Here is a 115,343-nt window from a genome sequence, read left to right as displayed (position 1 = left end):
ACCTAAGGAGTGACTGTTCATGGAAAATAAACGACGTTTCCGCGCCGTAATTGAAGGTACCGAATATACGATTGTGGGAAATCGCTCAGCGACTCACCTCAATCAGGTGGTAGAATTAGTTAACAGCCAATTGGCACAGTTAGCTGAGTTAGCCCCTGACATGTCGGCACGCGATCGGGCCATCCTCATGTCGGTCAATGCCTTATCTGATCAACTAGTTAAGGAACAGCGTATTGCGGAATTGGAAGCTCAGCTCCAAAGCCTGCAAGCCAAGGGCAGCGCTCAAGCTCAGGCTCCTAAATCGCCAGTAGCCGAGCCTAAGAAGGCCAGCCCTCAGGTTCCCTTTACCAGAAAGTAATACAGAATGTAATTAAGGAGGAATTCCTTCATGTTAACCTTACTCATGCTTTTGATTCTCTTGTATGCCTTCTACCGCGGTTATCGCCGTGGCCTAGTCATGCAAGTGGTACGTCTGATTGGGTTTGTCATTGCTATGACCATCGCCAATCGCCACTATCAACCATTGGCACGTTTTATCTCTAACTTTATTCCTTTCCCATCGGTTCAACAGAATACCCAGATGACCTTCTATGACCAAGCCACTAGCTTCGTCATCGACCAGGCCTTCTATCGGGTCGTGGCCTATATTGCCATTGTGGTGGTAGGTTGGTTAGTGACCGAGTTTATTAGTCTCTTCTTCCGTAAGCTAGCCTTCTATGAAGTTTTCAAATGGGCTAACCACATCGGGGGCGGGCTGATTAGTGTCCTCATCGCCTATATCTGGATTTTCTTCTCGCTCTTTACCTTATCCTTGGTACCGCTAGAAGGCATTCAACAACAATTTGTTAATAACCCGATTGCTTATCGGGTCGTGTCTCAGACACCTGTCTTATCTGATATGGCCAACCGCCTCTGGCTCCAGGCCAATCCAAATAATCACAACAACCGTTAACATAAAAGGAGGAATTCAAGGTGACTGATCAGAAGATTTTTAGCACCTTGGAATTCGGTAAAATCAAACAAGCCGTGCAACACTATCTCCAGACCGAGTCGGCTGAGCGCCTGGTTCAAGCCATGGCGCCTAGCGACCAGCTGGATATCATTCAAACATGGCAGTCAGAAACCGAGCAAGCGCTCGGTATTTTGATGCAAGGAAAAGTATTACCGATTCCACGCCTAGTCAATATCGATATGGCGCTTAAACGCTTGGAATTAGGCGCCAGCCTTAATGGCCAGGAACTGGCCGGTATTGCCAAGCTCCTATCGACCATCCACCAACTCATGAAGTTCTTCGATCAGTTGGCAGCCGAAGAGAAGACCTATCCAGCCCTTACGGCCTGGGTCTACCAAGTGGTGACCTTGCCAGAAATTGAAGCAGAACTGGCCCAAGCCATTGACGAAGATGGCTCGGTCCTCTCATCGGCTTCGGTTCTCTTGGCCAGCATCCGTCGCCAACAAGGCCAGATGGAGCAGCAAATCCGCCTGCAACTCAACCAACTGCTTAAGTCCAAGGCCAGCCAATTGTCTGATGCTTTGGTCACTATGCGGAATGACCGTTATGTTTTGCCGGTCAAGGCCGAGTACAAGCATCAATTTGGCGGGACAGTCCACGACCAGTCTTCAACGGGCCAGACACTCTATATTGAGCCCCAGTCTGTCATGGAGCTTAACAACAAGCGAGCTGAATTGCAACGAGCCGAACGCCAAGAAATTGAACGGATTTTAATGGCTCTGTCTGAGGCCCTCATGCCTTATCAAGAAGAACTCAAGCGCAACGAGTGGGTTGTGGCTCACCTGGACTATATCCAAGCCCGTGCCCACTATGCCAAGTCCCTAGAGGCCACTCGACCAAAATTCTCCGATCAGCAAATCGTGGCCATTTACCAAGCCCGTCATCCCCTGATTGCAGCAGATAAGATTGTGCCCAACGACATTATTTTGGGTGAGCACTATCAAGCCCTGATTATTACCGGACCTAACACAGGTGGGAAGACCATTTTGCTTAAGACGCTGGGTCTCTTACAGTTGATGGGCCAGTCGGGTCTCCATATCCCGGCTGAGGAGGGGAGCCGCCTGGGCATTTTCGATGCCGTCTATGCCGATATCGGGGATGAGCAGTCCATTGAACAGAACCTGTCCACCTTTAGTTCCCACATGACCAATATTGTCAGCATCTTGAATCAGGTGACCGACCGGTCCTTGGTCCTCTTTGACGAGTTAGGTTCCGGGACGGACCCTCAAGAAGGGGCCCTCCTGGCCATGGCCATCCTCAACCATTTGCGTAAAATCGGAACCCTAGTCATGGCAACCACCCACTATCCTGAGCTCAAGCTCTATGCCCATGAGACAGCCAATACCCTCAATGCCAGTATGGAATTCGATGCCCAGACCCTGTCGCCAACCTATCGTCTCTTGCTAGGGGTGCCGGGCCGGTCCAACGCCTTTGATATTTCAGGGCGTTTGGGTTTAGATCCAAGTATTTTGGAAGAAGCCCGTCAAGGGATTAAGGAAGACAGTCAGGCCCTCAACGACATGGTGGCTAAGCTGGAAGAAGAGCGGCGTCAGGCTGAGTTGGACCATGAAGCAGCCCAAGACTTGCTGGAACATGCCCAACAGCTACATGCCGATTTGCGACATGAATACAATCGCTGGCTAGAAGCCAAGGAACGCCTCCAAGACAAGGCCAAGCAAGAAGCCAATGCCAAGGTGGCCCAGGCTCAGGCCCAAGCCGAAGCCTTGATTCAAGAGATTCGTGACTTGCAGTTAGAACAAGGCCAGAATCAGACCATCAAGGAGCATGTCTTGATTGAGAAACGAGCTGGCTTCGAGCAACTCAAGCAACCCGAAAATCTCAAGAAGAATAAAGTCCTTAAGAAGGCCAAGAACAACCGTCAACTTAAAGTAGGGGACGATGTGGAGGTCTTAAGCTATGGCCAACGCGGGACTATTATTGAAGTCAAGGGCAAGGAATATATTGTCCAAATGGGGATTCTTAAGATGAAGTTTGAGCAGGAAGAACTAGAACCGCTCAATCAAGTGGAGACCAAGACCAAGGTCAATGTCCACCGCCAAGCAGGACCTAAGGTGCAAACTAGCTTGGACCTGCGAGGCGAACGCTATGAGCAAGCCCTCTATCGTCTGCGCCAATACCTGGATGCGGCGCTACTGTCTAACCATCCTATGGTCACCATTATTCATGGTAAGGGAACCGGGGCGCTGAGACAGGGGGTCAAGGAAGTCCTAGCCAAACACCCTCAGGTTGACCGCTTCGAATATTCGCCAGCCAATGCAGGTGGTAATGGTTCAACCATCGTATATTTCAAGTAGTGAGCAAAAAAATAGGCGTCCTCACAGTCCAGTGATACAATAGGAGTATCACAAGCAAAAGGGGAGTCTGTATTATGGCAAAACATTTAACAGATGCTGAATTTTTAACTTCAACTGCAGAAGGCGTAACCGTTGTTGACTTTTGGGCACCATGGTGTGGGCCTTGTCGTATGCAAGGGCCAGTTATCGATGCGCTCAGCGAAAAATATGACGGTCAAGTAGAATTCTTCAAGATGAACGTAGATGAAGAACAAAAAGTAGCCCAAGAGTTTGGCATTATGTCTATTCCAACACTCTTGGTTAAGAAAGATGGTCAGCCCGTTGAAAAACTCATCGGCTACCATGACCAAGCTAAGTTAGAAGCCATTCTAGCACAATACTTATAGGTCGATTAGCACTTGAGCTAGGCGGCTTAGAAGCCAAGAGGGCGACTCCCTGGTGAGTTCGCCTTTTTTGCTTGCTACTTAGGCTAGTAGCAGCCTCTATCTATAAGAAAAAACTATAGATAAGAGTCCCTGGGAGCAAATGTATTTTTAGTGTCTTTTTATGGGGCTTAGGGTCCTTATATCAAGCATTGAGACACCTAGTATCGAAATGTTAAACAAACAAATATTTTATAAAAAAATCAAAGACTAAAATTCGTTCTTTGGAAGCGGTCACTTGAATTGTCAAGCAGATTTGAAAGTGATATAGTAGAGTAATAATGTGTGCTTTTCTATGGAATTGTAGTCAATCTCTTACGAACGCACAAAAAATACAATGGAGGAAAGAAGGGAAGACGTGTGGAAGAATCACGCATATTTGAACTCTTTGGCTTAGCCTTCAGTTGGAATACAGTGCTGGCGACCATTGCGACAGTGCTCCTGATATGGGGCTTGTGCGTTTGGTGTACGCGTAAACTGTCGGTTGACCAACCGGGTAAACCGCAATTGTTCCTAGAAACCATCATCGACTTTGTCCGCGGTATCGTGGGTGGGGCCATTACGGATCCCAATGCCCAAATGTACCAGCTACTTGGGCTGACATTGTTATTGTTTGTTTTCGTGGCTAACATGTTAGGCTTACCATTCATGCTTAACTATGGCGAACATTCCTATTGGCGTAGCCCGACGGCTGACCCAATTGTCTGCTTGTCCATGGCAGCCTTAATGATTCTGCTCTCCCACTATATTGGGGTTGAGAAACAAGGTTTCAAGGGTTATCTGATTAACGGCTATACCAAGCCAATGAAGGCCATGATTCCGTTGAAAATCATTGAAGAGTTCACCAACACGATTACCCTGGCCTTACGGCTCTACGGGAACATCTTCGCGGGTGAAGTCCTACTGGGCTTGATTGCTAACTTGGCAACCTCTGCCGGTCTAGTCACTTGGCCTGTTGGGATTCTGATCCAAATTATTTGGCAAGGATTCTCACTCTTTGTAGGTTCCATTCAAGCCTACATCTTCGTCACCTTAACCATGGTTTACATGTCCCATAAGGTTGAGACGGAACACGAATAAACTGACTATATTTATTGATTAAAGGAGATATATTATGGATTACGCAATCGCTGCTGCAATCGCTGTTGCCTTCGCTGCATTAGGGGCATCAATCGGGAACGGGATGGTTATTTCTAAGACCATCGAATCAATCGCTCGCCAACCAGAATTGGAAGGTAAATTACGGATGACCATGTTCTTGGGTGTCGGTCTGATTGAAGCCGTGCCAATCATTGCGGTCGTTATCGCATTACTTTTCGCCTTCAAATAAGCCAGCTGACACTTGAAGGTCAAATTCGGGAGGCTATATATGAACACGCTGTTATTAAATACAAGTATCAATACCTCGTTGGGCCATACCATTGTTACCTTGGTGGCCTTCGTGATTTTGCTTCTCATCGTGAAACACTTTGCCTGGGGCCCGCTGACTAAGATTTTGTCAGAGCGCAAACAGGTCATTGACCACGACATTCAGACAGCTGCTTCTGAAAAGGCAGCTGCCCAAGACGCCAACCGTGACGCGCAATTAGCTTTGCGTGACGCACGGGCGGAAGCAACTCAAATTATCTTGCAAGCTAAGAAACAAAGCCTGCAAGTTCAAGACACCATGCTCAAGGAAGCCAAAGAAGAGGTTATCCGCATGAAGGAGACCGCTCAGAAGGATATTGCCTTGGAACGTCGCCGTATGTTAAGTGACTTACGGGCAGAATTGACTGACATCTCCATTGAGATTGCTGAGAAGATTATCCAACGGGAAATCAAACCAGAAGACTATCACCGTTTAGTGGACGACTTTATTGAAGGAATGGATGATATATCATGACAGAAGAAGTAAAGCAAGCCTCTGTCTCTCTCAAGCGTCCTCAAATTGCTGATATGGAAGAGGCTAAGAAGAAGCGGGAGAAAACCTTCGAAGATAAATTGTTGCGCAAGATGCAACAAGAATACCTGGAAACCTATCATGGTGAGGTCGCCCAGGCTGCGGCTAGTAATCAAGCAGGGGAGTCGTCTGATACGGATCAGGTTCGGGACGAGAACCGGACCCAGTATGAGGACCGTCTCTTAGACAAGCTCATGGCGCAAATTTCAAGTGGTTATGAAAACCATGATGAACGTCGCCGCCAAGTCCGTTCTGAGACCTTGATGATTACCAGTGCCGTGCCTTTGACTGAAGATGAGAAGGAAAAGATGACCCGTAAATTCATGGAAATTACTAAGAAACCTCTGCGTCGCATTACGACAGTGGTCGACCCTAGCTTGATTACTGGGGTGCGTCTACAGTCAGAGACCTTCTACTATGAAGTGACAGGGCAGAAGAAATTAAGAGAAATACGTGCCTTCTTAGAAAAAGGCTGGTTACAAGGAGATGAATCGTAGATGACAGAGCGTTTAGAAGATCGTTTACGTCAACAAATCCGCCGCTTTAGATCGCAAGACAATTTAGAAGAAATCGGGACGGTCACCTTTATCGGTGACGGGATTGCCCGTGTTATTGGGCTAGAGAATGTCATGTCAGGTGAGATGGTCGAGTTCGCCAATGGCTCTATCGGCATGGTGCAAAACCTAGAATCCAATGATGTTGGGATTATCATTTTCGGTAAGTACGAGAATATCCACGAGGGTGACTTAGTCCGCCGTCTGGGTAAAATCATGGAAGTCCCAGTAGGTCCTGGCTTATTGGGGCGTGTTGTGGACCCGCTGGGTCGTCCATTGGATGGCTTAGGTCGGATTGACAGCAACCGGACCCGTCCAGTTGAGACACCTGCGCCTGGTATCATGGACCGCCAGAGTGTGAATGAACCAATGCAAACAGGGATTAAGGCAGTTGACGCCTTAGTACCAATTGGTCGTGGTCAACGGGAACTGATTATCGGGGACCGTAAGACAGGGAAGACTTCCTTAGCGGTTGATGCCATTATCAACCAAAAGGGGAAGGATGTTATCTGTATCTACGTGGCCATTGGTCAGAAGGAATCCACCGTTAAGAACCTGGTCAACACCTTAGAACAATATGGGGCCATGGACTATACTGTCGTCGTGACAGCTTCTGCCTCACAACCTGCGCCTTTACTTTACCTAGCGCCTTATTCAGGGACCGCCATCGGGGAAGAATTCATGTATAATGGTCAGCACGTCTTGGTGGTCTACGATGACCTATCAAAGCAGGCTGCGGCCTATCGTGAAATGTCCCTCCTGCTCAAGCGCCCACCAGGTCGTGAAGCTTATCCAGGGGACGTCTTCTACTTGCATTCACGCCTCTTAGAGCGTAGTGCCAAACTCAGTGACGCCTTAGGTGGTGGGTCCTTGACCTCACTGCCAATCGTGGAAACCCAGGCTGGTGACATCTCCGCCTACATTCCAACCAATGTCATTTCCATTACCGACGGTCAAATCTTCTTGGAAAGTGATCTCTTCTTCTCGGGCATTCGACCAGCCATCAACGCCGGTCTGTCAGTTTCCCGGGTAGGGGGGGCAGCCCAACTTAAGCCTATGAAACAGGTCTCTGGGACCTTGCGGATTGACTTGGCTAGCTACCGTGAATTAGAAGCCTTCACTCAGTTCGGTTCAGACCTAGATGCGGCGACGCAACACAAGCTCAACCGTGGGAAACGGACCGTAGCGGTGCTCAAGCAGAAGCTGCACAAGACCTTACCAGTTGAAGAACAAGTGGTCATCCTCTATGCCTTGATTCATGGTTATATGGATTCTGTACCACTGGAAATGATTGAAGACTATCAAGACCAACTCATGACCTTCTTCCGGGATAATTACGATGTCATCTTGCATGAGATTGTGACCAAGAAGGTTCTACCAGATCAACAACTCATGGATAGCATCTTGGCTGAATTCGGCCAACGCTTCCAACCACTGAGTGCGCGGCCTTTGGTCGCTGACTAAGCCTGAGGAGGGGCGGACATAAATGGCTTTAAATGAAATTAAAAAGCGGATTGAGTCCACTAAAAAGACTGCCCAAATCACCAATGCCATGCGGATGGTGTCGGCTGCCAAGTATAATAAGATGGCCCAAGACGCCAAGGATTACTTCCTCTATGCCGAGAAAGTACGCAAGATGGTCTCCCATGTGGCCAAGTCGCAGTTGGAGCTCTTAGACGATGGGGTGCCTATTCGTCAAGACGGGCTCAACTATATCGACTTTCACGATATGCTCTTAGAGCGTCCCGTTAAGAAGACCGGCTATCTGATTATTTCCTCAGACCGCGGTTTGGCGGGGAGCTACAACTCCTCCATAATCAAGGCGGTCCAACAGATGTTTGAAGAAGACCATGCCGACAAGAGTGAGATTGTTGTCTTGGCCATTGGCGAGCCTATCGCCAAGTTTTGTCGGGAGAACGGCTACTATGTAGCCAAGGAAATGCATGACATTTCGGACCGACCAACCTTCGGTGAGGTGCAAGCCATCGTCAAGCGGGCGGTCAAGCTCTTCAAGGAGCAGGCCTTCGATGCCCTCTATGTCTGCTACAATCACCATATTAACGCTGTTAGTTCCCAATTCCGGGCTGACCAAGTCTTGCCTTTGACTGATTTAGATGTCTTAGATGAGGACGAGGATGATATGGCCAATGTTGACTATCTAGTAGAGCCCTCTCAAGGGGCCTTGCTGGACGTGCTCCTGCCACAGTTTGCGGAGAGTCAGATTTACGGGGCCATTGTCGATGCCAAGACGGCTGAACACGGCAGTCGTATGAACGCCATGCGCAGTGCGACGGACGCAGCCAATGAGATGATTGACGCCTTGAAACAACAATTTAACCAAGAACGTCAATTACGAGTAACCAATGAAATTTTAGAGATTATCAATGGGGCTAATGCCCTCAATGATAATAAGAAGAAGGAGGATTAGACCATGCGGATTGGACGAATTGAGCAAGTCATCGGCCCAGTTGTCGATGTGGCTTTTCCGGTTGAAAATGGGGTGCCTGATATCCACCATGCCTTGGTGGTCACCCGTCAACCCGTCAGTGAAGCAATGGACTTGTCAGATGTAGACCTGTCCCAATCCATTACCCTGGAAGTCGCTTTGGACTTAGGGGATGGGGTGGTGCGGACCATCGCCATGGAATCTACCGACGGGCTCCAGCGTGGGCTAGCCGTACTGGATACAGACCGCTTGATTGAAGTGCCGGTAGGGGAAGTAACCCTAGGCCGGGTCTTCAACGTCTTAGGCCAACCAATTGATGATATGGGTCGCCTTGATGGTGACCATGAGGTGCGAGGGATTCACCGTCCAGCACCAACTTTTGAAGAATTAAGTTCTAGTTATACCATTCTTGAGACCGGGATTAAGGTCATCGACCTCTTAGCTCCTTATATCAAAGGGGGTAAGATTGGTCTCTTCGGTGGTGCCGGGGTAGGGAAGACGGTCCTCATTCAAGAATTAATTCATAACATTGCCGAACAATTAGGGGGGATTTCGGTCTTCACTGGGGTCGGCGAACGGACGCGTGAAGGGAACGACTTAGTTTTCGAAATGCGTGAATCCGGGGTTAACAAGAAGACCGCCATGGTCTTCGGCCAAATGAACGAGCCACCTGGTGCCCGAATGCGGGTTGTCTTAACTGGTTTAACCATGGCCGAGTACTTCCGTGATGAGCTCAAACAAGACGTGCTGCTCTTCATTGACAACATCTTCCGTTTCACCCAAGCGGGTTCAGAAGTCTCTGCCTTACTAGGTCGTATGCCTTCTGCCGTGGGTTATCAACCAACCTTGGCTTCTGAAATGGGGGCCATGCAAGAACGGATTACCTCAACTAAGAATGGGTCCATTACCTCCATCCAGGCTGTCTATGTGCCTGCCGATGACTATACTGACCCGGCGCCGGCCACAACTTTTGCCCACTTGGATGCAACTACCAACTTGGAACGTCGCTTGACCGAGCAAGGGATCTACCCAGCGGTGGATCCACTGGCTTCCACTTCAAGTGCCTTAGCAGAAGAAATTGTCGGCCAACGCCACTATAGCATTGCGCTTAAGGTACAGAAGATTCTACAACGCTACCGTGAATTGCAAGATATTATTGCTATTCTGGGGATTGAAGAATTATCCGACGAAGAGAAAATCGTGGTCAAACGTGCTCGTCGTCTCCAATTCTTCCTATCACAAAACTTCCACGTAGCCGAAGCCTTTACCGGGATTCCTGGTTCCTTCGTGCCAATTGAAGAAACCCTTCATGGCTTTGAAGGGATTGTGGACGGTAAGTACGATGCCTTACCTGAAGAAGCCTTCCGTAATGTGGGGCCAATTAGCCAAGCCATTGAGAAGGCACGTAAGATGGGCGTTGACTTACCAGCAGGCTTAGATTAAGAAGGTGACCACTATGGCCAATTCAAAGGACCAGCATACCATGCGGGTACGCATTTACTCGCCTCAAGGGGTCATCTATGATCACCAAGCCCTGTCCTGCAGTGTTCGGGCAGTAGATGGTGGCCTCACCGTTCTACCTAACCATACGCCAATTTTGGCACCGCTAGAGCTTAGCGTTGTCAAGGTGGTCCGGGTACATGAAGGCCTGACTGATGACTTTATCGCTATTAATGGTGGCGTCTTGGAAATGCGTAACAATGAGGTGGAGATTATCTCTAACTACGCTATCCGAGGACGAGACATCGATGAAGCTCAAGTAAGTGTGGAACAACAAGAAGCCGAGATTAATATGCAAGAAGCCATTGCCAACAAGGATAACAAGGCCTTTATTAAGGCTAAGATTGAATTGGATCGGGCAGTGAACAAGATTACAGCCTTCCGCCGCAAGCGGGGCTTATAGGAAAAGAGGGCTGGGTGACCAGTCCTTTTTCTATGGGCAGTTTATAGCACTCCAGTGGCATTTAACTCGCATTTTTGGGCCTGATGGGCTATAATGAACTGTTACCTAAAGTGAGAAAGGAAGAGCTCATGTCAGCTTATGTTATTTTAGTTAGACTCTGTCTGGCCATTCTCTTCGCTGGGGTCATCGGCTATGACCGCCAACGTAAGAACCGGCCGGCTGGTCTGCGTACCCATATTTTAGTTTGTATCGGGGCCACTGCCATTTCCATGATTCAATCGGCTGTCTTCTATCAAAAAATGCACGGTTTCCCAGAAATTGAAGTGGACCAAGTGCGTTTGCTGGCACCTATTGTCAGCGGGATTGGTTTCTTAGGTGCCGGGACCATTGTGGTCACCAAGCAAAGGGTAGCCGGCTTGACTACGGCTGCTTCCCTCTGGACGACAGCGGCGCTGGGGATAGCGCTAGGTATGGGCTACTATGAAATTGCTGGTTTGACCTTCTTAGGGGTTATTTTCTCCCTAACGGTCATTCGCTTTATTGTCCGTATCCCGGATGTTAAGCGTCTCGAAATCCATTATGTCCATCGCGTAGCTACCAAGGAATTCTTTGCCGATTTCTTCAAGACTCATCACATTGAGCTAACCGATGTTCAATTCGATGTGACCAATGTAGACGGCAAGAAGATTTACCGCAATACCTTTACCATTCATTTGCCTAAGGACCTTACCCACGTCCAATTAATCGAAGAATTATCCACCAATCCGGATATTATGAAAGTTCGCCTTGTCTCGATTAATGAATAGCTTGTCATGACCCAACTTTTCTGCTACACTTAGTGTATTCACATAAGAGACGATGAAGAGAAGGGGTTCAACCGCCTAATCCAGAGAGGAAGCCTCAGGCTGAAAGCTTCCACAGGATGAACCAAGTAGCTCAGAGTATCAGGTGCCAACGACAGCCCGCTGTCCAGTAGTCCCTGACGGAGGAGACACTCCGATAGCAACAGACGAGTGATAAAACTTAGGTGGTACCGCGACTTAGCTCGCCCTAGGCAGCCTTGTGCTGACTAGGGCGATTTTTATTTTGCCCCTGAGACTTCATCAATCAAAGTAAACCTATCATCAACCATCAGGAGGATTCTTATGACCAAAGAACTATCAACCAAGTATAATCCCCAGGCCATTGAAGCCGGGAAATACGAAGAGTGGTTAGAACGTGGCGTCTTTAAGCCATCGGAAGACCCAGAAGCAGAGCCATATTCCATTGTCATTCCACCACCAAACGTAACCGGTAAACTCCACCTGGGCCATGCCTGGGACGTTACCTTGCAAGATATGATTATCCGTCAGAAACGGATGCAAGGCTTTGACACTCTCTGGTTGCCTGGTATGGACCATGCCGGCATTGCCACCCAAGCCAAGGTCGAAGAAAAATTACGTGGCCAAGGCCTGTCTCGTTATGACCTAGGCCGGGAGAAATTCCTGGAACAAACCTGGGCTTGGAAGGAAGAATACGCTGGCCACATTCGCCAACAATGGGCTAAGATGGGGATTTCTGTCGACTACAGCCGCGAACGCTTTACTCTGGATGATGGCTTGTCAGAAGCTGTTAAGAAGGTTTTCGTAACCCTCTATGAGAAGGACTTGCTCTATCGTGGCGAATACATCATTAACTGGGACCCAGCAGCTAAGACTTCCTTATCTGATATCGAAGTCATCCATAAGGATGTAGAGGGTGCCTTCTACCACATGAAGTATCCTTTGGCAGACGGTTCTGGTTACTTAGAAGTGGCGACTACCCGTCCTGAAACCCTCTTAGGGGATACAGCCGTAGCAGTCCATCCAGATGATGAACGTTATCAAGCCTTGATTGGCAAGAAGGTTATCTTGCCATTAGTTAACCGCGAAATTCCAGTGATTGCTGATGAATATGTTGAGCAAGACTTTGGGACTGGGGTAGTTAAAATTACGCCAGCTCACGACCCTAACGACTTTGAAGTGGGGAACCGTCATGACTTGCCACGTATCAATGTCATGAATGATGATGCCACCATGAACGAATTAGCAGGCAAGTACCAAGGTATGGATCGCTTTGCTGCACGTAAGGCGGTTGTAGCGGACTTAGACGCTGCTGGCCTCTTAATCAAGATTGAACAACACTTACACTCTGTGGGTCACTCTGAACGGACTGGTGTCGTGGTAGAACCTCGTCTGTCGACTCAATGGTTCGTCCGCATGGGGCCTTTGGCTGAGCAAGCCATTGCCGCTCAGAAGGCTCAAGGGGAGAATACCGTTAACTTCTACCCACCGCGCTTTAACGATGCCTACATTCGTTGGATGGAAAACATTCACGACTGGGTAGTATCCCGTCAACTCTGGTGGGGGCACCAAATCCCAGCCTGGTACCACAATGAGACAGGTGAGGTTTATGTGGGCATGGAAGCTCCTGCAGATAGCCAAAACTGGACCCAAGATCCAGACGTCTTAGATACCTGGTTCTCAAGTGCCCTCTGGCCATTCTCAACTATGGGTTGGCCTGATGAAGAATCAGCTGACTTCAAACGCTACTTCCCTAATAACACCTTGGTAACGGGCTATGACATCCTGACCTTCTGGGTCAGCCGCATGATGTTCCAAAGTTTGGAATTCACTGGTCGTCGTCCTTTCCAAAATGTCCTCATCCATGGTTTGATTCGGGATGCGGAAGGTCGCAAGATGTCCAAGTCCCTGGGTAACGGGGTGGATCCAATGGATGTCATCGAGCAGTATGGGGTAGACTCCCTGCGTTGGTTCCTGGCCAATGGTTCAGCACCTGGCCAAGATGTCCGCTTCTCGACTGATAAGATGGATGCAGCTTGGAACTTCATCAACAAGATTTGGAATGCCAGCCGTTATGTGCTCATGAACGTGGGCGACTTGACCTTGGATAACTTGTCCATTGGCCAAGACTTAACCCTAGCAGACCGTTGGATTCTAGCCCGTCTCCAAACAACTATTGCGGATGTGACCCGTCTCTTCGAACGCTTCGAGTTCGGGGAAGCTGGCCGTATTCTCTATAGCTTTATCTGGGATGACTACTGCGACTGGTACATTGAAATGACTAAGGAGCAACTCCAAGACAAGGAAGCCGCTAATACAACCACCAAATCTATTTTGGTCTTTGTCTTAGATCAATTCCTTCGTATGCTCCACCCAATCATGCCATTTGTGACGGAAGAAATCTGGCAACAAATTGGTGGCCAAGACAAGTCCATCGTAGTAGCGGACTACCCACGAGTAAATGAGGTTTATCAAGATAGCCAAGTAGAGGCCCAAATGGCCCAATTAATGGAATTGATTCGTGCCGTGCGGACCATCCGTAACGAGATGAACACGCCATTATCTAAGCCGGTAGATCTCTACATTAAGGTCCAAGATGCAGCAGGCCAAGCCCTCTTAGAGGCTAACCAAGCCTACATCAAGCGCTTCTGTAACCCAGCGCAGCTGCTAATCAGCCAAGCACCCGAGCATCCGGAAGAAGTGGTGACCCAAGTCTTGAGCTTCGCTGAGATTTTAATGCCACTGAAGGGCTTGATTAAGCTAGAAGATGAGTTAGCCCGTCTGGAAGGCGAACAAGCTAAGTTAGAGAAAGAAGTCGCACGTATTGATGGCAAATTGTCTAACGAGAAATTCGTTTCACGCGCGCCAGAACATGTTGTGGCGGAAGAACGCAACAAGCGTCAGGGCTACCTCAGCCAATTAGAGACCGTCAAGGAACGGATTCAACAAGTAAAAGACTTAATGTAAGCAGCAAGATAGCAAGAAGGCTAGGACAGGCGTCCTAGCCTTCGGTCTATGCCTTGTTTTAGTTACTTGATTAAGAGGAGGAAGTCATGGGACAAGAAATGACAAGTATTGAAGCCGCGCATTCCTGGCTCAGTCGCCAGACCAGTCATCAGCTTAGACCAGGATTTGACCGCATGCGCCATGCTTTAAGCCTGTTAGGCCAGCCACAAGCGTCTCTGCCAAGTATTATTCAACTAGCAGGTACCAACGGCAAGGGCTCAACCTTGGCCTACTTACAGGGTTTGTTTATCAGCCAAGGGCTGAGAGTTGGGGCCTTTTCCTCGCCCCATATCCTGGCCTTCAACGAGCGACTCATGGTTAGCGGCCAGCCCATTGAGGATGAGAAACTAGTGGAATTGGTACGTACTATGGTTGAGCTTAATGAAAAATTGATAGCCCAAGATTGGGGTCCGCTCTCTGGCTTTGAACTCTATACCGTCATGATGCTAGTCTATTTCTGTCAGTGTCAACTTGATGTCTGCCTGATAGAAGTAGGAGTAGGGGGGCTCTGGGATTGCACCAATGTGCTGGAGGCTGATATGGCCCTGATTACCACTATTGGCTATGATCACCAGGATCGACTGGGCCATAGTCTGACAGAGATTGCCCAGCAAAAGTTTGGCATTATTAAGCCGGGAACTGGGCTAGTGGGGCTAGGGCGCCTACCCCAAGAAGCCTTGGCAGTCTTACCTGACCTACTGGTTAATCAAAACTTTCAGGGGCAAGTCATGCAATTAGGCCGGGATTACCATGTTACTCCTATGCAAGAAGGCAGAGGCCTAAGTAAACGAAACTGGCAAGTGACTTTGCCATCAGGGCGACACTTTGACCAGGTGACCATTGCCATGTTAGGTCATCACCTTCGGGCAGGGGGCGCCTAGAGTGCTTAAGTCATGAGCCACTTATCTTGGTCGATGGCGCCCATAATAGTCAAGGCCTCCAAGCCTTGGATAAGTTTCTGACGCATGATTTGGCAGATTACCAGGTGACGGTAATTTTTGCTGGCCTCAAGCGCAAGGACCAGGCCAGTCATCTAACTTATCTGCACAAGTGGGCGGAAGAGGGGATGGCAGTCTATCTGTCGACCTTTGACTATCCTGGTGCCATGGCGCAAGCTGATTGGCAGGCGCAAACAGCTTTGCCTTTCTTAGACTGGCAGCCTAAGCTAGTGGACTATCAAGCAGGTCAGAAGCAAGCAAAAAATGCCTTGATTTTAACGGGATCCCTCTATTTTATCAGCCAGGTCAAGGAATTTTTTAGATAAATTATACATAAAATTAAATTACAAAAACCGGTACCGAAATTTGTCGAAAAAAATAAAGCGATGGAAGCTCCATCGCTTTTTGTATGCTTATTGGTGTTAAGCTAATTTTTCAACATTTGCTGCTTGAGGACCACGAGCGCCTTCTTCAACTTCGAAGTTAACAACTTGGCCTTCTTCTAAGGTTTTATAGCCTTCACCCAAAATCGCAGAAAAGTGAACGAATACATCGTTGCCGTTTTCGCGTTCGATAAAACCGAAGCCTTTTTCTGAGTTAAACCATTTTACCTTACCTTGCTCCATTATGCAATTCCTCCTTGTGCTGTCTCACAGTCTATATTATATTCTAGCCGTCGTTAGAAGGTGATAGGGACATCGCGATCTTACTAAACATAAAATATAACTTTATTATAGCACTCACTATACAAATTGCAAGCGTTATACTAAAAATAATTGGAAATACTATGCATATCTACTAATGATACTGACGCAACTTATTGGTTGTACAGACAATTTAGTGAAAGAGCTTAGTCGTTTCCCGCAAGCTAACATAGTCATCATGCCCAATAATAAAGTGGTCTAGCAGTTCAATGCCCATCAAATCACCACATTGAATCATGCGCTGGGTAAAGTGCAGGTCGGCTTGAGAAGGTTCAGGATCCCCAGAGGGATGGTTGTGGGCGATGATGAGGCGGGCAGTCGGATACTTGACGGCTTCCTTGAAGATTTCGCGGGGATGGGCTACACTGGCATTGACCGAGCCAATAAAGATGATTTGTTGACGAATGACTTGATTCTTGCTGTTTAGGAAGAGGGCCATGAGGTGCTCCTGCTGCATATCACATAGGGCATCGTGCAACCATTGGCCAGCAGCCTTAGTGGAGGTAAGGGTGCCTAGCTTAGGTGGTCGCTTCTGGGCAATGCGTTGGCCTAGTTCGATGCAGGCTTGAAGTTGGATGGCCTTGACGGGCCCGATGCCCTTAATGGCTTCAAACTGATCTAGACTGGCAGACTTGAGCTCGCTCAAGTCCCGAAAATGGGTCAGGACAGCCAGGGATAAGTCTAAGACTCTCAAGTCCTGACTGCCGGTTCCTAACAGAATGGCCAGCAATTCTTGGTTAGAGAGGGCCTTGGCGCCAAAGTTGACCAGCCGTTCCCTGGGTAGGCTATCGGGAGGTAGCTCTCTTAGGTAGCTGACAGTTTTTCTCATAAAAATCACTCCTCATATATATATAGACCAAAGGGGTGGCTTTCGCATTTTTTAAGGGCCAAGATTTTTAAGGCGGAGGCGTGTCAGGCAAATTTCAAATATTTCAACGGTCAAGAGTAGAATGAAGGGGGCTTTTTTGCTATAATGGATTGTAGCTATAATTTCTAGTGAAGGAGGACATCTTAATGGCTTTATTCGGCAAGCAACGCTTAGGGATTGACCTAGGGACCGCTAATACCATCATTTACATTGAGAATAAGGGCATTGCGTTAAGAGAACCTTCTATTATCGCAATCAATTCAGAAACCAAAGAAGTCGTGGCTTATGGCAAGGAAGCAGCGGCTTTAGTTGGGCGTACGTCCGACAAATATGAAACCATTCATCCCATCCAAGATGGCGTCATCGCAGACTTTTCCTTGACCAAACAACTCTTGGCTTTCTTCATCAAGAAGGCTCTCCACCGCAGTCTATCTAAGCCTGAGGTGGTTATCTCAGTACCTAGCAATATTTCCAAGGTTGAGCGCCGTGCCGTTGTGGACGCCCTCAAGGACCTAGGAATTGGCCGGGCCATGATTATTGATGAATCTTTCTCGGCAGCCGTAGGGGCAAATTTGCCGATTTATGAACCACGTGGCCATCTCCTAGTCGATATTGGCGCGGGGACTACCAATATTGCCTTGATTTCCTATGGCGAAGTGGTCAAATCCTTGACCTCACGCGCAGCAGGCAATGCTATGAACCAAGCCATTAAGGAATTAGTGCGGACCCATTACCACTTGGTGATTGGGGACCAGGCAGCTGAAGACTTGAAGCTGTCCATTGGCAATGCCGCCTATGCAGATTATGATAAAGAAGATACTCTGGTCGTCAAAGGCCGTAATTCGGGCACAGGTCTGCCTGACAGCAAGGAAGTAACCGCAGCTGTTGTGGCCCAAGGGCTTGACGAAGTCATTCGCCAAATAGCGACCGGCATCCGCCAGGTTCTAGAAGTGACGCCGCCTGAATTGGCTGCGGACATTAGCGAGAACGGTATCGTCTTGACCGGGGGCGCGGCCCTCTTGAAACGCCTGCCTGAACGCTTGCATGATAGCGTGGGCGTACCTGTTCATTTGAGTCAGCAACCTATTGATGCCGTGGCTATTGGTGCTGGCAAGATGCTTAAGACTATGACTGACCAAGCCAAAGAAAAAGAACGGAACGCGCGTTAGGCAGAAAAGGAGATATACTTGAATGTTAAATAATAAGAAATTAATCTGGATACTCCTGTCTGCCATCGCAGTAGTGTCCGTGGTCGCCTATACCATGATTAATGGGGCCAACAATGCGGTGACCAGTGCTATTAATGATGCGACCGCCTGGGGTGGCCGTCTCTTTTCTGAGCCGGTTTCCATGGTCGTGCGCTTCGTGGATTCAGTTGATAACTTGATTAACACCCATGAAGAAAACCAACACTTAAAAGAAAAAATCGACAAGATTTACGAACTCCAAGTACGGGTAGCCGACTTGGAAGCGGAGAACGGCAAGATGAAGCAAGAACTCAACTTGACCGAGTCCTTGTCCGAATATACGACCGTACATGCGACCGTTATTGCCCGGAATCCCGATCAATGGATGGAGAGTCTGGTCATTAACGTAGGGGCTAACGAAGGAATCCAGAAGAACATGTCGGTTATGTCAGGTAACGGCTTGATTGGCCGTATTATCGAAGTCAACCCAACCAGTTCTAAGGTCCTACTCCTGTCCAATGAACAATCCAATGACGGTAAGGTAGCCGCTAGCATTCAGATTAAGTCTGGTTCAGCCAACGGCATTATCTCGGGCTATGACCGCAAGACCAAGGAATACTTGATGACGCAAGTCGATCCAACGGTTTCAGTAGCTGCAGGGGACTTGGTTCAAACCTCAGGCTTAGGGGGCGTGACGCCATCTTCACTCTTAATCGGGGAAGTAACCGAAGCCAAGATGGATGACTATGGTCTCTTCCAAACGGTTCGGATTAAGCCAGCCGGTGAAATGACAGATATCCGCTTTGTGACGGTTATTAAGCGTCAGGGACGGAGTGAGTAAGTATGAAGGTTACTAGAGAACGCAAATTACGTTGGTTTATCCCGCTAGTCTTCTTCTTCTCCATTATCATCGATTCTGCCTTGCCAGCTATCTTCCCAGCTGAGTTTTTGGCTGATAGTCAGCGGATTGTCAGTCATCTTATGCTCTATTGGGTCATCACCTTTGCTTTCTATTTCCGTGAGCGTGAAGTCCTCCTCTATAGCCTCTTGTTTGGGGTGGTTGCAGATAGCTATAACACGACCATCATTGGGATTTTCGCCTTTGGCTATTGGTTCATCGCCTATTGTGTGACCCGAATTAAACGTTATCTGCCTAAGCGTGGGCTGGTGCATTTTATGCTCTTTATCGTCTTAATCAGTCTCTTGGATTTTGCCATCTTTGTTTTCTATCGGGAGACAGGCTATACCCAGGTGACCTTGAGTCGCTTTATTATGGAGAACCTGGTACCGACCTTGATTTTCAATACGGTTCTATCCTTTGTCCTCTATTTCCCAACCCGGTCTATTCTGACTTGGTTAGGTTACGAGAATTACTATATCGTTTAAAACTGACTCCGCGCTTAGCGCGGAGTTTTTTGATGGGTGGATATAGTCAAATGTTTTGACTAAGTTTGAAATTATATGCTAAGCTAGTCATAAGGTAAATTGAAGGAGGAAGGTGACCATGACACAATCACTAATTGATCGCCGCTATATACGGCTCTGGGACCAACAAGTGTGTCTCTTTGAATGCTATGCCCGCCGGGTGGGCCTCCAAGGTAAGAGTCTGGTCATCTTGCTCTGGCTCTATCACTCGCCAAATGGCTGCTCTCAAGGCTATCTGGCCGAGAAGACCCAGTCCACCAAACAGGTAGTCCACGCTACTATTAAGAGCTGGCTAGCCAAGGGCTATGTCAGCCTATGTTCAAACACAAAAGACAAGCGGCAGAAGAAGGTGTGCCTGACGCCAGAGGGTTTGGCCTTTGCTGAGCCTATTATCAGCCGCCTACATGCCATGGAGCAAGCAGCTATGGCGGATTTTTCGGAGCAAGAATTGGACCAGCTAGTCGCCTTAAGCTCACGCTATGCAATCGCCTTAGAGGCTCAAATGAAGGAGATGACCTTATGATAAGATTTGAAGCAGTAAGTAAAGATTTTGACGGGGCGCGCGCCCTGGATAATTTGACTTTTGAGATAGAAGCAGGGGAGTTTTTCATCTTAGTTGGTAAAAGTGGGAGTGGCAAGACCACCACGCTTAAGATGATTAACCGCCTGATTGAGCCGAGTCAGGGCAAAATCTATCGGAATAATCAAGCCATTAAAGACCTTGACCTTAGAAGCTTGCGCCTGGATACGGGTTATGTCCTCCAGCAGGGGGCGCTCTTTCCAAATTTAACGGTGGAAGAGAATATCGAACTCATCCCTGAAATGAAAAAATGGCCCAAGGCCAAGCGCCAGCAAGCCGTCCAGGACTTAATGACTAAGGTAGGCTTGGCGCCAGATAAATATAAGGGCCGTTATCCAAGTCAACTGTCAGGTGGGGAACAGCAGCGGGTAGGGATCCTGCGAGCTATCATCTCTCAGCCTCAATTATTGTTAATGGATGAACCTTTTAGTGCCTTAGACCCCGTTTCTAAGACCCAGCTCCAGGATTTAATCAAGCAATTGCACCAAGAATTAGGCCTGACGATCGTTTTCGTCACCCATGATATGCAGGAAGCTCTTAAATTAGGGGACCGGATTTGCGTCATGCACGAAGGGCAGATTCTTCAAATGGCGGATCCTGCCACTATCCTAGCAGAACCAGCTAATGAGACAGTCGCCCAATTCTTTAAGGGAGGTGAGCAGCATGCATAACTTAGTAGAGGTCTTTATTAATCGTTTTGGCGATTGGCAGACGGCTATTTGGCAACATCTGCAAATATCTCTAGCAGCTCTCTTACTAGCCATTTTGATTGCTGTACCACTCTCCATTATTCTGGTTAACTATCGTCGTCTGGCGTCTTGGATGCTGCAGTTAACGGGGATTGTGCAGACTATTCCCTCACTGGCAATCTTGGGCTTATTGATTCCCTTTATTGGGATTGGAACCCTGCCGGCCATTGTGACCCTGGTGGTTTACGGGCTCTTTCCAATTGTGCAAAATACCATCACTGCCTTCTGGGAGTTGGACCCTCAATTGGAAGAGGCAGCAACAGCCTTTGGTATGACGCGCTGGGAAAAACTAGGTAAGTATCAGCTTGCTCTGGCCATGCCGGTCATGATGTCTGGCATTCGGACGGCCGCCGTCATGATTATTGGGACTGCGACTTTAGCGGCCTTGATTGGGGCGGGAGGCTTGGGTAGCCTCATTCTCTTAGGGATTGACCGCAATGATTCCGCCTTAATCTTGATAGGGGCCATTAGCTCGGCATTCTTGGCAGTCGTCATTAGCTTAATTCTGGGAGGGCTGACAAAGCGGCGTCCTAAGACCTTGCTTTTAAGCTTCTTAACAACAGCGATCTTAGTGGTGGCAAGCTTTGCCCAACCTTATTTGCTGCCAATGGGTAACAACAAGCTAATTATTGCAGGTAAATTAGGGGCTGAACCGGATATCTTGATTCATCTCTATAAGGAGTTAATTGAACAGGATAGCCACCTGCAAGTCGAAGTTAAGCCAAACTTTGGTAAGACCTCCTTCCTCTATGAAGCCCTAAAGGCTGGCAGTATCGATATCTATCCTGAATTCTCCGGGACCATTACAGCTTCGTTGCTAACCAATCCACCGAAGGTGGCCAATGACCAGGAAGCCGTCTACGAGGCGGCGCGGGATGGCATATACCAACAGGATAAGTTGATTTATCTCAAGCCTATGGCCTACCAAAATACCTATGCCATTGCGGTCAAAGAAGCCTATGCTATGGAGCATGGCTTAGAGACCATATCGGACTTGAAGAAGGTAGAATCGACAGCTCGCACTGGTTTTTCCTTAGAGTTTAATGACCGTCCTGATGGTAAAAAAGGGCTAGAGTCCCTCTATGGTCTAAATCTTAACATTCAAACCATGGAACCGGCCTTACGTTATCAGGCGCTAGAACTGGATAAACTTGATATTATCGAAGTTTATTCGACGGATAGTCAGATTATCAAATATGGCCTCAAACTCCTACAAGATGACAAACACCTCTTCCCACCTTACCAAGGGGCGCCACTCTTACGGGAGGAAACCCTCAAGCAACATCCTGAGTTAGAGGGCATCCTCAACAAGCTCCATAAGAAGATTACGGCTACCGAGATGGCTACCATGAACTATCAAGTTGACGTGGAAGGCAAATCAGCCAAGGAAGTGGCCCATGACTTCTTGTTGCGCCAAGGCCTACTTAAGTAGGGGGAAAAACTAGAAGATGTGGACTTGGACTTTTCTAAGAAGTCACTTCTAGCAGTTGACTTTGCTAGTGAGATGGTCTATAATATGACTGTTGTTTATGTGTAGCACCACATCTGCAACCGCGCAAGTTGAGTCTAAGTGCCATTTGGCCACTTAACATGGCGAGTCTAAGTGCAGGGGATCAACCCCGAAAGAAAAATAAAGGAGGTGCTTGAATGTACGCAATTATCAAAACAGGCGGAAAGCAAGTAAAAGTAGAAGTAGGTCAAACAATCTTCGTTGAAAAACTCAACGCAGAAGCAGGCGAAACTGTTACCTTTGACCAAGTAGTCTTAGTAGGTGGCGAATCAACTAAAGTTGGGACTCCATTAGTAGAAGGCGCTTCTGTAGTGGCTAAAGTTGAAAAACAAGGCCGTGCTAAGAAAGTCGTGACTTTCAAATACAAACGTCGTAAAGACACTCACCGCAAACAAGGTCACCGTCAACCTTACACTAAATTAGTTGTTGAAGCGATCAACGCTTAATTCTTATGATTAAGATCAAAGGCCAAGTGGATACCAAAGGTGCTATCCGTCAACTGGAACTGTCCGGTCATGCCGGTGCAGGGGAGTATGGCGAGGATATTGTCTGTGCGGCAGTATCAAGCCAGGTTATCTCAGTAGAGAATTCACTTGAACGATTAGTCGGGCTGCCCTACGATGTCCAAGTCGATGAGGTAGCAGGTGGCTACTTGAAGCTGACGGTTCCGGCTTGCTCTAACAAGCAACAGGAGCATGATGCGCAAGTCTTATTGCGTCATTTAGTGTATGCTTTGGAGGTCCTGGCTGACAATTATCCAGAGTTTATACACTTGAAGATTAACCAAGCAAAATAGGAGGTGCTCGAGAATGTTGAAATTAAACTTACAATTATTCGCCCACAAAAAAGGGGGGGGTTCGACTTCTAACGGTCGTGACTCTCGTGCAAAACGTTTAGGTGCTAAAGCAGCTGACGGCCAAACCATCACTGGTGGTTCTATCTTATACCGTCAACGCGGTACTAAAATCCACCCAGGGGTAAACGTTGGTAAAGGTGGCGACGACACATTGTTCGCATTAGTGGACGGCGTGGTACGTTTCGAACGTAAAGGTCGCGACAAGAAACAAGTTTCTGTCTACCCAGTAGCAGTTGAAGCTTAATAATGAGAGAGGTTAGGACTGAGTCCTAGCCTCTTTTTGTTTTTACCATGGGTAAAATCTGGCTCTATGCCCATTTGCCGGCCTTTTGAGTAGCTATGGGTTTCTTCATGCTCAGTCCTATGGTATAATATGTGTACTATGTAGGGAGGCCTATCACAGCATGCAAAAAGCAAAGCATCCGAATCATGCCAAGCAGTCAGGACAGCACTTCTTGGCCCAGATTCGCTATAACTTCAGCCGTATGGATTGGTGGATACTCTTGATTGTCGGTCTATTGAGTGTCTATAGCCTGATTATGGTCTATAGTTCAACACAATATTTATTGGAGAATGGGGCAACAGTGCCCACGCCACTACACTATCTAAGCCGGCAAATGTTTGGGATTGGCTTAGGGCTAGCGGTATCGGCAGTGGCCATTTGCCTGCCTTATCGCCTCTATATTGAGCCTTTCTGGCTCTTTGTCGCCAACGGCCTTATCGCCTTCTTAATCTTACTGACGCGTTTTATCGGGGTCTCTGGTGGTGGAGCCAGAAGTTGGCTCAGCTTTATGGGTCTCAACTTCCAACCAGGTGAGTTGGCCAAGATTGGTTTGATTCTCTTGATGGGGATTCTTTGTGTCAAGTCAAGACGTGAAGTGCTACTAACTAAAGAACGTTGGTTTGCCAACATGGACTATGAATCCGTCATTTCCATCGGTTTGATGCTCTTGGATTTAGTCCTTATTTTTGCCCAGCCTGATATGGGGATGTTTATGATTATTTCAGCCACTTTATTGTTGGTGGCCTTAGCCTTAATCATGAATAGCAAAACCCAAAAAGGCGTCTTATTAGCACTTGCATTAGTAGGTGTCGGGCTTATCACCTGGATTTATACCAATGCGGATAAGCTGGCGACCAGTGACCATTATCAATTACGGCGTTTTGGTTCCTTTGTTAACCCCTTTAAGTATGCCAAGGCAGCGGGTTACCAATTAGTTAACGCCTATATTGCTATCAGCCGTGGTGGCCTCTTTGGCCGAGGGATAGGGCATTCCCTGACCAAACAAGAAGGTTTGCCAGCAGGTCATACGGACTATATTTTGGCGGTGATTGGGGAAGAGTCAGGCCTAGTGGGCCTGGTCGTGGTAGTCTTACTACTATCGGCCTTGATTTTCCTCTGCTTCCGTTGGGCAGCCAAGAGTCAAGATACCTTCCGTCGCGCCGTCTTCACCGGGGTTGGCTGTCTGCTCTTAGTTCAATCAAGCCTCAATATCGGTGGGGTATCCGGCTTGGTGCCTCTGACCGGGGTTACCTTACCCTTTGTCTCCTATGGGGGGACCAGTATGGTCTTGACCATGATGTTGGTCGGGGTCTTACAAGTCATGATTATTGAAGAAAAGCGAGTCATAGAAGCACAAGCCTCGCAAGTAAAGGAGGACTATCATGGAATTTAAGATGGTCAAGCGTAAAGAGCTTATTGTCTGGCTCTATTCCTTGAAACAAGTCAAGAATATTCGAAAATACGGTCATGTCCACTATATTAGTGATCGGCTACGTTATGTGGTGCTCTACGTCAATGCCAACCAAGTAGACCAAGTGACCCAACAACTCAATCGCCTACACTTCGTGCGTAAGGTGGAAGGGTCCATGCGCGATGACATCGACATGACCTTCAAGGACGCCATTCCTAACCGTAAGGATCCAGACCTCAAACCAGAGAGCGAGAAGGGCAACTTGGCCGGCCAACACAAGGATAATTTCTTATCTGATTTGGCCTCTTCACTCGACAAGAATGAATCGGTCGCTGAGAGTGGGGCGCCAGCATGAGAGTAGTCGCAGGACGTTATGGCAGCCGTCCACTTAAGCCTGTTCCAGGCCTCAACACGCGGCCGACTACCGACAAAATTAAGGAAGCCATCTTCTCATCTTTGGGTGGCTTTTTTGATGGTGGCCTTTGCCTGGATTTCTATGGGGGCAGCGGGGCTCTGGCTATTGAAGCTGTTTCTCGCGGCATGGACCGCGCGGTCATGACCGAAAAGTACCGTCCGGCCTTACAGACCATAGAGCAAAACATCGTCATGACCAAGGAAGAAGACCGCTTCACAGTTTTGGCAGGGGACAATCGCAAGAGCCTTCAAAGCCTAAAAGTCTCTCAAGCTGACTTGGTCTTCGACCTGGTCTTATTAGATCCACCCTATGCCAAACAGAAACTGGTAGAAGACATTGAATGGCTGCAAGCCCAAGGCTTAATCGGTCCTGAGACGACTCTGGTTTGCGAGACCGATGATGTGACGGACTTGCCAGCGGTCATTGCCGGCTATCAACGCTATCAACACAAACGCTATGGCCAAACCCAGATTCATTTCTACGGGATGTCAGAAGCGGATTAAGGAGGAAGGCTTATGGCCGATAGACAAGAAACCGTGGCTCTCTTTGCAGGGAGTTTTGATCCTATTACCTTGGGACATGTGGATTTGATTGAACGGGCCAGCCGGCTTTTCAACCGTCTCTATGTAGTGGTGGGAGTCAATGCCCTCAAACAGCCACTCTTCAGCTTAGAAGAGCGCTTGGCTCATTTGCAGGCTTGCTTGGGTCATTTACCTAATGTGTCAATCCAGGTGCTAGAAGGCCAGCTCATGGCCGACCTAGCCAAAGAACTTGGGGCCACTTGCCTAGTTCGCGGTCTGCGCCATTCAGGGGATTATGTCTATGAATTACCCATTGCTCAAGCCAATCGGGGCCTCAATCCTGACCTGGAGACCATTTTCCTGCAAGCCCAGCCAGCCTATCAGCACATTAGCTCTAGCCTGGTCAAGGAGATTGCCAGCTATGGTGGCGATTTGACCAGTTTGGTGCCAGCTAACCTCATTGGTTCGCTCCAGTCTAAATATCAAAGTAAATAAGCGACTGAATCTAAGGATTCAGCGCTTTTTTTAATGGGGAAGCTAACGCCTTTTTCCTTTATTTTAGGGCTAAGGATTGGTAAAATAAAAGAGATGTCAAAAGAGAAAGAGGGAGACCATGAAGCTATTATTTGTTGGCGATATTGTGGGCACTGCAGGTATGGAGGCCTTAACTAGCTATCTGCCTTATCTTAAGCAGACTCACCGGCCCCAAGTAACCATCGTCAATGCAGAGAATGCCGCCGATGGCCGAGGCTTGACTGAGAAACTCTATAAGCAAATTCTAAGCCTAGGCGTAGAAGCCATTACCTTGGGCAACCATTCCTTTGATAACCGGGACCTCTATAACTTCATAGAAGGAGCCAAGCCTTTGGTGCGTCCTGCTAATTTGCCGGCCACAACGCCTGGCAAGGGTATCCACTATGTGCGCTATAACCAATATCAAGTGGCGGTCATTAATGTCCTAGGTACTGTCTTTATGAATCCGGTCACCAGTCCCTTTCTCATGATTGATGAACTAGTAGATCAGGCCCGTAAGCAAACACCTTTTATCTTTGTAGATTGCCATGCGGAAGCGACTAGCGAGAAGTTGGCCCTGGCCCATTATTTAGATGGCCGTGTGTCGGCTGTCGTCGGAACCCATACCCATGTTCAAACCAATGATGCCAAGGTCTTGGCAGGCGGAACTGCTAGTCTGACTGACGTGGGCATGACAGGAGCCCAAGACAGTATTCTGGGCTTTGCGGCTAAGGAAGTCATTCAGCGCTTCACCAGCCAGTTGCCAACGCGCCTAGTTCAAGAAAGCAAGGGGCCATTGGTGCTCAGTGCCTGCTTGATTGATTTAGATGATAAGACAGGGCTTGCCAAGTCCATTGTGCCGATTCAGGTGACCCAGGAGTCTCTAAGCAAATACTATTAAGAAGGGAGGATGCCCTCCGTGACTGCAGAAGCTAAAATGACGCCCATGATGGCGCAATATCATGAAATTAAAGCCCAATATCCGGATGCCTTCCTTTTCTATCGTTTGGGGGACTTTTATGAGATGTTCTTCGACGATGCCCTTAAGGCTGCCAAGATACTGGAAATTACCCTGACCTCCCGCAATAAGAAGGCCGACAACCCCATCCCTATGTGTGGAGTCCCTTATCACTCAGCCAAAGATTATATCAAACGTCTGATTGAGTCAGGCAATAAGGTAGCCATCTGTGAGCAGGTGGAAGATCCAAAACTAACCAAGGGCATGGTCAAACGGGAAGTGGTTCAAGTCATTACGCCTGGGACCCTGATTGAAGAAGAAGCCCTTGAAGTCAAGGAGAATAACTACTTAGTGGCCTTACGTCAGGAAGGCCAGACCTTCTACCTGGCGGCCATTGATGTCTCTACTGGGGAAATTAAAGTCACCCAAACGCCAAGACAAGCCCAGCTCTTTAGTGAGCTCTATGCCCTCAAACCAAGTGAGATAGTAGTCGATAGCAGTCTGGATACCGAGCTCAAAGACCAAATTATCCAGCAATTGGCTATTTATCTGTCTAGCTTTGACCTAACCGACCAGATGGAGGTAGGGACCCAGTGGGTGCTAGACCAAGCCAGCTCTCAAGAAGCCAGCCTCTTGAATCTCCTGCTAGCTTATCTTTACAGCATTCAAAAACAAGCTCTAGGTCATTTGCAGCCTGTTGTCCGTTATGCCTTAGCTGACTATCTGCAGATGAATCATTTTGCTAAAAGTCAGTTGGAATTAACCAAGTCTCTGAGAACAGGGCGTAAGAAGGGCAGTCTGCTCTGGTTGATTGATCATACCAAGACGGCCATGGGTGGCCGCATGCTGCATCAGTGGCTAGAAAAGCCCCTGATTGACGAAGGCCTTTTGCGTCAGCGTCACCAACAGGTGGCCCAACTCATGTCGGCCTATTTTGAACGTTTAGACCTGATTGCCGCCTTTGAAACTGTCTATGACTTGGAGCGTCTTGTGACGCGGATTAGTCTGGGGACTGCCAATGCTCGTGACGTGGACCATTTGCGCCAATCCCTTGGCCAGATTCCGCATATTAATCGGATTTTAGACGGACTCAATGCTAGCCAGAATCAGGTGCTCTTTGAGCGCTTGCCGGACTTTCAGGAGCTCTATCAGCTCATTGACACAGTTTTAGCGGATGAACCACCAATATCAGTGACCGAAGGCAATATCATTCGGCCGGGCTACCATGAGGAATTGGACCAATACCGGGATGCCTTAGCTAATGGCCACCAATGGTTGGCAGAATTACAACAACGTGAACGTGAGAGAACGGGGCTGAAAACCCTCAAAGTTGGCTACAACAAGGTTTTTGGCTACTATATTGAAATGAGCCGCCTTCAATCAGCTAACTTTGATGATCCGCGCTATATCCGCAAGCAAACCCTCAGTAATGCGGAGCGGTTTATTACGGAGGAACTCAAGCAACTTGAGACCACCATCCTGGGTGCCCAAGAAAAGGCCACCCAGTTAGAATACCAGCTCTTCACCGAGCTACGCCAAGCCATTGCGGCTTTTACAGGCCAGTTACAGACCTTGGCTAGCCAGATTGCCAGCCTAGATGTCTTGGCTAACTTTGCCAGTCTAAGTGAGCGGGAAGATTACTGTCAGCCAGAATTGGTGGCAGAAGCCAAGCATTTCCAACTGGAGGCTAGCCGCCATCCAGCCTTAGAAAAATTAATCGGTAAGGCTGCTTTTGTGCCTAATGACTTTGTCCTCTTACCAGACCAGCCTCTGCTGCTTTTAACAGGTCCTAACATGTCAGGGAAGAGTACCTATATGCGACAGATTGCCTTCTGCGTCATTCTCAACCAGATTGGTTGTTTTGTGCCAGCCAAGTCGGCCAAGCTGCCAATTGTCGATAAGATTTTCACCCGGATAGGGGCTTCTGATGATATTTCTAGTGGTCAGTCGACCTTCATGGTGGAAATGATGGAAACCAATGTGGCCCTGCGCGAAGCGACCCCACGATCGCTCCTGCTCTTCGACGAAATCGGGCGGGGGACTGCCACCTTCGATGGCATGGCCCTTGCCGAAGCCATTCTTTATTACCTGGCTCAAGAAGTGCAAGCAGCCACCGTCTTCTCCACCCACTACCATGAATTGACTGATTTATCGACTAAATTACCAGTCTTACGCAATATTCATGTGGGTGCCACCGAGCAAAAGGGCCAAGTGGTCTTCCTACATAAGATTTTGGAAGGGGCTGCCGACAAGAGTTATGGGATTCACGTCGCCAAACTAGCAGGCCTGCCACAATCTCTATTGGTTCAAAGCCAGGAAGTCTTGCAGGAATTGGAGTCTAACAGCCAATGGCTGAGACGCCAAGAACCAGAAAGTGACGGCCAGCTTTCGCTCTTCGACCTGCCGGCGACTAAGCCTTCGCCTAAGGTTTTGAGAGAAGACCAGGAGCGAGTGCTCAAGCAATTGGCTGATTTGGACATTAACCAATTAACACCACTTCAGGCCCTAGAAGGCCTAGCAGCCATGCAAGATCAATTAAAGTAATTTTCTAAGAAGTTATTGAAAGGAGGGATTTCATGGGCAAGATTCAACAAATGCCAGAAGCCTTAGCCAACCAGATAGCGGCCGGTGAAGTCGTAGAACGTCCCGCTTCGGTCGTTAAGGAGTTAGTGGAGAATGCCATTGACGCAGGCGCCCAGACCATTCGGGTGGAGCTACGAGAAGCGGGAATTCAGCAGGTTAAGGTTATTGACGATGGGGAAGGCATGGATGCTGAAGATTTGGTCAAGGCTTTTCTGCCTCACGCCACCAGTAAGCTCTATGATGTCCATGACCTCTTTCAAATCAAATCACTGGGTTTCCGGGGTGAAGCCCTAGCCAGTATTGGGTCTGTCGCCAAGGTCCGGGTAGAATCCATGCAAGCCGGAGCTAAAGCCGGTCACTATATTGAGATTGCCGGCTCTCAGGTGCAAGCCCAGGGCATGACCAGTGCCCGCAAGGGAACGACCTTGACCGTAGATAGTCTCTTCTATAACACGCCAGCCCGTCTTAAGCATTTGAGTAGTCTGAAGACGGAGCTCAAGCATAGCTTGAACTTTATTCAGGATATTGCCATGGCCTATCCCGACATTCGCTTCCATTTGGTAAATGACGGCCAAACCATCTTCCAGTCCTTCGGAACTGGGGACTTGCGCCAGACTATAGCCAATGTCTATCAACCGGCGCTAGCTCGTCAGCTCATAGCCTTAGAGGCGGAGAATCTGGACTTCAAGATTCGAGGCTATATCTCGCCACCTCAGTTGACCCGGACTTCTAAGCATTATATCCACTGGATGATTAATGGCCGGGCCGTTCGTTCCTATGCTTTGACAGAGCTCTTGCTACGAGCCTATGGCCGCCAACTCATGATTGGCCGCTATCCTTTGGCCGTTATTGCAATTGAGTTAGATCCTCGTCTAGTAGATGTGAATGTCCATCCAACTAAGCAAACCGTTCGGCTCAGCAAGGAAAACGAACTAGGTCAATTGCTGACTCAGGCGGTGGTGGACAGTCTAGCCAGCCTCAATCCTGTGCCAAATGCCCAGGTTCAAGAACTGGCAGGTGGCCGACTCTTCCATCAAACAAATCAAGCCAGCCCTCAAGGTCCTCTAGCAAGCCAAGTCATGCCTTTAGATTTGGATGGGAAGGGGAATGAGCCGACATTTGACTCGGCTTATGACGGATACGATGACTTAAAGACTAGCCAAGCAAGCCAACCAAGTCAGCCAGCCCAATCAGCACCAATCAGTCAGGTGGCTGAAAGTCTAGCCCCTGATTGGCAAGATAGCCAAGTGGCGCAAGCCAGCAAGCTAGAGGAATCAGAGCCTAGTCCTATTCAGCCAGTTCAAGCGGCACCAGAGGAGTCTCATAAGGAGACCCAAGCTCAGCCTAGTGGCGGTCAGGACTTACGTCCATCCTTTGGTCACTTACGCTATGTCGGCCAGATTCATGGCACTTATTTGATTGCGGAAAGTCCAGAAGGCTTCTACCTGATTGACCAACATGCGGCTCAAGAGCGAATTCGCTATGAGGCCTTTATGAAGCAGGAAATGGATACCAAGACCCAGCAAACCCTCTTGTTACCTTATCTCTTCCACTTTAGCCCAGCTGAGCTAGCAGGATTAGACCAAGTCTTACCAAGATTGGAAGAACTGGGCATTGTCTTAGAAGCCTTTGGTCCTAAGACCTATCAATTAGCCTCTTATCCAACTTGGCTAGAAGCCCATGAAGTAGAACAGACGGTGCGGGATCTGACCGAACGCTTGGTCAAACAACCAGATTTAAGCATTAACCAAATCAAGGAAGCCGCCTTGATTATGCAGTCCTGTCGGGGCGCCATTAAGGCCAACCACTACCTAGACGACAGTCAGGCTAGCTACCTCATTCAGGCCCTGGACGGTTTGGATGATCCTTTCCACTGTCCCCATGGCCGGCCAGTCTTTGTCCAAATTACCGACAAGACCCTGGAAAAACTATTCAAACGGATTCAAGATCCACACCAAGGAGGTCACCAATTATGAGTCAAGAACACTATCAAGAAGCCATCAAGGGCTTAAATGAAATCCAATACAAGGTTACCCAAGAAAATGCCACCGAACGTCCTTTTAGTGGCGAATACGATGATTTCTATGAGAAGGGCATCTACGTGGACATTGTGAGTGGGGAGCCTCTCTTCTCAAGTGCTGCCAAGTATGATGCGGGCTGTGGCTGGCCAGCTTTTTCTAAGCCAATCCAAGCCTCTGAAATTGTCGAAAAAGAAGATGCCTCTCTGGCCCGGGTGCGGACAGAAGTACGCTCTGCCAAGGCAGACTCCCATCTAGGCCATGTCTTTGGCGATGGGCCTAAGGAACTAGGGGGCTTACGCTACTGCATTAATTCAGCAGCCCTACGCTTCATCCCTTACGAAGAAATGGATGAGGCTGGCTATAGCGACTATAAACAATACGTGGAGTAAAACTAATGTATGAATTTATCCAAGGGGAGCTGGTCCAAATCCAGCCCCTTTATCTTGTAATTAGCGCAAATGGTGTGGGCTATCGCCTGCTCTGCGCCAATCCCTACCGTTGGCAGGGGGAATTGCACCAGCAAGTCCTCTGTCCGGTAGAATTAGTGGTCCGGGAAGACGCCATGACCCTCTATGGTTTCCGTGATCATCAGGAGAAGCAACTCTTCAATACCTTGCTTAAGGTATCGGGTATCGGACCCAAGAGTGCTTTATCGATCTTGGCCTTGGACGACCATGCGGGCTTAATTCAGGCCATTGATTCTGGGGATTCTACCTACCTGACCAAGTTCCCAGGAGTGGGCAAGAAGACCGCCCAACAAATGATCTTAGACCTAAGTGGTAATCTGGATTTCCAAGCGCATGCGCAGACGCAAGCATCGGCTCCAGTTAGCCAACAGCATTTAGAAGAAGCCTTAGAGGCCTTGGCTGGCTTAGGCTATTCGGCTAAGGAAATTAAGAAGGTTGAGAAGCCGCTGCAAGAAGCTGGCCTGACTTCCACTCAGGAAATGCTGAGTGCAGCCTTCAAGTTATTAAGAAAGTAGAGGAGGGGCGACCATGTCTCATGATGAACGTATGCTGTCGGGTAACTGGCAGCCGGAAGACGAGAGTAACTTACTCAGTCTACGGCCAAGTCGCCTGTCCGAATACATTGGTCAGTCCAAAATCAAAGACGAAATAGCCATCTATATCCAAGCTGCTAAGCAAAGGGAAGAGGCCCTGGACCATGTCTTGCTCTATGGGCCACCAGGTCTAGGTAAGACCACCATGGCCATGGTCATCGCCAATGAGATGGGGGTAGGGCTCCACACAACCAGTGGGCCTGCCATTGAGCGGTCGGGTGATTTATTGGCCTTGCTCAATGAATTAAGCCCAGGCGATATTCTCTTCATTGATGAAATCCACCGCCTACCTCGGGTCATCGAAGAAGTCCTCTATTCGGCCATGGAAGATTATTTTGTCGATATTATTATTGGCCAGGGACCTTCGGCCCATCCAGTCCACTTTGAGTTGCCTCCTTTTACCTTGATTGGGGCGACCACACGGGCAGGTTCCCTGTCCAAGCCTTTGCGGGACCGCTTCGGTATTGTCTCCCACATGCAATTTTATACGCCAGATGAATTGGCTCTGATTGTTGAACGATCCGCCGATGTCTTCGAGACGCGGATTGATTCTGAGGGGGCGCGGGAAATCTCCTTGCGTAGCCGGGGGACGCCACGTATTGCCAACCGTATTCTCAAACGGGTACGCGACTTTGCCCAAGTTAAGGGTCAGGGCGTGGTTGACTTAAGGATGGCTCAAACCGCTCTAGAAGTCCTGGAAATCGACCAATATGGCTTAGATGCTATCGACCGTAAGATTCTTAGCTGTCTGATTGAGTTTTATGGTGGCGGGCCAGTAGGGCTTAATACCTTGGCCGTCAATATTGGAGAGGATACCGAAACCCTGGAAGATATGTACGAACCTTACTTGGTGCAAAATGGCTTCATTCAGCGGACCCCGCGGGGGAGACAGGCGACTGCCTTGGCCTATGAGCACCTAGGCTATGCCTATTCCAACCCAGATGATAGAGAGAAAGTAGAGTAAAGCTAGAAATGTTAACAACCAAAGATTTTGATTATCACTTACCAGAGCGCCTTATCGCCCAAACGCCATTGGCGGATCGGGCAGCTTCGCGCTTATTGGTTTTAGACCGTCAAACGGGCCAAAAGCAAGATTTGCAATTTGATCAAATTATTAATTTTCTCAATCCAGGCGATGCCTTGGTGGTCAATGAGACCCGGGTTATTCCGGCCCGTCTTTTCGGTATCAAGCCGGAAACAGGCGGGCACTTGGAGGTCCTGCTGCTTAATAACACCCAGGGCAATCAATGGGAATGTTTGATTAAGCCAGCTCGCCGCGCCAAGACAGGGACCCAGATTGTCTTTGGCGAGGATGGCCGTTTGACAGCAACCGTCGTCTCTGAAGGGGACCATGGTGGTCGGATCATTGAATTTTCCTATGAGGGAGTCTTCCTAGAAATTCTAGAATCTCTAGGTCAAATGCCATTGCCACCTTATATTAAGGAACGCCTAGAGGATGCGGATCGCTACCAGACCGTCTATGCTAAGGAAAATGGTTCCGCGGCTGCTCCAACAGCAGGGCTTCACTTCACCGATGAATTGTTAGAGGCAATCAAGGCCAAGGGAGTGGAAATTATTCCCCTAGTCCTACATGTGGGTTTGGGCACCTTCCGTCCAGTCTCAGCCGATAGCATTGAAGATCATGAAATGCACGCAGAATACTATCAATTGAGCCAATCCTCAGCTGACGCTATCCAGGCCGTTCAGGCACGTGGCGGCAAGATTTTTGCAGTAGGGACTACCAGTGTCCGCACCCTGGAGACCATTGCCACTAAATTTGATGGTCAAGTTCGAGCAGATTCTGGCTGGACTCAGATTTTTATCTCGCCGGGCTTTGAATTTAAGGTAGTTGATCACTTGATTACCAACTTCCATTTGCCATGTTCGACCTTGGTTATGCTGGTATCAGCCTTCTATAATCGAGAGGCGGTCCTAGCAGCTTATGAACATGCGGTGGAGGCAGAGTACCGCTTCTTCAGCTTTGGCGATTCCATGTTAATTCTATAAAAATAAGCGTCTCCCCAAGGAGACGCTTTTATATTATGTTATGGCAAGCAAAAAAGGCTAGGACAAAAAAGTCCTAACCTTAGGAATGGTCACATTGTAAATGTTGGCTGCCCCAGTCCTTCATGGCGCTAATGATGGTCACTAGGCTCTGGCCGGTATCCGTCAGGCAGTAGGTGGAGCTCACTTGATTGGCTTGTGACTCCTTGTGGTTGATAATCAAGCCATTGGCTTCTAGAAGCGCCAATTGTTGCTTGAGCATCTTGGGGCTGGCGCCATCCAATTCCTTGTGGAGCTGGCCAAAGCGTTGGGGTCCCTGGCTGAGGATTTCAATGATGCGGGGTACCCATTTCTTGCCTAGGAGTAGGGCCAAGGCTTCGCTGGCACATTCCGTCTTAATTTCAGAATCTGGCGTATAGTAGACTACTTGCGACATGGCGACCTCCTTACAAGATAGAATTAGCGGTTAATGAATGACAGGATGACTGAGCCGACAAGGGTGCCGACCATCAAGAGGACCATGAGAATAGCTGTAACGCGGACTAGTAGGTCCATCTTGCTTTTTTTCTTTTTAGGGGCGGACGGGTAGTTCCGCTCATGCAATGACGACATTGGGACGCCTCCTTTTGTAATTTCAGCCCTAATTTTACCCCAAAGACTGGTGACTTTCAATCACTTTGGCCTAGAAGCAGAATTAATCAGCTATTTCTGGCACATATTAAGCGCAAAACTTTAATCGTAGGTCCATTTATGCTAAAATAAGACCGTTAAAAGTAAAAAGACAAATTGGAGGAATTGGATCAATGACTAAGCAACAAATTGGTGTCGTTGGTATGGCCGTGATGGGTCGTAACATTGCCTTAAATATTGAAAGCCGTGGCTACAGTGTCTCACTCTATAACCGTACTGGCTCTAAAACGACTGAGGTTTTGGAACAAAACCCAGGTAAGAACCTAGTAGGGACCTACACAGTAGAAGAATTCGTCAACAGCCTTGAATCTCCACGTAAGATTCTTCTTATGGTTCAAGCTGGCCGAGGAACGGACGCAACCATCGACGCACTCTTGCCACACTTAGACAAGGGTGACATTGTCATTGATGGTGGGAACACCTTCTTCAAGGATACCATTCGCCGTAGCGAACGCTTGGCCGAATTAGGCATTAATTTTGTTGGGACTGGGGTTTCCGGTGGTGAAGAGGGTGCCTTACATGGTCCTTCTATCATGCCAGGCGGGCCTCAATCAGCCTATGAATTAGTGGCGCCAATCTTGCGCGATATCTCAGCAAAAGCACCAGAAGATGGCGAACCATGCGTGACCTACATTGGCGAAAATGGTGCGGGTCACTATGTTAAGATGGTCCACAACGGGATTGAGTATGGGGACATGCAGTTAATCGCAGAGTCTTACGACCTCTTGCACCGCGTCCTTGGTTTATCTGCTGCTGAAATTTCTCAAATCTTTGGCGAGTGGAACAAGGGTGAGTTGGACAGCTTCCTCATGGAAATCTCAACTCAAATCCTCGCAACCGTCGACCCAGCAACTGGTAAGCCAATGGTAGATGTGATCATGGACCGAGCTGGTAACAAGGGGACAGGTAAGTGGACCTCTCAATCAGCCTTAGACTTAGGGGAGCCATTGTCTCTGATTACGGAATCTGTCTTCGCTCGTTACATTTCAACCTTCAAGGAAGAACGCGTGGCAGCCAGCCAAGTCATTCCTGGGGTAGATTTCCAAGCTAACTTATCTGAAGCAGATAAAAAAGACATCATTGAAGCCGTGCGTCAAGCCCTCTATTTCTCTAAGATTGTCAGCTATGCCCAAGGTTTCGCTCAAATGAAGGCAGCTAGCCAAGAATACGGCTGGACCCTCAACTATGGCGAAATTGCCAAGATCTTCCGTGCAGGCTGTATCATCCGTGCTAAGTTCTTGCAAAAGATTACCGATGCCTACAGCAAGAACCCTGACTTAGATAACCTCATGTTGGATGACTACTTCCTCAATATCTTAGGTAGCAACCAAGCTGCGGTTCGTCGCGTGGTGACTTTAGCCATTCAAGCAGGGATTCCAGTGCCAACCTTCTCAAGTGCTTTGGCCTACTATGATTCCTACCGTTCACCAGTCTTACCAGCTAACTTAATCCAAGCCCAACGCGACCTCTTCGGGGCTCACACCTACCAACGCGTAGACCGCCCAGGTACCTTCCACTTCCACTGGAACCAAGGTCGTGAGGAGCAATTAGAAGACTAAAATAGTCTAGCCAAGTCCATAGGACTGTGATACAATAGCAACTAGAATATGCAGTAAGCAGGAGAGAGTAGTCTGTCCTAGCCTCAGACAGCGAGCCGGGATGCTGAGAGCCGGTAGAGGTCAACAGATGAAGCGCACTCTTGGATACTATTTAGGTGAAGGGCCTAGGCCTGCTAGCCTAAGTCGGAGCCCACTCCGTTATCAAGTATAAGGGTTGCCCGCCGTTTGCCGGCAACTGAAGTAGAGTGGTACCGCGTATTAATTAGTCACTAATTCGCCTCTAGATTTCCCTTAGGGATATCTGGGGGCTTTTTTCAAATTTTCCATCTCATCAAACAATAGGAGGCACACAATGAATCAAAAATCAGCCGTCGTGTCAGCCCTCAGCCCAGTCTTGGCTGAGCATCTGACCGAGCAAGCAATTGAACAGTTAATTGAAGTTCCAAGTCATGCTGAGCATGGTGACTTGGCCTTTCCTGTATTCCAACTAGCTAAGGTCTTCCGCAAGGCCCCTCAAGCCATCGCCCAAGAAGTAGCAGAGCAAGTAGACGCCAGCAAGTTTGACAAGGTAGTGGCCATGGGTCCTTATGTCAACTTCTTCCTCAAACGCGGTACAGTAGTTAACGAAACCTTGCACGCGGTCCTAGAAGGGGGCGCTAGCTACGGCCAGGCAGACCTAGGTCAAGGCCGTAACGTCGTCATCGACATGTCCTCACCTAACATTGCCAAGCCAATGTCTATGGGCCATTTGCGTTCAACAGTGATTGGGAACTCTATTTCGCTTATCTTGGCTAAATTAGGTTACCAACCGGTTCGCGTCAACCACTTAGGTGACTGGGGAACACAATTTGGTAAGTTGATTGTGGCTTACCAAGGCTGGGGTGACGAAGCCACGGTTAAGGCTGACCCAGTCAAAGAATTGGTTAAGCTCTATGTTGATTTCCACGAAAAAGCTGAAACCCAACCAGAACTAGAAGACCAAGCACGGGCTATCTTCAAGCGCTTGGAAGATGGCGACCCAGAAATGTTAGCCCTCTGGCAATGGTTCCGCGAAGAGTCTCTTAAAGAATTCCAAAAAGTCTATGACCTCTTAGAAGTAGAGTTTGACTCCTATAATGGGGAAGCTTTCTACAACGACAAGATGGATGAAATCGTGGACCTCCTTGAAGAAAAAGGCCTCTTATCGGTTGATAATGGTGCTACCTTGGTTCACTTGGAAGATGAGACGCTGCCACCTGCTTTGATTAAAAAATCAGACGGTTCAACCCTCTACCTGACACGTGACTTGGCGACAGCTTACTACCGTAAGCGGACCTATGATTTTGCTAAGAACCTCTATGTCATGGGGAGCGAGCAAAGTGTTCACTTCAAGCAACTTCAAACTGTCTTAGAGATGATGGGCAACGAATGGGCAAAAGATATGGCCCATGTGCCATTTGGTTTGATTACCTTGAATGGGAAGAAACTGTCTACCCGTAAAGGTAAGATTGTCCTCTTGGAAGAAGTGCTTAAGGAAGCCATTAGCTTAGCGCGTCAACAAATTGAGCTCAAGAACCCAGGCTTGGAAAACAAGGACCAAGTTGCCCGTCAAGTAGGGGTAGGGGCTGTTGTCTTCCATGACCTCAAGACAGAGCGTATGAATAGCTTCGACTTCAACCTGGAAGAAATCGTCCAATTTGAAGGGGAAACTGGACCATATGTTCAGTACACCCACGCCCGTTCTCGTAGTATCTTGTCCAAGTACGGCCAAGATCTTGACTTATCAGCTGAATTTGACCTATCGGATGACTATGCTTGGGAAGTAGCTAAGAAATTAGCAGACTATCCACGCATTATCCGTCAGGCGGGTGACCGTTACGAGCCATCCGTCGTGGCTAAGTACTTGGTACAGTTGGCACAATTATTTAATAAATACTATGCTAATAGTCGCATCTTAGATCAAGATGCCGGCACTGCTTCCCGGATTGCCTTGGTAGCAGCTGTGGCTCAAGTCCTCAAGGATGGACTCCATCTCTTAGGCCTTCACGCGCCAGACAAAATGTAAGCAAAGCAAAAGGGGCGCTTGTCGCCTCTTTTTGCTCAGAAAGGATGACATGATGTTAAGCTATTGTCTTTATGATCATAATTTGGGTCAACTGCCAGTCGTTGCCCATCAAGGGCGTTTAGTCTATATTGGCGCCTTTGGCGAGTCACTGGCGGACTGTCAGGCTGACTTAGACCCCAAAGGTCGCTACCAATGGCAGGAGCAGGAGCTGCCTGAGATTTGCTTAGCCTTGGATCAGTATTTTAGTGGTCAAGCCCCCCTAGCATTAGCCTATGACTTTATTAAGGGAACCGACTTTCAGCAGGCAGTTTGGCGGGCCTTGGCTCAGATTCCCTATGGTCAGACTTGTTCCTATAAGGAATTAGCACAAGCCCTGGGCAGGCCTAAGGCGGTGCGGGCCGTTGCCAATGCAGTGGGCCAGAATCCCCTTAGCATTCTCCTGCCTTGTCACCGGGTCTTGGCTCACGATGGCAGTCTGGGAGGCTATCGTGGTGGATTAGGTATGAAGACCTATCTCTTGAACTTAGAAGGGACTGGGCCTAAGAATTAAATGAGTCCAACTAAAAAGTCCAGAAGCTAGTTGCTTTTGGGCTTTTTCTGTTTGGAGCCCATAGAGTGTGTATAATTTGGCACTGATTATGCAAAAATATAGGACCTAAAGGCTGGTTTTGTGCTATAATGAAGCTAACTGTAAATAGAAAGAAGTGATACTATGAAATTTTCAGAATTGGAGTATCAGAGACCTGATCTAGACCTTCTGAAAGAAGATTTTTTTAATCAAATTTCACTGATTGAAAAGGCAGAAGAGGCGGAAGTTGCTCTCAAAGCCACCAAACATATTCAAGAAATCCAAAATACTTTAGGGACCTTATCAACCTTGGTAAGCATCCGTAACAGCATTAATACCAAGGATAGCTTCTACGAAGAAGAAACAGCCTTCTGGGATGAGCACTTCCCAATTATTGGTGAATGGGATACGGCTTACTATCGAGCTGTCTTAGGCTCTAAGTGGCGGAGTGAATTGGAAAACTACCTGCCAGAGACCTTCTTCCCAATGGCTGAGAACAGCCTCAAGGTCTTCAGTCCTGAGATTATTCCTTTACTGCAACAAGAGAACAAGCTCAGCACCGAATACAGCAAGCTCCAAGCTTCTGCTGAAATCGAGTTCCAAGGTCAAACCTACAACTTGCCAGGTATGGCTAAGTTTGCCCAAGACCCTGACCGGGAGGTCCGTCGTCAAGCTTCTGAATTGGTCGGCGCCTTCTATAATGACCATGAAGCAGAATTTGACCGTATTTATGATCAATTAGTCAAGGTTCGCGACCAAATCGCTAAGACCTTGGGCTTCAAGGACTTCGTTGAAGTAGGTTACTTGCGTATGAACCGCTTAGACTATAACCGTCAACAAGTGGAAGTTTATCGCCAAGAAATCTTGGAGCACGTCGTGCCTGTGGTAAACAAACTCTACCAACGTCAAGCAGATCGTTTAGGGCTAGAAAGTCTCAAACCTTACGACTTGGAGTATAAATTCAAGTCTGGTAATGCCATGCCTCAAGGGACGCCAGAAGAAATTTTGGCCGCTGGAGTTAAGATGTACCATGAACTTTCGCCAGAAACAGGTGAGTTTATTGACTTTATGGTCGATCGCGAGCTCTTAGACTTGGTAACCAAACCAGGTAAGGCTAGTGGGGGTTACTGTACCTACTTGCCAGATTATGAAGCACCCTTTATCTTCTCTAACTTTAATGGGACGGCTGCTGACGTCGATGTCTTGACCCACGAAGCAGGGCACGCCTTCCAAGTCTTCCAATCCCGTTGGATCCAAACACCAGAATGTGTCTGGCCAACCTTTGAATCTTGTGAGATTCACTCTATGTCCATGGAATTCCTGGCTTGGCCTTGGATGGAACTCTTCTTCGGCTCACAAACTCTCAAATATAAGTTTACACACTTATCTGGTGGCTTAATCTTCTTACCATATGGGGTTTTAGTGGACCACTTCCAACATGAAGTCTACGAACATCCTGAAATGACACCAGCTGAGCGCCGTGCGACATGGCGTCGTTTGGAGCGTCAATATGTGCCTTGGAAAGAGTATGAAGCAGATTCCTTCTTAGATCGCGGAGGCTTCTGGTTCCGTCAGGGCCACATTTTCGCCAGCCCATTCTACTACATCGACTATACCTTGGCTCAAGTCTGCGCCTTCCAATTCTGGAAACGAAGCCAAATTGATGATGATCCAAGTGTATGGACCGATTACCTCAATATTTGTCGGACAGGTGGGACCAAGTCCTTCCTTAAGATCGTGGCAGAAGCTAATCTTAAATCACCATTTGAGCCAGGTAGCCTAGTAGAAACGGTGCAAGCCATTGAACAATATCTAGACGATATTCCGGAATCAGCCTTCCAAGCCTAGTCGCTAGAAAGGTGGTTCTATCATGGAACAATCGCAAGATCGGCAGATCAGTCGTCAGGTCCTTAACCTATCTTGGCCCATCTTACTTGAGGTCACCTTTACCTCCTTGTTCGGGATGGTTAATATGGTGGTCTTGGGCCAGTATGGGGGCGGACTCTATCCGGTCGATGTCAATGTAACGGCTGTGGGGCTGTCCAACCAACCCTTCTTCTTTATCCTTGCTGTCGTGCAAGCGCTAGGGGTAGGGGGGACAACCTTAATTGCCCGTGCCTATGGCGCTAAGGAGCTCCATCGACTGGGTCGTATTCTTAAGCATAACCTCATGTTGGGTTTGGCCTTATCGACCTTCTTTGTAGCCTCCGTCCTGATCTTCCAAAAAGCCATGATGGATTTTTTGGGAGCAGATGCCCTGACTCAAGAAGCGGGCTTAATCTACTATCGCTTGGTCATGATTGGCCTCTGGTTTAACTGCTTGGCGGCCCTCCTATCCTCTTCTATTCGAGGGGTAGGGGAGACTCAAATCCCTATGCGGATTAATGTCATAGCCAATGCCATTAATGTGACCTTGGCCTTTAGTTTGGTAAATGGTTATTTTGGACTGCCAGAACTTGGCATTACAGGAGCAGGGATTGCCACCTTGGTGGCTAATGTCTGCTCGGGCTTAGGTTTGCTCTTTTATATTTCTAGTGGCCGGTCTGCCATCCAGGTTGATTGGTTCAAGGATTGGAAATTGGAAGCCAGCACCTTTGCTGCTATTTTCCGCTTTGGGATTCCTTCGGCGGGTGAGCAAGTACTGCTGCGTTCTAGTTTGATTCTTTACACTAAGATTGTGGCTTCACTGGGAACAGTCGTGATGGCGGCCCATCAGATTGCCCTCAATATCTTATCCTTCTCCATTACGCCTGGTATGGCCTTGGGGATTGCCGCCTCTACCTTAGTCGGTCAATCCTTAGGGGCGGGGGATGTGGCCTTAGCTGATGCTTATGGCCGTAAGACAGCCAGATTCGGCCTCTACTTTGGCTTAGCCATGAGTGCCGTCTTCTTTCTAGGACGGGATGTCTTGGGCCAGATTTACACCCAACAAGCGGATGTTGTTAGCTTGGTCGCGATTCCACTTATCTGTATGGCGATACTCACGCCTTTCCAATTGGTTCAACTAGTTCAAGTGGGGGCCTTGCGTGGGGTGGGGGATACCCTCTTTCCTATGTTGTCCACGGGCTTCTCGGTCTTCTGTATCCGGGTCTGCCTGTCCTATATCTTGGTCAACTATGCTAACTGGGGTTTGGCCGGTGCTTGGATAGCCGTAATTGGCGACCAAACCATACGTTCCTTCCTCATTACCTGGCGCTATCGTCAAGGTAAATGGAAAACAATTCAAGTCTAAAAAATAGAAAGGATGGCCACAATGATTCGAGTTGGCACCATCGGGACCTCTCAGATTACAGAGCGCTTCTTAGAAGCCCTCAGTCTGCTACCAGAGGTTTATGAGCTCCACGGCGTCTATTCGCGCCAAAAGAATAAGGCTAAGGATTTAGCCCAGCGCTTTGGTGCGACCTATTACTGTGATGATTTGGCTGAATTCTGGGCGGATCCTGAGCTAGACTTGGTTTATATAGCCAGTCCCAATAGGGTCCATTTTGAACAGACCAAACGGGCCATCCAAGCTGGCAAACATGTCATGGTTGAAAAGCCCATGTTTGCTAATGTGGACCAGTGGCAGGAGGCCCATACCTTGGCCCGAGCCCATGGCGTCTTACTCTTTGAGGCTGTCCTCCACATCCACAACCCTAACTATAAACGGCTTAAGCAACTGGTGGCCAACAAGCGCCAAGATGCTAAGCAGCCTTTCCTAGGGGCTAATTTTATTCTAGGACAGTACTCTAGTCGCTATCCGGCCTATTTGGATAGCCAGGCCCAGGGCTTGGAGGCTCCTAATATCTTCAATCCAGCCATGGCAGGAGGTAGCTTGATGGATTTGGGGGTCTATCCCATTTATGTCATCGTGGATCTCTTCGGTATGCCCCAGCGCCTTAAGTATTCAGCTGTTCAAGGAGCCAATGGGGTGGACCTCTTTGGTAATGCTATTCTCTATTATGACCAGTTTCAGGTCAGTCTCCTAGTTTCTAAGGCGGTACATTCCACACAAGCCAGTGAAATCTATCTGGATAATGAGGTCATCGCCATTCAGGATATTACCCGTATTCGGACGGTCAGCCTGGCCAATAGCCAGGGGCAGACAGCAGTCATCAGTCAATATCAGCCTAAGCACGATATGGTGGGAGAACTCGGAGCCTTCGGCCAAGTCTTGCGAGGCTATCGGGGCCTAGAAGAAAAGAGCCCAGCTAATGAACTTTATCGCCACTGGACCCTCTTAAGTTATCAGGTGGCCCAAGTCATGCAGGCCATGCGACAATCGGCCCAACTCGCCTTTCCTTTCGAGGGAGAGGCCTATCAAGAAAGTGAGGTAAGCCTCTGATGTCAGAGACTCTAGAACTTGCTCCAGCCCTTGCCCAGGAATGGCAGGCTGCGGGCTATCAACAAGCCACTGCGATTCAAAAGCTCATCATGGAACCTTTGGCGCAAGGCCAATCCCTGGTGGCCATTTCGCCTACAGGCAGTGGTAAGACCTTGGCCTATCTCTTGCCGGTCTTAGGACAGCTGCAAGCCGGGCAGGGGCTACAGGCCTTGATTTTGGCGCCATCACAAGAACTGGCCAAGCAAATTGCAGGCGTGGCCCAAACTTGGGGAGGTCATTTGGATTTAAAAGTCCAATTAGTGGTGGGGGGCGCCAACTTTAAGCGTCAGCAGGAAGCCCTTAAGGCTAAGCCGGAAATCATCGTGGCGACGCCAGGTCGTTTCCTAGAATTAGCCAACCAAACCCGTAAACTCAAGGTCCACCAGGTCCGCTACTTGATTTTGGACGAGGCAGATTATTTACTGCAAGCCGAGCATGAAGGGGCCATTCACCAGATTAGAAAGTCCCTTATGCGGGATGTGACAGTTGCCTGGATTAGTGCCACTTATGGTCAGCCTTTGGTTGACTTGGTGGCCTCTGGCCTTCCCCTCTATCAGGTGGAGAAGGACCAGGTCAGCCAGTCTGGCCAGGTAGACCATGTCTATGTCCTGACGCATGATCGGCAAAAGGTCCAACAGCTCAAGCGCCTGGCCCAAGTAGCTGACATGCAAGCCTTGGTCTTCTTTGAACAGGTGCATGACCTAGAAACGGTGGCGGCTAAATTAGTCTTTCAAGGTATTAAGGTAGCGGTCATGCATGGTCAACTGTCCAAGCAGGAGCGGGAGCGGGCCTTCCGCCTAGTCCAGCAAGCTAAGGTGACTTACTTGCTGACGACTGATATGGCGGCGCGGGGCTTAGATATCCCTGACCTACCTTATATCGTCCACTATAACCGAGTGGACAGCCTAGATACCTATGTTCACCGCTCAGGTCGTACAGGCCGTATGGGGAAATCCGGAACGGTTCTTTCCCTAGTCAATGAACAGGAATTAAGGGACCTGGAAAGGCTCTTGACTTCCAGTCCTTACCAACTGACGGAGCGTATTACCTTCAAAGGCCAATTAGTAGGGCCCCAAGAACGCGCTGGTCAGCAGGATCAAGAAAGGCTAGAGGGTCCAAAGCCAAAGCCTAAAACTGGCGCTAAACCAGCCCGAAAAGCTAAGTCAGCTGCCGCGACCAAGCCTAAGAAGAAAAAAGACCGGCATCGCGACAGTAAGAACAAGGGTAAAAGAAAAGCAAAAGCATAGAAAGTGAGTGTGTAAGATGATTGGAGCAATTGAATTAGGCGGTACAAAATGTGTCTGCGCTGTCTTCGAAATGGATGGAACCTTGATTGAACGTTTGAGTGTCCCAACTGAGACGCCATCTGAATCCATGCCAAGCATGATTAACTTTTTCAAGAAATATAATGGGATTAAGGCCTTTGGTTTTGGTTCTTTCGGTCCAATTGGGGCGAACCCTAATGGCAAGGACTATGGTTATATCACCAATACACCAAAGTTGCCATGGCAACATTTTGATTTCTTGGGTGCTTTCAAGAAGGAATTTGATGTACCAATGGCTTGGACCACTGACGTCAACGCGGCAGCCTACGGGGAAATGAAGCAGGGGGCTGCGCGCGGCGTTGAAAACTGTATGTATATCACCATCGGGACCGGTGTGGGTGCTGGGGTCGTAGTAGGTGGCAAGATTATTAGCGGTTTTGCCCATCCTGAAGCAGGTCACATCAGCCTCAAACGTCATCCAGAGGACCACTATGAAGGTAAATGTCCTTTCCACCACGACTGCTTAGAAGGCATGGCTGCTGGGCCAGCGATTGAGGCACGTTGGGGTAAGAAGGGGATTGAACTCAGCAATGAGTTGGAAGTCTGGAACTTAGAAGCCTATTACATTGCCCAAGCTATCTACAACTACTATTTGATTTTGAGTACTGAACGCTTTATCTTGGGTGGCGGGGTTATGAAGCAACGCCAACTCTTCCCAATGATTCGTGAGCATTTAGTGGCGCTTAACAACAACTATGTGACCTTGCCAGAATTAGAAGGTTTCATCGTGCCACCAGCTTTGGAAGATAATGCCGGCATTACCGGCTGTTACGAATTGGCTAAGGAACTCTTAGAAGCCAAGTAAAGCACTTAAGACATAAAAAAGCTAGGACTTGAGGTCCTAGCTTTTTATTATTCATTGTCTTGATCTTGGTCAGAAGAATCTTGTGATGGCTGGTCATTTTGACTAGTGTGATCTTGAGGGTTTGCATCTGCTGCTTCTTCCTCTTTACCTTCTGCTTGATCATGACGCTCTTGTCTGGCTTCTTGAATCAAGGACATAAAGCGTTCGTTCATTTCCTCAGGGCTTAGCTTATTGGCATCTTCTTGTAAGTCCTGCATCCCTTCCTTGAAGGCTTGGCTATTGAAGGCCGAGAAGAGACTCATCATAAAGCGCTGTTGGGCGTAGTAGATGAAGGCGACCGTATAGAGGGCCAAGAAGATGAAGAAGACAAAGCCTAGAGGCATAATGATTTGTAAGAGGCCATAGATAAGGAAGGGAACAAAGGTCACTTGAATCACTAGGCGCATAGTCTGGCTAAAGAGTTTGAAGGACTTGGACCGTAGGGTAGTGAAGTGGGCCAAGTAAGAAATGAGCAGGATTACAAACCAATAGAGTAACCAGGAGATAATCCAAGCCATAATGACAAGGGACAGATAAAAGATCCAGCGGTAATTTTCAATAGAGTTTAAAGTTTGGCTAGCGACTTGCTTGTTAAAGTTGGCCTTGTAGAGGTCCGTAATTTGCATCATACGTCCAGCAACTTGGCCGAAAGCCCGATCCTTGAAGAGGAAGAAGCTGGCCACGGATTTAGTGGACAGGCGGCTAGCAATGTCCGTTGGGATAGTAGGTTGGTCTTGGGGCCCGCTAACCGTTACGGTATCATCAACAACTAATTGAAAGGACTGAGATTGGAAGTAGACAGGCTTTTGGTCTTGGGCGAGCTCTAGCTTACCGTCAACAGTATGGAAATCTGGTAGGTTATTTGAGCTAGCTTTGACATCGTCAAAGAGTTGATTGAGTGGCTTGAGGATCACCAGGATAGAGGTGACGGTTAGCCAGAGGATAATCAGCCGGCTAAGACGACGGAAGAATTTAAAGGGCACCTTGGAAAGCCCGAAGATTTGTTGGGGCATTCGCAAGGAAGAAAAGATAATGGCAATTAATTGTTTCAATGTGGTCATCCTTTATATTAATCTAGAAATTACTTTATACAGGCTTAGTTTACCGAAAGCCACACCATATTGCAAGCCAAGCTACCTGAAGGGGCCTAGGACTAAGGATGTTTGTAAAATAATTTCAAGAAAGGCTTTACAAATACGATAAGCCTGTGGTATCCTAGAAAAGTAAGAAAAAAAGAAAGAAAGGAGTATGTGTCATGATCTTAGTAGCTAAAACCAAACAAGCTAAACAACACCCACTCCTTTTAGACGTCATGCTATAAAGTGCCTTACTAGGCCTTATAGCCAAGAATATAGAAGATGATAAGACGCTAAGTTGGAGTGGCAAGGGCCAGGACTAGATTCTGTTCCTTGTGCTGTCCATCTTAGGGTCTTTTTTGTGCGTCTATTAGGGGATTTTACCTATCTAACTATATTAAGGGGGATTTTTATGTTAGCTGCCATGTGGCAATTCATTAAACGTTATCCGATGACTTACCTGATTATTCTGCTTTCCATTATTGCCGACTATATCTTGTTGGTCATTCCTACGCGCGTAACTCAGGCCATTATTGATGCCATGGCCGACCACTCGCTGACGGGTCAGAGCCTGGCTCTCTTCATTGGCATTTTCCTGGTGGTGTCGGTGGCTCAGTACACATCTGCATACCTATGGATGAGTCGACTCTTTAGTCAATCGGCATTCTATATCAAGGAAGTCAAGCTCAATCTCTACCAGAAGATCATCAGCATGCGGATTCAATTTTTTGAGAAGTTCCGTTCAGGCGACATGATGACTCGCTTCACTTCTGATGTTAGGGGAATTGAGGATTTTATGGGCTATGGCGTAATGAGCTTTCTCTTATCCGCGGGTACCTACTTTATCATTATTCCCATTATGCTATCTATTTCTTGGAAGGTGACCCTCTTAGCTCTTATTCCTTCTAGTCTCATCCTGCTTCCTCTTGTAATCTTAACGCGTCGACAAGAAGAAGCCGTGACGCAACAACGCGATGCGGTTGCTTCCCTTGGTAATGAGGTCTTAGAGGTCATAGAAGGCATTCGAGTGACGCGCGCTTACGGTAACAAACAAGAAGCCAGTCAACGTTTCCAGGCAAAAACGCGCGATTTAGCCAGCAAGGCTATCCGGATTATGTACTACCAAGCGGCGTTTGGTCGCCTATCCATTACCATTATGTCCCTGACCGCGGCCTTAGTCATTGGCGTAGGGGGACTGGAAATGGCGGCAGGGCATTTGACCTTGGGCCAAGTTATTGCCTTGCAACTCTATTCAGTTTCACTGGCTGAACCGCTCTGGTCCTTAACCGATTTGATTGTTGTCTATCAAAATGCCAAAGTCAGCCATGGTAAGATCCAAGAATTATTGGAAGCTAGCGATGATTTGGCCAGTCAAGGGACTCAAAGGCTAAGTGACCTAGAGGAGCTGAGCCTAGCTGATTATAGTTTCCGCTATCAAGGAGCTTCTGAAGACAGTCTCAGTCACATTCATCTGCGTCTGAAGAAAGGCCAGACCCTGGGGATTGTCGGTAAGACAGGTAGCGGCAAGACCACCCTGGTTCGCCAATTCCTATGCCAGTATCCCATTGGCCAGGGAGAATTCTTAGTCAACAACCGACCAATCAGTGATTTTAATCGCCACGATATGGAAAAGCTGATTGGTTATGTACCGCAAGAACACTTACTCTTTTCACGTACCGTAAGGGAGAATATTCTCTTGGGTAATCCTTCTGCCAGTCAGAAACAAGTGGATGTTGCGGTGGCCATTGCAGCCTTTAGCCAAGACTTGGAACGTATGTCGGAGGGCTACGACACTCTAATTGGGGAGAAAGGGGTGGCTATTTCAGGCGGTCAGAAGCAACGTATCTCCATCGCCCGCGCCATGATTAAGGAACCAGAGCTCCTGATTTTAGACGATGCCTTATCGGCAGTTGATGCGCGGACCGAACGTATTATTATTGAAAATATCCAAACTCTACGAGCCGGTAAGACCAATATTATTACTACCCATCGCTTAACAGCTGTGGAGCATGCCGATTGGATTGTGGTCCTAGACCAAGGCCGCATTGTAGAAGAAGGGCGCGCAGAAGATCTCATGGCCCTAGGCGGTTGGTATGCTGAACAAGCATGGCGCCAACGCCTAAATGAAGAAGTCTTAGAAGAGGAGGTGATGGCATGAGTATCCCCTTAAGATTATTTCGATTGGTCAAGGTAGAGTGGCGTCTCTTCCTCCTAGGCCTAGTGCTCTTGGGCGGGGGGACCATTATTCAAAACTATGCCCCCTTAGAAATTCAAAGAGTCATTGACCAAGTGCTCACGCCTGTCTTCAATCAGGGAAAGGAACTGGATAGGGCAGCTATGCTGCAACATCTGGGCTTCTATGTAGGCCTGATTGCCTTAGCTTCGATTATTGGCTATTTTGCTAGTATTATCTTAATGTCATGTGCCAACCGTATAGTGGAATACATCCGCAATAAGGCCTTCGATGTCATGCAGAATCTGCCGGTCTCATATTTTGATGATAAGCCAGCCGGCAAGATTTCCTCTCGCATTATTAATGACACGGAGACCCTTAGAAGCAACTTCTACGGTGGTATCATGTCGCAAGCCTTTCTTAATTTGGCTCAGGTAATCATTATTTATGTCTTTATCTTTAGCTTGAACTGGTATATTGGTTTGGCCCTTTTACTGCTCTTACCACTCTTTTATTGCTGGTATGTGCTCTACAGTCGCCAAGTCTCTCAGGCTATGAAGGTTTTCTTCGAAGCTCAAAGTGAGATTAATTCCCAGGTCAATGAAACCATGAACGGCAGTGTCATAATTCAGCTTTCTCACATAGAGTCCAGCTTCAAATCCCGTTTCCAAACAATCGTAGAGCAGATGTACCAAGCAGCCCTAAAATGGATTCGCGTGGACTCCACGGTCTCTTGGAGCTTGGGTGAATTGCTCAACCGGTCTTTTGTAGCCTTAATTTTGGCTGTGGTGGGTTATCAATTCTTGGGGCAGACTCTGGCTATTACAGTCGGCCAGCTCTTTATCTACATCAACTACTTGGATCGTCTCTTCATGAACCTCAATAACTTTGTCCGGCAATTCTCTCAGATTCAACAATCGGTGGCTACCGGCCAACGGGTCCTGGAATTACTGGACGCGGAGCAGGAAGTGGAGGTAGACCGAGACTTGGTAGTGACTCAAGGTCAAGTCGAGTTCAAAGATGTCCATTTCGCCTATGTGCCAGGTCAACCTGTCTTGAAGGATTTGAATCTGCTAGCTCAGCCAGGTCAGACCATTGCCTTGGTGGGGCATACGGGGTCAGGTAAGAGTTCTATGATTAATCTCTTGTTCCGCTTCTATGACCCTCAAGAAGGCCAGATTCTCATTGATGGACAAGCCATTGGCGACTATTCCCGTGAGAGTGTTCGTAAGGAAATGGGAATTGTGCTTCAAGACCCGTATCTTTTCACTGGAACTATTTCTTCCAATGTGACCATGGGGAATGAGGCCATTGATGATGCGGCTGTCTGGCAAGCCCTTGAGCGGGTTGGGGCCAAGGACATGGTCAGTCGCCTGCCTCAAGGTATTCAGGCTCCCGTCTTTGAAAAAGGGGCGACCTATTCCAGTGGTGAACGCCAACTGATTAGTTTTGCCCGGACCTTGGCTGCAGATCCTAAGATTTTGATTCTGGATGAGGCAACGTCTCATATTGATACGGAGACGGAAGAAATCATCCAACATGCCATGAAGGTCGTGAGCCAGGGGCGGACCACCTTTATCATTGCCCACCGCCTGTCAACCATCCAAGACGCTGATTTAATTTTGGTCTTGCATGAAGGCCAGATTGTGGAACGTGGCAATCATCAGACCTTGTTGGCCCAAGACGGACGCTATGCTGAAATGTATCGTATGCAGCTACAACAAGCCAATGGCTAGTAGCAGTGAAAAGGAGGCTTATGATGAGTAACTTATATCTTAAGGAGATTAGTCCAGCTGATTATCCGGCACTGGCAGCCTATCGTCAGGCCTATCTCAAGCGTCAATTAGTCGCCCATGGCTGTGGTGACCTTGAAAACTATGACGATATGGCGGCTTGGCATCAAAGACAAGTGGCCATGACCAAACGGGAGACCCTACCCGAGGGCTACGCGCCAGCCAAAATATGGTTAGTGTTGGAGCAGGATGGTGCCAGTGATCGCTTGGTTGGTCTAAGTAATTTGCGGCTTGAATTAACGGATTATTTACGTCAGTTCGGTGGTCATGTCGGTTACTCAATTGCGCCAGATTGCTGGGGCCAAGGCTATGGCACTCAACTTTTGGCCTTAACTCTAGATAAGGCCCGTCAAGAAGGGCTCCAACGACTACTGATTACCTGTGACAAGACCAATCTAGGTTCGGCACGCGTCATTGAGAAGAATGGCGGTATTTTGGAAAATGTGGTGACGGAAGCAGGCGGCAATCTCTTATGTCGTTATTGGATTGACTTATAGCTGATAGAAAGCGGGAGCCTGTCTCCCGCTTTTTGAGCATTATAGAAGGGATTTTGGACCAAATGGTGTAGTATATAAGGGTAGAGATTATTAGGAGGTATTTGCATGACTGCAAACTATGATTTAATTGTAATTGGTGGCGGTAGCGGCGGTGTGGCGACAGCCAATCGCGCGGCTATGTACGGCGCCAAGGTAGCCTTGATAGAAGGCAAACGCTTAGGAGGTACCTGTGTTAACGAAGGCTGTGTGCCTAAGAAAATCACCTGGTACGCGGCTCATATGGCCGATGTTATGAACCAAGTAGGGCCAGGCTATGGTTTCCAAGATGTTCACTATCAATTTAACTACCAGGAATTTGTTAAGGCTCGTGATACTTATGTGGCCAATGCCCGCGCTAGCTATGAACGTGGCTTATTAAATAATGGCATTGATTACATCAAAGGCTATGCTAAATTCGTCGATAATCATACGGTTCAAGTTAACGGTCAGACCTATTCTGCACGTTACTTTATGATTGCCACAGGTGGCCGTCCAGCGGTGCCACAAGTGCCAGGCCACGAGCTCTTGGATACGTCTGATTCCTTCTTCGAATGGCAAGACCTGCCTCAATCAGTTGCCGTTGTGGGCGCAGGTTATATTGCTGTAGAGTTGGCCGGTGTCTTACACGCATTGGGGGTAGAGTCTCACTTAGTAGTCCGCTTTGACCGCCCATTACGTAAATTTGACTCCATGCTTAGCCAAGCCTTGTTGGATACCATGGCAGAACATGGCCCAACTTTACACGCTCATACCCAGTTCGACGCCTATCGTCGTCGCCAGGATGGCAAGATTGAATGCTTGTCTCAAGGTCAAGTAGTCTTAGTAGTGGATCGGGTCATTGCAGCCATTGGTCGGGCCCTTAATTCCGACGCCCTAGGCTTGGAAAATACCGACATTCAAGTCAATGAACGAGGGATTATCCAAGTCAATGACCAACATCAGACGGCCGTCCCACATATTTATGCAGTAGGGGATGTAATCGGTCGCCCAGCCTTGACGCCGGTCGCTATCCGCGCAGGCCGTCATGTGGCAGAATTCCTCTTCAATGGGGCAACCTCTGCCGCTATTGATTACAGCCAAATTCCAACAGTTGTCTTCTCCCACCCGGCTATCGCCACAGTGGGTTACACTCAAGAAGAAGCAGAAGCTAAATTCGGTGCAGACAATCTTAAAGTCTACACTAGCCAGTTCAACTCCATGTATCAACGGGCTGCCGGGCTCAATGTTCCTTCTAAGTTTAAGCTGGTTTGCCATGGCCCTGAGGAGAAGATTGTCGGCCTACACGCCATTGGTGAAGGAGTGGATGAAATGCTACAAGGCTTCGCGGTGGCCATTAAGATGGGGGCGACCAAGGCGGACTTCGATGCGACAATCGCCATTCACCCAACCGGTTCGGAAGAGTTTGTTACCATGCGTTAAGACTTGAGCTGGAGGCGAGATAATGGTAATATCTTTATTAGTTGGCGTCTTCCTGGGCTGGCTCATGGCCTTACTCTACCATGAGCTACCTGAAAGCAGAAGTCGCTTCATGGTAGCCGGCCTAATTGGTGCCTGGATTGGTAATTATTTTTGGTTCAAGCTAGGGCCTGCCATCTACGGATTTGCGCCTATCCCAAGCTTCTTGGGGGCAGGGCTCTTCCTAGGTTTAGCCTGGTTACTGGTTAATTTAACGGTCTCAAGCAAGTAATAAAGAGGTGTATCGATGGTTCAAACCCGCTTTTCTAAGTTTTTCCCACGTCAAGAAATAGTCCACAAGCAGGGGATTATTGAACCCCAGCGTATGATTCGTTATGCTCTTATCACCTCTGGCGCCCATGACCAAGTGGTTCGGACCCAACTCAACTATGCCTTTGTCAGTGAGACCCAATCTTGGATTGTTACGCAATACCGATTGGAGCTAGTAGATCGATATCAGGGTCAGGAAGACTTAAGGGTAGAAACCTTGCTCTGCGAAGCCAACCGTTTCTTCTGTAATCGCCGTTTTCGCTTCTATGAAGGGGACCGGCTGCTGGCCATTGTAGAAGCCCAATATGTCATCTTGGACTTGGATAAGCGCCGGATTGTGCGCTTACCAATTGAGTCTTTCCAAGAGGCCAATTTGGTCATAGCAGAAGAAGAGCCAGCTCATTTTGATCCGGTAAAATGGGAAGGGGACCAAGTTCAAGAAAGTAAGACGTCGCCTTTAGCTATTACGCCAGAGGTCATCGACGAAAATGGTCATGTTAACAATCTGGTCTATATTGGCTGGGCCCTAGACCAATTAGCTAGTCAATCGCCATACTCTAGTTGCTATATCAAGTACGGCAGTGAACTCCTGCCTAGCGACCAAGTTGAGATTCGAAGCCAGCTGGTCCCTCTAAGCGACCAAGAGTGGGTGACTGACCATCAAATTTATAATCTAAGTAAGGATAAAGTTGCCTGCCTGGTTCAGTTTGTCTGGAACCAGCCGGTGGACTTAGCCTAAGAAGGAGTGTATCTAATCCATGATTACCTTAAAATCACCGCGTGAAATCGATGCTATGGCTAAGTCTGGCGAGATTTTGGCGGGCATTCATGTCCAGTTGCGTGACTTTATTAAACCAGGTCTAACAACGGCTCAAGTAGACAAGTTTGTTCAAGACAAGATTGAAGCTGCCGGGGCAGTCGCTGCTCAAATTGGCTATGAAGGCTATAAATATGCGACATGTACCAGTGTCAATGACGAAATCTGTCATGGTTTTCCATCCAATTATGTGCTTAAAGATGGCGATATCGTTAAAGTAGACTTCTGCGTGGATTTGGCAGGGGCTATTTCAGATTCTTGCTGGACCTATGCAGTCGGTCAGGTCAGCCCTGAGAATCAAGCCCTTATGGAAGTGACCAAGGAAGCTCTCTATAAGGGGATTGAAGCAGCTCAAGTCGGTAATCGTATTGGAGATATCGGCCATGCCATTCAAACCTATGCTGAAGCTAAGGGTTATGGGGTAGTCCGTGACTTTATCGGCCACGGCATTGGCCCAACCATCCATGAAGAACCAGGCATTCCGCATTATGGGACCAAGGGCAAGGGCTTGCGCCTCAAGGAAGGCATGACCATCACCATTGAGCCAATGATTACGACTGGTACTTGGCAAATGAAGATGGATAATAACGGTTGGACGGCACGCACCCGCGATGGGGGCAATTGTGCCCAGTATGAACATTCCTTAGTGATTACCAAGGAAGGACCGCGCATTCTGACCCAACAGGTGCCTGAAGGCTAGTTAGCTGGTTTACGGCTTTAATAGATAATTGGGAAGAGGGGATTGATTTCCCCTCGTTTTTTTGCTTAGATAAGTCGGGCTCAATCATGCTATTTAAGGGATTTTATGCTATAATAGCGAGTGATGAACATTTTTACTAATTGATGAAGGAGGGGACCCTATGGCGCCGAAGAAGAAGACGACCACCAAGAAAAAAACAGGTTCAAGACCTGGTAAGAAGACCCAAGCAAGTCGTCAGCAACATGCCCTAAATCTCTCTGAACATACCACCTATTTGATTCTGGGTATTATGATAAGTTTTGTAGCTCTACTAGGGCTCTTTCAATGGGGGGCGCTAGGCGCTCTGATTGTTAATGGCTTTCGACTTCTAGTTGGGGAGACCTATGCGCTACTACTAGCGCCTATCTTGGCCTTAGGCCTCTACATGATTGTCAAGGGCCAACTCTTTGTGGTCCGGCTCCAGCATTTCCTAGGTGGCGCCATGACCTTGACAGCTCTAACCAGCCTACTGCATGTCAACCAATTTATCGGCCAGGAACCACTGCCGCAGTCTATTTTTTCTATGACCTATCAGATTTTCCGCAATGAGATCTTGATGGGCCAAGTCCGCGTTCCAATGGGGGGCGGCATGCTAGGGGCCATGACCTATGCGACCTTTGGTTACCTCTTCGGCAAATGGGGCACCTATCTGCTGGTTGTCATCCTCTTCCTAGCAGGATTCTCCCTCTTACTCAATCTGCCATGGCAGGCTTGGCAAGGCTTGTTTGCCCGTATGTCGACAGGGATTCAAGGCCTTAGCCGGCGCCTCTTTCCGCCAAGCCAAGCAACAGAGCAAGAGCCAGCTAATCAAGTCTTCTATTCAGAAGATGAGGTGGAAGCCGCTCCACAAGCTCCAAGCAGATCTTCGAGTCGTAAATTATCACTATCTGAGCGTTTCTTTGGCTTTGTCGAGGAGGAAGATCAGGAGCCGGAACTAGATGATGCGGAGCACAATCTACCTAATCGTCTCAGACGTCGACCAGTAGTTAACTGGGAAGGTGAGGAGACTAGCAGAGCTCAGGCTCCTGTCTTAGATTTAGATTATCTAGAAGGCCAAGGCGCCCAAGAAGACACAGTGCCAATCGTTATGGCCAATCCTTATCCAGCGGAGGCGGACTGGGAGTCAGAAGACAATGTCTTCGATATAGAGCCAGCTCCAGTATCGGACTTAGCGTCGGTTGAACCAGAACTTGAACCTAGCAAGCCACTAGCGCCAGCAGCAGATGCCGCTGCCGGCCATTGGCAGGCCCAAGCCCATGAACGAGCTGACTTAACGCGGGATGACTTGGACAGCCAATTAGATCAAATGGCGGAACAAGAAGGGCCTCAGACGCCAGTGGCCGCTAAGAAACCGCGGGCTCATAAACCTTACCAACTGCCTGGTAAGAACTTACTTAAGAAAATACCGCCTGTTGACCAGTCGGAAGAATACGCCCGTATTAATGAGAACATCGCCAAGTTAGAGCGGACCTTCGAAAGTTTCGGCGTTCAGGCCAAGGTAGTCAAGGCCAACTTAGGCCCGTCTGTTACCAAGTATGAAATTCAGCCAGCCATCGGGGTTAAGGTCAGCAAGATTGTCTCCTTATCTGATGATATTGCCTTGGCGCTTGCGGCTCGCGATGTCCGCATGGAAGCCCCAATTCCGGGCAAGTCCTTGATTGGGATTGAAGTACCAAATACCCAGGTTAGTCCTGTTTCCTTCTGGGAAATCATTGATGCGGCTCTGGAAAGCAAGCACATTTTGGAAGTGCCACTTGGACGCGACATTTCGGGTGTGGTCTGCTTGGCTGACTTGAGCAAAATGCCTCACTTGCTGATTGCCGGGGCAACGGGTTCCGGTAAATCGGTAGGGATGAACGTCATCATCACCTCCTTGCTGATGAAGGCTAAGCCAGATGAGGTTAAATTCCTCATGATTGACCCTAAAAAGGTCGAATTAACCATGTACGATGGGGTGCCGCATTTGTTGGCGCCGGTGGTAACCAATCCGCGTAAGGCCGCTCAAGCCCTCAACAAAGTGGTTCAGGAAATGGAACGACGCTATGAACTCTTTGCGGCGACGGGTGTGCGGAACATTGATGGTTATAATGAACAAGTAGATAACTATAACAAAGAGCAGGGGACTGGCTATGAAGCCATGCCTAAGATTGTCGTCTTCATTGACGAGTTAGCCGACCTCATGATGGTTGCCAGCAATGAAGTGGAATCGGCTATTATTCGTCTTGCCCAAATGGCGCGGGCGGCCGGCATCCACATGATTATTGCCACTCAACGGCCATCGGTTGATGTCATTACCGGGATTATCAAGGCCAATGTGCCGTCCCGTTTGGCCTTTGCTGTTTCCTCAAGTATTGATTCCCGGACCATTCTGGATAGCAATGGGGCGGAAAAATTACTTGGCCGTGGGGATATGCTCTTCCAGCCTATGGGTAAGAACAAGCCTGTTCGGGTCCAAGGGGCCTATATCTCTGACTCTGAAGTTGAGAAGATTACGGAATTTGTTAAGAATCAACAGGAAGCAGAGTATGATGAAACCATGATGGTATCCGATGATGAGACTGGCGGAGCAGCCAGCGCCTCTGATGATGAATACTTTGGTGAAGCAGTTGAGCTGATTCGGGGTCTTGAGACCATCTCTATCTCCCAATTGCAACGTAAGTTCCGGATAGGTTACAACCGGGCTGCACGTCTGATTGATGATTTAGAAGCCCAGGGCTTTATCGGGCCACAAGACGGGTCTAAACCTCGTCAAGTTTTTGTCCAAGCAGACTAATTTTCGGTTGAAAAGGGCGCCAAAGGGCGTATACTTAAGAGTGTGTAAGTCATAAGTTTAAGGGAGGATATGTCATGTCAAAAACTATTATCATAGGGGGTTCTTTTGCTGGCTTAAGCTGTGCGCTCCAAGCCAAGCAACTCTACCCGGACATGGAAGTGCAAGTCTTCGATAGCCAAGAAACAGTGGGTTTCATTCCAAGTGGGATGAACCTAGTCCTCAATCATGAGGTAGACCAATTAGAGGCGGCTAGCTTTATCTCGGAGAAAGAAGTGCGGGCAGCTGGCGTCCAACTCTATCTAGGCCATCAAGTGGTTGAAGTCGACATGAAAGCCAAGTGGTTACGAGTTAAGGATAAGAAGACCCAAGTGATTACAGATTATCCTTATGACCAACTCGTCTTGGCTATGGGCTCTAAGCAAACAGGTCACTTAGTGGCCCATCTAGACCATCCGGCTATTATTTCGACTAAGGACATTGGGTCTGCCCACCATGCCTTAGAGGTCCTAGAAGACGCTGGGCATGTGGTGGTAGTCGGTGGGGGGCAAATCGGGATTGAAGCCTGTGAAGCCTTAGTTAACTCTAATAAGCAAGTGACCTTGATTGAAGCCAACGATAGCCTAGCTGAACGTTATTTTGATGCTGATTTTGTTGAAGAAATCGAAGCCGCTATTGAAATCGTGGGTGTCGACCTACGCGTTGGAAGCAAGGTAGCTTCTGTTGAAACCGACCCACTACGGGTTATCCTAGAAGATGGTGATGAAATCTATGCAGATGCCATCCTCATGGGGGTCAATCTCTTCCCTAATAGCAGCCTGGTGGCGGATCAAGTTGAGCTTAATCCAGACAAGACAATCTGGACCAGCCCTTACTTAGAAACCAGCGTGACCGATGTCTTTGCGGTAGGGGACCTAGTTCAAGTGCCTTATGCTGATCAAGGGCGTGACTTTATCGCCTTGGTTAATAATGCCATTCGTTCAGGTCAGATTGCAGCCTTCAACCTCAAGGAAAATCGCGTCAAGCAAGCGACTTCTCTGCGGGTCATTGGCTCCCGTATCTTCAGCCAATATGTGGTCAGTGTGGCTAAGACGGAACATGAAGCCAATGGAACTAGTGCCCAACCAGCTCAGACCGTTACGGTTACAGCCGACTACTCCCTAACTGATTCAACCCCTGTTTATCTCAAGCTCATTACTGAGGCGGAGACAGGACGCATTCTGGGGGCCAAAATGCGCTCAGAATCTAATATTCTATCCTACGCTGACACGCTGGCCTTAGCAATTGGACAAGGCTTGACGGACCAAGAATTAGCCTTCCAAGACCGTCTCTATTATCCATTAGAGACCGTCGCCAACCCTATTATTTACCGCGCTGCCTTGGAGTCTTATGCCCAACGGGTAGCAAAATAAGCAAAAGTAAGAAAGAGGTGACCTATGACTAGGCCAACCATTGAAAGTCTCGAGCTAGCGCCTTTTATTAAGGAGGCACTCGGGGAACTGGGATTTTCCCGCCTAACGCCAGTACAAGAGGCAGTCATTCCCTATGCCCTCAAAGGGCGTAACCTGATTGTCCAATCGCAAACGGGCTCAGGTAAGTCTCATAGTTTTTTGATTCCTATCTTCCAGCAACTAGACCCTAGCTTGGACCAAGTCCAAGTGGTGATTACAGCACCTAGCCGAGAACTAGCTACGCAACTCTACCAAGCGGCCAAGCAACTGGCTAGCGCAAGCCCAGAGCCTTTGCGAGTTGTTCATTATATGGGGGGGACAGACAAGCAACGTCAAGTGGATAAGTTGCAAGCAGGTCAACCCCAAGTTGTCATTGGGACGCCTGGTCGTATCTATGACTTGATGGCTAGCCATGCCCTCCATGTTCAGACAGCCAAAATTATGGTAGTGGATGAAGCCGATATGACTATGGACTTAGGTTTTCTTCAAGTGGTCGATGATATTGCTTCTCGCATGCCAGAAGATTTGCAACTTATGGTCTTCTCTGCGACCATTCCTCAACAGCTTGAGGTCTTCCTCAACAGGTATGTGACCAACCCTGAATTCATTCAAATTGAACCTCAGGAGGTCTTAGCCAGCAAGATTGATAACTACCTGATTAATACCAAAGGGCGAGACCGCTCGGCCTTGGTCTATGATCTCTTAACCATGGGCCATCCTTTCCTTGCCTTGGTCTTCTGTAATACTAAGAAGTATGCAGCAGAATTGACCCAATACCTCAAGGAACGTGGCCTCAAGGTAGCCTCCATTCATGGGAATTTAACGCCACGTGAACGCAAACGGGTCATGCGTCAAATCAAGGACTTAGAATTCCAATATGTAGTGGCTTCTGACCTAGCTGCGCGCGGTATTGATATTCCGGGTATTTCCATGGTCATTAACACGGAGTTGCCTAAGGAGCTGGAATTCTTCGTGCACCGGGTAGGGCGGACAGGGCGTAATCAACTGGCCGGCACCGCCTATACCTTCATGACGCCGGATGACGATCGGGCGATTGTGGAATTAGAAGCCAAGGGCATTGAATTCCAACAGGTGGACTTAGTCAAGGGCGAAATCCGTCCTGTTCAGTCACGCCATCGTCGTTTGGAACGGACGGACACCAAGCAGGATAAGGAAGATCCAACCGTAAGAGCCATGATTAATCGTAACAAGAAGAAGAAGGTTAAGCCTGGCTATAAACGTAAGCTCAATTACCAAATCAAGGAGCACCGCCAGAAGGAAGCCCGTAAGCAGAAAAGGGCAGAGCGGCGCCAAGCTAGAAAAGCTTAATCGATAGAAGGGGAGACTAACCTAGGTTAGTCTCTTTTGCTATGTATATTGATTTACAATATTGTATAGATACTTGGACTCAATCTATTAATATGACGGACTTTATTACCTAATCGTATATTCATTCTCTTTAAAGATTCCGGATTATATACTTGTTTTATTTTTCTTATCTCCCAAAATATACTAGAGTATGTCAAAATCTTTAAGTTGTGATGATTATTGATTTTGTCATTCTTATGGGAACACGAAACCGCGTTTCATTCAAGTAATTGTGAACATCTAACGAAAATTTGATATGTATAATATTGGGAAATGCGGTATAATGTCTATACAGGATGTTAGTGTCTTGCTTTAAGTGTTTCTTGGAATATTTAAAGGAGGGCAGTAGCAGCCCTTCTAACAAATTGAATCTATGTCCGTATGATCCCCTTAATGAACTTTATCATAGAAGATTTAGATTTTTACTTCAAGGTGAACGTGCCGATTTTACATTGTTGATAAATCACTAAATGCTTCAAGTCAGAAGTCATATGGATATAGGTAATCAATTTAAACCTTCTTAGTCAGGTTAAGGACTAAGTTATCCCTTCTTATGATAGGTATCCCCTAATGCCTATTGTAGAAGTCCCCTCTTGATACGGATATGCCGAATCCGTTGCAGCCGAGTTCCCTCTCGGCTGTTTTTTTATTATCTTTTCTATCGAGATTTGTTTGCTCTCAAAAAAACAGCAATTTTCCTCCCTTATATCCTCCAAGTTCAAATTATAGATAATTTTCAACTATCTCCTATTTTTGCCTCTTAGGTAAAAATGGCTCTATATAAGGCTTTAAACCAGTTAGAGGCAGGTTAATGTAAATTTCGCTTACATGTACTTTTGAAAAGTTTTCATTTTTCAAAACATTTTTCAAGGTAAGTCTATGAAATAGGTGATAAAATGTAAGTAAAACGCTTGCTAAAGTGTTTTTTTTGTGGTATTTTATAAGAGTACAAAAGTGTTTACCTAGGAAGTGAGGCAAAAGGTATGGAAAAACAAACTATTACCATCTACGACGTTGCTCGTGAAGCTGGCGTCTCCATGGCGACAGTATCTCGTGTGGTAAACGGCAACCCTAACGTTAAACCGTCAACTCGTAAAAAAGTATCAGAAGTTATCGAACGCTTGGATTATCGTCCTAACGCAGTCGCGCGTGGCTTGGCAAGCAAGAAGACCACTACAGTTGGGGTGATTATCCCTAACGTCACCAATGTCTTCTTCTCGTCTTTAGCACGTGGGATTGATGACATCGCGTCTATGTACAAATACAACATTATTTTGGCCAACTCTGATGAAAACCCTGAGAAAGAAGTACAAGTATTCAACACCTTGTTAGCAAAACAAGTGGACGGAATCATCTTCATGGGGAATGACATCCAAGAAAGTATCCAACATGAAGTTAGCCGTACACGGACACCAGTTGTCTTTGCTGGGACCATTCTATCTAATACAGAACTATCTAACGTTAACATCGACTACCGTCAAGCAACTAAAGAGGCAACTGCTTTGCTCTTGGCTCATGGCCGTAAAGTAGGTTTGGTGACAGGTCCTGGGGAATTTGATATTAACCGTGATTTCCGCTTAGAAGGCTATACTGAAGCCCTTAAGGAAGCCGGTGCTAAATTCAAGCAAGACTTAGTCATTCAAAAGCAATTCACTTATGCAGATGGGGATAAGATTGCGGCGCAATTGATTGCAGCGAAGGCCAATGCCGCTGTCATTTCTGACGATGAAATTGCAGTAGCTGTCCTCAATGCCTTGACAGATCGTGGCGTAAAAGTCCCACAAGACTTTGAAATCATTACTGGTAACAACTCTATGTTAACCCAAATGGTACGTCCTAAGTTGTCCAGCATCCAAATTCCGCTCTATGATATCGGTGCGGTAGCAATGCGTCTTTTGACTAAGATTATGAACAGTGAAGAAGTGGAAGAGCATCAAATTATCTTACCACACAGATTTATTGCTCGTGGCTCAACCTTAGAAGATAAAGACTAATCGTAAATAAAACCAAGGGTTTATAGGCCCTTGGTTTTTGGTCTATTATAGTGGACTTTTTCCATTGGGTCTATTATAATGGACTTAAGAAAGGAGGCTAATATGAATCAATACTATGCTTTAATTGGTGACATTATTGAGTCCCGCAGTTTAGCCAATCGTGCCAAAATACAAGAAGCCTTAAGCCAAGCATTAAATGGCCTGAATGAGCGATATCAAGGCCACCTAGCCTCATGCTTTAGTTTAACTTTGGGAGATGAATTCCAAGGACTACTTAAAGTAGGAGCACCTATCTTTCAAATGATTGATGAACTTCGCCTGGCCTTGCCTGACTTAAATCTGCGTTTTGGCCTGGGCTTAGGTGAAATTCTGACCAGCATAAATCCCGCAGTCAGCTTAGGGGCGGATGGCCCGGCTTACTGGCGGGCGCGTGAGGCCATTCAGCAAGTTCATCAACAACATCATTACGAGACAGTCCATATCTATCTGCTGACAGGGCGAGATGAGCGGGATGCGATTTTGAATCATAGTTTGGCCTTGAGTGAGTTTGTTCGTTCTTCTTGGATTCAATCGCAAATGGAAACCTTCCGGACAATCTTAGACTTGGGTTACTATCAGTCGCGCTTTGATCAGAAGCGAGTGGCAACAGCCCTTGGTCTATCCTCTAGCGCCTTCGCCAAACGCATGAAATCGAGTGGCATTAAACTCTACTTGGATGTCAAAAATGATCTCAATCAGGCCATTGAGAATCTAGCCAGACAGGCAGCTCAAGGAGGTGAGGGCGCATGATATCGACTTATTCAATGGGCCTCTACTATGGGCTAGGCTGGACCCTAATCGAATCCTATTACCGACCTTACGGGCGGGCTTTCTTAAAGGGGCGATTGACTTGGTTAGAGCCTTGGATGCTCTACCTGGTCTGGGGCGCCTTACTGCTGGGGCTTAATCCGGTCGCAGCTGGCCTGCTAATCGGCCTAGGACTGGTGAATGCCAGCTTAGGTAAGCTACTTAAGCCCAAGCAAGTTTCTCTATTGATGGCGCTACTTTTATTTGGCGCCAGCCTTTATGCAGCTAAGGTAGGCTGGACTTGGCCTTACCATGCAAACTGGCTGTGGACGGCTCTCTATGCCTTGTGGTTAGGAGCTCCTGTTAACCAGATTTTCCATTTTCTCTTCCGCCGTTTTCAACCTGAAATTGAGATTGATGACGCGACCATTGAAGGGGCAGGGGCCACGGTTGGGATACTAGAGCGTCTGATAACAGGTTTGCTCTTAGTCAGCCAGAATTATGCCGCTTTGGGCTTGGTCTTCACGGCCAAATCCATCGCCCGCTACGATAAAATTTCCAAGAACAGCGCCTTTGCTGAATATTATCTCATTGGCTCGCTCTTTAGTCTCTTGGCCGTTTTAGTACTCTATCAGGTCTATCAATTAGGAAGCTGGTAGGCCCAAGCTAGTAAAAATAGCCCTAGCAGTTTGGATAAAGAATCCAGACTGCTAGGGCTATTTATTTAGGCTATTAGGAATGCGCCTTATTGCTTGCTTGAGCTTGGGAGCTGTCACCTTGAACACTCTCCATGATTCGCGCCACAATGGCGACAACAATCGTAATGACAAGAGCCAAAATGGTCCCGCCCACTAAATCGTATTGGGCGCGTGTGAGTGAGCTACCTAGGTAGTAGACGATTTGTCCCAGGATGAAGCTCCAGAAAAATGTGACGATATATTTCATACTTTCCCTTCTTTCCTTTACAGTATAAGTGTAGCATATTTGCCAAATAATACAATGAAAAAGTTTTTGTTTCCAGTTCTTAACCAAATTTCCTGAAAGCCAAGCTCTACCTTGTACTTTAAGGCAATTCATGGCACAATAAGAAGAGAGTGGTCGAATGCCTGTTCGGACCATAAAAAGGGCTTGAGAGGAGGAAATGCCATGCTATTTAATGTTCATTCTGCTAATTCACTCTTAGCTAGTACTTTGACGGTTCCATCCTATGTGGAAGCTGCTAAACAAAGGGGCTATGAAATCCTGGGTTTGGCAGATGTCCATAGCCTTCAAGGGGCGCTAGACTTCTATAATCGCTGTCAGACTGCTGGTCTCAAGGCCATGATTGGGGCGACCATTAAGTTGCCTGGGGCTCTCAAGCAAACCCACATTTATCCCTTCCTAGTTTATGCCCTCAATCAAGCCGGTTATTATGAATTAATAGGCCTCATTCGACGTTTGAGCCATCAGCCTCTGTCGCCAGGCGCTATTTGGGATTATCTGACCCAGTCCTGCCACAACCTAGTCTATATTTCCTGTGGCCATGCAAGCGAAGTGGAGCAAACCTTAATCCATAGTGGGGACCAAGAAGCTGACTTAGTTTTGGAGCGCTTGGAGCAAGTCTTTGGGCCTAGTAATGTCTATCTGGGGGTGGCGGCTTTCCCTTATAATCCAGTTGAAGGCGAGGCCGTGAAGGCCTGGGCTAAGAGCCAACAAGTTCCACTAGTAGTGGGGCAGGGAGTATCAACCTTAAATCAGGGTGACGCCTTCAGTCTCAAGGTGCTGGAGGCCATTGGGGCTAATGAGACCTTAGACGTGGAACTACGGGCCATGCAGGGAGTCCACTATGTCTATAATTGGGTTGATTTAGAAGCCCAGTATATCCGATTGGGCTTGGCTGACTGCTTGGCGAATAGTCGCCAACTAGCTGATCGTATGCAGTTAACTTTGCCACAAAATCAGGCTTTTCTGCCAAAATTTCCGACGCCAGACCACTTGCCCGCTAGTCAATACTTGCGAGACTTAACTCAGTCGGCATTAGAAGACTTGAGGCCTGCTGATTTGGCGGTCTACCAGCAGAGGCTTGACTATGAGCTAGAAGTTATCGATAGTATGGGCTTTAGCGACTATTTCCTCATTGTCTGGGACATTATTGTTTACTGCCAAAGTCATGCCATTCGGGTAGGACCAGGTCGGGGTTCGGCAGCTGGTTCCTTGGTTTCCTACTTACTAGGGATTACACGTGTCGATCCAATCCAATACAACTTACTTTTTGAGCGTTTCCTGAATCCGGAACGTTATAACATGCCTGATATTGATATGGATATTCCCGATAATAAACGGCAACAAGTCTTACATTACGTGGTCGAGCGTTATGGTCAAGAGCAGGTCGCTCAAATTGCCACCTTGGGGACCTTCGGGGCTCGGGCGGCCATGCGGGATACCTTACGGGTTCTAGGTTCGGATAGTGAGACCTTGCGAGTATGGGCACGTGCCATACCAAAAGAGTTGGACATTAGCTTGCCTCAGGCCTATCAGAAGTCGGCGGCCTTACGCCAGTTAGTCAGTCAATCTGAGACCAACCAGCAGCTCTTCCAAGTGGCGCAAACCATCGAGGGCTTGCCGCGTCACATTTCAACCCATGCCGCGGCGGTGGTCATTCATGACCAAGCCTTGGATCAGGTCATTCCAGTCGTAGAACGACCTAACCAACCTCTTATGACTCAATTTACCATGTATGATGTGGAGAAGGTTGGCCTGCTTAAGATGGACTTCCTAGGCCTGAGAAACCTCAACCTGCTAGATACCATCATTAAACAAGTTCAAAAGAGCCAAGCTGATTTTGATATTGAAGCAATTTCCATGGAAGATGCTCAAACTCTGGCCCTCTTCAGGGCGGCGGATACTAACGGGGTCTTCCAATTTGAATCAGATGGCATTAAGCAAGTCCTACGCAAGTTGCAACCTGAGCGCTTTGAAGATATTGTGGCCGTCAATGCGCTCTTCCGTCCGGGACCTATGAAGCAGATTGACCACTATGTAGCGCGTCGCCATGGCAAGGAAAGTTACCAGGCTATTCATTCTATCCTGGAAGAAATCTTAGCTCCTACCTATGGCATCATCGTCTATCAGGAACAAGTCATGCAGGTCTGTCAACGTATGGCCGGTTTCAGCTTAGGACAGGCCGACCTGCTAAGACGTGCCATGGGTAAAAAGCAAGCCGATGTCATGGCACGAGAACGCGAGCATTTCATTAGGGGGGCCAGAGAGCAGGGGATAGAGGCTGAGATTGCGTCAGCTACCTATGATTACATCTATGAATTTGCTAGCTACGGCTTCAACCGCTCACACGCGGTGGTCTATTCAACCTTAGCCTTCCAACTAGCCTATCTCAAGGTGCATTATCCTCTAGCCTTCTATCAAGCCCTCTTAAACATGGGCAGTTCCAACCAGACGACCATGGCCGACTATATTCTGGAGGCCAAACGTCATACAGGTCCACTCCTTGGTCTCAATCTCAATGAGAGTCAGATAGGCTTTAGTGTCAGTGGTCAGCAACTCCAAGTAGGTCTCTCAGCCATCCGGACCTTACGCCATGACTTTGTCAGCCACATTGTAGAAGACCGCCAGCTCTTAGGGCCATATACCGGTCTCTTACATTTTATGCAGCGTCTACCTAAGAAATGGCTCAAACACGAGTGGCTAGAAAGCCTAATTAGTGTAGGGGCCTTGGACTATACCGGCATGAACCGGCCAACCTTGCTAAAGAACCTAGACAAGCTCATGCAAAGTGTTACCTTTAGTGGTGGCAATTTGTCGCTCTTCCCAGAGCTAGAGCCACGAATTGAATGGGTGGAGGACTGGAACCCTAGCCAAAAGCGAGATAAGGAAGTGGAAATTCTAGGCTTCTCCTTAGAAGGGCATCCGGTAGCGACTTATCAAGCCTTTGCCAAGTCCCATCCCAACTTGTTGTCAGTAAGAGATATCTTAGCGGCCAAACCAAACCTCAAGGTCCAAACCCTAGTCTTAGTCAAAGGCATCCGGGTCATTAACACTAAGAAACAGGAATTAATGGCCTTCCTCGAACTAGAAGACGAAGTAGCTAGCATTAGCGGGGTAGTCTTCCCGCAAAGCTATCGACACTATGTCTCGCTGCTTAAGGAGGGACAGGTCTTGCTAGTAGAAGGGACGGTCGAACTAGACCGCCAGGGACGCCATCAGCTGATTATTAAGCGTTTGGCGCTAGTCAATGAACAAGAAGCCAAGGCGTCAACTAGCCCTAATCAGCATCCTTTCCAACGTTGCTTTGTCCAGGTCAAGGCCTTCCAGGACCTCAAACCTTTTCTGCCAGGCTTAAGAAAATTTGCCGATCAATATTCTGGACCAGTAGCCATAATTTTAGTCGATGGCAATCGTCAGACCTTCCAATTGGATGATGCCTATCGGGTCTCCTATGGCCAGAAAGCGCAAGCAGAATTAGCAAAACTACTGGCTCCTTTCAAAATTATCTACAAGTAATCGATTACATCTATTAATTTCGAAAAAATGTATGACTTTAGCCAATAAAAGTGGTAAAATAAGCCTTGGATATCAATCCAAGTCGATTGATTACAATTCAACTTAGAGGTGAGAAACATGAAGCGTATTGCAGTCTTAACCAGTGGTGGCGACGCTCCTGGTATGAATGCAGCAGTGCGGGCTGTCGTAGAGCGTAGCTTGCATCATGGCATTGAGGTCGTAGGTGCTTACTATGGTTTTAAAGGCTTATATGAAGGTGACTTCAGACCTTTAGACGTAGCGACTTGCTCTCATGCCTTAAGACGGGGTGGCACCTTCTTATATTCTGCTCGATTCCCAGAATTTAAGGAGCCTGAAATCCAAGAGAAGGCAATTGAACAGATGAAGGCACATGGCATTGATGCCTTAGTTGTTGTGGGTGGGGACGGTTCCTTTACTGGGGCCTTGAAATTAACCCAAAAAGGTTTCCCAGCTATCGGGATTCCTGGGACCATCGATAACGATATTGCAGGGACAGAATACACCATTGGTTTTGATACCGCGGTTAATGTGGCCCTAGATGCTATTGATAAAATTACTGACACTGCTTCCTCCCACAACCGGACCTTTATTGTCGAAGTAATGGGCCGTCATGCAGGGGATATGGCTAGCTGGATTGGGGTGGCTGCTGGTGCAGATGCCATTGTGATTCCAGAAGAAGCCTATGATTTAAAAGAAATCGCAGAAACCATCGCTGCTAACCGTCGCGCCGGTAAGGATCATTCCTTAATCGTCTTGGCCGAAGGCGTCATGACAGCGGCTCAATTCCGTAAGGAATACGAAGCTGTCTCTGGTGACGATGTGCGTGATGTGACCTTGTCACACATTCAACGTGGGGGCAACCCAACAGTGCGTGACCGTGTCTTCGCTAGCTTGATGGGTTCCAAGGCGGTTGACCTCTTATTAGAAGGTCAAGCTGGTATCTTCTTAGGTCTTAAGAATGAACAATTGGCAACTTTTGACATTGTGGAAACCTTGACCAATGAAAAACACCAAGTCCGTCGCGATCTTTATGAATTAAACCAAGGCCTTAGCGCTAAATAAAAAGAGAAGGAGTTCTTTTAAAATGAAAAAAACTAAGATTATTTGTACCATGGGTCCTGCTTCTAACACAGCAGAACAAATGGCAAAGTTGATTGAAGCAGGGATGAACGTTGCACGTTTCAACTTCTCTCACGGTTCTCACGAAGAACACTTAGAACGCTTCAACAACTTGAAGGCTGCCCGTCAAGCTACCGGCAAACTTTGCGCCATTCTCTTGGATACCAAAGGTCCAGAAATCCGTACTAACGACATGCAAGACAATGCCATCGACTTAGTTAAGGGCGCAACTGTTCGTATTTCTATGACTGAAGTCTTAGGGACTAAGGACAAATTCTCTGTAACTTACGCTAACTTAATCAACGACGTTGAAGTAGGTAGCCACATTCTTTTGGATGACGGTTTAGTTGACTTATTGGTAACTGAAATCGATCACGCTAACCAAGAATTAGTGACTGAAATTCAAAACTCTGGCGTAATCAAATCTAAGAAGGGTGTTAACGTTCCTAACGTTTCCATCAACTTACCAGGGATCACTGAAAAAGACGCTGCTGACATCCGCTTCGGTGTTCGCGAAGGGATCGACTTCATCGCTGCATCTTTCGTTCGTCGTGCTAGCGACGTTATGGAAATCCGTGAAATCTTAGAACAAGAAGGTCGTCCAAACGTTAAGATCATCTCTAAGATTGAGAACCAAGAAGGGGTCGACAACATCGACGAAATCTTGTCTGTATCTGACGGTATCATGGTAGCTCGTGGTGACTTAGGGGTAGAAATCCCAACTCACGAAGTGCCAATCGTTCAAAAATACATCATCAAGAAATGTAACCAAGCTGGTAAACCAGTTGTAACAGCAACTCAAATGTTAGACTCTATGCAACGCAACCCACGTCCAACTCGTGCGGAAGCTGGGGACGTTGCCAACGCTATCTTCGACGGGACTGACGCAGTTATGCTTTCTGGTGAAACTGCAGCAGGGGACTTCCCAGAAGAAGCAGTTAAGACTATGGCTGCTATCTGTGTTCGTACTGAAAAAGAATTGCACGAACACGATGCATTCAGCATCAAACGCTTCGACCGTTCTGACATGACTGAAGCAATCGGCCAAGCAGTTGGTCACACTGCTAAGAACTTAGGTATCGAAACTATCGTAGCACCTACAAGCTCAGGTCACACTGCTTTGATGATTTCTAAATACCGTCCAAACGCTCACATCGTGGCAGCTACTTTCGACGAAGAAACTCAACGTTCATTAGCTGTAGCATGGGGTGTTATCCCTTACGTTATCGACCGTCCAACTTCAACAGACGAAATGATGGATAGCGCAACAGCTTTGGTTCAAGAAAAAGGCTTCGCTAAAGAAGGCGACTTGATCTTAATCACTGCTGGTGTACCAGTTGGTGAAGCAGGGACCACTAACTTGATGAAAATTCAAGCGATTGGGACTCAATTAGCGAAAGGTGAAGGCGTCGGTAACGGCAATTTTATCGGTAAGGCTGTTTTAGCAACTGACGCGGCCACTGCCAATGCGAAAGCCACTGCTGGGACTATCTTAGTAACTCGTGCAACTGACAAGGACTTCTTGCCAGCATTCGATAAAATCGGTGCCCTTGTTACTGAAGAAGGCGGGATCACTTCTCATGCAGCCATCATGGGGCTTGAAAAAGGAATTCCTGTCATCGTAGCAGCTAAAGATGTGCTTTCTAACGTGGCAGATGGTGAATTAATCACTGTAGATGCGCGTCGTGGTTTAATCTACCGCGGTGCAGCAGCGATCATCTAAGCTCACCTCACTTATAATCATCAACGCTCTACCATTAGGTAGGGCGTTTTTTTGTGCTGTCATGCAAATTTAATAGAGAATTTTCGGATTAAATCAGGGCAAAGGGGTATATATATATGAAGACTTTTTGAGGAGGCATTATATGGAATCCCAGTATCAACTTAAGACAGGTGCAGCTAAGCTAAAATGGTGGTTAGTTGGCTTATTTGCCATAGGAATTATAGGCATTGTCATTGGCTTAATATGGCTTAACTTGCGCCCAAGACGGCCCATAATGCAAGAAGAGTCTTCTATCAGTTCCAGTAGGCTTCCTGAGCCAATCTCTTCACAGCAATCCTCCCAGCCCGATAAGATTTATGTAGACCTCAAGGGAGCCGTCAAGCATCCAGGTGTCTATGCCCTAGATCAGGGTAGTCGGGTCTTTGACCTGCTGGAAATGGCGGGTGGTTTGACGGAAGATGCGGCCGAGCGGGCCCTTAACCAAGCACAACTCCTAGTGGATCAGCAGAGTCTCTATGTACCCACCATGGCGGAATGGGAGGCTGAGAGCCAGGGACCGCAAGCTAACGTGGTAGGAAGTCAGGATCCCTTAGTTTCTAGTCCTAGTCCTAATAGTGGCAAGGTTAATGTCAACCAAGCCGATTTGGCTCAATTAGAGACTTTGCCCGGTATTGGGGCTAAAAAAGCCCAAGCTATTATTGACTACCGGACGACAAACGGCTCCTTTCATTCGCTTGAGGACTTAGGCAAAGTCAAGGGCATCGGGCCTAAGATGCTGGAAAAGTTAAGAGATCTGGTGATTTTCCAATGAAGGATAAGCTCAAAAGATATTGGTCAAATGACTGTCTCCTGCTAGCAAGCAGCCTTGAGTCCTTGAGACATAAATGGTTTCTACTATGGATCTATGCTGCAGTTTTCATTAGCATGCTATATCACGAAAACTGGGCTTGGAGCCTGGCCTTAGTCATCCTAATTGTTCGGCTTTGCTTTCTAGGACCTAAATGTCATCGGCGAAACTGCCTCTTGGCTTGCTTGGTCTTAAGCATCTGGTGCTTGAGTAAATGGACCTGGCAATACTATGAGCAGTCTCAACTTAATCAAAGGATAGAGCCGGACATAGCGCAAACCTATCAGCTAATTCTAGCACCTAGCCAAGTCAAGCATACGGCCACAGGTTGGCAGGGCATAGGTCAATTAAGATTTTCTGACGGTCGTCTCCTGCCTGTTCTGGCAAAGGGGCAGGGCGATATTAAGTGGAATCTAGGCTATGAGGTGATGGAAGTCAAGGGGCAGGCTAGTCTTAAAAAAGCAGAGCGAGCCCGTAATTTTGGGGTCTATGACTATCAGCAAAGCTTAGCAGATAAGGGGATTGATTGGGTACTAGACTTTAAGGTAGTGTCTGCCATTCAACCGAAGCCACTGTCTTTAGGAGCTATGGAAGCCCTACGACAGTGGTGTTTGTCGCCCTTGGCTAGGTGGAAAGAGCAAGAGGCTTCCTGGACCAGCTTGGTTTTACGGCTTCTATTTAATCAGCAGACCCCGGGCTTTCGCGACCAGTCGGTGAGTTTGGGGGTGCTTGGCCTAAGTCATTTCTTCGCTATCTCTGGCTTTCATTTGCTCTATTTAAGACGAATGCTGAGTCGTTTCTTTTTGCGCTTAGGTTGCCTTAAAGAAAGTGTTGCTTTCTTGCTGCCTCTCTTTCTCCTCTTCTATAGCTGGCTATGTGGTTGGCCTATTGGCAGCATTAGAGTCTTAGGAAGTTGGGGACTAGTGGCTTTTTCTAAGCGTTTTGGCGACCAAAGTATGACGTCTATGGACCGGCTAAGTCTTGTAGGACTGGCCTGTTTACTTTGCCAGCCTGGCCTAGTCTTTCAGCCGGCCTACCTGCTGAGCTTTGGCTTGTCAGCTGTACTCATATTTTCGAATCAAGCCATGGAGCACCCAAAACACTATACTTGGCGCCATCAAGTCTACATACTCTTAGCTTGTTTGCTCATTACCTGGCCTCTTATGATGGATTGGCGTTATGAATGGTATCCGCTACAAGTCTTGGCCATATTTCTCTTAGGGATTGTCTTTGAATCGCTTATTATGCCGCTAGCCTTAGTGTCAGGCCTAGCGCTCATTTTGCCAGGCTTAGACAGGCTAGCGAGTTTATTGGATAGGATTTATCAATGCTTACTAGAAATGCTAGCGCCTCTGAGCAAATTCTTCTCCTGGCATGTCATAACTGGGCGTTTAAGTCTTATTTACTGGCTGATATTTCTGACCCTATTCCTAGTCTGGTTACGATGGGGATGGCGCCATCCTTGGTCAACGGGAGTGGTTATTGCATGCTCTTATGGCTTAATACTGGGACTTAAACCATACTTGCATTGGCAGTCTAGTGTCACCATATTGGATGTAGGGCAGGGGGATAGTCTAGTCTACCAAGCAGCCTGGTCAAAGGAAGCCTGGTTGATTGATACAGGTGGCAGGCCACCTTATCCAGCTAGCAGGGAAGGGCCGAGTTTTGACACTCAATATGGCTATTATAATCTGATTCCCGCCCTCAAAGCGCAAGGGATCGGCTCGCTGACCGGGGTCATGATTACCCACTCGGATTTAGACCATATTGGTAGCCTGGCTAGTCTCAGTCAGGAAGTGGCCATCGACAATCTCTGGATTAGCCAGCATACCGCTAGCCATCCAGTATGGCAGGAAATCAAGCCCTATCTGGCGGCAAAGACCCAAGTCCATATCTTAGGACCAGGTCAATCCTATTCAATCAAGGATGGGCTGATCTTCTACACCAATAATTTTAATCAGGCGACGGCCCCCAACGACGCCTCTATTGCCGCAACTCTAGCGATGGGTAGGCACCGTTTACTTAATTTAGGTGATATGTCGGGTGAATATGAGCAGGCCTTGATTGAACGTTTCCCTGAAATTCAGGCCGATATTCTCAAATGCGCCCATCATGGCAGTCGCTTTAGCAGTTCAGATGCCTTGCTCAACCACCTGCAGCCTAAGTTAGCCTTGTTGTCTGCTGGGGTTCACAATACTTATCACCATCCTCATCCCGATACCCTGGCTAAACTAAGTAATAGGGGGATTCCTTATTTTGCAACACCCTATCATGGCGCCATCCGATATGAGTGGAGTGATTGGGGTTGGGAGGGGTGGCGAACAGTTCTGGAAGCAGCTCAATCCACCTATCCTAAAAGTGAGCCTAGCCAGTCAAAAAGATAAGCTAATCTTGTATGCCCATAGCTAAAGTGCTATACTGAATACGTAAACATTATTATGCAAAAACCTGTAGAGAGTAGGTGTTTTTTGTGTTAGAAGTAAAGCATTTAGTTAAGCACTTCGGCGACTTGTGCGCTGTCAATGATGTCTCCTTTACGGTGCAGCCAGGTAGTATTATGGGAATTATTGGTCAGAACGGGTCAGGTAAGACTACGATTTTTCGGATGATTCTCAATTTCTTGAATTTAGAACCTGGTGCATCCATTGAGTGGCAAGGGCAGCCTATGAGTAGCCAGGTCTATGATACGGTAGGCTATTTGCCGGAAGAACGTGGCTTATATGATAAGATGACCATCGAAGATCAAATTGTCTTCTTTGCCGAACTGCGCGGCATGAAGAAGGCCCATGTTCTTGAAAAAATTGATTATTGGATGGAAAAATTCGATGTCAGAGGTAAAAGAAGCGATAAAATTAAGAGTCTGTCTAAAGGGAATCAACAGAAGGTGCAACTCATCGCGACCTTAATTCATGAGCCAAAACTCATGATTCTAGATGAGCCATTTTCAGGTCTAGACCCGGTTAATGCGGACTTACTCAAGCAAGGTATTCTAGAGCTCAAGGCCAAGGGTTCTTCCATTATATTCTCTAGTCATAATATGAATAACGTAGAAGAAATTTGCGACCATTTGGTCATGATTCACTATGGTAAACAGGTGCTGTCAGGAACGGTTGACGAGGTTAAGGAGTCCTTCGGCCGGACCCGTATTTTCCTAGAAAGTCCTGACTGGAATCAAGCCCAACTTCAAGCCCTACCAGGCGTAGAAAAGGTCCGTCACCTAAGCGGTCATCGCTATCATTTGATTCTAAGCGAGGAGTCCGCCGGTCATGCCATCTTTGACGCAGTGACACAAGGAAAGTATATTGCCCAATTTAGTCAACAACCGCCAACCTTAGATGAGATTTTCAAGTTGAAAGTAGAGGTGTCTGACCATGAGTAAATTATGGATTATCGCCAAGGAAGTCTATCGCAAAAATGTCAAGAGTTGGGGTTTCTTCTTCATGGTTTTTGCGCCCTTTATTATCATGGGTGTTTCTGTCTTGATTGGCTACTTTATTGCCAATGATGAATCGAGTAATGCCAATGAGACCATCGCTATTGTCAGTCAAGATCAGGGCTTAAAAGATAGCTTAGCCCAGGATAATTTGACTTATAAGTTGGCCTATTATGATGATGAAGCCAGTGCTCGCCAATCCCTTAACCAAAAAGGAGTTAACGGCTATTTAATGGTCAAAGAAGACAATGGGCGTGTGCAAGCTACTTATTACCAAAAGTCTACCGCCCATAGCCTGACCTTGTCTGATTTGGCTGAAAGCCTCAATCGCTACCAACTCAGCAAAATAGGTCAAAGCCTTAACCTAAATGTTCAGCAAATTGCCACCATTCGTTCCAGTAAGGTGTCAATCGGTAAGATTAATCTCAAGGAAAGCAAGGACGGGACCTATTCAGAAGAGGATGCTAGGTCCCTTCAAGTCATGGCCCGCATGGGGGCTGCCTTTGTGGCCATTATGCTATCCTATATGTTGATTTTAGCTTACAGTTCAATTTTTGCTCAGGAAGTGGCCTTGGAGAAGGGCAACCGGGTCATGGAAATCATCCTATCCTCCATTCCTGCCAAACAACATTTATTAGGTAAGATTCTAGGTGCTTCACTGATAATGGCTACCCAAATTGGTATTTACCTGATCTTAGGAATCGGCTTCTATTTCATGACTGGCGTATCCAGTATTTTTAGCTACCTAGAGCCATTTAAACCGCTCTTGTTAGGGATTTTGCCTAGCTTTGGTTTAAGTCTAGTCTTTGCTTTGATGGGGATGTTGGCCTATATGATTCTATCCGTTTTGTTAGGATCGATCGCCACACGACTGGAGGATGTCCAAAAGTCGATTCAGCCGGTCATCTTCACTACCATCATTGGTTTCTATATTGCCGTCTATGGTCTCCAACAACCTAATTCACCTGTTGTGGTCATCGGCTCTTGGGTGCCATTTACTTCTCCATTTGTCATGCCGGTTCGTCTAGCTACAGAGACGGTCTCAAATTTGGAAATTGTTCTCTGCCTACTTGGCTGTTTTGCCTTTATGGTCTTTTCCTTCTGGTTGGCCTTGACCTTTTACCAGGCGACCGTTCTCTCGACTAGTGACAAAGGGGTTATCCATGCCTTCAAGCGGTCTTATTCTCTCTGGAAGAGTGAAAAAGGCCAAAAGGCTTAAGTTTAGAAAGCGAGTTTTATTATTACATGAAAAAATCCACCATTATTTCCTTGCTTAGTCTGGCTTGTCTTTTGACAGCCTGCCAAGCTAAGCCGCGCGACGCTGCTCAAGGCGGAGATGCCCTCTATGGTCCACCCGAGTCAGCTACTAGTCAATCTTCGCTTGATGAAGCGACGCGTCAACGCTATCAAGCTCTTAATAAGGTGCATGAATTTTACGAAAAATTAAGTACGGTCCAAGTTAAAACTTCTCTTAAGCAAGAGGGTGGAGACTGGCAGGCAACCGCTGATAGTCAGCAATTTTATGAAGCGGGAGCCTTGAAAGCCTATCGCACTAAGACCGTGACCACGGTCAAGGATGCCCACTATGACCTGGAGTTCTACTTCGACGGAGAACACCATTATGTGGCCTCACCTCATGCGGCGTGGAGTCAAAATGACAATGCCAAGAACTCCATGAGCTACCTCTATTGGGCCAAACTCCTAATTGAAGGAGAAGACAGCTCGTTACTGGATGCTGAGGCACCTGAAGGTCAATGGCGGATTAATAAGACTGTGACCAATCCTGAGTTAATTCAAGGCCTAGTTAGCCTGCTGGATTTGCCTGAAAGTTTCTCAGCTCAGGCTACTTATCAGGCAGACTTGACTTATCTGGTTGACAGTGAGACTGGTCAGATGCTTGAGGCCGCGCTTAAGCTGACCGTTACAGACGGAGATTCCAGTCATGTCTATCAAGCTAAGAGCACAAGCCAAGTCCCAGAGGAGTCCACGACTAAGGATAGTCTTAAGCCTGATTTAGAGGCTCAAGCAAGTCCCTTGGAAGTTGCAGAAGGCCAGTGGTTAGAAGCCTTTAAGGCGGCTAACCCAACCCAGGCGATTACGACTTACGAAGTGACAGAAGGACGTCAAGCAGGCGACCAGGATAGTAATTTGCTTTATCTAACCAATAGCCAAAATGGCCAGGTCCTGGCACAAGCCATAGGGACTATCCAGGACAAGCAAATCAAAGGCTATCAGTATCAACTCGGGCAAAAGCGCTATAGCAAGACAGAAGATGGTGGTGTTAAAGAAGAAAACGTGGAGCCAATCGATTTCTATGATTTAGCAGTGAAATCCTTGATAGATCATTCCGACCAGGTTCAAACTTTTAATCCAACTGATGAAGCTGGCCAACCCATTAATGATCCGGCAAGCGCCACAACGACAACCTATCGTTTGACCTTTGAGAATGACTACGATGGCCTAGCTAAATTGGCTGGTGCTATCGATATCTCTAATCTCAAACGCGAAGGGGAAGCCGTCTACGGGGTGGATTATGTGGTCAACAAGGCCAGCCTAGAGCTTGAAGGCTTCTACCTATGGAGTTTGACGGCAGAAGATACAGCTATTACGCATGTCAATCGCTATAGTTTCCGCCATCTCAATCAGCAGGCCCCATCTCTGATTCAGTTTTTGGTAGATCCTGAACTGGTTAAGACAGCCAAACCATAAGAAAATACCCCATCACCAAGAGGTGATGGGGTATTTTGATGAGCTCAGCCTAAGGTTGACCCGTGTTACCATTTTGGCCAGGTTGATTTTGGTTACCTGGTTGGTTACCGTTCTGGCCTGGTTGGTTAGGCTGACTCGGTTGACCCGGCTGGTTAGGTTGGTTGCCTCGGTTGTTAGGCGATTGCGGGTTATTTTCTCCTTGCTCATTCGGATTTGGTTGGCTACTTGAAGAGCTAGACTCGGACTTGAGACTCACAGTGATTACTAGCGTATCGGAACTACTGTTACCATCCACAATTCTCAGTCGTAAGACGTAATCCTGGATTTCATGGGCAGGAATATCAAAGCTTGTACCTGTCCCTTGGTAGACCACAGTCCCGTTGACGGATAATTCGAAGGTGCCGGAGCCAGTTAATGGTCCCCATGTGGCGTGAATGGTACGTGTTTGTTGGTTGTAGTTAGCGTCGAATCCAGTAGGAGCAGCAATATGGCGGCCATAATTGAGGGATTGTTCCTTAGGTTCCGACCCCTTAATGAAAAGCTCGGAGGAAATCATTTCCCGTGGTGTGTATGGGCCAGGGAGTAGCAAGGGCTCCGTGTATTTCTCAATATCAGCCTTGACCAAGCTGCTTGGCATGGTCCAGTCAGACTTGCTCTGGTTAGCCATAAGCGAGGTCATGAGTTTGGCATAGATTTTTTGAGGTAGGCGGGTTTGTTCTAAGGTCAGATAATTACCGGCTTCATAGGGATTATCATAACCGACCCAAGTGACCATGGCATATTTGGTAGTAAAACCAGCAAACCAGCCATCTGGGGCAGCATAGGTGCTAGCATCCAGACCTAATTGGCTCAGTTGCTCTGCCGTATAGTTGGTTGTCCCAGTCTTACCTGCATTAGGGATGCCATCTAGCTTGGCAGCTGCGGCGAATTCGCCAGGAACCCCTTTAAGGATATCGGTCAGCATATAAGCGGTGGAATCCTTCATGGCACGAGATCCTGGAGAATCGAAGTCACGCACAGTTCCAGCAGAGGTTACAACACGACGTACTGCATAAGGGGCATGGTATTCCCCGTAGTTGGCAATCGCCGCGTAAGCCGCTGAAAGCTGGATAGGGGAGACTTCCCCACCAATGGCGTTGGCTTCCACTAACTCTTTCTTGTCATTATTGCTAATGTTAATGTTGAGTTTTTGCAGGAAGGCATAGGCATTGTCCATGCCGACTGCATGCAGCATCTTGAGGGCAGGGATATTGCGCGAACCAGCTAAAGCTTCACGCAGAGTCATTTTGCCCTTATATTCAAAGTCAAAGTTTTGGAGCTCACCACCATTTTTATAGGTATAAGGCTCATCGACCACGGTGGTCCCGGTCGAGTAGTTGAGGTACTCGAAGGCAGGCCCATAGTCAGCCAGTGGCTTCATGGTTGAGCCGATACTGCGGTTCAGCGCATTGGCGCGGTTGAGACCTAGATAGACGTTTTGCTTACGACCGCCAATGACAGCTTGGAGCTGGCCATTAGTGACGTCCACAATAGAAATAGCTGTCTGCATCTTATCATTTGGGAAGAGGGAAGAGTCGTTGTTGACCAAGTCATAGGCTTGCTTTTGAGCATCCCAGTTGAGGTTAGTATAGACTTCGACACCATCAGTGAAGATGTCCAGATTCATCTTATCCTTGACTTCCTTGGCGACCACATCCAAATAAGAATCTAAGACCATATCAGTGTTATCCATGGTGTTCTGATCCAATGGTTTGAGCATGGAGCTGACTGATTGAGCGACGGCCTCGTCGTATTGGGCTTGACTAATCAATTTGCGACGTAGCATGACGCTCAGGACGATATCGCGACGCTCTTGGGCAGCTTCTGGGAAAGAATAGGGGTCGTAAGAGGATGGTGCTTGTGGAATCCCGGCTAAGAGAGCCGCTTCACCAACGGTTAACTGACTGAGTTCCTTGCCGAAGAAGAGGCGGGCAGCTGTCTTAGCGCCGTAGGTATTATTAGAATAGAAAAGCTTGTTGAGATAGAAGGTCAGTATTTGGTCCTTGGTGTACTCACGCTCCAGTTGCATGGCTAACCAGGCTTCCTGGACCTTACGTTTTAAGGTTTGGTCCTTAAAGTCAGTCGAGAAGACCGAGTTCTTGACTAATTGCTGGGTAATGGTCGAGCCACCTTCGGAAATTCGACCTCTGCGAATATTACGGACAAAGGCACCCGCAATCCGAATGGGGTCAATCCCGTTGTGATTGTAGAAACGACCGTCTTCAATAGCAATCACAGCATTTTTTAGGTTTTCAGGTATTTCATTGGCCTGCATGAGGTCGCGGCTCTGATTACCTAATTCCTTGATTAGGTTGCCTTTTTGGTCATAGATTTTACTTGGCATCTGACCGACCAAATCTGCTTCCGTGATTTGTGGGGCAGAAGAGGAGTAGTAGATAAAGATGGCGGCCCCTGAGGCAACTGCCAAAATAAAGAGACTGAAGAAGGCAATCAGGCAGTATTTAAGGATACGGCGCCAAAGGGGTTTCTTACCAGCTTTTTTACCTTTCTTCTTTTGTCGGCCTTGATTCTCAGACGAATCAAGAGGCGTAGATTCTTGTTGGGAGGCTTGATATTTCTTGCGTTCGAGACGACTTCCAGTTACCAAGTCAATCCCTCCTTTCTTGTCAAACTAATGAGCTTGGAGCCAGAGGTCCACAGCTGCTAAATAATCAATCATAGGAAAGACCCCTTGTTGGCAGAGGTAGCCATGGCTTTCCAGGTAAGTGAGGGGCAAGCTCTTGCGCTTCTGACTTTCCAACCACTGATCGAGGGCAGGGAAGGGAAGTAAATAGACCTTGTCATGCACTTTGAAGCTAATTAAGAGAAAGACGATACCGCCTTGTTGGTGGCATTGTCGCATGTGCTCAATCTGGTGGTCTGGTAAGTTGGCCAGTGGGAAACTAGTTTTATTAGTCGTTTCCTTAGCTTCAAAATCCAGATAGCGACCTAAATAGAGGCCGTTGTAGTCTGTTGTCGAGGCTTGGCGATAGTAGGCCTCGGTTATCCGAGCAGCGCTACGACGCGGGAAATCCACCTTGACGATTTGGATCGGTGTCGGTTTCTTGTGGATCACCGCCAGGTTATGACTGAGGTAGTATTGGTTGGATTGATTAATACGATCTTCTAAGGACATGCCTCGGCTACCGTACTGAGTAGGCTTTTTGGATGCCTTGAGATTTTGCATAGTCCCAGCTTTAGGTGGCTCTATGCTTTGCCCTGCTGGTTTATTAATGGCTCTATGCCGGGCTGAACCAGCTGGATATTTAACCATTCCACTCACTCCTTCACCTTATTATACTAGAAGCAAGCCCCTCCCGCCTAGTATTTCGCTATAAGTGCCCTGAAATTACACAAAAAGTTCATAAATAGGCACTTTTTTAAGGAAGTAGCTGTTCCCAATCAAAATAAATGATAATCTAGCAATTAGGACTTATAATAGGTATGTAATTATTCGCAGGAGGGATTTTATGTCGATATCGTATTATTTAACAGTCTTTGGGGCGGGAATACTTTCCTTTTTATCCCCATGTGTCTTGCCATTGTTTCCTTTGTATATGGGAACCTTTATGGGAGAGACCGGGGACAAGAAGGTAAAAATTGGCAATTATAGCTTTTATCTCTTGCCAGTCTTGAAGGTTTTGGCTTTCATGTCAGGTATTTCGCTGATTTTCTTCATGTTAGGCTTTGCGGCCAGTCTCTTGGGACAAATCGTCTATGGTCACTATACCCGCTATGTGCTAGGGGGCATAATCGTGCTGATGGGAATTTATCAGCTGGAATTAGTGGAGATTCCATGGCTTAGTCGCCAAAAGACCGTCCAGATGGAGGCTAAAAAGGCTGGGGAATTAACGCGGAGCTTTCTATTGGGACTGAGCTTTAGCTTTGGTTGGACGCCTTGTGTCGGGCCAGTCTTGAGTTCTGTCTTAGCCTTAGTGACCACCACAGGGGCCAGTGCTTGGTACGGTGGAAGCTTACTCTTCGTCTATGCTTTGGGCCTGTCAGTACCTTTCTTACTCTTGGCAGTGGTATCATCATCTCTCGTCAAATGGCTTAATGTGGCCAAACAACACATGATGCTGATTAAACGGGTGGGGGCTGTCCTCATCATATTGGTCGGTATTCTGGTTATGTTCAACAAAATCTAGGAAAAAGAGGCAAACAATATGTCACATTTTACACGTAAATTTTGGCAAGTCTTAGGTCTAGTAAGTTTAAGTTCAGGCTGTCTAGCGGCCTGCCAACCTCATCAGGAGGCGAGTAATGCCAACAAAACAGCTAGCGCCACACAAACAAACACGTCTTCCCAAAAGCAAGAAGCAGGGCAAAGCTTAAGCGGGACCTTTCAAGATATTCATGGTAAAACTTATAAGTTAGAAGATTTGCGAGGCAAGAAAGTCTACATTAAATTCTGGGCCTCCTGGTGTTCTATCTGCCTAGCAGGACTCAAGGATGTCGACGCCTTAGCTGATGAAAGCAATCAAGGAAATGATGTGGTCGTCTTATCCATGGTGGCACCTGAAATTCGAAATGAAAAGCCACTGGCCGATTTTACCAAGTGGTTTTCCGGCCTAGATTATACGCATTTGCCGGTCTTAGTGGACCAGTCAGGTGATTTTATGAAGCAATTAGGGGTTGTGGCCTATCCCACTTCGGCCTTTATCAATTCCAAGGGGGAACTAGTAAAGGTCCAATTAGGCCATATGGATCGGCAAAGTGTCTTAGATCAATTGGCTAGCATGGACTAAGGAAGGTTCTTAAAATTTGAAAGAAGGAAACTATAATGGATAAACGTTATTTATTAACCGGCTTAATTGCGGTTCTAGGGGTAATTACGCTTGTCTGGTGGCGGACCTCTCATTCTGGCCTGACCGCCCAAAATATCGAAAGCCGGGTAGAAGCCGCCCTTGCGGCAAATGCTACTAGTTCTTCTAGTACTTCAAGCAAGGAAGAAGTCAAAGCCGAGAATCTCAAGACTCTCTATCTAGCAGGTGGCTGTTTTTGGGGCCTAGAAGCTTATTTTGAGCAAATTGATGGGGTGCTTGATGTGGAATCTGGCTATGCCAATGGGACGTCAGACATCACCAACTATACCTTAATCGGTCAGACTGACCACGCCGAAACGGTTAAAATCACCTATGATGCCAGTAAACTAGATGTGCGTCAACTCTTACTCTATTACTTCCGGGTTGTAGATCCGCTTTCCCTTAATAAGCAAGGCAATGATGAGGGCCGACAATATCGGACGGGTATTTATTATGAGAGCGAAGAGGATATGGCTGTCGCCCAAGCAGTAATGAAGGAAAAGGCGGAAGAATTGGGCCAAGAACTCAAGGTTGAATTGGAGCCTCTTAAAAACTATGTTAAGGCTGAGGAAGAACATCAAGACTATCTGACCAAACATCCTAACGGTTACTGCCACATCGATCTCAAGAAGGCGCAGGATCCCTTGATTGATGTCAGCCTCTATCCCAAACCAAGTGATCAAGAACTGAAGGAAAAATTAAGCCCTGCTCAATACGCTGTGACCCAGGAAAATAACACCGAGCAGGCCTTTTCCAACCAATATTGGGATAATAAGGAGCCAGGTATCTATGTGGATGTCGCTACTGGGGAGCCACTCTTCTCCTCTAAGGATAAGTATGACTCGGGTTGCGGCTGGCCTAGCTTTACCAAGCCTATCTCAGCGGATGTAGCACGCTATAAGGAAGACACTAGCTTTAACATGAGGCGGATTGAAGTCCGGTCACGTTCTGGTAACTCTCATTTGGGACATGTCTTTGATGATGGGCCTAAGGACAAGGGTGGCCTCCGCTATTGTATTAACTCAGCTTCCATTACCTTCATTCCTAAGGACCAGATGGAAAGTAAGGGCTATGGCTACTTACTTCCATACGTGGAATAGGTAGAGAAAATAGGTGGTCCCACTTAATGGAGTCAAATCTGAGGAAAAGTCAGTAAAAATAGGGGAAATCTGTTTACAAATTGGATGCTTTCAGTTAAAATTGTGGAGTGTGTAAATAAACAAGAAGCTATGGAGGAAAGTTACATGGTAGCGAAATTCGAAAAACAAGCAACAAATACAGGGGTATTAACCTTTGAAATTCCAGTAGAAGATGTGAAGAAAGCTTTAGACACAGCATTCAAGAAGGTACAAAAACGTTTGTCAGTACCTGGTTTCCGTAAGGGGAAAGTGCCACGTCAAATCTTCAACAATGTATATGGGGAAGCAGCGCTCTACGAAGATGCCTTGAACGCTCTCTTGCCAGTTCATTTATCTAAAGCTATTCAAGAGGCTGAATTAGAAGTGGTAACTGAACCAAAGATTGACATCGAAAAACTCGAAGCAGGTCAACCTTGGGTATTAAAAGCTGAAGTTGTCTTAAAACCAGAAGTGAAATTAGGCGACTACAAGGGCTTAGAAGTAGAAGCACAAGACCGTCAAGTGTCTGATCAAGATGTTAAGGACGAATTAGAATCTCGTCGTTTAGGTTTGGCTGAACTCGTTGTTAAAGAAGGCGCAGCTGAATTAGGCGATACAGTGGTTATCGACTTCGAAGGTTTCTTGGGTGACCAAGCATTTGAAGGCGGTAAGGGTGAAAACCACTCATTAGAACTTGGTTCTAACAGCTTCATCCCAGGCTTTGAAGACCAATTAGTTGGGACCAAAGCAGGCGACCAAGTGGAAGTGAAAGTAACCTTCCCAGAAGCTTACCATGCAGAAAACCTTAAAGGTCAAGACGCTGTCTTCAAAGTAACCGTTCACGAAGTAAAAGCCAAAGAATTACCTGAATTAGATGACGAATTTGCAAAAGACGTGGATTCAGAAGTTGAAAGCTTAGCTGAATTAGAAAATAAAATCCGTGTTCAATTAGAAGAGTCTAAAAAGACTGCTGCTAAGGAAGTTGTAGAAGACTTAGCTTTACGTCAAGCGGTTAAGAATGCTGAAATCGTTGAATTACCAGAAGTAATGGTAGAAGACGAAATCAACCGTCAAGTATCTCACTTCACCAATAACTTGAAACGTCAAGGGATTAACGAAGACTTATACTTCCAAATCACTGGTACTAACGCTGAAGGCTTACGTGCTCAATTCGCTGAAGAAGCTGAATTACGTACTAAGACTAACTTAGTATTAGAAGCCATCGTTAAGGCTGAAGACATTCAAGTAACGGATGCTGAAATCGACGCTGAAGTCGCTGACTTGGCATCTCAATACAACATGTCTGCTGACCAAGTCAAACAATTTGTGTCAACTGATATGTTAACTGCTGACATCCGTATGAAGAAGGCAATGAGCTTAATTGTTGATTCTGCGGTAGAAAAATAATAAAATAAACCTATTAGAATAACTATAAATGAGGGTTGCGAGAGTCTTAAGTTCAACGATGACTATCTGCATCCCTCATTATGTACGTTAGAGGAAGGATCGATTACCATGACCAGTAACCATACCGGGAATCATGGCGGCTACTATTGCTCGTTCTGTGGCAAGTCCCAAGATGAAGTCAATAAGATTATAGCAGGGCCAGATGTCTATATTTGTGATGAATGTGTAGGCCTATGCGAGGAAATCATTCGTCAGGATATGGTCGGTGATTCAGAAGGTTTTAGTGGCGTGAGCGTCCTCAAACCTGCCGAAATCATGGCCCATCTTAACCAATACGTCATCGGCCAGACTGAAGCCAAGAAATCCTTGGCAGTTGCCGTCTACAACCACTACAAACGTATTAACGCTAGCATTGCCACACATGAAGCGGATATTGAATTACAAAAGAGCAATATCTGTCTGATTGGCCCAACGGGCTCCGGGAAGACTTTCCTTGCCCAGTCCTTGGCCAAGTTACTTAATGTGCCTTTTGCGATTGCTGATGCGACTAGCCTAACTGAAGCTGGCTATGTGGGGGAAGATGTGGAAAACATCTTACTCAAGTTGGTTCAAGCAGCAGACTATGATATTGAAAAAGCTCAACACGGCATTATCTATGTCGATGAAATCGACAAGATTGCCCGTAAGAGTGAGAATGTCTCCATTACCCGCGATGTTAGTGGAGAAGGGGTCCAACAAGCCTTGCTCAAGATTTTGGAAGGGACGATCGCTAACATCCCACCTAAGGGTGGCCGTAAGCATCCTAACCAAGAGTTCATCCAACTGGATACCTCGCAAATTCTCTTTATTGTAGGAGGCGCCTTTGATGGTATCGAGACCATTGTCAAGGAACGCTTAGGTAGCAAAGTCATTGGTTTTGGTAGCAGCAATGGCAAGTTGGATCAATCCAAGTCGCTCATGCAACAAGTCACGTCAGAAGACCTCTTGAAGTTTGGTTTGATCCCAGAGTTTATAGGGCGTTTGCCTGTTATGGCCATGTTAGAGAAGTTAACCCAAGAGGACTTGGTTCGTATCTTAACAGAACCTAAGAATGCCTTGGTTAAACAATATCAACGCCTCTTCCAAATTGATGGTGTAGAGCTAGAATTCAAGGAAAAGGCCCTGATTGCCATTGCCAAGCAGGCGATTGAGCGCAATACTGGCGCACGTGGCCTCCGTTCTATCCTGGAATCCGTCATGTTGGATATTATGTTTATCGTCCCAAGTGACGAAAATATCAGCCGTATTGTCATTACAGAAGATACGGTGCTAGGTAGCCACCAGCCTTTCTATTACAACAAGCACAACAAGCGTATCAAACCGCAAAAGGAGACTGCTTCATGAAGGTAAGTCAGGCAGAATTAGTCATTAGTGCCGTCAGCCCAAAGCAATATCCACAAGATGCCTTGCCTGAAGTGGCTCTGGCGGGGCGCTCTAATGTGGGCAAGTCTTCTTTCATTAATAAAATGATTGGGCGAAAGGGTCTGGCACGTACTTCCAGCCAACCTGGTAAGACCCAAACCCTTAATTTCTATGACATTAATCAGGCTTTCCGTTTTGTCGATGTGCCTGGCTATGGTTATGCTCGGGTCTCCAAGACTGCGCGGGCAGAGTGGGGCAAGATGATTGAACATTATCTCCTGAATCGGGACAATGTTCGCGTGCTCTTTCTCTTGATGGATTTCCGCCATGAGCCAACCGAGTTAGATAAGGCCATGAAGGACTTTGCTGATGAAGCCGAGATTCCTTATGCCATCATCCTGACCAAGGTGGACAAGATTAAGAAGAGCCAATGGAATAAGCATTTATCCATGTATAAGAAGGCCTTGGATTTGCCGACGGTCGACGCGCTTTTCCCCTTTTCAGCTGAAACGGGCTATGGCGCGCAAGATATCTGGGACGTGATTGAAGCCCAAATTGAAGACTAGGGAGGCTTGCTATGAAGAAATTTCTCTCAGGCTATACAAAGAAGGAGTGGGCTTGGATTCTCCAAGACTGGGCTAACTCCGTCTATTCTTTGATGATTACAGCCGCTATTTTTCCTATTTTTTATAAGGCCGTAACCGATAGTGTGGGCATGGCACCGGCCACTTCCACAGCCTATCTGGGTTACGCCAACTCCCTATCTACCATTGTGGTGGCTGTCATGTCGCCTTTCTTGGGAACCAGTGCTGACTACAAAGGGGTGCGGGGACCGCTCTTTACCTTCGGGACCCTACTTGGGATCGGGAGTGTATTGGCCATGATTTTTGCCGGGCCAAATGCCTGGCTCTATCTCTTGGTGGTTTACACCTTGTCCGCTATAGGTTTTTCCTTATCCAATGTCTTTTACGACTCTTCCATTATGGATGTGACCACTGAGCAACGCTTGGATATGGTTAGCTCAGCAGGCTATGCCTATGGTTATATTGGCAGTGTCTTTGCCTTTCTGATTTTCTTTGCTTTGCAGCTGTCAGGTTGGCTGTCATCGCGTGATTTAGTCAATGTTGGCTTCTTGATCACGGCCATTTGGTGGTTTGTCTTTACTGTGCCTTATTGGCGTCATGTTAAGCAAGTCTCCTACATCGAGCACCACGATGGTTTGGTTAAATCCACCTTGCGCTCACTTAAGGAAACAGTGGGAGAGCTCAAACATTATCCAACCATTTTATGGTTCTTAGTGGGTTACTTCCTCTATATTGATGGGGTAGGGACCATTATCAAAATGGCGACCTCTGTGGGCAGCGATTTGGGTTTGCCTGCCAACCAATTGATTATTATTCTCCTAGTGGTTCAGGTCGTGGCCTTTCCGTCATCACTGGCCTATGGAGCCTTAGCTAAACGTTTTGGCAGCCGCACTTTACTCTTCTTCGGCATTGGGACCTATGTGGTCATCTGTGTCTTCGCTCTTAGGTTGTCTGGTTTCCGGGACTTCTTGATTTTGGCTATCTTAGTAGGGACCGCCCAAGGAGGCATTCAGGCGCTGAGTCGTTCTTACTTTGGCCAGTTGATTCCTAAGCAAAAGACCAACCAATTCTTTGGTTTCTATAATATTTTTGGTAAATTCTCTTCCGTACTAGGGACCACCATCTTGGCCCTAGTCGCGCAGATGACAGGTGACTCGCTTAAGGGGCTCTTCGCCATCATTATTCAATTCTTATTGGGTGCTTACTGTCTCTATCGGGCTAAGCCCCGCAACAACTCTGTTTAAAGCAGTTCAGTAAGGGAGGGCGTCAGATGGCGGGTATTCCTAATGACATCATTGAATCGGTAAAAAAAGAAGCCGATATCGTGGCTATTATCAACCAATATGTAGCCCTGACCAAGCGCGGTAATAACTATACTTGCTCTTGTCCCTTCCATGAAGATAACAATCCTTCTTTCTCGGTTAGCCCGGACAAGCAGATTTATAAGTGTTTTTCCTGTGGTAGAGGGGGCAATGTCTTTGGCTTTCTGCAGGAAATGGAAGGAATTAGCTTTCCAGAAGCAGTTAAGAAGGTAGCTGAACTATCCAATATTGCCCTCGATAGTCGCTATTTTGAAACGGGGCAGGCTGTCAGTCAGCCCCATCAACGTTTGCTTGATTTACATGAAAAAGCCCGTGATTTCTATCACTTCTACCTAACTCAAACGGTAGCGGGGGAGGCAGCCTATGCTTACTTAAAGCAACGTGAGCTTAAGGAAGAAACACTGGCAGACTTTCATTTGGGACTAGCGCCTGATAATCCTCAGTTGCTGATTCAGTACCTGACGGAAGCGGGTTTTAACCATGAAGAAATGCTACAATCAGGGATTTTCTATGAAGCTAGCCAAGGTTTGATGGATCGTTTCCATGGTCGGATTATCTTTCCCTTGGAGGACCGCCAAGGTAGGACGGTCGCCTTTTCGGGGCGTATCTACCAAGCCAATCCTGGCGATGACCCAAAAGTTGCCAAATACGTCAACTCTCCCGAGACCGATATTTTCCATAAATCATCCTTGATTTATCATTTTGCTCAAGCTCGGCCCCATATTCGTCGTCTCAACCAGGTTCTAATCTGCGAAGGTTATCTGGATGTGATTGCCCTGAGCCAGGCCGGTTTCCCGCAGGCTGTGGCGACCATGGGGACTAGCTTGACCAGCCAACACCTTGGTCAGTTAGGCAAGGTGACTCAGGAAATTATTTTTGTCTTTGATGGCGATGCTGCAGGTCAAAAAGCAACTGCTCGGGCTTTTGAGTTAAGCCTTACTTTACCGCGTCATACCATTAAGGCTGTTTCTATTCCTGGTAAGTTGGACCCCGATGAGTGGATTAAGTCCCGTGGGGCTGATAGCTTCAAGTCGCTGATTAACCAGGCCATTCCGCGCTATGAATTCCTAAAGAATTATCTTCAACAGGAATACCAGTTAGCAGACCTTGAACAGCGAGCACTCTATATTAATCGGCTCTTAGACTTAGTCGCTCAGTTGCCGTCACCGATTGAGCGGACCATGCGTTTGCAGGCCTTAGCCGAGGAATTCGGTTTAGACTTGGCCATGTTGGAAGAGCAACTGGCACAAGTGTCCTATCGCCATCGCAAGGAACGGGCTAAGGAGAGCGATAGACCCAAGCAAGAATCACCTGACAAGTGGGATAAGGCCCATTCTACGGGATTCTCGGATCAGGCACTTCCGTCTAATCCAGTCCAAGCTAAGCCAGGGGCATTAGATGACCAAATCAAGTCACTTAAGGCCTATCATTGCGAGCGTTACATCCTGTCTAATCTAATTTTTAATGAGCCAGCTTGGCAGTTTATTGAAGGCTTAGACCAGCCTCTGCTCTTTGTCCATCCAAGCGCTCAAGCTATTTATTATCAGCTGGAACACTTCTATTATGAAAAAGGAGGCCGACTGCCTCTGACCGGTATCTTAGATGTGGAAGCCAGCCCTGATGAGCAACAATACTTGGCCAGCCTGATTTGGGATTATGCCCAAACCGATTATTCGGAGCAGGCCATGCAAGATTGCGTCAAAACCATTGATGCTGCCTTTACTGAGATTCAGCTTAAGGAGCTACAAAACAAACTCAAACAAGCCCAAATACGTGGGGATAAGACCAAGATGAATGAATACTTGGTTGAAATACTGCGCTTAAGCCGGCAATTAAAGAAAAACTAGGAGGTTCTTATATGGCTGAAGAAAAAGATCTAAAGTTAACTCCAAATCAAGACGTCGCCTCACCCTATCTAGAGGCGGTCCAAGCCCTTATTCTGGCTAAAAAGTCAGAAGGACAAGTCCACTATGACGAATTAACGGAGAAAATCGCCAGCCCTTACGGACTAGATGCTGACGGGATTGATACTTTAATCCAAATCGTCGAAGATAATGGGGTTTCTGTTGTCGGTGATGATGGGGGACCAACCAAGCAACAAATGGTCCGTGAAGAAGAACAATTGCAGGCTGATTTAGCTGCTGAATCTAAAACCGCGACTTCCAAGCTCAAGGTTAGTGACCCTGTCCGTATGTACCTTAAGGAGATTGGGAATGTGCCACTCTTAAGTGCTGAGGAAGAAATCAACTTGGCCGTTCGTATCCAAGGTGGTGACGACATCGCTAAGCAAGAACTGGCTGAAGCTAACCTACGTTTAGTGGTTTCCATTGCCAAACGTTATGTGGGCCGTGGCATGCAGTTCCTAGATTTAATTCAAGAAGGGAACATGGGCTTGATGAAGGCCGTTGAAAAGTTCGACCACACCAAGGGCTTTAAGTTCTCTACTTATGCTACCTGGTGGATTCGTCAGGCTATTACTCGCGCCATCGCCGACCAAGCTCGTACTATCCGAATCCCAGTTCATATGGTAGAGACCATTAACAAGCTGGTTCGGGTCCAAAGACAGCTATTGCAAGATTTAGGTCGCGAACCAACACCTGAAGAAATCGGGGCTGAAATGGACCTGCCAACTGAAAAAGTGCGTGAAATCCTCAAGATTGCCCAAGAGCCTGTTTCCTTAGAAACACCAATCGGGGAAGAGGACGACTCTCATTTAGGCGACTTCATCGAAGATGAAGGAGCAATGAGCCCAGAAGTCTTCACTTCTTCTGCTTTATTGCGGGAGCAATTAGAAGATGTCTTGGATACCTTGACCGACCGCGAAGAGAATGTTTTACGTCTGCGCTTTGGTTTAGACGATGGCAACATTCGGACCCTAGAACAAGTAGGGAAAGTCTTCGGTGTTACTCGTGAGCGGATTCGTCAGATCGAGGCCAAAGCCTTGCGCAAGCTCCGCCACCCAAGTCGTTCTAAACAATTGAAAGACTTCTTAGAGTAAGCAACATATTGAGACCAGCTAGGCGTCCTGTTTTGAACAAAAAAACAGGACGCCTAGCTGGTCATTAAAAGCACGACTTTGCTTGACTTAAAGGCCGTCATGCCCTATAATAAAGGGGATTAAAAGCGCAATTAAAAGAAGATAGCCTAGCGACTCTGGGACGGTGGAAGCCAGAGCAAATCGATGGTAGTTTTTAAGTCACTCATAGGCATAAATGAAGCGCTAGTTCAATGTAACTAGAAATAGGGTGGAACCGCGAAGTTATCTTCGTCCCTATGGTGGTCAGTGGATTACCATAGGGACTTTTTATTTGTCGCCAGGGGTTTGCCGTCCCCGCTATAAAGGAGGAAGCATCATGAAGAAGAAAACCATGCAAGATATTATCATGACCTTACAGCAATTCTGGGCTAAGCAAGGCTGTCTGGTTTTACAAAGCTATGATACGGAGAAAGGGGCAGGGACCATGAGCCCTTACACCTTCTTACGTGCCATCGGCCCAGAACCTTGGAATGCCTGCTACGTCGAACCTTCCAGACGTCCAGCAGATGGTCGTTACGGGGAGAACCCTAACCGCCTCTTCCAACACCACCAACTGCAGGTGGTCATGAAGCCATCGCCCCTGAATGTGCAAGAACTCTATTTAGAGAGTTTAGAAGCCATCGGGATTGATCCTTTGGAACATGACATTCGTTTCGTTGAAGACAACTGGGAGAATCCTTCCCTAGGCTGTGCCGGTTTAGGTTGGGAAGTGTGGATTGATGGGATGGAAATTACCCAATTCACCTACTTCCAACAAGTAGGGGGGCTTAAGTGCCATCCAGTGACTAGCGAGATTACTTATGGTCTAGAGCGTTTGGCTATGTATATCCTGGACGTTGAAGATGTCTATGAACTGGAGTGGGTGGAAGGCGTCAAGTATGGCGATATCTTCCGTCAACCTGAACGTGAGCACTCCGTTTATGCTTTCGAGCAAAGCAATAGCGACTTGCTCTTCACCTTGTTTACCGAGTTTGAGCAAGAAGCACTTAAATTGATTGACTTAGGTTTGGTCCATCCAGCCTATGACTACATCCTCAAGTGTAGCCATACCTTCAACTTACTCGATGCACGTGGTATGATTTCCGTCTCAGACCGTGCCGGTTACTTAGGTCGCATTCGTAAGATGGCGCGTTCTGTTGCCCAAGCCTTTGTGGCTGAACGTGAAGCCCTTGGCTTCCCACTCCTTAAAAAATCAGAAAGCGAGGCCTAGACCATGGCAGAATTTTTACTTGAAATTGGCATGGAAGAAATTCCTGCACGCTTCCTCTTAGATTTATCACAACAATTAGAAAAACGGATGGCTGACTTCTTAGCAGAAGAGCGTTTAGCTTACGAGAGCCTTAGCGCCTATGCTACTCCACGCCGTTTGGCGGTCCTAGTCCATGGCTTGGCTGAGCGTAGTGAGGATGTATCTAGCAAGGCAAAAGGCCCATCCCTTAAAATCGCCAAAGACGCGGAAGGCAATTGGACTAAAGCAGCTCTTGGCTTTATTAAAGGCCAAGGCGCCAGCCAAGAAGATGTGATTGTAGAAAGCATCAAAGGTGAAGACTATATCTTCGTTAACAAGCATTTGCCAGGTCAAGCTGCAGACCAAGTCTTGTCAGGACTTAATCGTATCTTGGAAGCCATGACCTTCCCAGTTACCATGACTTGGCATGACTATGAGATTCCATTCATCCGTCCTGTTCACTGGATTGTGGCCCTCCTAGACCAAGAATTGGTGCCTTTAGAGTTTGTTGGCGTTAAATCAGACCGCATCTCTCGTGGCCATCGTTTCTTAGGCCATGATGTGACCTTAGCAAATGCCACAGACTATGTGGAGGCCTTACGTGAGCAGCATGTCCTAGTAGACTTTGAAGAGCGTCGGGCTAATATCCGTCAACAATTGGCTGATTTAGCTTCTGCTCAAGGCTGGCAAGTACCAGTTGATGAAGACTTGCTAGAAGAAGTGACTGCTATTGTTGAATGGCCAACCGTTTTCTATGGTGACTTCGAAGAAAAGTATTTATCAGTGCCACACTGTGTCTTGATTACCGCCATGCGTGATCACCAACGTTACTTCTATGCCTTAGATGCTAAAGGTGAGCTCTTGCCTGTCTTCATTTCAGTACGTAACGGGAATGATCAGCACTTAGCCAACGTCGTTAAAGGTAATCAAAAAGTCTTGCGGGCTCGCTTGGAAGATGCCTTATTCTTCTATCAAGAAGACCTCAAACATGACTTAAACTTCTTTGTCGGTAAACTAGCCAACGTTAATGAACACTTTAAGTTAGGCACTTTGGCTGACAAACAAGTGCGTGTTGGTGCCTTAATTAGTCAACTACAAGGGGACCTAAGCTTAGATCACGCGTCTTATGAGGCAGCTTTACGGGCTAGCCAAATCTACAAGTTTGACCTCATGACCCAAGTGGTTGGCGAGTTCGACGAACTCCAAGGTCAAATCGGGGAAATCTACGCTCGTCATTACGGGGAAGAGGCCTTGGTGGCTCAGGCCATTGGGACCCAGTACCTGCCTACTACGAGCGGTGGCGCGCTGCCTGACCAAGATGCCGGTGCACTCTTGGCCTTGGCTGACAAGCTTGACACCTTATTCCAATACTTCAAGGTTGGCTTAATCCCAACGGGTTCTAACGACCCTTACGCCCTTCGTCGTACGGCCATGGGGATTGTGGAAATCCTCTTAGATCGCGCTTGGGACTTAGACTTGTTACCAGTCTTTAAGCACTTAGTGGAAGCCTATGAGGGCGAACAAGAACTCTTGAAGCAGCTAGCTGATTTTGTCTGGGCACGGGTTGCTGTGCATTTACGTAACCAATCTGTCGATATGGACCAAATCCAAGGGATTGGGGCAGCTAAGCACTTAGAAGTAGGCAAGGCCAACTATGTAGCCCATTTCCTAAAGACCCACAAGGATAAGAATCCAACGGCCTATAAACGCTTCTTAGAAGCCATTACCCGGGTGGTCAATCTGGGAGCTAAAGTCCAGGAAGAGGCTCAGCTTAACTTAGACCTAGCCCAAACGGATTCTGAGGCTAAGCTGCTAGAAGCTGCTGCTAAAATTGACCAATACAAGATTTCAGTTGATGCCCTCTACATGTATCTGGATAACCTAGTACCGGTGATTGAAGCCTACTTCGATGACAACAAGGTTAATGCCGACGATGAGACCATTCGAGCTAACCGTTTGGCTACACTCAAAGTGCTGACAGAGGCAGTCTTGGAACTCTTTGATTCACGCTTATTGATTAATAAATTTTAAGACTCAACTAGATGAGTTAGAGAAAGGAGTGCTTTCAATGTCGACCTTTTTAGATCGTGCAAGGGTCACAGTCAAAGCCGGTAAAGGCGGCGACGGTATGGTGGCCTTCCGACGCGAAAAGTATGTCCCAGATGGCGGGCCGGCCGGCGGTGACGGCGGTCGAGGTGGCAGTGTCATTTTCCGAGTGGATGAAGGCCTGCGGACCTTGATGGATTTCCGTTATAATCGTCACTTCAAGGCCAAGAACGGCGAAAACGGTATGAGCAAAGGCATGTATGGTAAGGCTGCGGAAGACTTGATTGTGTCAGTTCCACCAGGTACCATCATCCGCGATGCGACGACTGATAAGTTGCTAGCCGACCTAGTAGAGCAAGGCCAGGAATGTGTCGTTGCTAAGGGCGGTCGTGGTGGACGCGGCAATATTAAATTTGCTACCCATAAGAATCCGGCTCCTTCCATTGCCGAAAATGGTGAGCCAGGTGAAGAAGCCGACCTCCAATTAGAATTGAAGGTTCTGGCCGATGTAGGCTTGGTAGGTTATCCAAGTGTAGGGAAATCGACCCTCTTGTCTGTCATTAGTAATGCCAAGCCTAAAATCGCAGACTATCAATTTACAACCTTAACCCCTAACCTGGGTGTGGTCAAACTCAATTACGATCAGGAATTTATCGTGGCCGATATGCCAGGTCTGATTGAAGGAGCCTCGCAAGGGGTAGGCTTGGGGATTCACTTCCTCCGCCACATTGAGCGGACTAAAGTCTTGTTGCATGTCATTGACATGGCAGCGACTCATGAACGGGATCCCTTCCAAGATTACCTCGATATTATGCATGAACTGGCTTCTTATCACGAGAAATTACTCTTACGTCCTATGGTCATTGTGGCCAATAAGATGGATCAGAGCCAGGCCCAAGAAAATTTACCTAGCTTCAAGCAGAAGCTAGAAGACTATTGCCAAAAAGAAGGCTTAGACTTACCCGCTATTTTTGAAGTATCTGCTTGGCAAGCCAAGGGGCTCAAGCCACTCTTGGCCTTTACCTATGACTTGGTCCAAAATTCTGACTTTATTCCTTTATTTGAGGAAGAGCCAGAAGAAGTGCATTACCAATTAGAAGAGGAAGTGCCATTTACCTTGACCAAACTTGATGCGGGTTACTGGCAATTGTCAGGGGCTAAGATTGAAAAACTCTATGCCATGACCAATATGGCCCACGATGAGAGCGTGGCGCGATTTGCCCGCCAATTACGTTCCATGGGTGTGGACCAAGCCTTGCGTGAAGCAGGGGCCGAATCCGGTGATTTAGTCGATTTAGCCGGCTATCAGTTTGAATTCATGGATTAAGGGGAGGGGATGTGCATGACCGATAAAACATCTACTAAAAGTCCTCGTTTGGCCTTTTTCGACGGCTATCGTGGGGTCTTAATCCTCTTAATTCTGACCTATTATTTCTTCCAGCATATCTTGCCTGGGGGCTTTCTAGCTGTTAATGCCTTCTTGATGGTGGCAGGTTTCTTCGCCTTCCGTCATTTCTATACAGCCCCAACGCTAAGAAAATCAGTTTCTATCCGGTCCTATCTCAAGTCTAGACTGGAACGGATTTTCTTCCCAACCTTGTTTATGGTCTTGCTGGTAGCAGCCTATATTGCCTTGTTTGCGCCGGATTATTTCTATAATTTGCGCAATATGGGGTTTTCTAGCCTTTTCTTCGTTAACAACTACTATCAGATTTTGTCCAACCAATCCTACTTTGTCCAGGCGGCTAATCCGAGTGCCTTTACCCATCTCTGGTACATTTCCATTTATGCCCAGCTGATTCTCTTGACGCCTTTTGTGGTCAAAGTAGTCTATTCCTGGCATCGCAATCCGGCTACTGCTGCCATTATGTTAGTGGCTTTATCCATTGCTTCGGCAGTGCTTCTGGGCTATCTCTACCAAGATGGACAGGATCCGAGTCGGATATATTATGATTTGTTGACGCGGGCCTTCGCCTTTACCTTTGGTGGAGCCCTAGGTTATCTCTTCCCAGTCCATCTCAAGCCAAAAGCTATATCCAAGCGTCAGCAACAAGTATTTAATGGAATTGGGATTGCCAGTGTCATCCTGATGACCTTTATGTTGCTCTTTATGTATGGGACGCAACCCTTTGCCTATCGTTTTGGGATGCTGCTATTCACTTTACTGTCCATGGTTTTTGTCATTGTCAGTCTCCATCCCTCTACTTGGCTACATAAGTTCTTAAGTCTGCCGATCTTTACCTTCTTCGGTAAACGCAGCTTATCCTACTACCTATGGTTTTATCCGATTCACTTGGTTATTCCAGACCGTTTGAATGGCTTCCATAATATTTGGATCTCAGTCGGTGTTCAGTTCTTACTGATTATGTTGATGGCGGAAATCTCCTATCAACTCTTTGAACGTCGTCGCTTGATTTTGCCATTTGGTCAGGATTTCAACTGGAAACAAACACAAGCGCGGGTGCGTTACCTGGTTCAACACCGGGCCAGCCTTTGGGGCATTAAGACGCTAGCGATTAGCTATCTCTTAGTTTCAACTATTGGTTTAGTAGCTTTGGCCATTACGCCAGAACAGAAGAACAAGGCAGCCGATGAGTTAGCAACAGTTATCGAATCTAACCAAAAATTGGTGGAGGAGACCAAGGAGCCTGAAAGTCAGGAAACCAAGGTTATTAATAATATTGAAGGCCTAAACCGCCAAGAACTCCTCCAAGCCAATGCCCTTGAAGTAACCTTTATTGGGGATTCCATCCTATTGGCTTCGGCTGATAAGGTCAAAGAAGTCTTTCCTAAGGCAATCGTTGATGGCCAGATTGGTCGTCAGCTCTACCAAAGCAACGAAGTGATCAATAGCCTCAAGGCCTCTGGTAAACTCAAGGGAACAGTGGTGACGGTCTTAGGTTCTAATGGGACCTTTACCGACGGTCAGCTTAATGACTATATTAATGCCATCGGGACGGACCGGGAGCAGTACTTTGTCACTTCCTCGGTTGATAAGGTCTGGGTAGAAGATGCCAATAATCGTCTCTTTGCTGCGGCTAATCGCTTCTCCAATGTCAAAGTGATTGACTGGCGAACCTTCGCTAAGGGCCACGATGATTGGTACTATGAGGATGGTATCCATCCAAACCCAACCGGTGCCTTGGAATTTGCTAAATTCGTTGCCAATCAGATTTCGCAAAATCGCTAAACAATTGGCAAGTCTAACAGAAAGGAAATGAGCATGAAGTTATTATTTTTAGGTACTGGGGCGGGTGTCCCAAGCCGCAATCGTAATGTGAGTGCTCTAGCCCTCAAACTCCTTGATGAACTCAATGAGGTTTGGTTATTTGATTGTGGTGAAGCCACCCAGCATCAAATTTTAGAAACCTCCCTCAAACCTCGCAAAATCACCAAGATTTTCATTACCCACCTACATGGCGACCATATCTTTGGTCTGCCTGGTTTCCTTAGCTCGCGTTCCTTCCAGGGAGGCGATCAGCCCTTGACCCTTTACGGACCACCGGGTATTAAGGACTTTGTCGAATCAGCCTTACGCTTGTCTAAATCGCGCCTCTTATATCCTTTAGAAATCGTCGAACTGTCACCTAAAGGAGGTCGTCTGGATTTAGGTAAGGGCTGGCTAGTCAATTATCAAGCGCTCAACCATGGTATTCTAAGTTTTGGCTACCGAATCATGGAGCCAAGAACCAGTGGCGAGCTCTTAGTAGATCGTTTGGCTCAGTATCAGATTCCTAATGGGCCGATTTTTGGTCAGCTTAAACGCGGTGAGACTGTCACCTTAGCTGACGGCACCGTCCTTAATGGACAGGATTTTCTAGCGCCAGCTAGAGAGGGAAGAGTAGTCACTATCCTGGGAGATACCAAGACCTGTGATGCTATTCAAGAACTGGCTCAAGATGCTGATGCTTTAGTACACGAATGTACCTTTGAAGAAAGTGAAGCCCGAATGGCTGCGTCCTATCACCATTCGACCAGCCGTCAGGCCGCTCAAGTGGCCCAGGCAAGTAATGTCAAAACCCTCTATCTAACCCATATTAGCGCCCGCTATATGGGAAGAGACGCCAAGCAATTAGAGGACCAAGCGCGCCGTATTTTTGAAGGAGCGAGACTGGTTTATGACTTTGATGAGTTTGATGTGATAGGAGGAGATAGCTCATGTCAAGAAACTTAGATAAGCAAGTCGTGATCATCACTGGTGCGACTAGTGGTATTGGACAAGCTGTGGCCCACCAATTAGCCCAAGAAGGCTGTAAGTTAGTATTGGCTGCCAGACGTCAGGACCGCTTGCAGGCCCTTGCTCAGGAACTAGAAGAGCAGTGGGGTACAGAGGTTCTAGTTCAGGTAACGGATATGTCTCAGCCTCAAGCTATTGAGGCATTAATGGCGGCTACACTTGAAGCCTTTGGTCGTATTGACATTCTCTTCAGTAATGCGGGGTATGGAGACTTCCAAGCCTTCTCGGAAAACCAACCTCAGCAAGTGGTGGATATGTTCCAAGTCAATGTCTTCGGCATGATGTACTTGAGCCAGTTGGTGGCCATCCAGCAGTTGAACCAAGGCGGTCCAGGACAAATTCACATAGTAGGCTCTATTGCGGGTAAAGTCCCGACTGCTATGACTAGCGCTTATGCAGCTTCTAAGGCGGCTATTATCGCTTATGCTGACGCCTTGAGACTGGAACTCTATGAGACACCTATTCAAGTCTCTACCATCAACCCCGGCCCAGTTAAGACAGCTTTCTTCGATCGTTCGCCACAAATGCTAGCCTACGCCCAAGTGGTCGACGCCTTCAGTCTTGAAGCAGATGAGCTGGCTAGTCGCATTGTAGCCAATATGAAACGCAAGCAAGTCAAACGAGAATTGAATCTGCCTTGGCAGTTAGCCTTTGCCTCAAAACTCTATCACTTATGCCCACAAGTCGGTGATTTTTTAGCTGCCCGCTTGTTTAATTTGAAGGAGGAATAGTCCATGCGTCAACAATGGAAATTAATCTTAGGTGTCTGTGCCGTTATTCTAGTGGTAGTCTTCGCTCTACAAAACGTTAATAATGTGCAGGTCACTTTCTTGTTCTTCCAAGCTCAAATGCCTATGGTCTTAGTCTTGTTGATTTCGATTTTGTTTGGCTTATTAATTGGTTTCTTGTCTTCTTTATCCAGTCACATGGCCAATCGTACAGCCATTAAGAACCTAAATAAGGAGCGCGAAGCCCTTACCAAAGAACAGTCTAATTTTGAGACGACTAAGGCGGAATTAGAAGCCCAATATCAGGCTAATCTTGAAGAAAAGAATCAAGAAATTGCGAGTCTTCAAGAAGCCTTAGCCGATTTGAAGACACAGCTTGAAGCCCAGTCTCAAAGCCAATCGCAAGAAGAAGAGACCGGTGACTTAGAGGCTGATTTGGACCAATCAGCTCAAGAACTTGAAGACAGTGTGGATGAATTTGAAGAGAGTTTGCAAGATGATGAGGATCCTCAGGTTTCGAGGGGGTAGAGCATGAACTTGACACACTATGAGTGGCACTACCGAGGCTTGCCAGATGATGTGCAAGCTAAGGTGGCTGAATGGCAGCAAGCCGGGTTAGGCTATAGTGACACTTTTCTGCGGCTATGTTTGGCGCGTGGACTTGAGACCTTGGAAGAAATCAAGGACGCGACCAATCAGATGCCCCAAACTTTCCACGATGCCTTCCTACTCTATGATATGGACCGTGCAGTGGAAAGAATCCAGGCAGCCATCGAGGACCAAGAACTTATCTTGATTTACGGTGACTACGATGCTGACGGCATTACCTCAACCCTGATTCTCTATGAAACCTTGGAGATGTTGGGTGCCCGGGTCATTTACTATGTTCCCAATCGGTTGGTGGATGGCTATGGGCCTAATTTGGCTCGCTACCAGGACTTTGTCGACCAAGGTGTTCAGTTGATTTTGACTTGCGATAATGGGGTGGCAGGTTTTGAAGCCATCCAATGGGCTATGCAAGCGGGTGTGGATGTCATTGTCACAGACCACCATGAGGTCCAAGCCACCTTGCCTTCAGCCTATGCTGTGGTTCACCCCAGACATCCACAAGGCCATTACCCCTTCCTAGATTTGAGTGGGGCAGGGGTGGCCCTGAAGTTGGCCACAGCCTTATTAGGCGAAGTACCAACGGAGTTAGTGGAATTAGCAGCCATTGGGACGGTCAGTGATGTGGTCTCCCTGCGTGACGAAAATCGGACCATTGTTCTGAGTGGTCTCCAGCTCATGCGCGATACTATGCGCATTGGTTTGCGATTAATGCTGGAAGAAGAGCAAGTCGATATGGAAAACATGTCGGCCGATACAATTGGTTTTACCATCGGGCCTCGGCTTAATGCTATTGGCCGTTTGGGCGACCCGACGCCAGCCTTGGAACTGCTCAAAACCCAGGATGAGGAAGAAGCCCAAGAGCTATTAGCTTTAATTAACGAAAAAAACCAGGAACGTAAGGACCTGGTGGCTAATATTATGGATCAGGTCAGCCAAAGACTGGGGCAGGGGCCGATTCCTGATATCATTATTGAGTCAGATCCTAGCTGGCCTGCTGGAGTTGTTGGGATTGTGGCCGGCCGCTTGAGCGAACAATATCAGCGACCAGCCCTAATCTTCCAGTTTCAGGCTGATAAAGGTCAATACAAGGGGAGTGGCCGCTCTACAGAGGCTGTTCATCTCTTTGACTGGTTGACCGATATTAAGGAGCATCTGGCCCAATTTGGTGGTCATGCGCAAGCAGCAGGTATGACCGTTGCCCAAGATCATTGGCAAGAATTTGTCTCAGCCTTGCAGGCTAAGGCCCAAGTTCAAGCAGAAAGTGAGCCTAGAAAAGCGCCCTTGACCATTGATTTGTCTTTGAAGCTGTCGGAAGTAGATACTGACTTCATCCAAGAAGTCCAGTTACTGGGTCCCTTTGGCATGGATAATGATAAGCCAGTCTTTGCCATTGATGATGCTAAGATCAACCAAATGCGTTTGATTGGGACTAATGGCCAGCATGCTAAGCTAGTCCTAGGACAGGATGGGCAAGAGCTTAATGCCATTGGCTTTGACTTTGCAGATCGTATGCGAGATCGACAAGTGGGAGATAGCCTGACTGCTGTCGGTCATTTGGACTTAAACAAATGGCAGAATCGGGTCAGCCCTCAATTGCTCCTGTCTGATATTGGGGTCTCAGGTGCTGCCTGGTATGACTGGCGGGCAAGTGGCCAACAAGGTCGTCTTTGGCAGCTGGATCAAGTGGTCTATGTATGTCAGCGCGAGGCAGTTAAGGCTCAAGTTTCTTCTCGCCTTCAGCCTGGCTCTGGCCTGATGACCTATCAAGAAGCCCAAGAGGCCAATCTAGTAAATTATCAGGGGCTTGTACTTTTAGAGCCACCCAAGCAAATGTCGGACTTGGACCAGCTAGTGCTTAGTCAGGATTGGCAGGCCTTCTACTTGGTGCTCTATGCCCAAGAATCCAAATATTTGGCAGGTCTGCCACAAAGGGCTGACTTCGCTAAGCTTTATCGCTGGTTAGTCAGCCAGGAGCCCTTCAATTTGCGGGCTAAATTAGCTGACATCAGCCAAGGACTGGCCATTAATCCAGTTCAACTCAAATTAATGTTTCATGTCTTCTATGAAGCAGGTTTTGTATCAATTGAAGAGGGACAAGTGGCAGTCCAAGAGGCAAGTCGCCATCAGACTACTAACTTGGAAGAAACTTCTGCCTACCGGGCTTATCAAGCCGCTATGGACAGCGAACAAGCCTTAGTCTTTGCCACCCTCGACCAAATAAAAGAATATGTTAAAAGAATTAGGAGTTAAGTCATAATGGAATTGAAGAATTATATTGCTAAAGTCATGGACTATCCAAAAGAAGGCATTGTTTTCCGTGATATTACCCCTCTCATGGCAGATGGTCCAGCCTACCACGAATCAGTTAAACAATTAGTAGACTACGCCCGTGAATTACAAGTAGATGTGATTGTAGGTCCAGAAGCGCGAGGTTTTATCGTGGGCTGTCCAGTTGCCTATGAATTAGAGATTGGGTTTGCCCCAGTCCGTAAGAAAGGCAAATTGCCTCGTCCAACAGTTGATGTGGACTATGAATTGGAGTATGGTACCGCAACCTTAACCATGCACGAAGACGCCATTAAACCAGGCCAACGTGTCCTCATCACCGATGACCTCTTGGCAACAGGTGGGACCATTAAGGCTTCTATCGACCTAGTTGAAAAATTAGGCGGCGTTGTCGTTGGTTGTGCCTTCCTAATTGAACTCGTTGACTTAAACGGGAAAGAAAAATTAGCAGGCTATGACTACAAGGCTTTAATGCAATACTAAAAGCATCAAAAATATGCCCCCAGTCTTTGACTGAGGGCATGGCTTTAAGAGACTTAGAAATAACGGTAAAGGGAGACAACCTTACCCAGGATAGTCACCTGAGGCAGAATGATATCGTCCATGTGGTCATTTTCTGGCCGTAAGATGACGTGATCGGATTTCTTGAAGAAGGTCTTACAGGTGGCTTCATTATCCTCGGTCATGGCAACTACGACATCACCATTATTGGCGCTTGCTTGACGGCGGACCGTGATGTAGTCGCCATCTAGAATGCCAATATTAACCATGGACTCACCCTTAATCTCTAGCATGAAGAGTTCGCTAGGTTCATAGCGCTCTAAGCCAGGTGGAATAGGGTAGTAATCTGTGGCATGTTCAATGGCCAGAATAGGCGCACCAGCAGCCACTTGACCTAGCAAGGGAATCTGTTGGGGTTGGATACCCAAGGCTTCCTGGGCTAGAGGAGAAAGTTCGATGGCTCGCGTCTTGCTGGCGTCACGAATAATGTAACCAGCTCGTTCTAAACGTGCTAGATGGCCGTGTACGGTTGAAGTAGAAGCAAGTCCTACTGCTGCACCGATTTCTCGAACTGTAGGGGGATAGCCGTTGGCTTCAATGGCCTCATGGATACATGAGAGTATGGTTAATTGTTTAGTGGATAATGTCGTCATGTCCTCACCTTCCTTATATCTTAAGCCTATTATAGCACACTTATCAACCAAAAAGCAAACGAATGTTCGTGGAGGTGTCAAATGTTATCACCAGAGAAAATTGAGCGTATTAATGTTCTAGCGCGTAAGAAGAAAAGTGAGGGTTTAAGCCCTGAAGAAGCCCAAGAACAAGCGACTTTACGTCAAGAATACTTAGCTAGCTTGCGTCATGGCATGCGCAATCACATTGAGGGTATGAAGATTGTCGACCAAGAGGGGACCGATGTGACTCCTGACAAACTCAAACAGATTCAAAAAGAAAAGAAAATTCATAACCGTCATTTAGAAGATTAGACTAGGCTTTTGACGGAAAGTTGTGTAAAATAGAAGAGTAATATGAAAAGAAAGTGAGGAGAAGGCAGTGCAAACATGGATTTGGTTAATCATTGTCGTAGTCGCCTTAATCGGCGGATTTGTTGGTGGCTTCTTTATGGCGCGCCGTTACATGATGAAATACTTTAAGGAAAACCCACCAATTGATGAGCGCATGATTACGCAAATGATGGCTTCAATGGGTCAAAAACCATCTAAGAAGAAGGTTCAACAAATCATGGCCCAAATGAAGGTTCGTCAATAATCAAGAGAATCAAAGTCCGCCTAATGGTGGACTTTTTCTTATCCAGGTGCTTTACTTACAGATGAAAAGTCCTAGCAAACGTGGTACACTATAAGAGTATTGAAAGTTAAATCGAGGAGGAAGCTCTATGTCTATTATCAAGGAAAATTTTGACAAACTCATTGCTGAGAAAGAACTACCAGCTGAATACTTGGAGATTGAAGGAGGCCACCATCTCTATCGTTTCCGTTTTGGTGTAACCCCAGTTCGGGACTTGATTGTGGAAGTCATTGTTCAAAATTCAGATTTACCATATTGTGATGCTCAAGTCATCTACCGCCATGTTCACATGTTGAAAGACTATAAGCAACGTGCGCAAGCCTTGGAATTGATTAACGAATTAAATGAAACTCGTACCGGTTATTTTGCCCTTTATTTAGCGGGCGATGGGGAAATCTTCCAACGTAACTTGATGCGGGCTAGCGTGGACCCACAACCGCTCTATGAAACCATTGTCTATGGTTCAGCTATTGCGAAGGATATGGTAGAAGCCTTAACTGCTGGTTTAGGACCTTCTGCTGAGGTGTAAAACTTCATGCTGACGTCTTTTGTTCGCTCCAGTCAAGGACAAAGAATTCTGTCCGGTGTCGTATTATGGCTTTCAGCCCTATGTTTTGCAGTTGCCCTCAACTTATTCTATGTTCCTAATCTGATTTTTTCTAATGGCGTGCCTGGCTTGGCGCAAATTATCTTGGCCATCTTCAAGGATACTCCCTTAGCAAATCTCTTAACGGCCGGTAATCTCTATTTTATTCTCAATATTCCCTTGATGATTTTGAGTTGGCTCTATTTGGGACGTCGCTTTTCTATCTTGACCGTGACCAGTATTTTCCTGTCCACCTTGGTAAGTAACTGGGTGCCGATTCAACAAGTGACCGATAATACCTTGTTAGCTGCAATCGCTGGTGGGGTGATTTCGGGTATCGGGGTTGGCCTCTTGATCAAGTTTGGTATGTCCAGTGGAGGCTTTGATATTATTGCCCTCTTGATTGCTAAGAAAACAGGGCGCAATGTCGGCTTTATGTCCTTTTTGACCAATGGTTTGGTCATAGTTGGAGCTGGTTTTCTTAACAGTTGGGAATATGCTCTCTACAGTTGCATTGCCATCTTTATTGCGGGTATGGTCATTGATGCTATCCATACAGGTGAGCAACGTTTGACTGCTTTTGTGATTTGCCAAGACCCTAACCAAGTGGTCAAGGCCATTCAGGAGCGGGTCATCCGTGGCGTCACTCTCTTAGAAGGGCAGGGCGCCTTTTCGCATCAGCCCAAGCAAGTCCTAATGGTAGTCTTAAGTCGTTATGAACTCTATGATTTGCAGCAAGCAGTGCTTTCAGTTGATTCCCAGGCCTTCATTAATGTGGTCCAGTCCACCATGGTGACCGGTAATTTCTTAAATCGAGAGCAACAGGCCGACTTTAGAAAAGAATCAGTTGTTTAATGATCAAATCCCTTCTGATAGTTTCAGAGGGGATTTTTAGTTTAAATCGTTTCAATCAGAGGCAGAGTTTGTTATAATATAGTGGAATTTGAAGACAGGAGGGCTTGGCATGGCTGACTTAAGTAAGGTACCTGCGCACGTTGCGCTCATTATGGATGGAAATGGCCGATGGGCTAAGAAACGCTTCCTACCTCGGGTAGCAGGGCATAAAAAAGGTGTCGATACCATTAAGAAAATCACTAAACGTGCTAATCAATTGGGCGTTAAGATGCTGACGGTCTATGCCTTCTCAACTGAGAACTGGAAACGACCTGAACAAGAAGTCAGCTTCTTGATGAAGTTGCCTAAGGAGTTTTTTGCCAAGTTTGTGCCTGAGTTATTGGAACAGAATGTGCGGGTAGAGACCATTGGTGACTTGGAAGGACTGCCAGAAGCCACTCGCAAGGTCCTCAAGCAAGCTATTGCCGATACGGTTCATTGTACTGGCCTGATTTTGAACTTTGCCATCAACTATGGCTCTCAAGACGAAATTTGCCATGCGGTTCAGACTTTAGCCCGTCAGGTAGCTGAGGGCACTTTGAAGCCGGAAGACATCACCCCTGACTTAATTGGCCAAAATTTAGAAACTGCCAAGTTTGGGTCATTAGCCAATCCGGACTTGATTATCCGGACCAGTGGGGAAGAGCGTCTCAGCAACTTCCTACTCTGGCAGGCGGCTTATAGTGAGTTCTATTTCACTGAACGTTTGTGGCCTGATTTTGATGAAGGCGATTTTGACCAAGCCCTAGCGGTCTATGCCAGCCGACAACGACGATTTGGAAAGGTGTTGGATACTGAATGAAAGTAAGAGTAATCAGCGCCCTAGCAGCCTTGGCCGTCCTGATTCCGGTTGTGGTGGTAGGGGGCAAGGTTTTTACGGGCATGTTCTTAATTTTAGGGGTTATGGCCTTATTTGAATTAGCCAATATGAAGAAGATTGAATACTTCAACTTGGTCGGGGTCATTGCAACCATTGCGGTTGCCCTCATGATACTGCCCAGTAACTATCAATCTGCCTTGATTCCAGGTCTTAAATTTACCTATCTCTTCTATATTTGCTGTATGTTGCTTTTAGTCCTGACGGTCTATGAGTACAAGACCTTCAATATTGAAGAAGCAGCCCTTTTGATTTTTGGTGCCCTCTACATTGGCTATGGCTTCCGTTACTTGATTGAGTTACGACAAATTAGTTTGGACTTAGTTATTTTCCAATTTGCAATTATTTTTGCAACAGATTCTGGGGCTTATATCGTTGGCCGACGTTTCGGCAAGCATAAGCTAGCGCCTCAATTGAGTCCTAATAAGACCATTGAAGGTTCGCTAGGTGGAATTGTCAGTGCGGTCGTCATCGCAGTGCTCTATAATTACTTCTTCGATCCACATTTAGGGGGCTCAGAGCACTATATTTTACTGGCCATGGCCTTGTCAGTTTTAGGTCAGCTAGGAGATTTGGTAGAGTCAGCCTTTAAGCGGCATTTTGGGGTCAAGGACTCTGGTAAGTTCCTGCCGGGCCATGGCGGGGTCTTAGATCGCTTTGATTCAACCCTTTTTACCAGTTTTCTACTCATGACCTGGTTTAACTGGTTAAAATAGTGCTCATGTCAACCAAACTCTATCCTTTGAGTTTGGTTGACTATTTTTGCATTATGGGCCTAATTAGGGTATATTTAAGAGGTTAAGTTAAGTAAATTTTTGAATTGAACTAGATAAAGGAAGTTGACCATGCAAGCATTGATTGTATTTTTACTTGTTTTTACCGTAATCGTAAGTATTCACGAATTCGGCCATTTTTACTTTGCCCGCAAGGCTGGTATCTTGGTGCGCGAGTTTGCCATAGGGATGGGGCCTAAGCTCTTCAGCCATCAGGGAAAGGACGGGGTCCTCTATACCATTCGTATGATTCCCCTAGGAGGCTATGTTCGTCTAGCCGGGCTAGGTGAGGATCAGGATGCAGTTCAAGCCGGGATGCAAGTAGGCCTTGTCTTGAATGAAGCTGGGCTAGTGACCCGCATTAATACCTCAAAAGTAGCCCTTGAAGATGAAGTGCCAGTGCAAGTGGATCAGTTGGACTTAACGGATGCCATGACCATTACAGCCTTACCGCTGGGCAGTCAAGATCTGGTTACCTATCAAGTGGACCACAAGGCCCGCATCATTGAAGCAGACGGGTCTAGCATCCAAGTAGCGCCTCGTCAAGTCACTTATGGAGCCGCTAAGCCATGGGCTAAGTTCATGACCAATGTAGCGGGTCCGATGAATAACTTTATTCTTTCTATTTTGATTTTTGTTGTGGTGGCCTTTGTCCGCCCGGGCGGAGTACCGGTTGAGGCCAATGTCTTAGGCTATATTGAACCAGATTCTCCTGCAGCCCAAGCGGGTCTACAATCAGGTGACCGGATTGATGCCATTGGTCAAACCAAGGTTTCCAACTGGCGTCAAATGGTGCAAGCGATTCAATCCAAGCCAGGTCAAATGGTAGATTTCTCTGTCCATCGTGGTAACCAAGATTTGACATTACCAGTAGCTATTCGGGCTGACCAAGTGGAACAAGCAACGATCGGGCGAATTGGCGTAGCGCAACCAGAGACTCAAGATTTCTGGGCAAAGATAGCTTATGGCTTCACCGCTACTTGGTCTCAAATCACGGGTGTAGCTGCCGCAATTGTGGGTATCTTCCTTCGTGGACTCAACCTCAATCAGTTCGGTGGGCCTGTGGCAATTGCTCAGATTACCTCTAAAGCAGCATCTGAGGGCTTTATGCCAGTATTATTTCTAACCGCCTTGCTGTCAGCTAATATTGGCGCCTTCAACCTGTTGCCAATTCCTGCCTTGGATGGTGGTAAGATTGTCCTTAATGCCATTGAGGGTGTGCGAGGCAAGCCCCTATCCCAAGAAAAAGAAGGGATTTTAACCATCATTGGGGCCCTCATCTTAGTGGCCTTTATGCTGGCTGTCACCTGGAATGATATCAGCCGACTCTTCCAACCATAATTTTGAGTAAGAGATCTACCGAGTGTAGGTCTCTTTTTTAGCATGGGCCTCAGGTGATTTTAGAGGGGGCTTATGCTATAATAAGAAGGTATGCAAATCACCGTGGACGGAGGGAACTTATGGCCAAGAATCGCCAATTATTTGAACATCTATTGGACCAAATTGGGCTGCAGGACGCAGACATGGTGGCCGAACTATCCCAGACACAGATAGAATCTGTTAAGGTTCACGCTAAGTCTGGTGAATGGCATTTTACCTTAAGTCAGGTAGAACGTCTCCATCCCCACGTTTATGAAGTCCTTATGCACCATATGCGTTCGGCTTTCGAGGGGATTGCCAAGACAGAAGTCTGGTGGAATTATCAATCACCGACTAGTTTAGATGATAGCCAAATGCTAGATTACTGGCAATCCATTTTAGGGGTAATGGGACAGGAATCGAGCTTTATTAAGCGCGCTTTGGCTAATGCTACTTATCAGGTCAAGGATGGCCAAATCCAAGTTGGATTGGCGACTGAAGATCAAGTTCAGGTGGTTAAAACCCGCTATGACCAAGCCTTCAAACTCAAACTGGCCCAAAACCAATTGAATGACTGGGAACTAGTCTATCTGGTAGATGATAAGGCCAGCGAGCAGGCTAAGCTTCAGGCTCAACAACATCTAGCCTCTGAGGTGGAGCGCGAGCGGCAAGAACTGGCTCAATTAGAACAACGACGCCAAGAACAAAGCAAGGTGGTCGTAGAGAACACCGACATTCCTCAAATTGGTAAGGACATCCCCGATACGCCAGCCATCTCGATTCAGGAAGTCTACGACAATCCCTTTAATCAGATCATTGAAGGCTATATTTTTGACTATGAGGTCCGCGAGCTTCGCTCAGGTTCTCAGCTCATGATTATGAAGGTGACCGACTATACTTCCTCCATTACGGCTAAACTGATGGCAGGGCGTAACATTAAGAAGGAATCCTTTGGCCTCTTCAAGAAGGGGGATTGGGTCCGTCTGGAAGGTAGCCTTAAGGCTGATAACTTTACGGGAGAGATGGACTTCTCGCCGCGTAGTATTCGCAAAATTTCCAAGGCCTCACGCCAAGACCAGGGGGTAGACGGTGCCAAACGGATTGAGCTCCATCTGCACTCCAATATGAGTCAAATGGATGCCACCAACAAGGTTGGTGACTTGATCGCCCAAGCAGCCGCCTGGGGCCATTCAGCCATTGCCATTACCGACCATGCGGGCGCTCAGGCCTTTCCTGATGCCTATGCAGCAGGTAAGAAGCATGGCATTAAGGTTCTCTACGGGATTGAAGCCAATGTGGTCAATGACGGTGAACCGATTGCCTATAATCCACAAGCCATTGACTTAGATCAGGCGACCTATGTTGTCTTTGACGTGGAGACCACGGGTCTGTCTTCTGTCTATGACCGCATCATTGAGTTAGCCGCGGTTAAAATGCGGGATGGCGAGGTCATTGATACCTTCGAAGCCTTTATCAATCCTGGTTATCATTTGTCGGCCATGATTACCGAATTGACTGGGATTACGGACGCTATGTTAGCCGATGCGCCACAAGAAGCAGAGGTCATGGCGCGCTTCGCTGAATTTTCCAAAGATACCATTCTCGTGGCTCACAATGCGAGCTTTGATATGGGCTTCCTCAATAAGACCTATGCGCGTCTGGGTATGCCAGTGTCTGATCAGCCAGTTATTGATACGCTGGAGTTATCGCGTTTGGTTAACCCTGACATGCGTTCCCATCGTTTGAATATCTTGGCTAAGCATTATGGCGTGACCTTGGAACAACACCACCGGGCCGTTTACGACTCTGAGACAACTGGATATGTCTGCTATAAGCTATTGGATCAAGCCAAAGAACAATACGGTATGGTCCGTCATGACCAGCTCAATGAACAAGTAGGGAAAGGGGACAGCTATAAACAGGCTCGACCTTTCCATGCCACCTTGATTGCTAAAAACCAAGAAGGACTTAAAGACCTCTTTAAGTTAATTTCAGCCTCCAATGTCCAATACTTCTTCCGCGAGCCCCGTATTCCGCGTAGCTTGTTGACCAAGTATCGGGACAATCTCTTAGTTGGGACAGCTTGTTCCAATGGGGAAGTCTTTACTGCCATGATGCAAAAGGGGTACGATGAAGCGGAGAAACTGGTGGATTTTTACGATTACATTGAGCTCCAACCTAAGTCTGTCTATGGTCCCTTGATCGAGACGGAATTAATTCGTAGCGAAGCTGACTTAGAAACCATCATGAAAGAAATGGTGCGACTGGGTCAAGACAAGAATAAGCTAGTAGTGGCTACAGGTGATGTTCACTACTTGGAACCTAAGGATGCTATTTACCGCGAAATTCTCTTGCGTTCCATGAAGATTAATGCCAATCGGACCTTGCATCTGCCGCCTGTTCATTTCCGCACGACAGATGAGATGATGGCAGAATTCGACTTTATGGGACGGGACCAAGCCTATGAGCTTGTCATCACCAATCCTCAGAAGATTGCGGATATGGTGGAAGAAGTCGAAGTCATCAAGGACAAACTCTATACGCCAAATATTCCTGGCGCCAATGAAGAGATTACGGAACTCTCCTATAAACGAGCCAGAGAGCTCTACGGCGACCCTCTGCCTGAGATTGTAGAGAAGCGGATTGAAAAGGAACTCAAGTCCATTATTGGTAATGGATTTGCTGTTATTTATCTGATTTCGCAGAAGTTGGTCCACAAGTCAGTATCTGACGGATACCTAGTGGGTTCGCGGGGTTCGGTGGGTTCTTCCTTAGTGGCGACCTTGACGGGTATTACGGAGGTCAACCCTCTAGCTCCACATTATTATTGTCCAAACTGCCAATATTCGGAGTTTATTGCTGACGGTTCGGTTGGTTCGGGTTATGACCTGCCAGCCAAAGACTGTCCACACTGTGGCCACGCCCTTAACAAGGAGGGGCAAGATATCCCATTCGAAACCTTCCTTGGCTTCTATGGCGACAAGGTACCCGATATTGATTTGAACTTCTCTGGGGCCTATCAACCGCGCGCCCACGCCTACACCAAGGAACTCTTTGGGGAGGACTATGTCTATCGGGCAGGAACCATTTCGACGGTTGCCGAGCGAACTGCCTTTGGTTATGTCAAAGGCTATCTGGAAGTAGCCCAACAATTCTTACCACAAGCTGAAAAGGAACGTCTAGCGAAAGGAATTGAAGGGGTCAAACGCACGACCGGTCAGCACCCGGGTGGGATTATCGTAATTCCAGACTATATGGATGTCTATGACTTTACGCCAATTCAATATCCTGCCGATGAAGTGACAGCCGAATGGCGGACTACCCACTTCGACTTCCATTCCATTCACGATAATGTTCTCAAGTTAGATATTCTGGGGCACGATGATCCAACCGTTATTCGTATGTTACAAGACTTATCGGGGATAGATCCTAAGACCATTCCACCAACCGACCCGGATGTCATGAAAATCTTTTCTAGTCCCGAGGTTTTAGGGGTAACACCAGAGCAAATCTTCTCTAAAACTGGGACGCTAGGGATTCCTGAGTTCGGGACAGGCTTCGTACGCGGTATGTTGGAAGAATCCAAACCAGCGACCTTTGCTGAGCTGCTGCAAATTTCTGGTCTCTCCCACGGGACCGACGTTTGGCTGGGGAATGCCCAAGAGTTAATTAAGAACAAGATTGCGCCTCTTGCTAAAGTAATCGGCTGTCGTGACGATATTATGGTCACCCTGATATACTATGGTTTAGAGGACGGCTTAGCCTTCAAGATTATGGAGTCCGTCCGTAAAGGGAAGGGGATTCCAGAGGATTGGCAGGCAGAAATGCGGGCCAAGAAGGTGCCTGAATGGTATATTGATTCCTGTTTGAAGATTAAGTATATGTTCCCTAAAGCCCATGCAGCTGCCTATGTCCTCATGGCCTTGCGGGTTGCTTACTTCAAGGTTCACATGCCTATTATGTACTATGCTGCTTACTTCTCTGTGCGGGCAGATGACTTTGACATCGTGGCTATGCACCAAGGGAAGGAAATGGTGAAGCGTCGTATCAAGGAAATCAATGATAAGGGCTTTGATGCTTCAGTTAAGGACAAGAACCTCTTAACGGTCTTAGAATTGGCTAATGAGATGTTGGAGCGTGGCCTTAGCTTCCAGATGATCAGTCTAGAGAAGTCTGATGCCGATCGCTTTATCATTGAGGGCAATAGCCTGATTCCACCATTCCGGGCCGTACCTGGTTTGGGTGCCAACGTGGCGCAACAAATTATTAAGGCCCGTCAGGAAGCCCCATTCTTGTCTAAGGAAGACTTGCAGAAACGTGGCAAGGTCTCTAAGACTATTCTTGATTACTTAAGTGAACAAGGCGTCCTTAATGGCTTGCCTGACTCAGATCAATTAAGTCTCTTTTAACGAATTAGCGCCCGCATAGTGCGGGCGCTTTTTTATAATCGATATTGTGTACACAATTACAAATCTGAAACTTGATTGTAATAAAAAGCAGGCTACCATAAGTAAAGGATACGTGAATATTCAATCTATATAGCTAATCTTATATCATAATATTTTATCACTCAGACAATAGAAATGTTCAAACAATATCGAGGTTAGCTTATTGAAATTACATTTCGTTAAAGGAGGAGTTTGAAAATTTTAGCTTATCTAGTTAGATGTCTAATTATATAGGCGTAAATCTGTTATAAAAATACTTAGTCACCTCCTTTTTTGTATAAGCAAATTTATTGCAATGCATAGGTCTGTTTGTTACAGATTAAATAGGCATTTAGACTGTTTCAAGTGTCCGGAAACCTTGATTAAATGCTATTTATAGGCTTTTTTACAGGTGTTAAGAATGTTTCAGTAAAATGAATTAAGGGCAGGAAGCATTGTGATGGCTGGAAAAACTCGATATAATATTTGCATAACTAAAATTTATTGGAGGTTTTAAAATGAAGCTAACCAATACGGTATATCGCTATGCGATCCGTAAGCTCAAAGTGGGAACTGCCTCAGTTGCGGTTGCTGCCTTGATGTTCTTGGGCTCCGGGAATGCTGTTGTTAATGCAGCTGACTTGAACCAACAATCAGCTCTAGTGGCTAAAGCAAGTTCACCAGAGATTACTCAAGTGAAGGAGGCAAGTCCAACTGAAGATAATCTTAAATCAGATTTAGAAGTTGACACCAAAGCCCTTGAGGCTGATAAGTCGCCTGAAACTGATTTAGATGTCACTAAAGATTTGCCTAAAACAGAAGCGGAATCAGTTGCATCTGACTTAACTAAGCTGGAGGAATCTGAGGGGCTTGCATCACAAGATGAACCTAAGCAAGAAGTATCAGCTGAGGACTTAAGCTTAGAAGCGACTGAAGCAAAGGCAAGTGTTGAGGAAGCAAGCGCTAGCTCAGAAGAATCTGCTCCAAGCGTTAAAGAAGCGGAAGCGACAGTTGCTAATCAAGTGGCAGCTGCCAATGCAGCTAATCAGGTAGAAGAAGTAAAACCTTTGGCCAACGCAAATAGTGCGGCAGAAAATCGTATTATCTTGCCACCAGGCTTTACACCAAGTCTATTTGAGCCAGGTGCCTATAGTGCCAGTCATATTGACGCAATTGCTAAGCCTGGACGCGCGCTTAATACTTACAAATCTAACGAAGCTGATAAGAAGGAAATCGTTGATGTTACGAATTTAACGGAAGCACAACGTAAAGAACTTTCGCTCTTCGTTGCCAACCTGATTAATCCGATTCGCCAACAATTCGGGAAAGAACCCTATAAGGTTAATGCAGGCTCTGTCAATGCCGCGCAAAAAGTTGCCAATGCCTACAAAGAGGATAATTGGTATGCATGGACAAGTAGCCATGATACGAATGCCACTTCCCGCGCTTTAGCAAATGTTGCCAATGGTTGGGGCGAGAACTTAGCAACCATTAATCCAAATACAACAACAATGGATGACCTTAAAAAGCAATTCCACTACCAAACCGTTTGGATGCTTTTCGATGATAGCCATGCTAATTTTGGACATGCTAGAAACTTCTTACTTTTTGAAAATCCATTTGGTAATCACGATGTTTACTTAGGGATTTCAACAAACCGCGCGGGTGCAAGCGATGCAAGATCTTTTGGTACTCAGTATTACACCATGTTTGCACCAAAGGCTGGATCTAGCGAGTTCACACCAGGTAATGATTATACGTCCGAACCGACTCCAAGCCAACCGAGTCAGCCAACGA

General features: G+C 47.2%; 101 protein-coding genes and 1 other annotated feature. Of the genes, 92 read left to right on the top strand and 9 right to left on the bottom strand.

Features of this window, described 5'->3' with window-relative positions:
- Positions 1-19: 19 nt before the first annotated feature.
- The 16 genes from zapA (at position 20) to HMPREF3093_RS00430 (ending at position 15,682) form a co-directional block, all read left to right on the top strand.
- Positions 20-358: a cell division protein ZapA gene (zapA, locus tag HMPREF3093_RS00505; protein WP_023391919.1), complete on the top strand. Its 339-nt coding sequence runs from the start codon at positions 20-22 to the stop codon at positions 356-358.
- 30 nt (positions 359-388) lie between these two features.
- Positions 389-952, top strand: coding sequence for a CvpA family protein (locus HMPREF3093_RS00500; protein WP_070755103.1), 564 nt, complete (start codon positions 389-391; stop codon positions 950-952).
- Positions 953-972: 20 nt separating this feature from the next.
- On the top strand, positions 973-3,327 hold the full coding sequence (locus HMPREF3093_RS00495; RefSeq protein ID WP_070755102.1) for an endonuclease MutS2: 2,355 nt from the start codon (positions 973-975) through the stop codon (positions 3,325-3,327).
- A 74-nt stretch (positions 3,328-3,401) separates the two neighbouring features.
- On the top strand, positions 3,402-3,713 hold the full coding sequence (gene trxA / locus HMPREF3093_RS00490; RefSeq protein WP_023391922.1) for a thioredoxin: 312 nt from the start codon (positions 3,402-3,404) through the stop codon (positions 3,711-3,713).
- A gap of 396 nt (positions 3,714-4,109) precedes the next feature.
- Complete coding sequence (gene atpB, locus HMPREF3093_RS00485; RefSeq protein WP_070755101.1) at positions 4,110-4,829, top strand: F0F1 ATP synthase subunit A; 720 nt, start codon at positions 4,110-4,112, stop codon at positions 4,827-4,829.
- Between the two features lie 34 nt (positions 4,830-4,863).
- A complete protein-coding gene (gene atpE / locus HMPREF3093_RS00480) occupies positions 4,864-5,079 on the top strand; it encodes a F0F1 ATP synthase subunit C (protein ID WP_023391924.1) in 216 nt (71 codons plus the stop codon).
- 39 nt (positions 5,080-5,118) lie between these two features.
- Positions 5,119-5,631 (top strand): F0F1 ATP synthase subunit B, encoded by a 513-nt coding sequence (gene atpF / locus HMPREF3093_RS00475; RefSeq protein ID WP_070755100.1) that lies wholly within the window; start codon positions 5,119-5,121, stop codon positions 5,629-5,631.
- Positions 5,628-6,185, top strand: a complete 558-nt coding sequence (locus HMPREF3093_RS00470) for a F0F1 ATP synthase subunit delta (protein ID WP_070755099.1) — start codon at positions 5,628-5,630, stop codon at positions 6,183-6,185. The genes atpF and HMPREF3093_RS00470 overlap by 4 nt, the downstream gene beginning before the upstream one ends.
- The gene (gene atpA, locus HMPREF3093_RS00465) at positions 6,186-7,706 is read left to right on the top strand and encodes a F0F1 ATP synthase subunit alpha (RefSeq protein WP_023391927.1); all 1,521 of its coding nucleotides are present in this window, start codon (positions 6,186-6,188) and stop codon (positions 7,704-7,706) included. It abuts the gene before it with no gap.
- 22 nt (positions 7,707-7,728) lie between these two features.
- Entirely contained in the window at positions 7,729-8,670 is a 942-nt protein-coding gene (atpG, locus tag HMPREF3093_RS00460; protein WP_023391928.1) for an ATP synthase F1 subunit gamma, read from the top strand.
- A 3-nt stretch (positions 8,671-8,673) separates the two neighbouring features.
- Positions 8,674-10,131 carry a F0F1 ATP synthase subunit beta gene (gene atpD, locus HMPREF3093_RS00455; RefSeq protein ID WP_070755098.1) on the top strand — a complete coding sequence of 486 codons (1,458 nt, stop codon included), beginning with the start codon at positions 8,674-8,676 and terminating at the stop codon, positions 10,129-10,131.
- A gap of 13 nt (positions 10,132-10,144) precedes the next feature.
- Entirely contained in the window at positions 10,145-10,591 is a 447-nt protein-coding gene (atpC, locus tag HMPREF3093_RS00450; RefSeq protein ID WP_070755097.1) for an ATP synthase F1 subunit epsilon, read from the top strand.
- Positions 10,592-10,719: 128 nt separating this feature from the next.
- Positions 10,720-11,397 (top strand): MgtC/SapB family protein, encoded by a 678-nt coding sequence (locus HMPREF3093_RS00445; protein ID WP_083316214.1) that lies wholly within the window; start codon positions 10,720-10,722, stop codon positions 11,395-11,397.
- 339 nt (positions 11,398-11,736) lie between these two features.
- Complete coding sequence (locus tag HMPREF3093_RS00440; protein WP_070755095.1) at positions 11,737-14,379, top strand: valine--tRNA ligase; 2,643 nt, start codon at positions 11,737-11,739, stop codon at positions 14,377-14,379.
- A gap of 86 nt (positions 14,380-14,465) precedes the next feature.
- Positions 14,466-15,299, top strand: coding sequence for a bifunctional folylpolyglutamate synthase/dihydrofolate synthase (locus HMPREF3093_RS00435; RefSeq protein WP_070755094.1), 834 nt, complete (start codon positions 14,466-14,468; stop codon positions 15,297-15,299).
- A gap of 26 nt (positions 15,300-15,325) precedes the next feature.
- On the top strand, positions 15,326-15,682 hold the full coding sequence (locus HMPREF3093_RS00430) for a folylpolyglutamate synthase/dihydrofolate synthase family protein (protein ID WP_070755093.1): 357 nt from the start codon (positions 15,326-15,328) through the stop codon (positions 15,680-15,682).
- Positions 15,683-15,778: 96 nt separating this feature from the next.
- Here HMPREF3093_RS00430 and HMPREF3093_RS00425 read toward each other — a convergent pair whose 3' ends face one another.
- A complete protein-coding gene (locus tag HMPREF3093_RS00425; RefSeq protein ID WP_023391935.1) occupies positions 15,779-15,982 on the bottom strand; it encodes a cold-shock protein in 204 nt (67 codons plus the stop codon).
- A 211-nt stretch (positions 15,983-16,193) separates the two neighbouring features.
- Positions 16,194-16,889 carry a RadC family protein gene (gene radC / locus HMPREF3093_RS00420; RefSeq protein ID WP_023391936.1) on the bottom strand — a complete coding sequence of 232 codons (696 nt, stop codon included), beginning with the start codon at positions 16,887-16,889 and terminating at the stop codon, positions 16,194-16,196.
- Positions 16,890-17,074: 185 nt separating this feature from the next.
- On the opposite strand from radC, the gene HMPREF3093_RS00415 reads away from it, so the two are divergent.
- The 20 genes from HMPREF3093_RS00415 to queA all read left to right on the top strand — a co-directional run bounded on the left by HMPREF3093_RS00415 (position 17,075) and on the right by queA (position 35,007).
- Positions 17,075-18,097: a rod shape-determining protein gene (locus HMPREF3093_RS00415; RefSeq protein ID WP_035364217.1), complete on the top strand. Its 1,023-nt coding sequence runs from the start codon at positions 17,075-17,077 to the stop codon at positions 18,095-18,097.
- Positions 18,098-18,119: 22 nt separating this feature from the next.
- Entirely contained in the window at positions 18,120-18,956 is an 837-nt protein-coding gene (gene mreC, locus HMPREF3093_RS00410) for a rod shape-determining protein MreC (protein WP_023391938.1), read from the top strand.
- A 2-nt stretch (positions 18,957-18,958) separates the two neighbouring features.
- On the top strand, positions 18,959-19,501 hold the full coding sequence (gene mreD / locus HMPREF3093_RS00405; RefSeq protein WP_070755092.1) for a rod shape-determining protein MreD: 543 nt from the start codon (positions 18,959-18,961) through the stop codon (positions 19,499-19,501).
- 118 nt (positions 19,502-19,619) lie between these two features.
- Positions 19,620-20,063: a MarR family winged helix-turn-helix transcriptional regulator gene (locus HMPREF3093_RS00400; protein ID WP_070755091.1), complete on the top strand. Its 444-nt coding sequence runs from the start codon at positions 19,620-19,622 to the stop codon at positions 20,061-20,063.
- On the top strand, positions 20,060-20,791 hold the full coding sequence (locus HMPREF3093_RS00395) for an ABC transporter ATP-binding protein (RefSeq protein ID WP_070755090.1): 732 nt from the start codon (positions 20,060-20,062) through the stop codon (positions 20,789-20,791). The genes HMPREF3093_RS00400 and HMPREF3093_RS00395 overlap by 4 nt, the downstream gene beginning before the upstream one ends.
- Positions 20,784-22,301, top strand: a complete 1,518-nt coding sequence (locus HMPREF3093_RS00390) for an ABC transporter permease/substrate-binding protein (RefSeq protein ID WP_070755089.1) — start codon at positions 20,784-20,786, stop codon at positions 22,299-22,301. Before HMPREF3093_RS00395 ends, HMPREF3093_RS00390 begins: the two co-directional genes overlap by 8 nt.
- A 107-nt stretch (positions 22,302-22,408) precedes the next feature.
- Positions 22,409-22,480, top strand: a sequence feature (ribosomal protein L21 leader region).
- A gap of 36 nt (positions 22,481-22,516) precedes the next feature.
- Complete coding sequence (gene rplU / locus HMPREF3093_RS00385; RefSeq protein WP_023391944.1) at positions 22,517-22,825, top strand: 50S ribosomal protein L21; 309 nt, start codon at positions 22,517-22,519, stop codon at positions 22,823-22,825.
- Positions 22,826-22,830: 5 nt separating this feature from the next.
- Positions 22,831-23,175 (top strand): ribosomal-processing cysteine protease Prp, encoded by a 345-nt coding sequence (locus HMPREF3093_RS00380; RefSeq protein WP_023391945.1) that lies wholly within the window; start codon positions 22,831-22,833, stop codon positions 23,173-23,175.
- A gap of 13 nt (positions 23,176-23,188) precedes the next feature.
- On the top strand, positions 23,189-23,479 hold the full coding sequence (rpmA, locus tag HMPREF3093_RS00375) for a 50S ribosomal protein L27 (RefSeq protein WP_070755088.1): 291 nt from the start codon (positions 23,189-23,191) through the stop codon (positions 23,477-23,479).
- 160 nt (positions 23,480-23,639) lie between these two features.
- Entirely contained in the window at positions 23,640-24,911 is a 1,272-nt protein-coding gene (locus HMPREF3093_RS00370; RefSeq protein ID WP_070755087.1) for an FtsW/RodA/SpoVE family cell cycle protein, read from the top strand.
- Complete coding sequence (locus HMPREF3093_RS00365; RefSeq protein ID WP_070755086.1) at positions 24,901-25,284, top strand: YlbG family protein; 384 nt, start codon at positions 24,901-24,903, stop codon at positions 25,282-25,284. Before HMPREF3093_RS00370 ends, HMPREF3093_RS00365 begins: the two co-directional genes overlap by 11 nt.
- Entirely contained in the window at positions 25,281-25,847 is a 567-nt protein-coding gene (rsmD, locus tag HMPREF3093_RS00360; protein ID WP_070755085.1) for a 16S rRNA (guanine(966)-N(2))-methyltransferase RsmD, read from the top strand. The genes HMPREF3093_RS00365 and rsmD overlap by 4 nt, the downstream gene beginning before the upstream one ends.
- A 12-nt stretch (positions 25,848-25,859) precedes the next feature.
- Positions 25,860-26,360 (top strand): pantetheine-phosphate adenylyltransferase, encoded by a 501-nt coding sequence (gene coaD / locus HMPREF3093_RS00355; RefSeq protein ID WP_070755084.1) that lies wholly within the window; start codon positions 25,860-25,862, stop codon positions 26,358-26,360.
- A 118-nt stretch (positions 26,361-26,478) separates the two neighbouring features.
- Positions 26,479-27,279: a TIGR00282 family metallophosphoesterase gene (locus HMPREF3093_RS00350; protein ID WP_070755083.1), complete on the top strand. Its 801-nt coding sequence runs from the start codon at positions 26,479-26,481 to the stop codon at positions 27,277-27,279.
- A gap of 18 nt (positions 27,280-27,297) precedes the next feature.
- Positions 27,298-29,880, top strand: coding sequence for a DNA mismatch repair protein MutS (mutS, locus tag HMPREF3093_RS00345; protein ID WP_373880572.1), 2,583 nt, complete (start codon positions 27,298-27,300; stop codon positions 29,878-29,880).
- Positions 29,881-29,912: 32 nt separating this feature from the next.
- Positions 29,913-31,895 (top strand): DNA mismatch repair endonuclease MutL, encoded by a 1,983-nt coding sequence (gene mutL, locus HMPREF3093_RS00340; RefSeq protein ID WP_070755081.1) that lies wholly within the window; start codon positions 29,913-29,915, stop codon positions 31,893-31,895.
- On the top strand, positions 31,892-32,329 hold the full coding sequence (gene msrB, locus HMPREF3093_RS00335) for a peptide-methionine (R)-S-oxide reductase MsrB (RefSeq protein WP_070755080.1): 438 nt from the start codon (positions 31,892-31,894) through the stop codon (positions 32,327-32,329). The genes mutL and msrB (HMPREF3093_RS00335) overlap by 4 nt, the downstream gene beginning before the upstream one ends.
- 5 nt (positions 32,330-32,334) lie before the next feature.
- The gene (gene ruvA / locus HMPREF3093_RS00330) at positions 32,335-32,922 is read left to right on the top strand and encodes a Holliday junction branch migration protein RuvA (protein ID WP_070755079.1); all 588 of its coding nucleotides are present in this window, start codon (positions 32,335-32,337) and stop codon (positions 32,920-32,922) included.
- A 13-nt stretch (positions 32,923-32,935) separates the two neighbouring features.
- Positions 32,936-33,964, top strand: a complete 1,029-nt coding sequence (ruvB, locus tag HMPREF3093_RS00325; protein ID WP_070755078.1) for a Holliday junction branch migration DNA helicase RuvB — start codon at positions 32,936-32,938, stop codon at positions 33,962-33,964.
- An 8-nt stretch (positions 33,965-33,972) separates the two neighbouring features.
- Complete coding sequence (gene queA, locus HMPREF3093_RS00320) at positions 33,973-35,007, top strand: tRNA preQ1(34) S-adenosylmethionine ribosyltransferase-isomerase QueA (RefSeq protein ID WP_070755077.1); 1,035 nt, start codon at positions 33,973-33,975, stop codon at positions 35,005-35,007.
- Positions 35,008-35,086: 79 nt separating this feature from the next.
- Here the strand turns inward: queA and HMPREF3093_RS00315 are convergent, their stop codons facing one another.
- Together HMPREF3093_RS00315 and HMPREF3093_RS09655 are read right to left on the bottom strand one after the other, a co-directional pair.
- Positions 35,087-35,440 carry a winged helix-turn-helix transcriptional regulator gene (locus HMPREF3093_RS00315; protein WP_070755076.1) on the bottom strand — a complete coding sequence of 118 codons (354 nt, stop codon included), beginning with the start codon at positions 35,438-35,440 and terminating at the stop codon, positions 35,087-35,089.
- 23 nt (positions 35,441-35,463) lie between these two features.
- Positions 35,464-35,616, bottom strand: coding sequence for a DUF4044 domain-containing protein (locus HMPREF3093_RS09655; protein ID WP_143227627.1), 153 nt, complete (start codon positions 35,614-35,616; stop codon positions 35,464-35,466).
- Between the two features lie 191 nt (positions 35,617-35,807).
- On the opposite strand from HMPREF3093_RS09655, the gene gndA reads away from it, so the two are divergent.
- From gndA to HMPREF3093_RS00275, 8 genes are all read left to right on the top strand, one after another.
- Positions 35,808-37,253: an NADP-dependent phosphogluconate dehydrogenase gene (gene gndA / locus HMPREF3093_RS00310; protein ID WP_070755075.1), complete on the top strand. Its 1,446-nt coding sequence runs from the start codon at positions 35,808-35,810 to the stop codon at positions 37,251-37,253.
- A 352-nt stretch (positions 37,254-37,605) separates the two neighbouring features.
- Positions 37,606-39,297, top strand: coding sequence for an arginine--tRNA ligase (gene argS / locus HMPREF3093_RS00305; RefSeq protein ID WP_070755074.1), 1,692 nt, complete (start codon positions 37,606-37,608; stop codon positions 39,295-39,297).
- Positions 39,298-39,349: 52 nt separating this feature from the next.
- Positions 39,350-39,847 carry a methylated-DNA--[protein]-cysteine S-methyltransferase gene (locus tag HMPREF3093_RS09990; RefSeq protein ID WP_070755073.1) on the top strand — a complete coding sequence of 166 codons (498 nt, stop codon included), beginning with the start codon at positions 39,350-39,352 and terminating at the stop codon, positions 39,845-39,847.
- A gap of 162 nt (positions 39,848-40,009) precedes the next feature.
- Entirely contained in the window at positions 40,010-41,713 is a 1,704-nt protein-coding gene (locus HMPREF3093_RS00295; protein ID WP_070755072.1) for a M3 family oligoendopeptidase, read from the top strand.
- 22 nt (positions 41,714-41,735) lie between these two features.
- Positions 41,736-43,097 carry an MATE family efflux transporter gene (locus HMPREF3093_RS00290; RefSeq protein WP_070755071.1) on the top strand — a complete coding sequence of 454 codons (1,362 nt, stop codon included), beginning with the start codon at positions 41,736-41,738 and terminating at the stop codon, positions 43,095-43,097.
- A 21-nt stretch (positions 43,098-43,118) separates the two neighbouring features.
- On the top strand, positions 43,119-44,189 hold the full coding sequence (locus HMPREF3093_RS00285) for a Gfo/Idh/MocA family protein (RefSeq protein WP_070755070.1): 1,071 nt from the start codon (positions 43,119-43,121) through the stop codon (positions 44,187-44,189).
- Entirely contained in the window at positions 44,189-45,475 is a 1,287-nt protein-coding gene (locus HMPREF3093_RS00280; RefSeq protein WP_070755069.1) for a DEAD/DEAH box helicase, read from the top strand. Before HMPREF3093_RS00285 ends, HMPREF3093_RS00280 begins: the two co-directional genes overlap by 1 nt.
- A gap of 16 nt (positions 45,476-45,491) precedes the next feature.
- Entirely contained in the window at positions 45,492-46,358 is an 867-nt protein-coding gene (locus HMPREF3093_RS00275) for an ROK family protein (protein WP_070755068.1), read from the top strand.
- A 47-nt stretch (positions 46,359-46,405) separates the two neighbouring features.
- Here HMPREF3093_RS00275 and HMPREF3093_RS00270 read toward each other — a convergent pair whose 3' ends face one another.
- Entirely contained in the window at positions 46,406-47,449 is a 1,044-nt protein-coding gene (locus HMPREF3093_RS00270; RefSeq protein WP_070755067.1) for a DUF1189 family protein, read from the bottom strand.
- 436 nt (positions 47,450-47,885) lie between these two features.
- Between HMPREF3093_RS00270 and HMPREF3093_RS00265 the strand changes: the two genes are divergently transcribed.
- The 13 genes from HMPREF3093_RS00265 (at position 47,886) to HMPREF3093_RS09905 (ending at position 64,284) form a co-directional block, all read left to right on the top strand.
- The gene (locus HMPREF3093_RS00265) at positions 47,886-49,631 is read left to right on the top strand and encodes an ABC transporter ATP-binding protein (RefSeq protein ID WP_070755066.1); all 1,746 of its coding nucleotides are present in this window, start codon (positions 47,886-47,888) and stop codon (positions 49,629-49,631) included.
- Positions 49,628-51,382, top strand: coding sequence for an ABC transporter ATP-binding protein (locus tag HMPREF3093_RS00260; RefSeq protein ID WP_070755065.1), 1,755 nt, complete (start codon positions 49,628-49,630; stop codon positions 51,380-51,382). Before HMPREF3093_RS00265 ends, HMPREF3093_RS00260 begins: the two co-directional genes overlap by 4 nt.
- Positions 51,383-51,405: 23 nt before the next feature.
- Positions 51,406-51,936, top strand: coding sequence for a GNAT family N-acetyltransferase (locus tag HMPREF3093_RS00255; RefSeq protein WP_070755064.1), 531 nt, complete (start codon positions 51,406-51,408; stop codon positions 51,934-51,936).
- A 105-nt stretch (positions 51,937-52,041) separates the two neighbouring features.
- Complete coding sequence (gene gorA, locus HMPREF3093_RS00250; RefSeq protein ID WP_070755063.1) at positions 52,042-53,394, top strand: glutathione-disulfide reductase; 1,353 nt, start codon at positions 52,042-52,044, stop codon at positions 53,392-53,394.
- Positions 53,395-53,416: 22 nt separating this feature from the next.
- Complete coding sequence (locus HMPREF3093_RS00245) at positions 53,417-53,662, top strand: hypothetical protein (RefSeq protein ID WP_070755062.1); 246 nt, start codon at positions 53,417-53,419, stop codon at positions 53,660-53,662.
- Between the two features lie 15 nt (positions 53,663-53,677).
- Positions 53,678-54,439: an acyl-ACP thioesterase domain-containing protein gene (locus HMPREF3093_RS00240; RefSeq protein WP_070755061.1), complete on the top strand. Its 762-nt coding sequence runs from the start codon at positions 53,678-53,680 to the stop codon at positions 54,437-54,439.
- 19 nt (positions 54,440-54,458) lie between these two features.
- Complete coding sequence (gene map, locus HMPREF3093_RS00235) at positions 54,459-55,217, top strand: type I methionyl aminopeptidase (protein WP_070755060.1); 759 nt, start codon at positions 54,459-54,461, stop codon at positions 55,215-55,217.
- 160 nt (positions 55,218-55,377) lie between these two features.
- Entirely contained in the window at positions 55,378-58,029 is a 2,652-nt protein-coding gene (locus tag HMPREF3093_RS09985) for an FtsK/SpoIIIE family DNA translocase (RefSeq protein WP_143227626.1), read from the top strand.
- A 74-nt stretch (positions 58,030-58,103) separates the two neighbouring features.
- The gene (locus tag HMPREF3093_RS00225) at positions 58,104-59,438 is read left to right on the top strand and encodes an FAD-dependent oxidoreductase (RefSeq protein WP_070755059.1); all 1,335 of its coding nucleotides are present in this window, start codon (positions 58,104-58,106) and stop codon (positions 59,436-59,438) included.
- Positions 59,439-59,462: 24 nt separating this feature from the next.
- Entirely contained in the window at positions 59,463-60,806 is a 1,344-nt protein-coding gene (locus HMPREF3093_RS00220) for a DEAD/DEAH box helicase (RefSeq protein ID WP_070755058.1), read from the top strand.
- Positions 60,807-61,828: 1,022 nt separating this feature from the next.
- On the top strand, positions 61,829-62,839 hold the full coding sequence (gene ccpA, locus HMPREF3093_RS00215) for a catabolite control protein A (protein ID WP_070755057.1): 1,011 nt from the start codon (positions 61,829-61,831) through the stop codon (positions 62,837-62,839).
- A 102-nt stretch (positions 62,840-62,941) separates the two neighbouring features.
- Entirely contained in the window at positions 62,942-63,628 is a 687-nt protein-coding gene (locus tag HMPREF3093_RS00210; RefSeq protein WP_070755056.1) for a SatD family protein, read from the top strand.
- Positions 63,625-64,284 (top strand): hypothetical protein, encoded by a 660-nt coding sequence (locus HMPREF3093_RS09905; protein WP_070755055.1) that lies wholly within the window; start codon positions 63,625-63,627, stop codon positions 64,282-64,284. Before HMPREF3093_RS00210 ends, HMPREF3093_RS09905 begins: the two co-directional genes overlap by 4 nt.
- Positions 64,285-64,357: 73 nt before the next feature.
- On the opposite strand, the gene HMPREF3093_RS00200 is transcribed toward HMPREF3093_RS09905, so the two are convergent.
- Complete coding sequence (locus HMPREF3093_RS00200) at positions 64,358-64,570, bottom strand: YjzD family protein (protein ID WP_070755054.1); 213 nt, start codon at positions 64,568-64,570, stop codon at positions 64,358-64,360.
- Between the two features lie 201 nt (positions 64,571-64,771).
- On the opposite strand from HMPREF3093_RS00200, the gene HMPREF3093_RS00195 reads away from it, so the two are divergent.
- The 8 genes from HMPREF3093_RS00195 (at position 64,772) to HMPREF3093_RS00160 (ending at position 77,974) form a co-directional block, all read left to right on the top strand.
- Positions 64,772-68,122 (top strand): DNA polymerase III subunit alpha, encoded by a 3,351-nt coding sequence (locus HMPREF3093_RS00195; RefSeq protein WP_070755053.1) that lies wholly within the window; start codon positions 64,772-64,774, stop codon positions 68,120-68,122.
- A 117-nt stretch (positions 68,123-68,239) separates the two neighbouring features.
- Complete coding sequence (gene pfkA, locus HMPREF3093_RS00190; protein WP_070755052.1) at positions 68,240-69,205, top strand: 6-phosphofructokinase; 966 nt, start codon at positions 68,240-68,242, stop codon at positions 69,203-69,205.
- A gap of 22 nt (positions 69,206-69,227) precedes the next feature.
- Positions 69,228-70,985 (top strand): pyruvate kinase, encoded by a 1,758-nt coding sequence (gene pyk, locus HMPREF3093_RS00185; RefSeq protein WP_023391987.1) that lies wholly within the window; start codon positions 69,228-69,230, stop codon positions 70,983-70,985.
- A gap of 142 nt (positions 70,986-71,127) precedes the next feature.
- Positions 71,128-71,796 (top strand): ComEA family DNA-binding protein, encoded by a 669-nt coding sequence (locus HMPREF3093_RS00180; RefSeq protein ID WP_070755051.1) that lies wholly within the window; start codon positions 71,128-71,130, stop codon positions 71,794-71,796.
- Positions 71,797-71,909: 113 nt separating this feature from the next.
- Positions 71,910-74,216, top strand: coding sequence for a DNA internalization-related competence protein ComEC/Rec2 (locus HMPREF3093_RS00175; protein WP_180363240.1), 2,307 nt, complete (start codon positions 71,910-71,912; stop codon positions 74,214-74,216).
- A gap of 86 nt (positions 74,217-74,302) precedes the next feature.
- Positions 74,303-75,211: an ABC transporter ATP-binding protein gene (locus HMPREF3093_RS00170; RefSeq protein ID WP_070755049.1), complete on the top strand. Its 909-nt coding sequence runs from the start codon at positions 74,303-74,305 to the stop codon at positions 75,209-75,211.
- On the top strand, positions 75,204-76,484 hold the full coding sequence (locus tag HMPREF3093_RS00165) for an ABC transporter permease (RefSeq protein ID WP_070755048.1): 1,281 nt from the start codon (positions 75,204-75,206) through the stop codon (positions 76,482-76,484). Before HMPREF3093_RS00170 ends, HMPREF3093_RS00165 begins: the two co-directional genes overlap by 8 nt.
- Positions 76,485-76,510: 26 nt before the next feature.
- Positions 76,511-77,974 carry a hypothetical protein gene (locus HMPREF3093_RS00160; RefSeq protein ID WP_070755047.1) on the top strand — a complete coding sequence of 488 codons (1,464 nt, stop codon included), beginning with the start codon at positions 76,511-76,513 and terminating at the stop codon, positions 77,972-77,974.
- Between the two features lie 49 nt (positions 77,975-78,023).
- Here HMPREF3093_RS00160 and HMPREF3093_RS00155 read toward each other — a convergent pair whose 3' ends face one another.
- Together HMPREF3093_RS00155 and recU are read right to left on the bottom strand one after the other, a co-directional pair.
- Positions 78,024-80,621, bottom strand: a complete 2,598-nt coding sequence (locus tag HMPREF3093_RS00155; protein ID WP_070755046.1) for a transglycosylase domain-containing protein — start codon at positions 80,619-80,621, stop codon at positions 78,024-78,026.
- 24 nt (positions 80,622-80,645) lie between these two features.
- The gene (gene recU / locus HMPREF3093_RS00150) at positions 80,646-81,287 is read right to left on the bottom strand and encodes a Holliday junction resolvase RecU (protein ID WP_083316211.1); all 642 of its coding nucleotides are present in this window, start codon (positions 81,285-81,287) and stop codon (positions 80,646-80,648) included.
- Positions 81,288-81,483: 196 nt separating this feature from the next.
- On the opposite strand from recU, the gene HMPREF3093_RS00145 reads away from it, so the two are divergent.
- The 18 genes from HMPREF3093_RS00145 to HMPREF3093_RS00060 all read left to right on the top strand — a co-directional run bounded on the left by HMPREF3093_RS00145 (position 81,484) and on the right by HMPREF3093_RS00060 (position 103,304).
- Positions 81,484-82,161: a cytochrome c biogenesis CcdA family protein gene (locus tag HMPREF3093_RS00145; RefSeq protein WP_070755045.1), complete on the top strand. Its 678-nt coding sequence runs from the start codon at positions 81,484-81,486 to the stop codon at positions 82,159-82,161.
- Positions 82,162-82,179: 18 nt separating this feature from the next.
- Positions 82,180-82,761, top strand: a complete 582-nt coding sequence (locus tag HMPREF3093_RS00140) for a redoxin family protein (RefSeq protein WP_070755044.1) — start codon at positions 82,180-82,182, stop codon at positions 82,759-82,761.
- A 35-nt stretch (positions 82,762-82,796) separates the two neighbouring features.
- On the top strand, positions 82,797-83,918 hold the full coding sequence (gene msrB / locus HMPREF3093_RS00135; protein WP_070755043.1) for a peptide-methionine (R)-S-oxide reductase MsrB: 1,122 nt from the start codon (positions 82,797-82,799) through the stop codon (positions 83,916-83,918).
- Between the two features lie 144 nt (positions 83,919-84,062).
- Positions 84,063-85,343, top strand: coding sequence for a trigger factor (tig, locus tag HMPREF3093_RS00130; RefSeq protein WP_070755042.1), 1,281 nt, complete (start codon positions 84,063-84,065; stop codon positions 85,341-85,343).
- A gap of 108 nt (positions 85,344-85,451) precedes the next feature.
- Positions 85,452-86,726, top strand: a complete 1,275-nt coding sequence (gene clpX / locus HMPREF3093_RS00125) for an ATP-dependent Clp protease ATP-binding subunit ClpX (RefSeq protein ID WP_070755041.1) — start codon at positions 85,452-85,454, stop codon at positions 86,724-86,726.
- The gene (gene yihA, locus HMPREF3093_RS00120; RefSeq protein ID WP_070755040.1) at positions 86,723-87,310 is read left to right on the top strand and encodes a ribosome biogenesis GTP-binding protein YihA/YsxC; all 588 of its coding nucleotides are present in this window, start codon (positions 86,723-86,725) and stop codon (positions 87,308-87,310) included. The genes clpX and yihA overlap by 4 nt, the downstream gene beginning before the upstream one ends.
- A gap of 11 nt (positions 87,311-87,321) precedes the next feature.
- Positions 87,322-88,572, top strand: coding sequence for an MFS transporter (locus HMPREF3093_RS00115; protein ID WP_070755039.1), 1,251 nt, complete (start codon positions 87,322-87,324; stop codon positions 88,570-88,572).
- 26 nt (positions 88,573-88,598) lie between these two features.
- A complete protein-coding gene (gene dnaG / locus HMPREF3093_RS00110; RefSeq protein ID WP_070755038.1) occupies positions 88,599-90,497 on the top strand; it encodes a DNA primase in 1,899 nt (632 codons plus the stop codon).
- An 11-nt stretch (positions 90,498-90,508) separates the two neighbouring features.
- A complete protein-coding gene (gene rpoD, locus HMPREF3093_RS00105; RefSeq protein WP_023392004.1) occupies positions 90,509-91,648 on the top strand; it encodes an RNA polymerase sigma factor RpoD in 1,140 nt (379 codons plus the stop codon).
- 355 nt (positions 91,649-92,003) lie between these two features.
- Complete coding sequence (gene glyQ / locus HMPREF3093_RS00100) at positions 92,004-92,897, top strand: glycine--tRNA ligase subunit alpha (protein ID WP_070755037.1); 894 nt, start codon at positions 92,004-92,006, stop codon at positions 92,895-92,897.
- A gap of 3 nt (positions 92,898-92,900) precedes the next feature.
- Positions 92,901-94,946, top strand: a complete 2,046-nt coding sequence (gene glyS / locus HMPREF3093_RS00095; protein WP_070755036.1) for a glycine--tRNA ligase subunit beta — start codon at positions 92,901-92,903, stop codon at positions 94,944-94,946.
- Positions 94,947-94,983: 37 nt separating this feature from the next.
- The gene (gene obgE / locus HMPREF3093_RS00090) at positions 94,984-96,288 is read left to right on the top strand and encodes a GTPase ObgE (protein ID WP_070755035.1); all 1,305 of its coding nucleotides are present in this window, start codon (positions 94,984-94,986) and stop codon (positions 96,286-96,288) included.
- A gap of 15 nt (positions 96,289-96,303) precedes the next feature.
- Positions 96,304-98,151 (top strand): acyltransferase family protein, encoded by a 1,848-nt coding sequence (locus HMPREF3093_RS00085; RefSeq protein ID WP_070755034.1) that lies wholly within the window; start codon positions 96,304-96,306, stop codon positions 98,149-98,151.
- Between the two features lie 33 nt (positions 98,152-98,184).
- Complete coding sequence (rnz, locus tag HMPREF3093_RS00080; protein WP_070755033.1) at positions 98,185-99,135, top strand: ribonuclease Z; 951 nt, start codon at positions 98,185-98,187, stop codon at positions 99,133-99,135.
- On the top strand, positions 99,120-99,929 hold the full coding sequence (locus HMPREF3093_RS00075; protein WP_070755032.1) for an SDR family NAD(P)-dependent oxidoreductase: 810 nt from the start codon (positions 99,120-99,122) through the stop codon (positions 99,927-99,929). The genes rnz and HMPREF3093_RS00075 overlap by 16 nt, the downstream gene beginning before the upstream one ends.
- A 3-nt stretch (positions 99,930-99,932) precedes the next feature.
- A complete protein-coding gene (locus HMPREF3093_RS00070; protein ID WP_070755031.1) occupies positions 99,933-100,454 on the top strand; it encodes a LapA family protein in 522 nt (173 codons plus the stop codon).
- 3 nt (positions 100,455-100,457) lie between these two features.
- Complete coding sequence (gene recJ / locus HMPREF3093_RS00065; protein ID WP_070755030.1) at positions 100,458-102,785, top strand: single-stranded-DNA-specific exonuclease RecJ; 2,328 nt, start codon at positions 100,458-100,460, stop codon at positions 102,783-102,785.
- Positions 102,786-102,791: 6 nt separating this feature from the next.
- Positions 102,792-103,304, top strand: a complete 513-nt coding sequence (locus tag HMPREF3093_RS00060) for an adenine phosphoribosyltransferase (RefSeq protein ID WP_023392013.1) — start codon at positions 102,792-102,794, stop codon at positions 103,302-103,304.
- Positions 103,305-103,357: 53 nt separating this feature from the next.
- On the opposite strand, the gene lexA is transcribed toward HMPREF3093_RS00060, so the two are convergent.
- Positions 103,358-103,975 carry a transcriptional repressor LexA gene (gene lexA / locus HMPREF3093_RS00055; protein ID WP_023392014.1) on the bottom strand — a complete coding sequence of 206 codons (618 nt, stop codon included), beginning with the start codon at positions 103,973-103,975 and terminating at the stop codon, positions 103,358-103,360.
- 81 nt (positions 103,976-104,056) lie between these two features.
- Here lexA and HMPREF3093_RS00050 point away from each other — a divergent pair, with 81 nt between their 5' ends.
- The 9 genes from HMPREF3093_RS00050 to HMPREF3093_RS00010 all read left to right on the top strand — a co-directional run.
- Positions 104,057-104,308 carry a DUF896 family protein gene (locus tag HMPREF3093_RS00050; protein ID WP_070755029.1) on the top strand — a complete coding sequence of 84 codons (252 nt, stop codon included), beginning with the start codon at positions 104,057-104,059 and terminating at the stop codon, positions 104,306-104,308.
- 67 nt (positions 104,309-104,375) lie between these two features.
- A complete protein-coding gene (locus HMPREF3093_RS00045; protein WP_023392016.1) occupies positions 104,376-104,591 on the top strand; it encodes a YneF family protein in 216 nt (71 codons plus the stop codon).
- Positions 104,592-104,718: 127 nt separating this feature from the next.
- The gene (locus HMPREF3093_RS00040) at positions 104,719-105,159 is read left to right on the top strand and encodes a hypothetical protein (RefSeq protein WP_023392017.1); all 441 of its coding nucleotides are present in this window, start codon (positions 104,719-104,721) and stop codon (positions 105,157-105,159) included.
- Between the two features lie 6 nt (positions 105,160-105,165).
- Positions 105,166-106,071 carry a YitT family protein gene (locus tag HMPREF3093_RS00035; protein ID WP_070755028.1) on the top strand — a complete coding sequence of 302 codons (906 nt, stop codon included), beginning with the start codon at positions 105,166-105,168 and terminating at the stop codon, positions 106,069-106,071.
- 109 nt (positions 106,072-106,180) lie between these two features.
- On the top strand, positions 106,181-106,912 hold the full coding sequence (locus tag HMPREF3093_RS00030) for an isoprenyl transferase (RefSeq protein WP_070755027.1): 732 nt from the start codon (positions 106,181-106,183) through the stop codon (positions 106,910-106,912).
- Positions 106,909-107,703, top strand: a complete 795-nt coding sequence (locus HMPREF3093_RS00025; protein ID WP_070755026.1) for a phosphatidate cytidylyltransferase — start codon at positions 106,909-106,911, stop codon at positions 107,701-107,703. Before HMPREF3093_RS00030 ends, HMPREF3093_RS00025 begins: the two co-directional genes overlap by 4 nt.
- Before the next feature lie 129 nt (positions 107,704-107,832).
- On the top strand, positions 107,833-109,101 hold the full coding sequence (rseP, locus tag HMPREF3093_RS00020) for an RIP metalloprotease RseP (protein WP_070755025.1): 1,269 nt from the start codon (positions 107,833-107,835) through the stop codon (positions 109,099-109,101).
- A 119-nt stretch (positions 109,102-109,220) separates the two neighbouring features.
- Positions 109,221-113,528, top strand: a complete 4,308-nt coding sequence (locus tag HMPREF3093_RS00015) for a PolC-type DNA polymerase III (RefSeq protein ID WP_070755024.1) — start codon at positions 109,221-109,223, stop codon at positions 113,526-113,528.
- A 536-nt stretch (positions 113,529-114,064) separates the two neighbouring features.
- A partial coding sequence (locus tag HMPREF3093_RS00010) for an SEC10/PgrA surface exclusion domain-containing protein (RefSeq protein WP_143227625.1) occupies positions 114,065-115,343 on the top strand: 1,279 nt, incomplete at its 3' end.

This window comes from Abiotrophia sp. HMSC24B09, from assembly GCF_001815865.1.
Lineage (GTDB): Bacteria > Bacillota > Bacilli > Lactobacillales > Aerococcaceae > Abiotrophia.
This window is presented reverse-complemented; position numbering and strand designations above follow the sequence as displayed.

Bases quoted from the DNA above. Each gene is read 5' to 3' on its own strand.
- zapA (WP_023391919.1), top strand. From the start codon at position 20: ATGGAAAATAAACGACGTTTCCGCGCCGTAATTGAAGGTACCGAATAT.
- HMPREF3093_RS00500 (WP_070755103.1), top strand. From the start codon at position 389: ATGTTAACCTTACTCATGCTTTTGATTCTCTTGTATGCCTTCTACCGC.
- trxA (WP_023391922.1), top strand. From the start codon at position 3,402: ATGGCAAAACATTTAACAGATGCTGAATTTTTAACTTCAACTGCAGAA.
- atpE (WP_023391924.1), top strand. From the start codon at position 4,864: ATGGATTACGCAATCGCTGCTGCAATCGCTGTTGCCTTCGCTGCATTA.
- atpF (WP_070755100.1), top strand. From the start codon at position 5,119: ATGAACACGCTGTTATTAAATACAAGTATCAATACCTCGTTGGGCCAT.
- HMPREF3093_RS00470 (WP_070755099.1), top strand. From the start codon at position 5,628: ATGACAGAAGAAGTAAAGCAAGCCTCTGTCTCTCTCAAGCGTCCTCAA.
- atpA (WP_023391927.1), top strand. From the start codon at position 6,186: ATGACAGAGCGTTTAGAAGATCGTTTACGTCAACAAATCCGCCGCTTT.
- atpG (WP_023391928.1), top strand. From the start codon at position 7,729: ATGGCTTTAAATGAAATTAAAAAGCGGATTGAGTCCACTAAAAAGACT.
- atpD (WP_070755098.1), top strand. From the start codon at position 8,674: ATGCGGATTGGACGAATTGAGCAAGTCATCGGCCCAGTTGTCGATGTG.
- atpC (WP_070755097.1), top strand. From the start codon at position 10,145: ATGGCCAATTCAAAGGACCAGCATACCATGCGGGTACGCATTTACTCG.
- HMPREF3093_RS00445 (WP_083316214.1), top strand. From the start codon at position 10,720: ATGTCAGCTTATGTTATTTTAGTTAGACTCTGTCTGGCCATTCTCTTC.
- HMPREF3093_RS00440 (WP_070755095.1), top strand. From the start codon at position 11,737: ATGACCAAAGAACTATCAACCAAGTATAATCCCCAGGCCATTGAAGCC.
- HMPREF3093_RS00435 (WP_070755094.1), top strand. From the start codon at position 14,466: ATGGGACAAGAAATGACAAGTATTGAAGCCGCGCATTCCTGGCTCAGT.
- HMPREF3093_RS00425 (WP_023391935.1), bottom strand. From the start codon at position 15,982: ATGGAGCAAGGTAAGGTAAAATGGTTTAACTCAGAAAAAGGCTTCGGT.
- radC (WP_023391936.1), bottom strand. From the start codon at position 16,889: ATGAGAAAAACTGTCAGCTACCTAAGAGAGCTACCTCCCGATAGCCTA.
- HMPREF3093_RS00415 (WP_035364217.1), top strand. From the start codon at position 17,075: ATGGCTTTATTCGGCAAGCAACGCTTAGGGATTGACCTAGGGACCGCT.
- mreC (WP_023391938.1), top strand. From the start codon at position 18,120: ATGTTAAATAATAAGAAATTAATCTGGATACTCCTGTCTGCCATCGCA.
- mreD (WP_070755092.1), top strand. From the start codon at position 18,959: ATGAAGGTTACTAGAGAACGCAAATTACGTTGGTTTATCCCGCTAGTC.
- HMPREF3093_RS00400 (WP_070755091.1), top strand. From the start codon at position 19,620: ATGACACAATCACTAATTGATCGCCGCTATATACGGCTCTGGGACCAA.
- HMPREF3093_RS00395 (WP_070755090.1), top strand. From the start codon at position 20,060: ATGATAAGATTTGAAGCAGTAAGTAAAGATTTTGACGGGGCGCGCGCC.
- HMPREF3093_RS00390 (WP_070755089.1), top strand. From the start codon at position 20,784: ATGCATAACTTAGTAGAGGTCTTTATTAATCGTTTTGGCGATTGGCAG.
- rplU (WP_023391944.1), top strand. From the start codon at position 22,517: ATGTACGCAATTATCAAAACAGGCGGAAAGCAAGTAAAAGTAGAAGTA.
- HMPREF3093_RS00380 (WP_023391945.1), top strand. From the start codon at position 22,831: ATGATTAAGATCAAAGGCCAAGTGGATACCAAAGGTGCTATCCGTCAA.
- rpmA (WP_070755088.1), top strand. From the start codon at position 23,189: ATGTTGAAATTAAACTTACAATTATTCGCCCACAAAAAAGGGGGGGGT.
- HMPREF3093_RS00370 (WP_070755087.1), top strand. From the start codon at position 23,640: ATGCAAAAAGCAAAGCATCCGAATCATGCCAAGCAGTCAGGACAGCAC.
- HMPREF3093_RS00365 (WP_070755086.1), top strand. From the start codon at position 24,901: ATGGAATTTAAGATGGTCAAGCGTAAAGAGCTTATTGTCTGGCTCTAT.
- rsmD (WP_070755085.1), top strand. From the start codon at position 25,281: ATGAGAGTAGTCGCAGGACGTTATGGCAGCCGTCCACTTAAGCCTGTT.
- coaD (WP_070755084.1), top strand. From the start codon at position 25,860: ATGGCCGATAGACAAGAAACCGTGGCTCTCTTTGCAGGGAGTTTTGAT.
- HMPREF3093_RS00350 (WP_070755083.1), top strand. From the start codon at position 26,479: ATGAAGCTATTATTTGTTGGCGATATTGTGGGCACTGCAGGTATGGAG.
- mutL (WP_070755081.1), top strand. From the start codon at position 29,913: ATGGGCAAGATTCAACAAATGCCAGAAGCCTTAGCCAACCAGATAGCG.
- msrB (WP_070755080.1), top strand. From the start codon at position 31,892: ATGAGTCAAGAACACTATCAAGAAGCCATCAAGGGCTTAAATGAAATC.
- ruvA (WP_070755079.1), top strand. From the start codon at position 32,335: ATGTATGAATTTATCCAAGGGGAGCTGGTCCAAATCCAGCCCCTTTAT.
- ruvB (WP_070755078.1), top strand. From the start codon at position 32,936: ATGTCTCATGATGAACGTATGCTGTCGGGTAACTGGCAGCCGGAAGAC.
- queA (WP_070755077.1), top strand. From the start codon at position 33,973: ATGTTAACAACCAAAGATTTTGATTATCACTTACCAGAGCGCCTTATC.
- HMPREF3093_RS00315 (WP_070755076.1), bottom strand. From the start codon at position 35,440: ATGTCGCAAGTAGTCTACTATACGCCAGATTCTGAAATTAAGACGGAA.
- HMPREF3093_RS09655 (WP_143227627.1), bottom strand. From the start codon at position 35,616: ATGTCGTCATTGCATGAGCGGAACTACCCGTCCGCCCCTAAAAAGAAA.
- gndA (WP_070755075.1), top strand. From the start codon at position 35,808: ATGACTAAGCAACAAATTGGTGTCGTTGGTATGGCCGTGATGGGTCGT.
- argS (WP_070755074.1), top strand. From the start codon at position 37,606: ATGAATCAAAAATCAGCCGTCGTGTCAGCCCTCAGCCCAGTCTTGGCT.
- HMPREF3093_RS09990 (WP_070755073.1), top strand. From the start codon at position 39,350: ATGTTAAGCTATTGTCTTTATGATCATAATTTGGGTCAACTGCCAGTC.
- HMPREF3093_RS00295 (WP_070755072.1), top strand. From the start codon at position 40,010: ATGAAATTTTCAGAATTGGAGTATCAGAGACCTGATCTAGACCTTCTG.
- HMPREF3093_RS00290 (WP_070755071.1), top strand. From the start codon at position 41,736: ATGGAACAATCGCAAGATCGGCAGATCAGTCGTCAGGTCCTTAACCTA.
- HMPREF3093_RS00285 (WP_070755070.1), top strand. From the start codon at position 43,119: ATGATTCGAGTTGGCACCATCGGGACCTCTCAGATTACAGAGCGCTTC.
- HMPREF3093_RS00280 (WP_070755069.1), top strand. From the start codon at position 44,189: ATGTCAGAGACTCTAGAACTTGCTCCAGCCCTTGCCCAGGAATGGCAG.
- HMPREF3093_RS00275 (WP_070755068.1), top strand. From the start codon at position 45,492: ATGATTGGAGCAATTGAATTAGGCGGTACAAAATGTGTCTGCGCTGTC.
- HMPREF3093_RS00265 (WP_070755066.1), top strand. From the start codon at position 47,886: ATGTTAGCTGCCATGTGGCAATTCATTAAACGTTATCCGATGACTTAC.
- HMPREF3093_RS00260 (WP_070755065.1), top strand. From the start codon at position 49,628: ATGAGTATCCCCTTAAGATTATTTCGATTGGTCAAGGTAGAGTGGCGT.
- HMPREF3093_RS00255 (WP_070755064.1), top strand. From the start codon at position 51,406: ATGAGTAACTTATATCTTAAGGAGATTAGTCCAGCTGATTATCCGGCA.
- gorA (WP_070755063.1), top strand. From the start codon at position 52,042: ATGACTGCAAACTATGATTTAATTGTAATTGGTGGCGGTAGCGGCGGT.
- HMPREF3093_RS00245 (WP_070755062.1), top strand. From the start codon at position 53,417: ATGGTAATATCTTTATTAGTTGGCGTCTTCCTGGGCTGGCTCATGGCC.
- HMPREF3093_RS00240 (WP_070755061.1), top strand. From the start codon at position 53,678: ATGGTTCAAACCCGCTTTTCTAAGTTTTTCCCACGTCAAGAAATAGTC.
- map (WP_070755060.1), top strand. From the start codon at position 54,459: ATGATTACCTTAAAATCACCGCGTGAAATCGATGCTATGGCTAAGTCT.
- HMPREF3093_RS09985 (WP_143227626.1), top strand. From the start codon at position 55,378: ATGGCGCCGAAGAAGAAGACGACCACCAAGAAAAAAACAGGTTCAAGA.
- HMPREF3093_RS00225 (WP_070755059.1), top strand. From the start codon at position 58,104: ATGTCAAAAACTATTATCATAGGGGGTTCTTTTGCTGGCTTAAGCTGT.
- HMPREF3093_RS00220 (WP_070755058.1), top strand. From the start codon at position 59,463: ATGACTAGGCCAACCATTGAAAGTCTCGAGCTAGCGCCTTTTATTAAG.
- ccpA (WP_070755057.1), top strand. From the start codon at position 61,829: ATGGAAAAACAAACTATTACCATCTACGACGTTGCTCGTGAAGCTGGC.
- HMPREF3093_RS00210 (WP_070755056.1), top strand. From the start codon at position 62,942: ATGAATCAATACTATGCTTTAATTGGTGACATTATTGAGTCCCGCAGT.
- HMPREF3093_RS09905 (WP_070755055.1), top strand. From the start codon at position 63,625: ATGATATCGACTTATTCAATGGGCCTCTACTATGGGCTAGGCTGGACC.
- HMPREF3093_RS00200 (WP_070755054.1), bottom strand. From the start codon at position 64,570: ATGAAATATATCGTCACATTTTTCTGGAGCTTCATCCTGGGACAAATC.
- HMPREF3093_RS00195 (WP_070755053.1), top strand. From the start codon at position 64,772: ATGCTATTTAATGTTCATTCTGCTAATTCACTCTTAGCTAGTACTTTG.
- pfkA (WP_070755052.1), top strand. From the start codon at position 68,240: ATGAAGCGTATTGCAGTCTTAACCAGTGGTGGCGACGCTCCTGGTATG.
- pyk (WP_023391987.1), top strand. From the start codon at position 69,228: ATGAAAAAAACTAAGATTATTTGTACCATGGGTCCTGCTTCTAACACA.
- HMPREF3093_RS00180 (WP_070755051.1), top strand. From the start codon at position 71,128: ATGGAATCCCAGTATCAACTTAAGACAGGTGCAGCTAAGCTAAAATGG.
- HMPREF3093_RS00175 (WP_180363240.1), top strand. From the start codon at position 71,910: ATGCTATATCACGAAAACTGGGCTTGGAGCCTGGCCTTAGTCATCCTA.
- HMPREF3093_RS00165 (WP_070755048.1), top strand. From the start codon at position 75,204: ATGAGTAAATTATGGATTATCGCCAAGGAAGTCTATCGCAAAAATGTC.
- HMPREF3093_RS00160 (WP_070755047.1), top strand. From the start codon at position 76,511: ATGAAAAAATCCACCATTATTTCCTTGCTTAGTCTGGCTTGTCTTTTG.
- recU (WP_083316211.1), bottom strand. From the start codon at position 81,287: ATGGTTAAATATCCAGCTGGTTCAGCCCGGCATAGAGCCATTAATAAA.
- HMPREF3093_RS00145 (WP_070755045.1), top strand. From the start codon at position 81,484: ATGTCGATATCGTATTATTTAACAGTCTTTGGGGCGGGAATACTTTCC.
- HMPREF3093_RS00140 (WP_070755044.1), top strand. From the start codon at position 82,180: ATGTCACATTTTACACGTAAATTTTGGCAAGTCTTAGGTCTAGTAAGT.
- msrB (WP_070755043.1), top strand. From the start codon at position 82,797: ATGGATAAACGTTATTTATTAACCGGCTTAATTGCGGTTCTAGGGGTA.
- tig (WP_070755042.1), top strand. From the start codon at position 84,063: ATGGTAGCGAAATTCGAAAAACAAGCAACAAATACAGGGGTATTAACC.
- clpX (WP_070755041.1), top strand. From the start codon at position 85,452: ATGACCAGTAACCATACCGGGAATCATGGCGGCTACTATTGCTCGTTC.
- yihA (WP_070755040.1), top strand. From the start codon at position 86,723: ATGAAGGTAAGTCAGGCAGAATTAGTCATTAGTGCCGTCAGCCCAAAG.
- HMPREF3093_RS00115 (WP_070755039.1), top strand. From the start codon at position 87,322: ATGAAGAAATTTCTCTCAGGCTATACAAAGAAGGAGTGGGCTTGGATT.
- dnaG (WP_070755038.1), top strand. From the start codon at position 88,599: ATGGCGGGTATTCCTAATGACATCATTGAATCGGTAAAAAAAGAAGCC.
- rpoD (WP_023392004.1), top strand. From the start codon at position 90,509: ATGGCTGAAGAAAAAGATCTAAAGTTAACTCCAAATCAAGACGTCGCC.
- glyQ (WP_070755037.1), top strand. From the start codon at position 92,004: ATGAAGAAGAAAACCATGCAAGATATTATCATGACCTTACAGCAATTC.
- glyS (WP_070755036.1), top strand. From the start codon at position 92,901: ATGGCAGAATTTTTACTTGAAATTGGCATGGAAGAAATTCCTGCACGC.
- obgE (WP_070755035.1), top strand. From the start codon at position 94,984: ATGTCGACCTTTTTAGATCGTGCAAGGGTCACAGTCAAAGCCGGTAAA.
- HMPREF3093_RS00085 (WP_070755034.1), top strand. From the start codon at position 96,304: ATGACCGATAAAACATCTACTAAAAGTCCTCGTTTGGCCTTTTTCGAC.
- rnz (WP_070755033.1), top strand. From the start codon at position 98,185: ATGAAGTTATTATTTTTAGGTACTGGGGCGGGTGTCCCAAGCCGCAAT.
- HMPREF3093_RS00075 (WP_070755032.1), top strand. From the start codon at position 99,120: ATGTCAAGAAACTTAGATAAGCAAGTCGTGATCATCACTGGTGCGACT.
- HMPREF3093_RS00070 (WP_070755031.1), top strand. From the start codon at position 99,933: ATGCGTCAACAATGGAAATTAATCTTAGGTGTCTGTGCCGTTATTCTA.
- recJ (WP_070755030.1), top strand. From the start codon at position 100,458: ATGAACTTGACACACTATGAGTGGCACTACCGAGGCTTGCCAGATGAT.
- HMPREF3093_RS00060 (WP_023392013.1), top strand. From the start codon at position 102,792: ATGGAATTGAAGAATTATATTGCTAAAGTCATGGACTATCCAAAAGAA.
- lexA (WP_023392014.1), bottom strand. From the start codon at position 103,975: ATGACGACATTATCCACTAAACAATTAACCATACTCTCATGTATCCAT.
- HMPREF3093_RS00050 (WP_070755029.1), top strand. From the start codon at position 104,057: ATGTTATCACCAGAGAAAATTGAGCGTATTAATGTTCTAGCGCGTAAG.
- HMPREF3093_RS00040 (WP_023392017.1), top strand. From the start codon at position 104,719: ATGTCTATTATCAAGGAAAATTTTGACAAACTCATTGCTGAGAAAGAA.
- HMPREF3093_RS00035 (WP_070755028.1), top strand. From the start codon at position 105,166: ATGCTGACGTCTTTTGTTCGCTCCAGTCAAGGACAAAGAATTCTGTCC.
- HMPREF3093_RS00030 (WP_070755027.1), top strand. From the start codon at position 106,181: ATGGCTGACTTAAGTAAGGTACCTGCGCACGTTGCGCTCATTATGGAT.
- HMPREF3093_RS00025 (WP_070755026.1), top strand. From the start codon at position 106,909: ATGAAAGTAAGAGTAATCAGCGCCCTAGCAGCCTTGGCCGTCCTGATT.
- rseP (WP_070755025.1), top strand. From the start codon at position 107,833: ATGCAAGCATTGATTGTATTTTTACTTGTTTTTACCGTAATCGTAAGT.
- HMPREF3093_RS00015 (WP_070755024.1), top strand. From the start codon at position 109,221: ATGGCCAAGAATCGCCAATTATTTGAACATCTATTGGACCAAATTGGG.